The organism is Bacteroidota bacterium (assembly GCA_016699695.1).
Lineage (GTDB): Bacteria > Bacteroidota > Bacteroidia > Bacteroidales > UBA10428 > UBA10428.
In genome coordinates this window covers 1,499,457-1,614,799 of sequence record CP065006.1, presented here as the reverse complement: position 1 = coordinate 1,614,799, position 115,343 = coordinate 1,499,457, and the positions used below count along the sequence as shown (strand labels likewise).

At 42.8% G+C, this 115,343-nt stretch carries 88 protein-coding genes, 2 tRNA genes and 3 pseudogenes (2 of these 93 cut by a window edge); 50 read left to right on the top strand and 43 right to left on the bottom strand.

Going from position 1 to position 115,343, the window contains the following annotated elements:
• A protein-coding gene (locus tag IPM71_06845) for a YfhO family protein (GenBank protein ID QQS52444.1) crosses the window boundary here: on the top strand, positions 1–1,694 show its 3' portion. The gene continues 793 nt to the left of window position 1, outside the view; the window shows 1,694 of its 2,487 coding nt (coding positions 794–2,487); its start codon lies beyond the left edge, outside the window; the stop codon is at positions 1,692–1,694.
• Positions 1,695–1,753: 59 nt separating this feature from the next.
• On the top strand, positions 1,754–3,046 hold the full coding sequence (locus IPM71_06840) for a hypothetical protein (GenBank protein ID QQS52443.1): 1,293 nt from the start codon (positions 1,754–1,756) through the stop codon (positions 3,044–3,046).
• A 17-nt stretch (positions 3,047–3,063) separates the two neighbouring features.
• Here IPM71_06840 and IPM71_06835 read toward each other — a convergent pair whose 3' ends face one another.
• A complete protein-coding gene (locus IPM71_06835; protein QQS52442.1) occupies positions 3,064–3,903 on the bottom strand; it encodes an MBL fold metallo-hydrolase in 840 nt (279 codons plus the stop codon).
• 303 nt (positions 3,904–4,206) lie between these two features.
• Between IPM71_06835 and IPM71_06830 the strand changes: the two genes are divergently transcribed.
• Positions 4,207–4,521, top strand: coding sequence for a hypothetical protein (locus tag IPM71_06830; GenBank protein ID QQS52441.1), 315 nt, complete (start codon positions 4,207–4,209; stop codon positions 4,519–4,521).
• A gap of 149 nt (positions 4,522–4,670) precedes the next feature.
• On the opposite strand, the gene IPM71_06825 is transcribed toward IPM71_06830, so the two are convergent.
• The 8 genes from IPM71_06825 to IPM71_06790 all read right to left on the bottom strand — a co-directional run bounded on the left by IPM71_06825 (position 4,671) and on the right by IPM71_06790 (position 13,133).
• Positions 4,671–5,354, bottom strand: coding sequence for a response regulator (locus IPM71_06825; GenBank protein ID QQS52440.1), 684 nt, complete (start codon positions 5,352–5,354; stop codon positions 4,671–4,673).
• Entirely contained in the window at positions 5,355–8,042 is a 2,688-nt protein-coding gene (locus tag IPM71_06820) for a sensor histidine kinase KdpD (protein QQS52439.1), read from the bottom strand.
• Entirely contained in the window at positions 8,039–8,611 is a 573-nt protein-coding gene (kdpC, locus tag IPM71_06815; GenBank protein ID QQS52438.1) for a potassium-transporting ATPase subunit KdpC, read from the bottom strand. The genes IPM71_06820 and kdpC overlap by 4 nt, the downstream gene beginning before the upstream one ends.
• A 92-nt stretch (positions 8,612–8,703) precedes the next feature.
• Positions 8,704–8,901, bottom strand: a complete 198-nt coding sequence (locus IPM71_06810; protein ID QQS52437.1) for a hypothetical protein — start codon at positions 8,899–8,901, stop codon at positions 8,704–8,706.
• Positions 8,902–8,911: 10 nt separating this feature from the next.
• Positions 8,912–10,990, bottom strand: a complete 2,079-nt coding sequence (gene kdpB / locus IPM71_06805) for a potassium-transporting ATPase subunit KdpB (protein QQS52436.1) — start codon at positions 10,988–10,990, stop codon at positions 8,912–8,914.
• Positions 10,991–11,045: 55 nt separating this feature from the next.
• Positions 11,046–12,725: a potassium-transporting ATPase subunit KdpA gene (gene kdpA / locus IPM71_06800; GenBank protein ID QQS52435.1), complete on the bottom strand. Its 1,680-nt coding sequence runs from the start codon at positions 12,723–12,725 to the stop codon at positions 11,046–11,048.
• Between the two features lie 3 nt (positions 12,726–12,728).
• Positions 12,729–12,866, bottom strand: a complete 138-nt coding sequence (locus tag IPM71_06795; GenBank protein QQS52434.1) for a potassium-transporting ATPase subunit F — start codon at positions 12,864–12,866, stop codon at positions 12,729–12,731.
• Positions 12,867–13,058: 192 nt separating this feature from the next.
• Positions 13,059–13,133 (bottom strand) — tRNA-Arg (locus tag IPM71_06790).
• Between the two features lie 292 nt (positions 13,134–13,425).
• On the opposite strand from IPM71_06790, the gene IPM71_06785 reads away from it, so the two are divergent.
• From IPM71_06785 to IPM71_06770, 4 genes are all read left to right on the top strand, one after another.
• Complete coding sequence (locus tag IPM71_06785) at positions 13,426–13,956, top strand: CvpA family protein (protein ID QQS52433.1); 531 nt, start codon at positions 13,426–13,428, stop codon at positions 13,954–13,956.
• A 107-nt stretch (positions 13,957–14,063) separates the two neighbouring features.
• Positions 14,064–15,356 (top strand): tyrosine--tRNA ligase, encoded by a 1,293-nt coding sequence (locus IPM71_06780; protein ID QQS52432.1) that lies wholly within the window; start codon positions 14,064–14,066, stop codon positions 15,354–15,356.
• A 6-nt stretch (positions 15,357–15,362) separates the two neighbouring features.
• Positions 15,363–16,385, top strand: coding sequence for a hypothetical protein (locus IPM71_06775; protein ID QQS52431.1), 1,023 nt, complete (start codon positions 15,363–15,365; stop codon positions 16,383–16,385).
• 3 nt (positions 16,386–16,388) lie between these two features.
• The gene (locus IPM71_06770) at positions 16,389–17,861 is read left to right on the top strand and encodes an O-antigen ligase family protein (GenBank protein QQS52430.1); all 1,473 of its coding nucleotides are present in this window, start codon (positions 16,389–16,391) and stop codon (positions 17,859–17,861) included.
• Here the strand turns inward: IPM71_06770 and IPM71_06765 are convergent.
• The 13 genes from IPM71_06765 to IPM71_06705 form a co-directional block, all read right to left on the bottom strand.
• Entirely contained in the window at positions 17,858–19,090 is a 1,233-nt protein-coding gene (locus tag IPM71_06765; protein QQS52429.1) for a SpoIIE family protein phosphatase, read from the bottom strand. The genes IPM71_06770 and IPM71_06765 overlap by 4 nt on opposite strands.
• Before the next feature lie 48 nt (positions 19,091–19,138).
• The gene (gene efp / locus IPM71_06760) at positions 19,139–19,705 is read right to left on the bottom strand and encodes an elongation factor P (GenBank protein QQS52428.1); all 567 of its coding nucleotides are present in this window, start codon (positions 19,703–19,705) and stop codon (positions 19,139–19,141) included.
• A 110-nt stretch (positions 19,706–19,815) separates the two neighbouring features.
• On the bottom strand, positions 19,816–20,520 hold the full coding sequence (tsaB, locus tag IPM71_06755; GenBank protein ID QQS52427.1) for a tRNA (adenosine(37)-N6)-threonylcarbamoyltransferase complex dimerization subunit type 1 TsaB: 705 nt from the start codon (positions 20,518–20,520) through the stop codon (positions 19,816–19,818).
• A 52-nt stretch (positions 20,521–20,572) separates the two neighbouring features.
• Complete coding sequence (locus IPM71_06750) at positions 20,573–21,325, bottom strand: sulfite exporter TauE/SafE family protein (protein QQS52426.1); 753 nt, start codon at positions 21,323–21,325, stop codon at positions 20,573–20,575.
• Between the two features lie 3 nt (positions 21,326–21,328).
• Positions 21,329–21,769, bottom strand: a complete 441-nt coding sequence (locus IPM71_06745; GenBank protein QQS52425.1) for a FixH family protein — start codon at positions 21,767–21,769, stop codon at positions 21,329–21,331.
• A 7-nt stretch (positions 21,770–21,776) separates the two neighbouring features.
• Positions 21,777–23,138: a cytochrome c oxidase accessory protein CcoG gene (gene ccoG, locus IPM71_06740; GenBank protein ID QQS52424.1), complete on the bottom strand. Its 1,362-nt coding sequence runs from the start codon at positions 23,136–23,138 to the stop codon at positions 21,777–21,779.
• Positions 23,139–23,219: 81 nt separating this feature from the next.
• Positions 23,220–23,813: a c-type cytochrome gene (locus tag IPM71_06735; GenBank protein ID QQS52423.1), complete on the bottom strand. Its 594-nt coding sequence runs from the start codon at positions 23,811–23,813 to the stop codon at positions 23,220–23,222.
• Positions 23,814–23,823: 10 nt separating this feature from the next.
• Positions 23,824–24,021, bottom strand: a complete 198-nt coding sequence (locus IPM71_06730; protein QQS52422.1) for a hypothetical protein — start codon at positions 24,019–24,021, stop codon at positions 23,824–23,826.
• A gap of 17 nt (positions 24,022–24,038) precedes the next feature.
• Entirely contained in the window at positions 24,039–26,186 is a 2,148-nt protein-coding gene (gene ccoN, locus IPM71_06725) for a cytochrome-c oxidase, cbb3-type subunit I (GenBank protein QQS52421.1), read from the bottom strand.
• A 16-nt stretch (positions 26,187–26,202) separates the two neighbouring features.
• Positions 26,203–26,391 carry a cbb3-type cytochrome oxidase assembly protein CcoS gene (gene ccoS, locus IPM71_06720; protein ID QQS52420.1) on the bottom strand — a complete coding sequence of 63 codons (189 nt, stop codon included), beginning with the start codon at positions 26,389–26,391 and terminating at the stop codon, positions 26,203–26,205.
• Positions 26,392–26,486: 95 nt separating this feature from the next.
• A complete protein-coding gene (locus tag IPM71_06715; GenBank protein ID QQS52419.1) occupies positions 26,487–27,260 on the bottom strand; it encodes a UDP-2,3-diacylglucosamine diphosphatase in 774 nt (257 codons plus the stop codon).
• A 22-nt stretch (positions 27,261–27,282) separates the two neighbouring features.
• Positions 27,283–28,443 carry a redoxin domain-containing protein gene (locus IPM71_06710; GenBank protein QQS52418.1) on the bottom strand — a complete coding sequence of 387 codons (1,161 nt, stop codon included), beginning with the start codon at positions 28,441–28,443 and terminating at the stop codon, positions 27,283–27,285.
• A complete protein-coding gene (locus tag IPM71_06705) occupies positions 28,419–29,606 on the bottom strand; it encodes a TlpA family protein disulfide reductase (GenBank protein ID QQS52417.1) in 1,188 nt (395 codons plus the stop codon). Before IPM71_06705 ends, IPM71_06710 begins: the two co-directional genes overlap by 25 nt.
• A 372-nt stretch (positions 29,607–29,978) precedes the next feature.
• Between IPM71_06705 and IPM71_06700 the strand changes: the two genes are divergently transcribed.
• From IPM71_06700 to glgP, 4 genes are all read left to right on the top strand, one after another.
• Positions 29,979–31,922 carry a glycogen debranching enzyme family protein gene (locus IPM71_06700; GenBank protein ID QQS52416.1) on the top strand — a complete coding sequence of 648 codons (1,944 nt, stop codon included), beginning with the start codon at positions 29,979–29,981 and terminating at the stop codon, positions 31,920–31,922.
• Between the two features lie 29 nt (positions 31,923–31,951).
• Positions 31,952–33,244, top strand: coding sequence for a glycosyltransferase family 4 protein (locus IPM71_06695; protein ID QQS52415.1), 1,293 nt, complete (start codon positions 31,952–31,954; stop codon positions 33,242–33,244).
• Positions 33,245–33,296: 52 nt separating this feature from the next.
• Positions 33,297–34,604: a polysaccharide deacetylase family protein gene (locus IPM71_06690; protein QQS52414.1), complete on the top strand. Its 1,308-nt coding sequence runs from the start codon at positions 33,297–33,299 to the stop codon at positions 34,602–34,604.
• Positions 34,605–34,778: 174 nt separating this feature from the next.
• Entirely contained in the window at positions 34,779–39,014 is a 4,236-nt protein-coding gene (gene glgP, locus IPM71_06685; GenBank protein QQS52413.1) for an alpha-glucan family phosphorylase, read from the top strand.
• Positions 39,015–39,255: 241 nt separating this feature from the next.
• Here glgP and IPM71_06680 read toward each other — a convergent pair whose 3' ends face one another.
• The 6 genes from IPM71_06680 to IPM71_06655 form a co-directional block, all read right to left on the bottom strand.
• Complete coding sequence (locus IPM71_06680) at positions 39,256–40,269, bottom strand: hypothetical protein (GenBank protein ID QQS52412.1); 1,014 nt, start codon at positions 40,267–40,269, stop codon at positions 39,256–39,258.
• Positions 40,270–40,345: 76 nt separating this feature from the next.
• Complete coding sequence (gene trxA / locus IPM71_06675) at positions 40,346–40,663, bottom strand: thioredoxin (protein QQS52411.1); 318 nt, start codon at positions 40,661–40,663, stop codon at positions 40,346–40,348.
• Between the two features lie 132 nt (positions 40,664–40,795).
• Complete coding sequence (gene dnaE, locus IPM71_06670; GenBank protein QQS52410.1) at positions 40,796–45,280, bottom strand: DNA polymerase III subunit alpha; 4,485 nt, start codon at positions 45,278–45,280, stop codon at positions 40,796–40,798.
• Positions 45,281–45,446: 166 nt separating this feature from the next.
• Positions 45,447–45,959, bottom strand: a complete 513-nt coding sequence (locus IPM71_06665; GenBank protein QQS52409.1) for a thioredoxin — start codon at positions 45,957–45,959, stop codon at positions 45,447–45,449.
• Between the two features lie 204 nt (positions 45,960–46,163).
• Complete coding sequence (locus tag IPM71_06660) at positions 46,164–48,074, bottom strand: DUF3857 domain-containing transglutaminase family protein (protein ID QQS52408.1); 1,911 nt, start codon at positions 48,072–48,074, stop codon at positions 46,164–46,166.
• Positions 48,075–48,076: 2 nt separating this feature from the next.
• Positions 48,077–49,948: a hypothetical protein gene (locus tag IPM71_06655; protein QQS52407.1), complete on the bottom strand. Its 1,872-nt coding sequence runs from the start codon at positions 49,946–49,948 to the stop codon at positions 48,077–48,079.
• Positions 49,949–50,634: 686 nt separating this feature from the next.
• On the opposite strand from IPM71_06655, the gene IPM71_06650 reads away from it, so the two are divergent.
• The 4 genes from IPM71_06650 (at position 50,635) to IPM71_06635 (ending at position 58,845) form a co-directional block, all read left to right on the top strand.
• The gene (locus IPM71_06650; protein QQS52406.1) at positions 50,635–51,228 is read left to right on the top strand and encodes a 30S ribosomal protein S16; all 594 of its coding nucleotides are present in this window, start codon (positions 50,635–50,637) and stop codon (positions 51,226–51,228) included.
• A gap of 18 nt (positions 51,229–51,246) precedes the next feature.
• Positions 51,247–51,774, top strand: a complete 528-nt coding sequence (locus tag IPM71_06645) for a hypothetical protein (GenBank protein QQS52405.1) — start codon at positions 51,247–51,249, stop codon at positions 51,772–51,774.
• Positions 51,775–52,068: 294 nt separating this feature from the next.
• The gene (locus tag IPM71_06640; protein QQS52404.1) at positions 52,069–57,822 is read left to right on the top strand and encodes a PKD domain-containing protein; all 5,754 of its coding nucleotides are present in this window, start codon (positions 52,069–52,071) and stop codon (positions 57,820–57,822) included.
• A 21-nt stretch (positions 57,823–57,843) separates the two neighbouring features.
• Complete coding sequence (locus tag IPM71_06635) at positions 57,844–58,845, top strand: PorP/SprF family type IX secretion system membrane protein (GenBank protein ID QQS52403.1); 1,002 nt, start codon at positions 57,844–57,846, stop codon at positions 58,843–58,845.
• Positions 58,846–58,921: 76 nt separating this feature from the next.
• Here the strand turns inward: IPM71_06635 and IPM71_06630 are convergent, their stop codons facing one another.
• From IPM71_06630 to IPM71_06610, 5 genes and pseudogenes are all read right to left on the bottom strand, one after another.
• Entirely contained in the window at positions 58,922–59,221 is a 300-nt protein-coding gene (locus tag IPM71_06630) for a type II toxin-antitoxin system RelE/ParE family toxin (GenBank protein ID QQS52402.1), read from the bottom strand.
• On the bottom strand, positions 59,209–59,391 hold the full coding sequence (locus IPM71_06625) for a hypothetical protein (protein QQS52401.1): 183 nt from the start codon (positions 59,389–59,391) through the stop codon (positions 59,209–59,211). The genes IPM71_06630 and IPM71_06625 overlap by 13 nt, the downstream gene beginning before the upstream one ends.
• Positions 59,392–59,581: 190 nt before the next feature.
• Positions 59,582–59,884 (bottom strand): nucleotidyltransferase domain-containing protein, encoded by a 303-nt coding sequence (locus IPM71_06620; protein ID QQS52400.1) that lies wholly within the window; start codon positions 59,882–59,884, stop codon positions 59,582–59,584.
• Positions 59,863–60,249 (bottom strand): annotated as a pseudogene (locus tag IPM71_06615) (HEPN domain-containing protein). Before IPM71_06615 ends, IPM71_06620 begins: the two are co-directional and overlap by 22 nt.
• Before the next feature lie 532 nt (positions 60,250–60,781).
• Positions 60,782–61,798, bottom strand: a complete 1,017-nt coding sequence (locus IPM71_06610) for a LacI family DNA-binding transcriptional regulator (protein QQS52399.1) — start codon at positions 61,796–61,798, stop codon at positions 60,782–60,784.
• Positions 61,799–62,197: 399 nt separating this feature from the next.
• Here IPM71_06610 and IPM71_06605 point away from each other — a divergent pair, with 399 nt between their 5' ends.
• The 9 genes and pseudogenes from IPM71_06605 (at position 62,198) to IPM71_06565 (ending at position 77,089) form a co-directional block, all read left to right on the top strand.
• Entirely contained in the window at positions 62,198–63,097 is a 900-nt protein-coding gene (locus tag IPM71_06605) for a transposase (GenBank protein ID QQS52398.1), read from the top strand.
• A 34-nt stretch (positions 63,098–63,131) separates the two neighbouring features.
• A complete protein-coding gene (locus IPM71_06600; GenBank protein QQS52397.1) occupies positions 63,132–66,125 on the top strand; it encodes a TonB-dependent receptor in 2,994 nt (997 codons plus the stop codon).
• Between the two features lie 24 nt (positions 66,126–66,149).
• Positions 66,150–67,757 carry a RagB/SusD family nutrient uptake outer membrane protein gene (locus IPM71_06595; protein QQS52396.1) on the top strand — a complete coding sequence of 536 codons (1,608 nt, stop codon included), beginning with the start codon at positions 66,150–66,152 and terminating at the stop codon, positions 67,755–67,757.
• 18 nt (positions 67,758–67,775) lie between these two features.
• Positions 67,776–68,825 (top strand): SusE domain-containing protein, encoded by a 1,050-nt coding sequence (locus IPM71_06590; GenBank protein ID QQS52395.1) that lies wholly within the window; start codon positions 67,776–67,778, stop codon positions 68,823–68,825.
• A 61-nt stretch (positions 68,826–68,886) separates the two neighbouring features.
• On the top strand, positions 68,887–70,746 hold the full coding sequence (locus IPM71_06585) for a SusF/SusE family outer membrane protein (GenBank protein QQS52394.1): 1,860 nt from the start codon (positions 68,887–68,889) through the stop codon (positions 70,744–70,746).
• Between the two features lie 195 nt (positions 70,747–70,941).
• Entirely contained in the window at positions 70,942–71,478 is a 537-nt protein-coding gene (gene tnpB / locus IPM71_06580) for an IS66 family insertion sequence element accessory protein TnpB (protein QQS52393.1), read from the top strand.
• Positions 71,479–71,564: 86 nt separating this feature from the next.
• A pseudogene (locus IPM71_06575) lies at positions 71,565–73,100 on the top strand (IS66 family transposase).
• A 209-nt stretch (positions 73,101–73,309) separates the two neighbouring features.
• Positions 73,310–74,851, top strand: a complete 1,542-nt coding sequence (locus tag IPM71_06570; GenBank protein ID QQS52392.1) for a tetratricopeptide repeat protein — start codon at positions 73,310–73,312, stop codon at positions 74,849–74,851.
• A gap of 234 nt (positions 74,852–75,085) precedes the next feature.
• Positions 75,086–77,089, top strand: a complete 2,004-nt coding sequence (locus IPM71_06565; GenBank protein QQS52391.1) for a hypothetical protein — start codon at positions 75,086–75,088, stop codon at positions 77,087–77,089.
• Positions 77,090–77,139: 50 nt separating this feature from the next.
• On the opposite strand, the gene IPM71_06560 is transcribed toward IPM71_06565, so the two are convergent.
• From IPM71_06560 to IPM71_06550, 3 genes are all read right to left on the bottom strand, one after another.
• Positions 77,140–77,487: a type II toxin-antitoxin system PemK/MazF family toxin gene (locus IPM71_06560; GenBank protein QQS52390.1), complete on the bottom strand. Its 348-nt coding sequence runs from the start codon at positions 77,485–77,487 to the stop codon at positions 77,140–77,142.
• Complete coding sequence (locus IPM71_06555; protein QQS52389.1) at positions 77,477–77,707, bottom strand: hypothetical protein; 231 nt, start codon at positions 77,705–77,707, stop codon at positions 77,477–77,479. The genes IPM71_06560 and IPM71_06555 overlap by 11 nt, the downstream gene beginning before the upstream one ends.
• 327 nt (positions 77,708–78,034) lie before the next feature.
• Positions 78,035–79,954: a 1-deoxy-D-xylulose-5-phosphate synthase gene (locus tag IPM71_06550; protein ID QQS52388.1), complete on the bottom strand. Its 1,920-nt coding sequence runs from the start codon at positions 79,952–79,954 to the stop codon at positions 78,035–78,037.
• A gap of 393 nt (positions 79,955–80,347) precedes the next feature.
• Here IPM71_06550 and IPM71_06545 point away from each other — a divergent pair, with 393 nt between their 5' ends.
• Complete coding sequence (locus IPM71_06545) at positions 80,348–81,109, top strand: OmpA family protein (protein QQS52791.1); 762 nt, start codon at positions 80,348–80,350, stop codon at positions 81,107–81,109.
• Between the two features lie 79 nt (positions 81,110–81,188).
• Here the strand turns inward: IPM71_06545 and IPM71_06540 are convergent, their stop codons facing one another.
• A complete protein-coding gene (locus tag IPM71_06540; protein QQS52387.1) occupies positions 81,189–81,887 on the bottom strand; it encodes a DUF2807 domain-containing protein in 699 nt (232 codons plus the stop codon).
• Positions 81,888–82,296: 409 nt separating this feature from the next.
• Between IPM71_06540 and IPM71_06535 the strand changes: the two genes are divergently transcribed.
• From IPM71_06535 to IPM71_06525, 3 genes are all read left to right on the top strand, one after another.
• Positions 82,297–83,679 (top strand): MFS transporter, encoded by a 1,383-nt coding sequence (locus IPM71_06535; GenBank protein QQS52386.1) that lies wholly within the window; start codon positions 82,297–82,299, stop codon positions 83,677–83,679.
• Positions 83,680–83,834: 155 nt separating this feature from the next.
• Entirely contained in the window at positions 83,835–84,488 is a 654-nt protein-coding gene (gene pgmB, locus IPM71_06530) for a beta-phosphoglucomutase (protein QQS52385.1), read from the top strand.
• A 14-nt stretch (positions 84,489–84,502) separates the two neighbouring features.
• Positions 84,503–86,809, top strand: coding sequence for a glycoside hydrolase family 65 protein (locus tag IPM71_06525; GenBank protein QQS52384.1), 2,307 nt, complete (start codon positions 84,503–84,505; stop codon positions 86,807–86,809).
• Between the two features lie 189 nt (positions 86,810–86,998).
• Here the strand turns inward: IPM71_06525 and IPM71_06520 are convergent, their stop codons facing one another.
• Positions 86,999–87,184 carry a DUF559 domain-containing protein gene (locus tag IPM71_06520; protein ID QQS52383.1) on the bottom strand — a complete coding sequence of 62 codons (186 nt, stop codon included), beginning with the start codon at positions 87,182–87,184 and terminating at the stop codon, positions 86,999–87,001.
• 6 nt (positions 87,185–87,190) lie between these two features.
• Positions 87,191–87,609 (bottom strand): annotated as a pseudogene (locus IPM71_06515) (DUF559 domain-containing protein).
• 520 nt (positions 87,610–88,129) lie between these two features.
• On the opposite strand from IPM71_06515, the gene IPM71_06510 reads away from it, so the two are divergent.
• The 7 genes from IPM71_06510 (at position 88,130) to IPM71_06480 (ending at position 97,459) form a co-directional block, all read left to right on the top strand.
• Positions 88,130–89,977: a glycoside hydrolase family 13 protein gene (locus IPM71_06510; protein QQS52382.1), complete on the top strand. Its 1,848-nt coding sequence runs from the start codon at positions 88,130–88,132 to the stop codon at positions 89,975–89,977.
• 52 nt (positions 89,978–90,029) lie between these two features.
• A complete protein-coding gene (locus IPM71_06505) occupies positions 90,030–91,370 on the top strand; it encodes an alpha-glucosidase C-terminal domain-containing protein (GenBank protein ID QQS52790.1) in 1,341 nt (446 codons plus the stop codon).
• 257 nt (positions 91,371–91,627) lie between these two features.
• Positions 91,628–92,509, top strand: a complete 882-nt coding sequence (locus tag IPM71_06500; GenBank protein ID QQS52381.1) for a glycoside hydrolase family 16 protein — start codon at positions 91,628–91,630, stop codon at positions 92,507–92,509.
• A 322-nt stretch (positions 92,510–92,831) separates the two neighbouring features.
• Complete coding sequence (locus IPM71_06495) at positions 92,832–93,503, top strand: succinate dehydrogenase cytochrome b subunit (GenBank protein QQS52380.1); 672 nt, start codon at positions 92,832–92,834, stop codon at positions 93,501–93,503.
• A gap of 17 nt (positions 93,504–93,520) precedes the next feature.
• Positions 93,521–95,461: a fumarate reductase/succinate dehydrogenase flavoprotein subunit gene (locus IPM71_06490; protein QQS52379.1), complete on the top strand. Its 1,941-nt coding sequence runs from the start codon at positions 93,521–93,523 to the stop codon at positions 95,459–95,461.
• Between the two features lie 51 nt (positions 95,462–95,512).
• Positions 95,513–96,256 (top strand): succinate dehydrogenase/fumarate reductase iron-sulfur subunit, encoded by a 744-nt coding sequence (locus tag IPM71_06485; GenBank protein QQS52378.1) that lies wholly within the window; start codon positions 95,513–95,515, stop codon positions 96,254–96,256.
• A gap of 264 nt (positions 96,257–96,520) precedes the next feature.
• Positions 96,521–97,459 (top strand): transposase, encoded by a 939-nt coding sequence (locus IPM71_06480; GenBank protein QQS52377.1) that lies wholly within the window; start codon positions 96,521–96,523, stop codon positions 97,457–97,459.
• A 304-nt stretch (positions 97,460–97,763) separates the two neighbouring features.
• Here IPM71_06480 and IPM71_06475 read toward each other — a convergent pair whose 3' ends face one another.
• Positions 97,764–100,085, bottom strand: a complete 2,322-nt coding sequence (locus IPM71_06475; GenBank protein QQS52376.1) for a hypothetical protein — start codon at positions 100,083–100,085, stop codon at positions 97,764–97,766.
• Between the two features lie 85 nt (positions 100,086–100,170).
• The gene (ribD, locus tag IPM71_06470) at positions 100,171–101,232 is read right to left on the bottom strand and encodes a bifunctional diaminohydroxyphosphoribosylaminopyrimidine deaminase/5-amino-6-(5-phosphoribosylamino)uracil reductase RibD (GenBank protein ID QQS52375.1); all 1,062 of its coding nucleotides are present in this window, start codon (positions 101,230–101,232) and stop codon (positions 100,171–100,173) included.
• 56 nt (positions 101,233–101,288) lie between these two features.
• Here ribD and prmC point away from each other — a divergent pair, with 56 nt between their 5' ends.
• The 15 genes from prmC (at position 101,289) to IPM71_06395 (ending at position 114,636) form a co-directional block, all read left to right on the top strand.
• Complete coding sequence (gene prmC, locus IPM71_06465) at positions 101,289–102,161, top strand: peptide chain release factor N(5)-glutamine methyltransferase (GenBank protein QQS52374.1); 873 nt, start codon at positions 101,289–101,291, stop codon at positions 102,159–102,161.
• The gene (locus tag IPM71_06460) at positions 102,152–102,622 is read left to right on the top strand and encodes a RecX family transcriptional regulator (protein QQS52373.1); all 471 of its coding nucleotides are present in this window, start codon (positions 102,152–102,154) and stop codon (positions 102,620–102,622) included. Before prmC ends, IPM71_06460 begins: the two co-directional genes overlap by 10 nt.
• A gap of 77 nt (positions 102,623–102,699) precedes the next feature.
• Positions 102,700–103,257 carry a DJ-1/PfpI family protein gene (locus tag IPM71_06455; GenBank protein ID QQS52372.1) on the top strand — a complete coding sequence of 186 codons (558 nt, stop codon included), beginning with the start codon at positions 102,700–102,702 and terminating at the stop codon, positions 103,255–103,257.
• A 482-nt stretch (positions 103,258–103,739) separates the two neighbouring features.
• Positions 103,740–104,339, top strand: a complete 600-nt coding sequence (locus IPM71_06450) for a hypothetical protein (GenBank protein QQS52371.1) — start codon at positions 103,740–103,742, stop codon at positions 104,337–104,339.
• Between the two features lie 228 nt (positions 104,340–104,567).
• Positions 104,568–105,470, top strand: a complete 903-nt coding sequence (locus IPM71_06445) for a TIGR01777 family protein (protein ID QQS52370.1) — start codon at positions 104,568–104,570, stop codon at positions 105,468–105,470.
• 195 nt (positions 105,471–105,665) lie between these two features.
• On the top strand, positions 105,666–107,741 hold the full coding sequence (locus IPM71_06440) for a glycosyltransferase family 39 protein (protein ID QQS52369.1): 2,076 nt from the start codon (positions 105,666–105,668) through the stop codon (positions 107,739–107,741).
• 37 nt (positions 107,742–107,778) lie between these two features.
• Positions 107,779–108,750 carry an NAD-dependent epimerase/dehydratase family protein gene (locus tag IPM71_06435; GenBank protein ID QQS52368.1) on the top strand — a complete coding sequence of 324 codons (972 nt, stop codon included), beginning with the start codon at positions 107,779–107,781 and terminating at the stop codon, positions 108,748–108,750.
• A complete protein-coding gene (locus IPM71_06430) occupies positions 108,723–109,460 on the top strand; it encodes a glycosyltransferase family 2 protein (GenBank protein ID QQS52367.1) in 738 nt (245 codons plus the stop codon). Before IPM71_06435 ends, IPM71_06430 begins: the two co-directional genes overlap by 28 nt.
• A gap of 6 nt (positions 109,461–109,466) precedes the next feature.
• Positions 109,467–109,940, top strand: a complete 474-nt coding sequence (locus tag IPM71_06425) for a YhcH/YjgK/YiaL family protein (GenBank protein QQS52366.1) — start codon at positions 109,467–109,469, stop codon at positions 109,938–109,940.
• A 171-nt stretch (positions 109,941–110,111) separates the two neighbouring features.
• Positions 110,112–110,762 carry a hypothetical protein gene (locus tag IPM71_06420; protein ID QQS52365.1) on the top strand — a complete coding sequence of 217 codons (651 nt, stop codon included), beginning with the start codon at positions 110,112–110,114 and terminating at the stop codon, positions 110,760–110,762.
• A 128-nt stretch (positions 110,763–110,890) separates the two neighbouring features.
• A complete protein-coding gene (locus IPM71_06415) occupies positions 110,891–111,436 on the top strand; it encodes a transposase (GenBank protein ID QQS52364.1) in 546 nt (181 codons plus the stop codon).
• 147 nt (positions 111,437–111,583) lie between these two features.
• On the top strand, positions 111,584–111,727 hold the full coding sequence (locus tag IPM71_06410) for a hypothetical protein (GenBank protein QQS52363.1): 144 nt from the start codon (positions 111,584–111,586) through the stop codon (positions 111,725–111,727).
• Positions 111,728–111,885: 158 nt separating this feature from the next.
• Positions 111,886–112,611, top strand: a complete 726-nt coding sequence (locus tag IPM71_06405; GenBank protein QQS52362.1) for a hypothetical protein — start codon at positions 111,886–111,888, stop codon at positions 112,609–112,611.
• A gap of 319 nt (positions 112,612–112,930) precedes the next feature.
• Positions 112,931–113,329: a hypothetical protein gene (locus IPM71_06400; GenBank protein ID QQS52361.1), complete on the top strand. Its 399-nt coding sequence runs from the start codon at positions 112,931–112,933 to the stop codon at positions 113,327–113,329.
• A 548-nt stretch (positions 113,330–113,877) separates the two neighbouring features.
• On the top strand, positions 113,878–114,636 hold the full coding sequence (locus IPM71_06395; protein ID QQS52360.1) for a fibrobacter succinogenes major paralogous domain-containing protein: 759 nt from the start codon (positions 113,878–113,880) through the stop codon (positions 114,634–114,636).
• 165 nt (positions 114,637–114,801) lie between these two features.
• On the opposite strand, the gene IPM71_06390 is transcribed toward IPM71_06395, so the two are convergent.
• Positions 114,802–114,873: transfer RNA gene (locus IPM71_06390), tRNA-Glu, on the bottom strand.
• A gap of 78 nt (positions 114,874–114,951) precedes the next feature.
• Positions 114,952–115,343, bottom strand: the 3' portion of a protein-coding gene (locus tag IPM71_06385; protein ID QQS52359.1) for a hypothetical protein. Its footprint extends 169 nt past the window's final position; 392 of the gene's 561 nt are visible here — the last part of the coding sequence; the start codon falls outside the window, past its right edge; it ends in the stop codon at positions 114,952–114,954.

The window sequence follows — 115,343 nt, the reverse complement described above, 5'->3', positions numbered from 1 at the left end:
ATAAAACCTCCGGGCTGGATCGCGATTATGCCACCGCATGGAGCTATGGCAAAAGCGAAACCTTCACCCTGATGATCCCTAATTTTATGGGCGGTGCTTCCGGTGGAGAACTTCCCTTGAACTCTGCTACCTATGAGTTTTTAAGCAATGTGCAGGGAAAGATTGAAGCAAAAAAAACCATACAACAGATGCCAACCTATTGGGGTACCCAACCAGGCACCTCGGGTCCGGTTTATGTGGGTGCCATTGTTTGCTTTTTATTTGTGCTTGGCATATTTGTAGTTGACCGCAAAAACAGGGGTTGGATCCTTACCGCTACCCTCGTATCGGTACTTTTTTCGTGGGGACACAACCTGCCCTGGCTCACCAATATTATGCTCGACCATCTTCCGGGCTACAACAAATTCAGGGCTGTTTCAATGACCCTTGTGATTGCCGGATTTACTATGCCTTTGCTTGCAGTGCTTGCGTTCGATAAAATTCTGAAACAGGAAGTAAACAAAGCGCAAGCGCTTAAAGCATTGAAATATGCATTTGGAATTACCGGAGGAATTAGCTTCTTCCTGGTACTTTTCGGAAAATCGATTTTCAATTTCGAGTCGGCTATCGATGAGCAATACCTTGCACAAGGCTATAACGATTTTGTGGAAGCCCTGCAGACCGACCGCGCCATGCTGTTGCGTCGCGATGCTTTTCGCTCCTTTGTGTTTATTGCCCTGGCGGCAGGTGTCACCTATCTACTGATTCAACAAAAAATTAAAAGTTTGCATGCCGTAGTGGCCTTAGGCTTGTTGGTGCTAATTGACCTTTGGGTTGTGGACAAACGCTACCTGAATAGCAGTCATTTTGTAACTCAGAAGGTACAAAACCAGAGTTTTGTACCCAGTAAAGCTGACGTAGCTGTTTTAACAGACAAGGATCCAAATTTCAGGGTTTTGAACCTTGCTGTCGATGTGTTTAACGATGCCTCTACTTCGTATTTTCATAAATCGATAGGAGGTTATCATGGTGCTAAAATGCGTCGATACCAGGAATTAATTGAGCACAACATTTCGCCCGAGTCGCAAAAGGTAATCAATGCACTTCGGGGAGGTAACCCTGATCAAATAGAGCAAACCCTGGCCGCAAGCCATGTGTTGAACATGCTCAATACCCGTTATTTTATATACAATCCCGAAGCCAGTCCGCTTCAGAATGTGCATGCATATGGCAATGCCTGGTTTTCTGCTTCCTACTTGTTGGCAGAAAATGCCGATGAGGAATTGGAAAAGCTGGCCAGCCAGGGAAATAAAAACAATGTGATAATCGATAAACGCTTTTCATCCCAGGTAGAAAATAAGAGTTTTGTAGCCGATAGCCTTGCACGCATTCAGCTTGAATCTTACAAGCCCAATCGGTTGGTTTATAAGAGTCAATCGCAACACGAACAACTTGCCGTATTCTCCGAAATATACTATCCGGCCGGTTGGGAAGTTAGCATCGATGGAAAACCAGCTGATCATTTTAGGGCGAATTATGTGCTAAGGGCCATGGTGGTGCCTGCCGGCGAGCATAGTATTGAGTTTGTATTTAAGCCCCGCGCATACTATACGGGAGAAAAAATATCGCTTGCCTCGTCGGTATTGCTTTTGCTATTGCTTGCAGGCACAGTTATTTTCGAAATCAGGATGATTAAAAAAGAATCCACAAATTAATTGTTGATCATCCAAATAAACCGAAACAAGAATCGATTTCCCCCAAATTAGTTAAGATCATGAAATTCCACCAAAAAGCAATAAAATTTTTCCTTCTTGCTACAATAGCATTGCTTCCAATGTTACTTTCATGCGAAAAGGAAGAGACGAAACCCGCAATTCCCGAATCCGACAGTATTTATTGGTTTGTCAATGAGTTAATGAACACCTGGTATTACTGGTACGACCAGGTGCCTGTAATCGATTATAGTCAATACAATTCGCCCGAGCAATTAATGAACGAATTAAAGGTCGATCAGGATAAATGGTCGTTTATCGGTGAATACGAGGAGGTTACGTCTTATTTCGACGAGGGAGAAGATTTTGGTTATGGCTTTTACCTTGCCTGGGACAGTTATTACAACCTGAGGGTAATAATGGCATACGAAAACACTGCCGCCTACGAGCAGGGTATTCGTCGTGGATATATTTTGGAAGAGATCAACGATGTTCATGTACAAGACATTAGCTCTTTCGATGCATTTTTTAGTATCGAACCGGGAAGCATGAAATTTAAATTCATAAAACCCGATGGGCAGGTTCAAACCCTAACGCTTCAAAAGGAAGTCTACTTGCTCGATGCAGTGTTTAACCCACAAGTGTATGAGATCGACAATAAAACAATAGGGTATTTGGCTTACCAAAGTTTTTTGGGGTATTCCGTAGAAGAATTTGATCAGGCTTTTGGCTTTTTTAAAGCCCAGGGTATCGATGAGTTGATTGTAGACTTACGGTACAATGGAGGAGGATACATTTCGCTGGCACAGGAAATGGCGGAAATAATTGTTCCTGCAAATAGCACTGGGCAAGAATTCATCTCTATTAAGCACAACAATCTTATTCGGGCTTATGAGGATACTACCCTGTTTCTTAGAAATCACTCAACTAATCTCGACCTCGATCGTGTATTCTTTATTACAAATCGTTATTCAGCCTCTGCCAGCGAATTGGTGATTAATGGACTCGAACCTCACATGGATGTTATTCAAATAGGTGAGACAACAACTGGCAAACCCTATGCCATGTATGGATTTATTTTTCAAGACTGGCTGGCATATCCTGTAACCGCTAAATCAGTGAATGCCTTGGGTTATGGTGATTACGAAAACGGAATTCTTCCCGACTTAAACCTTACAGACAACCATGCTTATGATTGGGGTGACATCAATGACCCGGCTGTAGTCCAGGCACTTAATTACATTCAATACGGTAGTTTTGGAAACATCTATGCGTTAAAGCAGGGCACAGGAAAATCAGATATTCTTGGAACTGGAAAGAGTTTGGGACAGCATTGGTTAATCGCGGATCAATAATTCAGTCGAATACCAGGTTATAACACTTCGCTGAGCTTATAGGTTTTACCCTGTCTGATTCCCTTTTCGGTGCGTTCGAGCTGGCAACACTCGGTGTAATAATCGTGCTGAAAAATAAGGAAATAATTATTATCGCAGGCCTCAGATAAAAACGATTCGCGCTCTTCGAACGATAAGAGTGGCCGTGTATCATAGCCGCACACCCACGAGCTGGGTATCTGGGCTGCCATGGCTAACAGGTCGGTGGTAAAAACAAGTGTTTTGCCTTTGTAAGATATAAAGGGAACCACCAGGCCGTCGGTATGCCCATGAAACATACGTAATTCAATGTTGCCAAACCATTTTTCATTTTGTTCAATCAACCGGATCATTCCGGCTTTTTCCAGTGGGAGGATATTCTCAGCAAGATAGGAAGCTTTTTCGCGCTGGTTTGGCTGCATGGCCCATTGCCATTGACGACGGCTTACATGGTAGGTGGCATGTTTAAAGGTCGGTTCCAACTCACCTTTTTCGTTCTGACTAACTGCATCGCCCACATGGTCGAAATGCAAATGGGTGAGCAATACATCCGTAATCTGGCTGGCTGCAAAGCCCTTTTCTTCCAGGGCCTTTACCATCGAATGATGCCCGCTGCGGTGGTAGTGTCGGTAAAATTTTTCATCCTGCTTGTTACCTATTCCTGTGTCGATCAAGATTAACCTCGACCCGGTTTCGATCAACAGGCTTCGGAGGGCAAAGAGGCAAAGGTTATTTTCGTCCGAAGGATAAGCTTTTTCCCACAGCGTTTTCGGAATCACTCCAAAAGTAGCACCCCCGTCTAATTTGAAAGTGCCGGGTTCGATGACATGTATTTTCATAGCCGTTAAAATCAATGGGTGCAAAGATACAATGAAAGGCACATGAAATAATAGCTCCAACACATATTACCCGCTTAAGCATCTTTTCTCCTGTAATAAAAGATAAAAGCTTGGGAGTATCAAATGAAGCGGGATGATGATTTGTTCATGGCTGCCTGAACAAGAAAAATACCCTTGACTTTGGCAGGCATATTTTGTATTTTTAGTTTCTTGCAAGGGGCACATCGGGTAGAGAGCATAATCCTTACAAACTGATTCTTCTGAGTAGGGCAGGCTTTTTTTCACCTTCTAAATATGAAAGCTATGAGCAGGCACAATGCACGATTCGATTATCCTAAACAGGATTACCACATTGTATTTCAGAGTTCGATAAACGAAAACGATTATTATGGGATGGATGAACTGGAGAGGAAGAAGCTTAAGATTATACAGGCAAAACATGGTTGCCGTCACTGCTTTCATACTTTGCCAGATAACCTTACCCTCGATTTGCATAAATTTACCTGGAACGATGCTACCAATTGTTTCGAGATCGAACCCCGTAAGGTGCGTGTCAGGTTAAATACCCTTGAAGAAGCCATTATCGAGTATTTTCCTGAGGAGAAGGAATATAAATAAGGTGGTTAGTGAGGGTTTGCATTTATTCAAATCTGCATTTCATTTTTACCAATAGGGTAGTTAATATTGGCCGTAATAATAAACAAGTTTGTATACAATTGTTATCAGGGTAATTATCGGTCGAAAGAGTTTATTAAGAACAGAATGGATTAACTACCAAACCGATAACCTATTCCCGATTCTGTATTGAGAATTTTCGGTTTTGTAGGGTCATCTTCTATCTTTTTCCGCAATTGGGCAATAAATACTCTTAGGTATTGGGTTTGGTCGATGTAGCCCATGCCCCAAACTTCTTTTAAAATATATTGATGTGTTAAAACCCTGCCTTCGTTTTTGGCCAACAAAGCCAACAAAAGAAACTCCGTGGATGTGAGTTTGATGACTAAATTGTTTTTGCGAACACTATGGCTGGCTAAATCAACAGACAGGGTATTAAACTCTATAATTGGTTTATCCGAAATATTTTCACTTTGCCTTATTGCTACCCGGATTCGTGCCAGCAATTCTCCTGTTCGAAAGGGTTTGGTGAGATAATCGTTTGCTCCGTTGTCCAGTGCTTTTACAATATCATCTTCTGAGTTGCGAACCGAAAGAATGATGACAGGTTTGTGGTACCACACCCGAAGTTTTTTTAATATTTCCAGGCCTTCAACATCGGGCAGGCCTAAATCGAGAATTACCAGCACAGGTTGCAAAGAAGCAGCTAACGCCAAACCTTCTTTTCCTGTTGCTGCCTCGGAAATTTTATAACCATTTGCTGACAGTGTTATTTCGAGCAGTCGTCTGATTTGGACTTCATCGTCGACAATAAGTATGGTTCCTTCATTTGTCATCTATGCATCGTTAAGTGTGTAGGTATTGATATTGGGTATTTTAACTGGTATGCTAATAGTAAATATAGCTCCGCCATTTTGTCGGTTCTCGGCTACCACACTGCCCTTATGCGCTTCAACAAACCCTCTGGCAATGGACAAACCTAAGCCAGTTCCACCTGCTTTGGCATCTTTACCCCGATAGAATTTATTAAATACCGATGATAATTCCGACTCAGGAAACCCGGGACCCCTATCCATAACCTGAATGGTGCAAAGACCATTATCGTAATAAAACTTTACTCTTATTCTGCTACCTGCTGGTGCGTGTTGTGTAGCATTGAGAATTAGGTTATGCAAAACTTGTTCAATCAGCCCAAAATCTAATGTCACCATGGGCATATCTAAAGGTATGATGGTAGAAAATTTAAACGGGAGCAATTCATGTTTCAGATTATCGGCTACTTTGTTTACCAAATCTTGCACATCGCACCAATCGATGCGGGGAGTAATACGTCCAGATTCCAGGCGGGACATATTTAAAAGGTTTTCGATGAGCCGGTTAAGCCTTATTGAGGCAGTATTCATTTCAGAATACAGTTGAAGCTTTGTTTCTTCCGGATAGGTATGATTTAAAAGAGTTTCTGATGCTCCCATGATGGTTGCAACTGGAATGCGTAATTCATGAGAGATGGAATTAAAAAGCGTTTTATAAAGTTTATCCGATTCATTCAATACGTATGCTTTTTTAGCTGCATTTCGTAAAAACTCACGCTCGTATTTGCCTGAAATCTGTGATAGGAAGGCTTCCCAGAATTGTAGTTCGCCTTGAGTAAATACACTGGTATGTTTAACTGCAATTACCCCCATATTTTCGTTGTTTCCAATGAGGGGATAAAAAGTAAAGTCTGTAGAGGGCAGAGTATCGGTATGTTTGCCTGCTTTGGCCGAATGCCGGTAAACCCATTCGGCAATGCTGAATTCATTATCAGAAAGTTGTATTTTGCTTTCGTATTGAATCTTAATCGCTAACTGGTTTAGTTCATTCTTAAGTATGATCGCACTGTCCAGAATGAAATACTTATGGATGTATTTCACTGCAATTTTAGAAACTTCCTCGGTACCCGAAGCAATAGATAATTCCTTGGTAAGCTGGTAAAGGGCTTCGGTACGTTCTTCCCTGATTCTTATTTTTTTCTCCTGACGGCGTACTCTTGAAGTTAAGGTTCCGTTTAGCAGGGCAATAATAAAAAACATGGCAAACATCAGTACATCCTCGGGCCTATCAATATGCAGTGTAAATTGGGGTGGAATGAAAAAGTAATTCCAGATTACTGCACATAATGCTGCTGCGAGTAAAATTGGTCCGGTTCCATAGAATAGAGCCAGAAGAGAAACTAAGAATAACAAGCCGAACGATACAACCTGGTAACCAATAAAATCTTTAACCAGATAAAATATTGACGAGGACAAGATTACAAAAAGAGTAACAATAAGGTATTGTTGGATGTTGGAAGTAAAAGAAGGAATGGAAACTTTTTCTTTAAAACGATCTTTAGCCTGACTGTCCGACCCAAGTATATACACATCAATGTTTCCGCTATATCTTATCAGTCGGTTTATAAAATTACCAAGAATGAACATTGACATAAGGTTACGCACGCGAGGCTTTCCTACAATGATATGTGTGGCATTTTCCTTTAGGGCAAAACCCACAATGGCTTTTACCACATCATGGTGTGTAATAATCCGGAATTTAATACCTAACTGATTGGTAAGGTTTATATTTTTATCGAGTTGCTCACGCTCTTTTACCGAGAGTTTATGAAGTGTTTCAACATACACAGCCTGAATGTTAGCTCCCATTGAATAGGAAAGATTCTTCGCCCAGCGTAAGAGCTTGGTCGACTGTGGGCGGTAGTCGATGGCCACCAACAAGTGCAATCCCGATTTCCACGGCCCTTTAATTCGTTTTTGCTGCATGTAATCGTGTAACTGCTTATCTACACGGTCGGCAACAATGCGCAGGGCCATCTCGCGCAATGCCGTTATATTGCCTTTTCTAAAAAAGTTTTCTATTGCTTCTTTAGATCTTTCTGCCGTGTAAACCTTTCCCTCAGTAAGTCTTTCCAATAATTCATCAGGGGTAAGGTCAACTACCTCAATTTCTTCAGCATTTTCGAAAATTTCGTCGGGTAAGGTTTCCCGAACAATAATTCCTGTAATCTGAGCCACTGTTTCTGATCGGCTTTCGAGGTGCTGCACGTTTAGTGTAGTGTACACATTGATACCGTGATCGAGAATTTCCAGTACATCCTGGAATCTTTTAGCATGTCTGCTGCCAGGAGCATTGCTATGTGCGAGCTCGTCAACCAGAACAATTTGAGGTTTCCGTGCAATAATGGCATCCAGATCCATTTCCTGAACAGGAGTAGATTTATAATTGTAGGTTTTTCGGGAGATAAGTTCAAAACCCTCAACAAGTAAAGCTGTTTCTTTCCGATTGTGCGTTTCAACATAACCTATAATTACATCATTACCTTTAAGTTTTTCGGCTTGGGCAGTTTGAAGCATAGTGTAAGTTTTGCCCACACCTGCGCACATACCAAAAAAAATCTTCAGTTTTCCCCTTTTACTTTTTTCTTCTTCGCTTTTTATAGCAGCTAAAAGTTCATCGGGATCTGGGCGGTTATCTTCGAAATCAATCATTGAATTGTATCGAGCATTAAGTTAAGCATTAAAACGTTCACTCTTTCTTGTCCCAGAAGCGAAAATTGGGGGCCTTCTGTTTGATCATTAATACATTGAAAAAGTTGTTGTTTTTGCGCCTGGGAAAAATTTCGGACTTTTGCAACTCGGTTTGCTTGTAACAATGCAGCTTCTTTTGATACATGCGGATCTAATCCGCTAGCCGATGCAAAGAGCATCTCGGACGGTATTGTGGTGAGACTATCGAGTTGATTAATTGAAATGAACTGTTGTTTTCGTTCGGCAACGAGGCTTTTTAATTTCAGATTGGTTAGTCCATAATTTGAACCTCCAGAAGGCAGAGGGTTGTACAAAATTGCGGAAGGGCGAGAATGAAAGTATCTGATACTATCAAATTGCTGGCCGATTAGTATGCTTCCAACTGTTTTATTGTTTTTAATAATTAAACTTCCATTGGCCTTTTCAGGTAGCACAACTTGGGCAATACCCGTAATAAAAACGGGATATATTATTCCGCATAGTATGGTGAACAGCAGGAATATTTTTATTGTTATGAGTAAGTTTTTCATCTGTTTATAATTTAAATTTTATTAGCCAGATGGAACATCCATACGCAAAATACTTTTTGTATGTCAAATCTGGTTTCATGGATGTTTCATTTCTATTTTAGTTTACTAAGAGTATGATAGTTTAGTAAGTCAATCAATTTCTGAATCACATTATCCAGCTCAATTATTTTACCTGATGAGATGAGAATTAAGTCATTGAATTCGCCATTTTTATATATTTCAATTTGGCTAATCTCTTGCTCTTTCATTACAATTAGTTGTTTTATAAGGCTTCTTATTATGTTTTCCATGAGGCTAATGTTATAAATTGATTAGAAGGTCTATCAGCTTTATCCCTGCAAAAGGTGCAATTAGCCCACCCAATCCAAAAATCAATAGATTTCGGGTTAAAGCAGTTTTGGCACTCACCGGACGATATCGAACACCCTTTAATGCCAGGGGTACCAGAAGAATGATAATAATTGCATTGAATATTACAGCGCTTAATATGGCGCTTTGTGGCGAGCCAAGTTTCATTACATTAATAGTTGCAAGCGGACCCACACCTGATTCAACTGAATACAAAGCAATTGCAATAGCTGGAATTATGGCAAAGTATTTTGCCACATCGTTGGCAATACTAAAGGTTGTAAGTGCTCCACGGGTCATAAGCAATTGCTTGCCCACCTCAACAACTTCAATTAATTTGGTAGGATTGCTGTCCAGGTCAACCATATTTCCGGCTTCACGGGCAGCCTGGGTACCTGAGTTCATAGCAATGCCAACATCAGCTTGTGCCAGAGCGGGGGCATCGTTAGTTCCATCACCAATCATACCCACCAAATGACCGTTATCTTGTTCTTCGCGAATACGACGCAATTTATCTTCGGGCTTGGCTTCTGCCATAAAGTCGTCAACTCCTGCTTCAGCAGCGATGGCTGCAGCGGTTAATGAGTTATCGCCGGTTATCATCACGGTTTTAATACCCATGCTTCGAAGTTCTGCAAAGCGTTGTTTTATGCCACCTTTTACAATATCTTTTAGGTGTATTACTCCTAATATTTTATTGTTCTCTGCTACCACAAGTGGTGTAGCTCCTTGTCGGGCTAGTTCGTTTACGGTGTCGTGAATATTTTGAGGGAAAAAGCCGTTGTTGCCTAGTACAAAGTTACGAATAGCCTCAGCAGAGCCCTTTCTGATATGATGGATGGCTCCTTCGCTGGATTTTATATCTACTCCACTCATGCGCGATTGTGCAGTGAAGGGAATAAAGGAGGCATTCAGCTGAGATACTTCGCGGCCGCGGATATTGAATTTTTCTTTAGCTAACACTACAATTGATCGACCCTCGGGTGTTTCATCGGAAAGAGAGGAAAGCTGTGCTGCATCTGCTAATTCTTCAATGCTAATTCCTTCAGCAGGAATAAAGTTGGTGGCCATGCGGTTACCCAGTGTGATGGTTCCGGTTTTGTCGAGCAAAAGCACATCCACATCACCCGCAGCTTCTATGGCACGCCCACTTGTAGCAATTACATTGCGTTGTAAGAGCCTGTCCATGCCGCTTATACCTATTGCGCTTAATAAACCTCCAATGGTAGTAGGTATTAAACACACCAACAATGCGATAAGAACAGGAATGGATAAATTATCGGACAACGGCAAATTAGATGCAGATAAACCATAGGCAAAAAATGCGGGTAGTGTAACCACTGCTAGAAGGAAAATTACAGATAAGCCTGAAAGCAATATCGATAAAGCAATTTCATTAGGGGTTTTCTGACGTTTTGCTCCTTCAACTAAGGCAATCATGCGGTCGATAAATGTGTTACCCGGTTCGGTGGTGATGCGGATAAGGATTCGGTCGCTAATTACTTTAGTTCCGCCGGTAACAGCCGAACGGTCTCCCCCGCTTTCGCGGATTACCGGAGCAGATTCGCCAGTAATGGCTGATTCGTCAACACTTGCAATGCCTTCGATAACTTCTCCATCGGAGGGAACAACATCTCCGGCTTCGCAGATCACCAAATCGTCCTTTTTGAGCTCTGTAGCATGCACCATTACTTCCTGTTTGCCAACCATTTTCCGGGCTAAGGCTTGGGTCCTGTTTTTTCTCAGACTGGCAGCTTGAGCCTTACCACGTCCTTCGGCTATTGCCTCCGAGAAATTGGAGAACAGTACAGTAAACCAGAGCCATAGAGCAATCTGGAAATTAAAAGGTGAAAAAACACCTTGAAAAATATCTACTAATACCACAATGCTTGAAAGAAACGAACCAATTGCAACGATGAATATGACAGGGTTTTTGATCAGAGAAACCGGGTTTAACTTGATCAGACTCCCTATTGCAGCCTGCATCAATATTGTTTTATTGAATAGACTTGTATTTTGTTTTGTGCTCATATTTGTTGATGCTTAAAAAAATGAATTTGAAATTCGAAGTTTCGGGTGTTCAAATTTACATATGCAATAAAAGATGCTCTACGATTGGTCCAAGCGATAAGGCAGGGAAGAATGTCAACCCGCCAACAATGAGAATGACGCCAATTAACAAGCCTATAAACAACCAATTGTCGGTGCGAAATGTACCTGCTGAAGGAGGAGTTATTTTCTTTTTCGCCATACTTCCGGCTATGGCAAGCACAGGAATGATCACACCAAAGCGTCCGATAAGCATACTTATTCCCAATGTTAAGTTGTAAAAGAGTGTATTGGCATTAAGTCCTGCAAATGCACTGCCGTTATTTCCTGCCGCCGAACTGAAAGCGTAAAGTATTTCTGAAAATCCATGTGCTCCCGTATTGTTAAGACTCGAAAGACCAGCACTGCTCACCGAAGCCCATGCGGTAAAGAGAAGTATTACAAAAGCAGGAGCCAGAATGGCGATGATGGCCATCTGAACTTCGAAAGCCTCAATTTTTTTACCCATATATTCAGGTGTTCTTCCTACCATTAATCCGGCAATGAAAACAGTAAGTATGATAAATATTACCATCCCGTAAAGTCCTGAACCCACACCACCGAAAATTATTCCGCCTAACATTATGTTAAGCATAGCCACCATACCAGACAAGGGTGATAAGCTGTCGTGCATGGCATTCACCGAACCATTGGAGGCTGCCGTAGTAGAAGTAGACCAAAGAACACTGTTGGTAATCCCAAAACGGGTTTCTTTGCCTTCCATCAGAGGTAAATTGCCGAAAATGGGGTTGGATGAATATTCCGCATAAAGTGATACGCTTAGTCCGGCAAGCAGTAAAATCATCATCACCGAAAAAATAGTCCAACCCTGTCTTGTCGAACCTAACATTTTTCCATACATATAGGTTAGCGCCGCTGGAATAAGTAAGAGAAAAAGCATTTCAAGAAAATTGCTGAAGGGTGTAGGGTTTTCGAAGGGATGTGAACTGTTTGTGTTGAAAAATCCTCCTCCATTTGTACCGATTTGTTTTATTGCAACCTGTGAAGCAGCTGGGCCCATTGGCAATATTTGTTGGGCACCTTCTATGGTGTTGACTGTTTCGTATGCCTTAAAGTTTTGAACCACACCCTGACTAACAAGAAAAATAGAAAATACAACTGAGAGAGGGAGCAGCACATAGAGGGTGGCCCGAGTAAGATCTGCCCAAAAACTTCCTAATTTGTCGGTGGTTCTTCTGGATACGCCCCGGATTACTACCAGCAAAACAGCTAATCCGGTTGCTGCACTTACGAAATTTTGCATTGTCAAACCTATCATTTGCACAAAATAGCTCAATGTGGTTTCACCGGAGTATCCTTGCCAATTGGTGTTGGTAACATAACTTATAGAAGTATTTAGTGCAGAGTGCCAGGATACATTCGATAATTGTGCCGGGTTTAAGGGTAAAAATTTCTGAAGTATTTGTAAAAGAAACACAAATACCAATCCTATCATATTAAATAAAAGAAGGCTATAAGTGTAAACTTTCCAATTATTTTCTTCATTTGAATTTACTCCAGCAAATCTATAAATTATGTTTTCGAGCCAGCCAAAGATAGGCTGCATGAAATGCTTTTCACCCGTAAATACCTTACTCATATAATTTCCCAAAATGGGTGTAAGGGCTATTAAAGGAATAAAATACAAAATCATTTGAATTACATCCTGCACTTTCATGGTTTAAAATTTTTCTGGGTTCACGAGCGAATAAAGTAGGTATCCGAGTATTAAAAGGGCAATTAGAGTTCCTATCAGATAGCCGACGGAATGGTTTAGCATAACAGGGTTAAGATTTGATAATAAAAAAAACGCCTTCATATTTTCTGTTTTAATCCATACAAATTTGCTGCGAAACCTATAAGGATTTTGTATGGAAAATATTCCGGAGTATAAAGATTTTATAAAGGTTTATCTTCAAGCAATTCACAATGGGTAGATTACTGGAAATATCCGTTTTTTGAACGGAAATAGTGCATAAAAAAAGGAGAGTGAACAAGTCACTCTCCTCATTGGTAGCCCCACCAGGACTCGAACCTGAATCTGAAGTTTAGGAAACTTCCGTTCTATCCCTTGAACTATGGGGCCATTTATTTTTACACCTGAGGCAGAAAGTCAGGTGGCACACTAAACATCTTCACTGTTTGCAACCGAATTTGCTCGAATGCACCTTTTGTAAAGGAGCTGCCTTTATTTTGGCTGCAAAGATATATCGATTTATTTTACTTATCAAAATTTGAGTGTTTATCGAAGTCATTCGTGGTCGAAAGCCTTTCATAAAGGCTGTTTTCGATTATCTGCCAAACAATATGCTGGCATTTCATAACTCAGTATCCGATACATTTTCAATTTTGCTACATTTGCGGCAAAACTGCCTATCATGATTTTCGATATCTTTTTTCTGCTTGTATTTATCTGGGCCATTTACAGAGGTTATACCAAGGGACTGATCATGCAACTGGCTACCCTTGCTGCGCTCTTTTTAGGTATTTTTGGTGCTATTAAGCTCGCCGATTTCACAAGTGCTCAACTTACCCAAAAATTCGACATCAGCGGACAGTACCTGCCCATCATTTCCTTTACATTGATATTCATTATAATTGTTGTGCTGGTGCACCTGATTGGTTTTTTGGTAGAGAAACTGGCCCAGGCTACCGCCATGGGTATTCCGAACCGCATTGCCGGCTCTTTTTTTGCCATTGTCCGCTATGCATTTATGATCAGTGTATTGCTGGTATTAGTCAATAAAATGCATTCAAAATATGCATTTATGCCCGAGGAAAAAATGAAACAATCCTATCTCTATAAGCCGCTTTCTAAGCTTGCGCCGGCAGTGTTTCCCTACCTTCGTTTTGAGAAAGCCTCAGACAAGTTGAAAGAAGCAACCGACAAGGTATTGGTGAACCAGTAAAACCATATTCTGCTTTACTGAATTGCCTGTTTTAAAACCAGTAGCTCTTTTTAGCGCGAACCATTCGTTTTATCGCTCAAATGTTATCTTTGCAAAAAATTTATCGCATGACCTTTATCGAAGACCTTAGCTGGCGGGGAATGGTGCATAACATCACCCCGGGAACCGACGAGCAATTGCAAAAAGAAATGACCAGTGCTTATGTGGGTTTCGACCCTACGGCCGACTCACTGCATGTAGGCAGTTTTGCCCAGATCATGTTGTTAAAACGTTTTCAGCTTGCCGGCCATAAACCCGTGGCATTGGTAGGTGGCGCTACAGGCATGATTGGCGATCCTTCCGGCAAATCGCAGGAACGCAACCTGCTGAATGAAGAAACACTTCAAAAAAACCTCGACGGAATAAAAGCACAGCTCGAAAAATTCCTCGACTTTCGTTCCGACGCCCCTAACAAGGCAGAGATGGTGAATAACTACGACTGGATGAAGAATTTCTCCTTTCTCGACTTTATTCGCGATGTAGGCAAACACATTACAGTTAACTACATGATGGCCAAAGACAGTGTAAAAAAACGTGTTTCTGGCGAAAGCGGACAAGGAATGTCGTTTACTGAGTTTACATATCAGCTGGTGCAAGGATACGATTTTCTTTACCTCAACCAGCACCTCAACTGCAAACTTCAGATGGGTGGCTCCGACCAATGGGGTAACATTACTACTGGCACTGAACTGATTCGCCGGATTACCGGCAATGATTCTTTTGCCCTTACCATTCCGTTAATCACAAAGGCCGACGGAGGTAAGTTTGGCAAAACCGAAAGTGGTAACGTATGGCTCGATCCCGAAAAAACTACCCCTTATGCATTTTACCAGTTCTGGCTTAATACTTCCGACGAAGATGCTTCGCATTATATAAAAGTATTTACCATGCTCTCCCGTGCCGAGATTGAGACCCTTATTACAGAGCACGAACAGGCACCCCATTTACGCATTTTGCAAAAGAGGCTGGCTGATGAACTCACTGAAATGGTGCATAGCAAAGAAGACCTCGAAAATGCCGTAGCAGCCTCTCAAATTCTTTTTGGAAACGGAACCACGGAAAGTCTTGCCCGTCTCGACGAGAAAACCTTTTTATCGGTATTCGAAGGTGTACCAGCATTTTCAATAAAATCGGCATTGTTGCAAGAAAAGATGAATGTGGTAGACCTGTTAACCGACCATACAGGAGTTTTCCCTTCGAAAGGCGAAATGCGTCGCTTGATGCAGGGCGGCGGTTTGAGCATTAACAAACAGAAAATATCTGATCCTGAAACAATAATCGATGGCTCCTGGCTGTTAAACAGCAAATACCTTCTCGTTCAAAAAGGAAAAAAGAACTATAACCTCATTACATTAATTTAAGAGAACATGAGCAAATTATCCGTTAAAAAAGAAAAAGTTTATGATGCCTTCGATCTGATAAAATTTGCATGGGAAAAAAGATGGATACTTCTGGGCATAAGTTTTCTGGCAGGTATTATTTCGATTATCACCACGCTTCAAATGCCCGATCGTTTCAAATCTACGGTGGTAATGTTTCCGGCAGCGAGTGTTTCAGTGGCCAAGAGTCTTGTCGAAACCTCGTCCATTTCGATGAACAGCCAGGGGATTTTATCATTCGGACGCGAGGAAGACGGAGAACGGATGTTACAAATCCTCAATTCAATCCATATTAAAAATCATATTATTCAGAAATTCGATTTGCTGAATCATTACGAGATCGAGATGGACCCGAAGAAATTTCCTTATACCAAACTTGACCAACGCTATAAGAAAAATATTAAGTTCAGGCAAACGGAGTTTCTGTCTATTGAAATAACGGTTTTTGACGAAGATCCGGTATATGCCGCCAACATGGCCAATGAAATTGCTCTCTTTATCGATTCTACTGTGCATATGATGCAGAAAGAACGCGCCCTGGAAGCCTATCGGATTGTAGAGCGCGAATATGAATCTGCCCAGGGTGAGATACAGGTTCTTAGCGATTCGCTTAAAAAAATACGTGCACTTGGCATTGTCGATTACCAGTCGCAAGCGGCTGCCCTTAATCAGGCCTATGCCACTGCACTAGCTCAGGGTAGCAACTCCTCGGTTCAGGCCATTCAGAATAAACTTAACCAATTGGCCAAACATGGTGGTAGTTATATTGAGTTGTCGAAAAAAATTGAGTCGGCCATCGAAAGGCTGGGAATGCTCAACGATAAGTATGCAGCCGCCCGTGTAGATGTGGAGCAAGCCCTTCCACAGATTTACATTGTCGATAGTGCCCAGATAGCCGAACGAAAGAGCGAACCCAAACGCTCGATTATTGTGTTTATCTCCACCCTGTCGACTTTTGCCATTTCGCTGCTGTTGCTGCTGATTTACGACAACATCAAAACACGTTTTTAATCGGTGCTTCCACTCATAAAGCAGTATAAAAAGGAGTTGGGGCTGGTTCTTCTTTCCCTGGCCTACCTGGTGGTGAACATGGTTTTCACTTACCACGGCTTTTTGCTGCTCAATCTCTTGCCGGTTGCTTTGCTTTTAATTTACCTTGCCTTTGTCCGGCTCGATATTATCTATTTTATCATTATTGGCTTTACGCCCTTATCGGTGCCTTTGCTCGAGTTTGTGCGGGGAACCCCGATCGACTTTTACATGCCTACCGAGCCTTTGTTGTTTGGCATCATGCTTATTGTAATTTACAGAAGTGTGCAGCAACCTTTTCTCGATAGGCGTGTGCTGAACCACCCAGTGAGCCTGGCCATCCTGTTTAATCTATTTTGGTTGGTGTTTACTACGGTAACAAGCAGCATGCCATTGGTTTCGTTAAAATATGTGCTTGCGCGCATCTGGTTTCTTACAACCTTCTACCTGCTTGCCATCTATTTATTTAAAGATACACGCAACATTTACCGCATGCTTTGGGCATATGTATTGCCCTTGCTCATTGTTATCGGGTATGCCTGGTCGAGGCATTGGATTTTTGGATTAAGAGACCGCGAGGCAGCCCACTGGGTGATGAACCCTTTTTACCGCGACCACACTTCTTATGGCGCTGTGTTAGCAATGCTACTCTTTCCTTATATTGGAATTAATATGGTTGGCAACCGCAGCTTGTTGCGCAAAGCATCCATTACGGCAGTGGGACTCATACTTTTTATTGCCCTGATATTTTCCTATACCCGTGCTGCCTGGATCAGCATTTTTGTATCTCTTTTTGTATGGACAGTGGTTAAACTTCGGATAAAGTTTAAATTTCTCGTGTTGGCAGGAATGTTTGCTCTTTTTGTGGCCTATCTCAACCAGCCGGTGATAATCAAAATGATGGAGCGAAATGAAAAGGAATCGTCGGAAAACCTTGCCGAACACCTCCAGTCGGTTACCAATATTGCTACCGACGAATCGAACCTCGAGCGTATCAACAGGTGGGCATCGGCATTTAGAATGTTTAAAGAAAGGCCAGTGTTAGGTTGGGGCCCCGGCACTTATATGTTTCAGTATGCGCCTTTTCAGCACTCCTCGCAACGCACCAGTATCAGCACCAACTTTGGCGATGGAGGCAATGCTCACAGCGAGTATATCGGGCCTCTTGCCGAATCAGGGGTTTTAGGCACCATCTCATTTGTGCTCATCATTGTTGCGGCTCTGGTAACGGCTTTCAGTGTTTACCGGAAAATTGAAAAGAAAAGAATAAAGGGACTTGTGCTGGCTGTGACACTGGGTTTTATCACCTACCTGTTTCATGGCCTGCTCAACAACTTTCTCGACACCGATAAGGCCTCTTCTTTGTTCTGGGGTTACATAGCGGTATTTGTATCGCTCGATTTGTATTATTTGCCCAAACAGCAGGAGAGAAAAAAGATAGCAGAAACTGAGGCCTAATAAAGTTCTATTCCCATGATGCTGATATCGTCGAATATCCGTGTACTTCCATCGAGAATGCCTTGTTTTTTAATGACCGCTTCTATGTTTTGTTTAATGGTTTCTTTGTTCATCAGGCATTCTTCAATTTCGCCGGTACCAAAAGAAACCCCTTTTCCATCCATCATCTCCACCAAACCATCGGTATAACAAAGTATCTTTGCCGGCCCTTCGATGGTAATAGACCCCTTGCGAATGACAGGTATTTCGTCGAGCATACCCATGCCCACGCAGCCCTTGTCGAGGAAAGAGAGCTGGTTGATATCTATACGGTAAAGTATAGGCTGGTTATGCCCGGCATTGACGTATTCGAGCTCACGGGTTTTAAAGTTGTATTTGGCCACAAACAGGGTGATAAACTTTTCGCCGTTGGCAGCTTTTAGCACCCTTTCGTTCAGTTTTTCGATAAGGGCAGCCAGCGATATTTCATGCGTAAACAGGGCTCTAAGATTAGCCTGAAAATTCGACATGAGCAGAGCCGCAGAGATTCCTTTGCCTGACACATCGGAAATACAAAAACCAATTTCATCGCGGTTAAGTTCGATGTAATCGTAATAATCGCCTCCGACTTCGAAATGCGGATGGTAATATGCCGTAATGTGGATACGTTTGTCTTTGGGCAATGCCTGTTCATCGGGTATGAGCATGCTTTGCATCTTCGAGGCCAGCTCGAGCTCTTTACGCATGGCCTCCTGGCGCAGGCTTTCGTTAAAAAGCCTGATGTTTTCGATGGCAACAATAATAATGTTCGAAAGAGTCTGAATAAAGTTCAGGTGTTTGATAATGGGGCTTACCCCTTCCGTATCTTCATCTACATCGCCAATAATTACAAAAGCAATAGGAACCCCTTTGTGTTGTACTGGCACTACAATGTCATAGGTGTCTTGCACTTTTTGGTCCGAACTCCTCCAGTCGAACGAGATCTCTTCGTATTGTAAAAGGTCTTTCTCTGCATCTATCTGCGCCACAAAAGCATCGTCGTAACCTTTGTTCAGGATGCATTTCCACGTGTCTTCAAGCTTAAACAGTAATAGTTTACCGATGTTTAAATCGCGGTGCAGCATATCTTCATAACGCTGCAGCAACTCGTTGCGGGTAAGATTTTCGTTAATGGCAAGAGTAATATTAAGCAGGGCCCTTAATTTAAAGGTAGTTTGCTCAAGCCGTTTATTCGAAGCGTTCTTACTCATGCGTATTGTTCAAATTAATGGGTGCATTGATGCACCCTGGCAGTTCCATTATTTTACCCGTTCAACATAGGAGCCGTCGCGGGTGTCCACTTTTATTTTATCGCCCATGTTTACGAAAAGGGGCACATTTACAATGGCTCCTGTTTCCAGGGTTGCTGGTTTCAGGGCAGTAGAGGAGGCAGTATCGCCGCGCAATCCTGGTTCGGTGTAGGTTACTTCGAGGGCCACATGAGCCAGCAACTCAGCAAAGAGAGGGGTATCGTTATCGGCGTGGTATACAATTTCTACCTGGTCGCCTTCTTTTAAAAACTGAGGGGCATTGATCATGCTTTTTTCGATGGTAATTTGTTCGAAAGTTTCGTTGTGCATGAAATTGTATCCCATATCGTCGCTGTATAAAAACTGGTAGGGACGCCTTTCAACGCGCTGAACATCAATTTTATGTCCCGACGAGAAGGTGTTATCGATAACCTTTCCGGTTTTAATGTTTTTAAGTTTTGTGCGCACAAAGGCCGGACCTTTGCCGGGTTTTACGTGCTGAAATTCAACTACGGTATACAAATCGTTGTTGAACAACATACACAATCCATTTCTGATGTCTGCTGTAGTTGCCATATTGTTTTTTAAATGAAGCTACAAAATTAACAGTTAAATCGAATAAGCGAAAACCAATCGAACAAGGATTGTCTTTTAGTTCGAAATATGGGTACATTTTCCGGATCTTTTCAGCCCAGCACTTTATTTTTTGGTGTGGTGGCAATAAAATCTTTCAGGTAGAAGGGTTCGAAATAGGCAGTATCCTCAAAATGATTATCAATGAAGCGTGCGTATGCCAGGGGTGCCATATGGCGCGCCGAATGGTTGAAATGGTCGTAAAAAAGTGCATTCGGATGCCTGAGGTGTACTTTTGTTTTTTCAGCGCCACTTCCGAAGAAAAGCATCTTTTTTTTCTCCAATAAGTCTGCAAAGGAGTCGTCGTCGATAATTTCAGCATTTACCGATTTTATTTCCTGGTGGTCGTGGTTGTAGACAGCGGTATACACTTCCATGCGTCGTGCATCGAGCATGGGGCAATAGTAAAATTCGTCCGATAAAACATCCGGTGCTAACTGATGATCGATTCCAAAACACATACTCTGAAGCGTAGAAACAGCAATAAATGGTTTCCCGGCACCATAGCACAAACCTTTTGCTGTGGATACTCCAATGCGTAATCCGGTGTACGATCCGGGGCCCATGCTCACTGCTATGGCATCTAAATCCGATACCTTCAGGGCCGATTCCTTTAATAACTCATCGATATAAACTGCCAGCTGTGAGGCATGCGAGCGGTCGTTAACCGAGTCGCGAAAGGCTATACACTGGTCATTTTCAAGCAATGCCACACTGCAAATATCGGTAGCCGTATCGAGGCATAAAATTTTACTCATGCCTGCAAAATAAAGGCTTATATCTGAAAGGGCAAAACCATACGGAGTTATTTTAGTTTGAACCGCAGCAGGATCTTCTACCCAGCGAATCTGTTTCAGGGGTTTGATTCTGTTGCTGGTGTATATCGGGATTCAGCTTTTCTGCCGGCGGACTTAGAAATGGAATACCCAGCGATAATCCCCGAAGGATAAATAAAAGACCGATCATAACCACTACATAGGGCACTATTTTATTCAATCGGTTCCTCAGGGCATGGCCCATGAAGTTGCCCATCATACTCACCATGGCCAGCATGGGAATGGTACCCAGGCCAAACAACAGCATAAAAACAATACCATAAAGGGTACTGCCTGTTCCAATGGCGCCGGCTATGGCCAGGTATACCAATCCACAAGGTAAAAGACCGTTGAGCATACCAATAAATAACAACGAAAAGGAGGAAGGGTGCGAAAAGAGATATCCTAAACCTTTTCTAACAACTTCGGAAAAAGGGAGGGCTTTGTTGCCGCCAAGAGCCTTAAATACAGAGGGGATAAGTACCGATAGAATCATAACAATTCCCATTGCAATGGCAATCCATTGCTGAAACCCTGCCATTTGAAAACCCTGGCCAATCAGACCAAATAAGGCCCCCAGCATACCGTAGGTTAAGGTGCGACCAAAGTGGTAGAGCAAGCTCCCACTCAATTTCGAGAACAGAGAATTTCCCTTCAGTGGAATACTCAGGGCAATTGGCCCGCACATGCCAATGCAATGGAAGCTGCCCATGAGTCCAAGTGCCAGGCCTGCTAAGAGAATTTCCATGGTTTATTCAATAAATACTGGTTTTTCGACATAATACTCCAGTTGGTTCATGGTCCAATTAATTTTTAAAATACACCTTCCGGGAGTGAGCCTTCTGGTTGCCACTTTCAGTGTATCGTCCGGATTAGGTATTGCCACAGAGAAATCGTGCTGTTTACCGTTTGGATAATAAAAATGCAGTTTCAGTGTATCGGTTTGATTTACAAGTGTAGGGGATAAAAAGACAAGAAAAAACTCCTCCAGTCTGGCCGTTTGGATGCTATCTGAATAGATCACCGACCGCGCATTGGTTTTTATCTGCGTGGTGTAATTGGCTCCCTGTTCGTAATAATCGTCGGTAACCAGGTCGTTGTTCTGGCGTAAGGCGAAGACGATAAAAAATATTGCCAGGCTGATAAAAAGCACAAAGAAAATCACAATGGCCCGGCCCCAGTTTAGTCTCATAATTTTTTTATTTTGTTGGTCCGATAAAATTAATGGTTGTGGTTTCGAGTAATTCCTGATTGTCAAAAAAGCCAATACGAAGGTCGGTATTCTTTCCGGTTATTGTGGCCTTGTTTATTTTTACCATCAATACAGCCTCAACATGCCCCCGGCTTTCAATAAGCAATGGTTTTCCTGCTACTTCCACTATTCCTTCCGGCGATAAAAGCTTCACTTCAATGTTCCGTGCGTTTTCCGATTTGTTGATGAGCTTGAGGTTATATAGGTTCATAACCGTCTGCTCATCGGGTTGCTGATAGAGCGAACCTGGCATTCGCAGAAGGCTTACATCGAGGCTTGTGCGCCTGGATACTGTAAAGGCCAGGAAAATAAAGAGGACAAAAAGTACTCCGGCATAGGCTAGGGTTCGGGTGGTGAATACCGAACGTTTTCCAGTTTCTATGCCCTTTACCGAATCGTAACGAATCAGGTTGTAGGGTTTTTGTATCCTTTTCATCACGCTGTTGCATTCGTCAATGCAAGCGGTACAATGGATGCATTCGAGTTGGGTTCCGTTTCTTATGTCAATGCCTGTTGGGCACACAGCAAGGCAGGAACTACAATCTATGCAATCGCCCACATTTTTAGCACCACGGGGTTCTCCTCGTTTGTAATCGTAGATAACAGAAATGCTTTGCGAATCGAGTAGCACACCTTGCATACGTCCGTAGGGGCAAATCATGGTGCATACCTGTTCGCGAAAGTTTGAATAAATCCAATAATAGAAAGCTGAAATGCCCAGCATGATTGAAAAACCTTTTAGATTTTCCTGGACAGGTTCCTGAATAAGTCTTGCAAGTCCCTCTGGCCCAATGAACCACATTAAAAAAACATTGGTGAACACCACACTGATGAGCATAAAACTCAGGTGCATGCCCAGCCTTTTAAATTTGCCTGGTTCTTTTGGTTTTCCTTTCCGGTAGTTACCCATAAACAGGTATTCGATCCGGCGATACACCATTTCGAGAAAAATGTTTTGCGGGCAAAGCCAACCGCAAAATAGTCTGCCAAAGGCTACGGTAAATAGTACCACCGACACCACCGCAATGGCCATAATGATAGCAAGCAAATAAGTATCCTGGGTATAGAGTAAGTTTCCAAAGAGGTAAAATTCACCCTGGGGGATATCGAATTTCATAAATGGGAGCCCTTTTATTCTGATAAAAGGAGCTATGGCTAAAAAAACCAGCACCATCCAGGCTACCAATGTGCGTCGCATGTACCACTTGCCTTTGGGTTGTCGGGCATATACCCACTTACGCTTACCACTTGCATCGATGTTGATGGGGCGATCGCGAAAGGATGATTCTTCAGTTGTTTTTTTTGGCATAAATGAAAAATGCATAACCCGGGTTCACGGTACAGGAAGGTAATAAAAACCTGGATTTATAAAATCTGAACAGCAAAGCCTTTATTCGCATTCACCCCCTTGGGCTGCTCTGGCATTGGCAGGATTAGAACCTCTCATCGAGGTTAAAATATACTGGGCAAGATGTTTGATTTGTTGTTCAGACATCATGCTTTTATAAGGAGTCATTCCTTTTTCGGGTTTACCTTCAGAAATAATCTTTATTACCTCTTCCATGCTGCAACCATTCAGCCAGAATTGGTCGGTAAGATTTGGGCCAATGGCATTTCCCTCACCATTTAATCCATGGCATGCCAGGCAACCTTTTTCTGTGTAAAGGGTACCACCTGCGGCAAGGATTTCGGCTTCGCTCATCTCTGCTGCACCGGAGGCACTTGACTGCATGTCACTTTTCTTTTCTTCAAAAGCAGCTACTTTGCGCTCGTATTCACTATACTGGTCGCGTTTGTTGCCCGGATAACCAAAATAGTGGATGGCATAAAGCAGGGAGAAGCCAATGGTGACATAAAAAACAATGATAATCCATTTCGGCGAAGGATTGGTGAGTTCTTCGATGTCGTCGTAACGGTGCGAAGATGGGGTATCAGGGATTTGTTCCTTTTCGGCAGAGCGTGGTTTTTTATTTCTTTCGGCCATAGTCCGTATTTTAAAATTTTATTTTATCAGATGGTTCAGCCTCTTCAGGGTCTATAACTGAGGTTTTGTATTCAATCAGCTGGTTTTTTGGAATTCGCACAGTACGAATGAGTATCAGTATAAAAAGAGCCATAAACATTAGCAATCCAGCTATATAATAAAGCTGAATTCCTTTTACATTATCCATTACCTCGCCTACAAATCCCATGACTTATTTTTTTATTCTTATTTCGAATTTTTATTGGCGGCCGGGGAGATATCGCGTCCCAGCTTATGCATATAGGCTATCATAGCCACCACTTCGCTTGTGGGTTCAACCTCAATACCGGCTTCTTTTAATTCGTTCACTATTTTACTGGCATCTTGGAGGTATTCCTCTGCTGCGATTCTTTCATAACTTTCGGGGTAGGGAACACCAACACTACGAAGAGCCTTTATTTTTGCCGGTAGTTTATCGAGGTTTACCTGTTTGTCGGCTAACCATGGATAGGCAGGCATGATGGTGCCAGGGGCTATTTCCTGTGGATTTAAAAAGTGCTTGTAATGCCACACCGCATTTTTATAGGTCGAGCTGCCAACGTACCCTGCTCTTGCCAGGTCCGGGCCTGTGCGGCGCGAACCCCACTGGAAGGGATGATCGTAAACAAACTCTCCAATCTTAGAGTATTCGCCATAGCGATCGGTTTCGTAGCGAAGAGCCCTTACTTGTTGCGAATGGCAGTTATAGCAGCCATTGGCAATATAAATGTCGCGGCCGGTTTGTTCCAGGGCTGAGTAGGGGGTTACTGATTCAATTTTTGGAATATTCGATTCAACCTTCAGCATTGGAATGATCTCAACAGCTCCGCCAATGGCCAAGGCAAGGAATACCAGAATCGAAAAGCGCACACCTTTACGTTCAAGCCAACGGTGAATGGTTTCACCGGCAGCACTGCGAGTCTGGCGATTCACCAATGCCGGAGCTTCTGTGGCTTCGTTGGCTGCCAAATTTCCACTTCGAACGGTTTTTATTATGTTAAAGAAAAAGAGTAGAATTCCTGTGAAATAGAGAGTTCCACCTACTATTCGATATACATACATTGGCAGGATACGGGTGGTAGTTTCGAGAAAATTCGGGTAAGCCAATATGCCATCCGCTGTATATTCGCGAAGCATAAGCCATTGAGTAATGCCAGACCAGTAGAGCGGAATGGCGAATAGTAAAATACCTAGGGTGGCGATCCAAAAATGCACATTGGCAAGTTTTTTCGAATGCAGCTCGATACGGAATAGTTTAGGAACAAGCCAATAGAACATGCCAAAAATGAGCCCTCCATTCCAACCCATCCCGGCAATATGGGTGTGGGCAATGGTCCAGTCAGAAAAGTGACTGATGGCATTTACGGATTTTAGCGACATCATGGGGCCTTCGAAAGTTGACATGCCATAGGCCGTTACGGCGATCACCATAAATTTTAAATCGGCCCGGTCGCGCACCTTATCCCAGGCGCCGCGTAAGGTAAGCAAGCCATTGATCATGCCACCCCACGAAGGGGCAATGAGCATAATTGAAAAGGTAACTCCTAAGGCCTGCACCCAGTCGGGCAGTGCCTGGTATAAAAGATGATGAGGCCCGGACCACATGTAAAGAAATATAAGGGTCCAGAAGTGAATGATCGAAAGCTGGTAGGAATAAACCGGTCGGTTGGCCGATTTCGGCAGGTAATAATACATCAGACCCAACCAGGGGGTAGTAAGAAAAAAAGCGACAGCGTTATGACCATACCACCATTGAACCACTGCATCCTGGGCACCGGCAAAAATCGGATAACTTTTTAAAAAGCCGGCTGGAACCTCAATGGAATTCACAATATGAAGCACCGCTACGCCAATAAAAGTGGCCAGGTACCACCACACCGCCACATAAATATGTTTAACCCTTCGGGTAAGAATGGTTCCGATCATGTTCCAACCAAATGCCACCCATACCAGTGCAATCATGATATCGATTGGCCATTCGAGTTCGGCATATTCTTTTCCGGTAGTAAACCCGGCGAGAAGGGTCAGGGCAGCTGATACGATAATCAACTGCCATCCCCAGAAATGGAATTTGCTTAAAAAATCATTGAAAAGGCGGGCTTTCAGCACACGCTGCAGGGAATAATAGATACCGGCAAACATGGCATTGCCAATAAAAGCGAAGATTACAGCATTGGTATGCAAGGGTCGGACACGGCCAAAAGTAGTGTACTCGAGGTCGAAATTAAATACCGGAAATGCCAGCTGCAGGGCTGCAAGCAATCCTACAAGCAAGGCCACCACGCCCCAGATAATTGTTGCCCATACAAAATTGCGCACAATGGCATTGTCGTAGTTGAATTTTTGTACTTCCATTACTCAGTTATGTAGTTTATTCCTTCGAAATCACTGGTTCATCTTTTTCCTTTTCAGCCTCGGGTTCATCATCCTCAAAAAGGGTTCTGATGGCTGGTGTTTTGGTATCGTCGTATTGGCCTGAGCGAACAGCCCAAATAAATAATGCCAGAAATATTAATGCTGCCAGAAGGCTTACACCAATAAGCAGGTACAAGATATTCATATTTTTTTATTTTGATCCTGTTGATTGCTCATTTTAGTATTTCTCCGAACGGTCTTTCATTTAACTTTCAGTTCGGTAAGAGAATTAAAAGAACTTTAGGGTTCCGTTTGCCTGCGGATGTTAGCCCCATCTCCTTCGAATTGTTTGAGCTCCAGACTATCTCCGTCGAAAACCGCATAGGTAAAACTGTAAATCCAGTCGCCCAGGTTAATCACTCTGCTTTTTCCAATTTGCAAATCCCAGGGGATATGCCGGTGACCAAACACAAAGTAATCGTAACGAGTTTTTTGCAATTCCTGCCCTACAAAGCGCAACAGAAATTCTTTTTTTGGTCCCTTGTAGGCTTCGGCAAGAATACCTTTCGAATACCGACTCCTTTTTGACCAGCTTAGGCCAAGCCACATCGAAAAATTCGGATGGAGCCGCGCAAAGCACCATTGCAGAAAAGGGTTACGAAAACCCCATTTCAGCAATTTATAGGCCCGGTCGCCGGGCCCGAGGCCATCGCCGTGGCCGATAAAGAATTTTTTCCCGCTGTATTCCTTCACAATGGGTTTATGGTGAATTGCAATATTCAGTTCTTCGGTGAAATAGCCATAGACCCATACATCGTGGTTGCCCGAAAAATAGTGGATTTTGACACCGGCATCGGACAACTCGGCCAGCTTGCCCAGAAAGCGGACAAATCCTTTGGGCACTACTCTCTTATGTTCGTGCCAAAAATCGAAAATATCGCCTACCAGGTAGAGCTCTTCTACTTCATGTCGAATAGAGTCTAAAAAGCGTACTACTTTTTTTTCGCGTTCGCGACTTTTCGCAGCAGGGTAGAGTCCTAAATGCAGATCGGAAATGAAATAGATTTTTTTCAACGAAGCAGTTTCTTAAGGTCTGTTAATTGGCAATTATTTTCTGAAGCTGGATATTTAATTGAGTAGGGTCGACATCTTTGGCTAAAATGGTGTTCTCTTTCAAATCAATGAGGTAATTGGCAGGCAGATTTTGCACGTTATAGGCACTGCGTGCAGGTGAATCGGGAAATTCGATGTCTACCACGTTCAACCAGTCGGTAATTTCCTCAAAATTTACTACCCGGATCCAGGCCGAGGTATTACTACCGGCATATACATTGTAAATGGTAAAACCAGAATTATTGTATTTTTTAAAACTCTTATGATAATCTTTGAACCACTGGAAGCTTACCGGATCATTTTCGTTCCAGAAATTCAGCAGCACATATCTCTTTCCCGAATTCAGCAGCGATTTGTTTCCTCCATCCGTTCCGGGTAGCGTAATATCCGGTAAACTGGCAACCTGCACTTCGGAGGTACTGAGTAATCGTTCGATTTTAAAGTTCTGGTACATCGACTGGAAGTTGCGCTTCAGGGCCAATACGTGCCTGTGTTTCGGATAATATTTTGAGAGAGAGTCTGAAACCAGTTTAAAATATTGAAGATCGCGGGCACGGCCAAATACAAATTCTTCGGGCGATAATTCCTGGTAGAGAGCTGCCATGCTCGTGAGCGAAGTGAGGTTTTCGAGCACAAATTGAATGGAATAGCGGTAATGGGCCTTAACGGTTTCAGTAAAAGCATTTTCAAGGCTGTCGCGTAATTGCGGGTCAACAGCCTGATTGTAATCTTGCCTGATATCGGCTAAAATACGTCGGGTTGCAAAAAGACTGTCGTAAAGGGCAACAAGTTTTTTCGAATCTTCGGAACCAGTCAGTATGAGTTTACCATTTTCTTTACCAATGCGCACCTTTTCGCCGGGGTGCAGGAGCAGGTATATCTTTTCTTCCTGTTCTACCGAGAAAGTATAAAAAGCTGCTTGCTTTGTATAGAGGGTATAGCTTAACTTTCCTTTAAACGAAAATCTTGCCGAATCGAGGGTTTTAGCCCCTGCAACTCGCTGTTCCTCTATTATCAGCTGTTTGTCGGCAAATTCCCTGACGATAAATTTTACCTGAGCTTTCTCTTCATGTTTGCATGATGAGAAAACAAAAACCAGGGTCAATGCCAGAAACGACTTTAGAATAAATTGTTTTTTTTCCATTCGGTAATTATTTGTTCCAGTTCCGCGGTGCTAAGGTTACGTTTATCGACCATGTGACTTCGGTTAAGCAGCAAAATATCCGGAATAGCTAATAAGCCAAACTGGTTCACATAGGCCGATTCCCAATACTGGTAATCACAAGCCACAGGAAATCGGATAGCATGTCGTTGAATAAATGCCTGCAAGCTGTCGGACCGTGTATCGAAGGAGATACCCACCACATTCAGTCGCTGAAAGGGATATTTTTGTATCAATTGGTTCAAGGCAAGTACCTCTTGCACAGAATTCTTGTTCCATGTTGCAAAAAAGATATACACCACAGGTTCGTACTGATAATCCGACAAACGGATAAGCTGACTGTCAACCGTAGTGATTTCAAATTCAGGAGCTTTTCTGCCGGGACTAATTAGTTGTTCGCTGTAATTTTTTTGTTTAAACTGTTCCTTAATTTCGGTCACATCGCGGTTAAGAGCTTGCACCGCCTGGGTTTTAGGATAGCGCAAAGTTAAGTTACTATCGACCAGGTTGAATATTTTAATGTCGTGATATGAATCGAAAAGTGCCTGATCTTTTGTGCGCCCAAAATTCTGATACAAGGCAAATAAACAGGCCAGTGAGCCTGGATTTTGCTCAATAAAGCTTTGGCTGAATTGCTTGTGCCGGAGCAAAAGATCATCGTAAAGACTGTCCAGTTCCTGTTTACGCGATTCGAATGTAAGCGCATTAAGTTTGCTCTCTTCGTAAAGCTGGCTAATGCGGGTAATTTCGTCCCGTACACGCATGTGACGAATCATTAATTCGCTCACCAGTCTCGAATCGGTCGAGCCGCTTACGGTGTAAGCAAAAGGTTTTAGGTTGTCGGCTATTTGGAGCTCAATTTTATCGCCCGGATGCACCACCAGAAAAATATCACCCAAGTCTTTAATGCGTAGCGAATAGAGCGATGGTTCCGAAAGCTCGCCACCCAGTTCGAAATGGGTTTGCGATTCCAGAAAAACCGAGTCAACCACATTGGCACGGTCCACACCCAGGTGCATTAACCTGATTTCGGCAGATTGCATCATAGCCAGATCGCCTTCTATCTGAAAGTTTTTGGATTCCCTGCAAGAAATCAGTTTAATCGAAAGGAGCAGGAGAAAAGCAAGCCTGAAGAATTTGTTCATGATCGTTTTTGAAGTGATACAAAACTATAACAGTTTTTTAAACTTCCGAAAGTTATCAGAAGCGAATAAATATTTAGTAAACATTTTAAGTTTTTACAATTTAAACCGTCAAACGAAAAAATAGCTGACATAAAAAACCAAATTAATAAAAATGAATAGGCATTCTCGCACCCAATGTCGTTAAGTTAAGCCTTCCAGCGAGTTCCTCATCGCCTTTAGGGGAAAGAGGGGTGAGGGTGGGCAAGATTAAAATAAAGTTGTAACAGGCATAAAAATGTACCAACAATTAATAAAAACTTAAAATTGTTTCCTTCACAAGATTGAATTGTATCCGCTGAAGTTTTTGTACCTTCAGGGGATGATACTTTTGCTATGAGTTACTTGAATTATAATAAAGAAGCGCTGGTTAACCTCGAGTATTCGCTTGGGCGGGAGATATTGCGCAGCAACAGAGCCGGAGCCTATGCCAGCTATAGCCTTTCGGGATGCAATACCCGCAAATACCATGGTTTATTAATCTGTCCGGTGGAGAAATTGGGTGGCGAACATTTTGTACTTCTCTCAGGTGTCGACATTACCCTCTCGCGCGGCACCGATTCGTTCAACCTGGCAATGCACCAATACGAAGGCGATATTTTCAGTCCTCGCGGCCATAAGTACCTTCAGGATTTTAATTGGCAGAAGATACCTCAAGAACTCTATCGGATCGGGAGCATACAATTGCTCCGCGAAACCATTCTGGTTGATCATGAAAACCAGATTTTTATCCGGTACACCCTACTTGAAAGCGATAAACAGCTTAGCATGCGCTTGTCGCCTTTTCTGGCATACCGCAACATTCATGCTCTTAGCAAGGCAAACGGGCATGTGAATACTGATTTCGCTGTCGTAAGCAATGGCATCAAAACAACTATGTACAGCGGCTTTCCGGCAATCAGCATACAACTCTCAAAGGCGAATACTTTTCACTCAAACCCCGATTGGTATTACAACATCGAATATACCGAAGAACGCAGGCGTGGGTATGAATACCGCGAGGATTTGTATGTACCAGGCAGTTTTGAGGTAACACTCAAGAAAGGGGAATCGCTTATTTTCTCTGCTTCGACGGGTACTCCGGACCCTGCAAATTTCCAGAGTAAATTCGAGGAGATTAAAGAAAGCCGCATATTGAGCGATTCTTTTCAGGCATGTCTGCGAAACAGCGCTCGCCAATTTATTCAAACCCACAGAAAAGGTACTTATATAAAGGCCGGGTATCATTGGTACAATATCAGAGCCCGCGATACTTTTGCTTCCTTGCCAGGTCTTACTCTTGCTTGTGGCGATACAACCAACTTTTTCCAAGTCGCCGATACCATGGTTGCAACGCTCAAGAATGGCTTGTTCCCCGACGAGGCTGTTCCTGGGCAAAGGGAATACCTCAGTGCCGATGCTTCGCTCTGGTTTATCTGGGCTCTTCAGCAAGCCTATACAACTACCGGCGATGCAAAGGGTTTATGGCTAAGATATTCCAAAGCTATAAAAAGCATTTTGGCAGCCTATCAAAAAGGCACCCAGTATAATATTTTCACAGCCGACAATGGTCTGCTATTAACCAGCGAAATGGGAATGGCTCTGAGTTGGATGAATGCAAAAGTCTACGGAACACCAGTTACACCCAGATCGGGGTACTGTGTCGAAATCAATGCGCTGTGGTTTAATGCAGTTTGCTTTAGCCTATTTTTAGCCGATGCCGGAAAGGATGCAAACTTTGCCCGTAAATGGAATAAATGGCCGCAAAGAATTGCCAATGCCTTTATCCTGCATTTCTGGAACGAAGAAAAGGAGTATTTATGCGATTATTTTCACGATCAATTCACCGATTGGAGCATACGCCCCAATCAGGTTATTGCCGCTGCCATGACCTATTCGCCGCTCAATAAAGATATGAAGCACAGTATACTGGAAACCGTGCGTAAACATCTGCTTACCCCAAGAGGATTAAGGACCCTGGCACCCGGAACGGAAGAATACCGCGGACACTATTCAGGCAACTACGAAGAGCGTGAAAAGGCCTTTCAACAAGGTAGTGCATGGCCCTGTCTGTTAGAGCATTATAGCGAAGCCTATCTGAACCTGTATGGTAAAAGTGGGCTTTCTCATGTAAAACAAATACTATCTGAATTCGAACCCGCTTTGCGCGAACATGGTCTGGGCACTATTTCAGAACTCTACGATGGTGATCCGCCCTACAAACCAGGCGGTGCTATATCCTTTGCCTGGAGCGTAGCTTCTTTATTGCGAATCATGGAGCAAATTGAAAAAACCGAGTAAACTATCTAAACCACAAAACCTACACAACCATGAGAGTATTAATGTTTGGTTGGGAATTTCCTCCCCACATATCTGGCGGACTCGGAACCGCCTGTCACGGATTAACCAGAGGCTTGCACTCTCTGGGTGATGTTGAAGTGCTTTTTGTAATTCCTAAAGCCTATGGCAACGAAACTTCCGATACAGTGGAATTGATTGGTGCCAATACCGTCGACCTGGGATCGCGAAAAAAGGATTACCGCAAGTACCTCGAGAAAATTCACTTCATTGAGGTCGAATCGAACCTGCGGGCTTATGCTACACCCGAAGAGTACCATAAGACTGCCGAAGAATACAAGACCCTCGATAAACAGGTAGAGCTGATTGATACCCGACTGGGCCGAACCCTCGATTTTCAGGGAGGTTATGGCGGCAACCTGTACCAGGAAATCGCCAATTATGCTGTAGTGGCCGGGGTCCTTGCTAAAAAGTACGATTTCGATGTCATCCATTGCCACGACTGGTTAACCTTTCCTGCTGGCATCGCTGCCCGCAATGCCTCCGGAAAACCCCTGGTAATTCATGTGCATGCCACCGACTTCGACCGTAGCGGCGGGAGTGTGAATCCGGGGGTATACAACATCGAGCGGCAAGGGATAGAAGCCAGTGATTGTATTGTAGCCGTGAGCAATCTTACACGCAATACGCTTATCCAAAATTATGGTGCAGATCCCGCCAAAGTGCATACTGTATACAATGCAGTGGAACCCATCAACAGAGAGGCAATTAAAGCCAAAAAAGGCATTACGGACAAAATTGTAACCTTTTTAGGTCGGGTAACCCTCCAGAAAGGACCCGGTTATTTTATCGAAGCAGCCCATAAAGTCTTGCAAAAAACTTCCGATGTTAGTTTTGTAATGGCAGGTAGCGGCGAAATGCTGAACCAAATGGTACAGCGGGTTGCCCAATTGCGCATTGGCGACAAGTTTCATTTTACAGGTTTTCTGAAAGGTGATGAGGTGCTTGAGTTGTACGAAATGAGCGATGTGTATGTCATGCCTTCAGTATCGGAACCATTTGGCATTTCGCCCCTCGAAGCCATGCAATCCAACGTTCCGGTAATTATTTCGAAACAATCGGGTGTTGCAGAAGTCTTGCATCACGCCGTGAAAGTTGATTTTTGGGATATCGATGCTATTGCCGATGCCATTTATTCCATTATCAGCTATCAGGGACTTTCATCGCATTTTAGAGCCCACGGAAAGAGTGAGGTAGAAAATTTACGATGGGAACAGTCGGCAGCGAGGGTGCGCGATTTATACTCTAAGCTAATATCACAATAATGAATTTTTAAAATATTCATCCTTTAAAAGGATGAGAATAAATATTCAATAGATGAAGTCAATTTGCTTTTATTTTCAGGTCCATCAGCCCATGCGGTTCAAGTCGTACCGCTTTTTTAGTATCGGCCACGACCACTATTATTACGACGATTACCTGAACGAATCGGTGGTGAACAAGGTAGCTAAACATTGTTACCTTCCTGCCAACGAGCTGTTTTTGAAATTAATCCGACAATATAACGGTAAGGTGAAAATCAACTTCTCTATTTCAGGCGTGGCCCTCGATCAGTTTAAATTGCATGTACCAGAAGTAATTGACAGTTTCAGGGCACTTGTCGATACAGGGCACGTTGAACTGATTGCTGAGACCTACGCACATAGTCTTGCAGTGTTTAAGGATCGTGCTGAATTTCGGAACCAGGTCCAGGCCCATGCGCGGGAAATTAAAGAGCTTTTTGGTGTCGAGCCCCGGGTGTTTCGCAATACCGAACTGATTTACAGCGATCAGATCGGAGCCGAAGTGGCAGAATTAGGATACCAGGCCATCCTTACCGAGGGTGCAAAACATATTCTGGGATGGAAAAATTCAAATTTTTTATACAGTCACCCTAAAGCCAGCAACCTGAAAGTGCTTTTGCGCAATTTTCCGCTTAGCGACGATATAGCCTTTCGTTTTTGCAACAAAAGTTGGGCAGAGTATCCGCTTACTCCGGGTAAATACATGGCATGGGTGGCTGAATCGCTAAAAACCGGCGAGGTGGCGAATATATTTATGGATTACGAAACCTTTGGAGAACACCAGAAAGCAGATACAGGCATATTTCAGTTTACCGAAAAGATTTTCAAAGAAATTGCGGGTAGCAAGACTTACCAGCTTAATACGATTTCCGAAGTCATCAGTCACTATCAGCCTGTTTCGGACATTCAGGTACCCAACCCCATTTCCTGGGCCGACGAGGAGAAAGATCTTACGGCCTGGCTCGGGAACGACCTTCAGGAAGATGCATTTAACAAACTATATTCGCTGACCGACCGGATTAAAAAATGCACCAACAAGCATTTGCTTACCGATTGGAAATACCTGCAGGCAAGCGATCATTTTTACTACATGTGCACAAAACTATTTAGCGATGGAGCGGTGCATGCCTATTTTAACCCTTTTAATTCGCCCTACGATGCTTACATCAATTACATGAACATTTTATCGGATTTTATAGCGCGCTTAAATGCCGCCGTACCTCAGAGCAAACAAGAGCTCGAATTATCAAATCTGGCTGCTGTCATTCAAGAAAAGAATACAACGATTGAAAAATATGAAATAGAGATTAACAAATTAAAAAAAAGGCTTAAACAAAAATAATCTGTATTATTTAAAGGTAGCCCCCTATCGAAACGACAGGTATAAGCCAAAAAACTTGCCTTTTCTGCGTTATTGAGAAGAAAATTAAGAGAATTAACAAAAACTTAGTATTAATACCCATTTTGGGGTTATCATTATTACCGTATCTTTGTGCCTTCCATCAAAACATAGAGCATGTCAGCAAAAACACATACAACCGATTTCCTGTTTGAAGTAAGCTGGGAAGTCTGTAACAAGGTAGGAGGTATACACACCGTAGTAGCCACCAAATCCGTTAGCTTTAAGAACGACTTGGGCGACCACCATATCATGATAGGCCCCGATCTGGTGCATATCGACGAAGAGATGCACGAATTTGAACTCGATACCCATCTTCATGCCGCCTGGCGTGAACAGGCAAATCGCGAAGGACTGCGGGTTAAAATAGGACGTTGGCGTATTCCTAGCCGACCGGTGGTCATTTTAATCGATTTTAGTAATTTCCTGCCGCAAAAAGACCAGATTTTTTCTCAACTCTGGGAAGATTACAAACTCGATTCGCTTTCGGGCCAGTGGGATTATATCGAAGCAGCACTCTTTGGCTATGCCTCAGGAAAAACTATCGAGAGCTTTATCAAGTTTAACCTTACGCAAAAAGAAACATCAGTAGCTCAATTTCATGAGTGGATGACAGGTTGCGGTATTCTGCACCTAAAGAAGAATCTGCCGCAGGTTGCTACCGTGTTCACCACACATGCCACTGCAGTGGGCCGTTCCATTGCCGGTAACGGACGCCATCTTTACGATAACCTGAACAGTTACAACGGAGATGATGTGGCACGCGAATTAACCATACTGTCGAAACAATCGCTCGAAAAACTTTCGGCCCTAAATGCCGATATTCTTACCACTGTTAGCGACATTACTGCCCGCGAATGCAGCCAGTTTTATGGCAGAACCGTCGACCTTGTCACTCCCAATGGTTACGAAGATACCGACATACCTACCGAACCTGAGTTCACAAAAAAGCGAACTACAGCCCGCCAGAAATTACTGGGTACTGCCTCCACACTTTTGGGCGAAGCGCTGCCCGAAAATACTTTTATTGTGGCTACCAGCGGGAGGTACGAATACCGCAACAAGGGAATCGATCTCTTTCTCGAAGCCCTGAAACGTCTGCAGGATTCGAATGAGTTAGACCGGCCCATTCTTGCCTATCTTTTAATTCCGGCAAATCACTACGGAGCCCGGAAAGAACTGCAAACTGCCATGGCCGAAAACAAGCCCTGCGATTGCGGCCTGAACTACATTACCCATTACCTCCACGATCCAGAATGGGATCCTATTCTGCAAAATCTCAGCAAAAGCAACCTAAACAACAGTAAAAATCAGAAGCTAAAGGTAATTTTTGTGCCCTCTTACCTGAAAGGCGACGACGGCATTTTCAATTTGCCTTATTACGATTTGCTCATTGGTTGCGACCAGACGGTATTTCCTTCTTATTACGAACCCTGGGGATATACTCCGCTCGAAAGCCTTTCTTTCCATGTGCCTACCATCACTACTTCGCTGGCTGGCTTTGGAGCATGGGTTAAAAAAGAGTCGAAAGGCAGCAACGATGGCATTGCAGTGATTGACCGCACCGACCATAACGATGCCGAAGTGATTGAAGCCATTAAGACTGAAATGTTGCGCGTGTATAAGCTTAAACCCGCTGCCACCGAAGCAGTAAGGAAAAATGCTTTTCAGACATCACAAACCGCTCTTTGGAAAACACTTTCTTTTTTTTACAGGCAGGCTTACAGCCTTGCTATCGCAAAAGCACAGGGCCGCTCCGATCAGTTTGTAGAGATAGTTGAAAAACAAACCGAAAAAGTTTACGAAGAAATAAGACCACTTTCCAACAGTCCGCAATGGAAAAGGATTATCGTGAAATCGAGTCTGCTGAAAGATCTGGAAAAGCTGAATTCGATAGTCGAAAACATCTGGTGGACCTGGGACGACGATGCACAGGCGCTCTTTCGCGATATCGATCCTGAAAAATGGCGTCAGTGCGAGTATAACCCTATGATTCTTTTCGAACATGTACCCGTAGCACGTCTGCAGGAACTGAGCAAAGACCAGAATTATATCAACAGACTGAACCAGGTATATGACAGGCTACAAGAATACCTTAAGGGCGGAAATGACCTGAAAGGGCCTAAGATTGCCTACTTCAGTATGGAATTTGGTTTTCACGACAGTTTGAAACTCTATTCCGGAGGTTTGGGCATATTGGCAGGCGATTACCTTAAGGAATCCAGCGATGCCAAAGTGGATCTTGTTGCAATCGGACTGCTTTACCGCAACGGGTATTTCACCCAGGTAATTACCAACAAAGGCGAACAACAGGCAGTATACGATTATCAGCATTTCTCGAAATTGCCGGTGCACCCGGTGCGGGGCGTAGATTGCGATTTTCTTACAATCGAAATAATGCTTCCCGGACGCACGCTCCATGCACGCGTGTGGTACCTCGAGGTAGGTCGCAACAGATTGTACCTGATGGATACCGATTTTGAGAAAAACCTACCCGAAGATCGCGTGGTAACACACCAACTTTATGGTGGCAACAACGAAAACCGCTTAAAACAAGAGTTGTTACTAGGTGTTGGTGGTATCAGGCTTTTGGCTGCACTGGATATCAAACCAAACCTATACCATCTCAACGAAGGGCATAGTGCCTTCTCAGGCCTCGAGCGCATACGGCGCATGATGAAGAGCAAGCAGTTTACATATCAGGAAGCCAAAGAAATTGTGCGTAGCTCTACTCTCTTCACTACCCACACGCCAGTACCTGCCGGCCACGACCACTTCGATGAAGACCTCCTTCGTCAGTACATGGGACATTACCCATCGCGCATAAACATGAGCTGGGAAGAGTTTATGGCCCTTGGCCGGAGTAATCCGAACGACTGGGGAGAAAAATTCAATATGAGTTACCTTGCAGCCCGGCTTTCGCAGGAAATTAACGGCGTGAGCATGTTGCATGGCGAGGTTACAAAAGACATGTTTGTTCACCTGTGGCCCGGTTACCTGGCTCAGGAATTGCATATACATTATGTTACCAATGGGGTACACTGGTCGACCTGGACTGCCCCGCAATGGAAAGAAATATATTACAAACTGTTCGATGGTAATTTTGTCGACAACCAAATGGATTTTAACCGTTGGGAAAAAATTCACGAAGTCGACAATAAAATTATCTGGGATTTGAAACAATCCTTGCGCAAACGGTTGATCGACACCATCAAAGGACGCCTGCAAGAATCGTGGATAAAACGGCATGAAGATCCTAAGAATATCATTGCCATCAACCACTCTTTATCGGATAAAGCCCTGACAGTAGTTTTTGCACGTCGTTTTGCCACCTATAAAAGGGCTCACCTGCTTTTTAAAAACCTCGACAGGTTGTCCAGATTACTCAATAACCCAGAAAAACCTGTTCAGTTCATTTTTGCCGGAAAAGCTCATCCTGCCGACAAAGCCGGACAGGATTTGATTAAACTCATTGTCGATATTTCACGTCGCCCCGAATTCCTGGGTAAAATCCTATTCCTTCAGAATTATAGTATGGAACTGGCCAAGTACCTTGTTTCGGGTGCTGATATTTGGCTCAATACACCCACAAGGCCCCTGGAGGCTTCGGGAACCAGTGGCGAAAAGGCCGTGATGAATGGCACCATGCATTTTAGTGTATTAGATGGTTGGTGGGTAGAAGGCTACAAACCAGATGCCGGTTGGGCACTTACCAGTGAGCGCTCTTATGACAATCCTGAATTCCAGGACGACCTGGATGCAGAAACCATTTACAGCATTTTCGAAAACGAAGTCATCCCTGCCTTTTATAATCGTGGTAAAGATGGTATTCCCGAAGAGTGGGTTAAATTCATTAAAAATACCATTGCCGGAGTTTCGCCAAATTTCACAACCCGCCGGATGATTACCGATTACCAGGAGAGGTTTTACAACCGCTTGTTCGAGCGCAGCCAGAAAATGTTTGCTAACGACTATGCGGAGATAAAAAATCTTTCGAAATGGAAAAGGCAAATTGAGCGCTCATGGCACAATATGGAAGTACTCGATGTTCAGTTGCTGGAGAAAAACACCGAAACTATCGATGCAGGTAATGTTTACCAGGGCAACGTAGTGTTACGCTTAAACGACATCAAACCTGAAGATGTTGGTGTAGAATTGGTTGTATCGTCCGATTTCCGCGACCTGATCCAGCGCCAGCCATTTGTACTTGAAAAGGCCGACAAGAATAAGGCTGTATTTAAAATCGATGCAGTGATTAATCGTCCAGGAACCTTTCAATATGGTATCAGGGTGTTCCCAAAACACGAATTACTGCCACATCGCCAGGATTTTGGTATGTTGTTGTGGATCTAACTTACACTTTCAGATAGCAAAGAAAGCCCGGAATAATGCATTCCGGGTTTTTTTATTCGTGAGACTTAAATTTCATGAGTTCACGAAATGAAATTTTATAGTCGAATCCCGATTTACATCTGGACTGAAAGCGGGTGCGCGGGTAAATACCCTGCCTCTTGAAGCGAATAAAATAAAATCCTTTGCAGATACTCCGTCAGTTTGCTGCGGGGAGCTTCATTTGAAGTAAAAACTCTTATGTCTATAATAGGGGCTCAGGCAACAAACTATTGAAAAAAATAAAGGGGCCCGTTAAAAGGAATAGTACGAAAAGAACCTGGTTTAACAGGTTAATGCGGCAATTGGAGAAATAGTACGAGAACAGATAACTCAAAGGAACAGCTACCAAGAGCAAGTTCTCAGGATGAGTTGTTGGCCAGAGCAGGAGAATTGCCAAAGGAAACAAAAACAGGAACAGGAAGAGAAGAGATAACCTGCGCACAATTATTTTCATTTTTACAAAATCATTCAAAGCTTTCCAGGACGATATAAGAAACAATGTTGAATAGAACCCACCTGCTATCCAGGAAATTAAACTGAGATCAAGACCCGCACCTGACTTTATAAGTTTTATTGCCTCTGCAAAATATTGTTTAAAGCTCACATCGGTTAAAAACATCAACGCAAAGAGTATGGCATAGGGCCAGAGTGCCCCTAGTACCAAAAATACCAATTCTCGCCAGTATTGTCCTCTTAAACGGAAAAGAAGAAACAACACATAGAGCTGGAAGAACAAGAGAAAAGGGTTAAACATGCTGGCAATAGACAGAATCAGCGGTGCATTGAAGAAAGCATACGACAACGATTTTTGTTCCGAAGCCCGGAACAAGCTGTCGAGTGTAAACAAGAAAACAGGAATACTTAGAAGCACATACGAAAATCCTCTGTAAGAAATAAAAAAAGGCAAGCTAAGCACCACGAAAATTAAAAGGGGCATCAAGCTTCTGCTGCCAAGCAATTGGTATCGTATAGTGATGCGGGTAAGGTAAAACCCGGAAATAAACAGAAGGGAGAGGTTGAGTACGGTTGAAATTACGGGGTAATTGTCGAGGGTATGTAAGCCTGGCAGAAGATAAAACAAGGCATAAGAAGACTGATTGTGTACAAAAGGCACATAGCTTTTATGTGCGATTACCATAAACCCTGTAACCAGCATGAGCAAGACAAGTATAAGAATAGTAAATGGCTGGTTTTCTCTGAAAACTTTTAAAAGCATTAAAAGTCAGGTTTTAGGAATAAAGGCCGGCAGGAATGCATAGAAACCTACCGGCAAAAAGAGTTTCGAAATTGTGCTATAAAAGACCTTCCAGTTTGTTCACAAAGGTGCTTTTCGGACTGGCTCCAACCTGCTTGTCTTTTACCTCGCCATTTTTAAAAAATAGCACGGTAGGGATATTGCGTATGCCAAATTTAGCTGCTACACCCGGGTTAGAGTCAACATCAACTTTCCCAACAATAGCCTGGCCCTCAAATTCTTCGGCAATTTCGTGGATTATCGGACCTACCATGCGGCAGGGTCCGCACCATTCTGCCCAAAAATCTACTATTACAGGTTTATCAGCTTTTAATACAATTTCTTCAAAATTCGAATCGGTTATTTCTAATGCCATCTCACAATAAATTTAGATTTGAAAGAACAAAAATACTATTTCAATAACAAAGTTGAATACAAAGTGTTCCGAAATTATCAGCAATAAACCATTGTGCTAACCGAAACCATTCGGCACCAGATTAGTCAGTAATTAGCCGAGGGTATATTCAATGTTGTTTTTCTCGAGAAATTCGATCAATTCGTTGCTCACCTGCACCATGGTGTTACGCGAAAACATTTCCACTTCGGTCTTATCTTCATCATCGTAAATATTAAAACTCAGAATAGCTTTACCACGGCTATGTTCGGTTTGTTTCAGCAGCTGGGCAATGGTTTGGCTGGTGAGTTCTCTCAGTGGCATACGAAGAGAAAGGCTTTTCACCATTTCGTCGCGCACGTTGGCCAGCAAACTAATCGAAAGAATTTTAAACTCCAGCTCACGCACTTCCTTTTTCCAGGGGTTTTCCTGAACTGTGCCTTTAATAAGAAGTGAATAGCCTATGAAAAGATAGTTACGGAGGTTTTCGTAATCCTTTCCGAAAAGCATAAATCGGTGCGAATCGGAATAATCTTCGACGGTAAAAGCTCCATATGGACGGCCTGTTTTGGTGCTCAGGTGTTTCACTTCGATAACCAGTCCGGCTACCGACACTTGTTTGTTGAACAATTTGGGCAGGTCTTGCAGATCGGCAAGGGTGTTGCGTGTAAAGTTTTTAATTTCGAGTTTGAAATCATCGAGCGGATGCGACGAAAGGTAAATGCCAATAAGTTCTTTTTCGCGGTTGAGCCTTTCGAGTGGTGGCCATTCTTCGCCTGTTGGAATGGCTGGTTGGCGCTGGGCTGTGAGGTAACTGCTGTCGTTGCCAAACAAGGTATTGGAATTCTGGTTGGTTTTTTTCAGGTTGCCATATTTTACCAGCTGATCGATAAATGTCTGGCCTTCTGCGTCAGACAGGAAGAACTGATGCCGCCGGATTCCTTCAAAACTATCGAAACAACCTGCCATCACCATGTTTTCAAGAGCTTTTTTGTTTACGGTGGAAAGGTTCAGACGGGTAACAAAATCGAATACAGTGGGAAAGGGTCCGTTTTTTTCGCGTTCGGTAATTATGCTCTCCACTGCACCTTCTCCTACGCCTTTAATGGCGGCCATGCCAAAGCGTATGTTGCCTTCGCGGTTTACAGCAAAGGCTGCCTTACTTTCGTTCACATCAGGCACTAACACCTGAGCCCCCATGCGGCGGCATTCTTCCATGAGTTTCGATACCTCGGTAATGTTAGTAAGGTTTCGGCTCAGGGTAGCTGCCATAAATTCTGCAGGAAAGTGCGCTTTCAAATATCCGGTCTGATAAGCAATATAGGCATAGCATACCGAATGCGACTTGTTAAAGGCATAACTGGCAAAGGCTACCCAGTCTTTCCATATTTTATCGATGAGTTCCGTGGCATTTTTATTTTCGGCTTTGCATCCTTCCATAAATTCAGGGTTTTGCAAACATCCTTCGGCAAATTTAAGTTTCAACTCTTCCATCATAGCCAGGTTTTTCTTACCCATGGCTTTACGCAAGGTATCAGATTGTCCGCGGGAAAATCCTCCAAGTACCCTGGCCAGCAACATTACCTGTTCCTGAAATACTGTAATACCATAACTTTCTTCGAGGTATTGTTTCATCAGTGGGTGGTCGTATTCCACTTTTTGCCGTCCGTGTTTTCGGTCGATAAAGTCGGGGATGTATTCCATGGGGCCTGGCCGGAAAAGAGCATTCATGGCAACCAGGTCCTCGAAACGGTTGGGTTTGAGAGCCCGAAGGTGTTTTTTCATTCCGGGCGATTCGAACTGAAAGATGGCCGTGGTCTCGCCCTTCGAAAACAAATCAAACGTAAGGGCATCGTCGCTTGGAATTTTGTCGATGTCGATGTCGATACCTTTCGATTGCTTAATATTGATAAGCGCTTCCTTAATAATCGACAAGGTTTTAAGCCCTAAAAAGTCCATCTTTAGCAAACCAATCGATTCAACAAAGCGACCATCATATTGCGTAGTAAGCAAGGTTTCATCCTTGGTAGGCATAAGAGGAATGTGGTTGTCGAGCGGGTCTTTGCCAATTAAGATCCCGCAAGGATGCACTCCTGTTTGCCTCACCGAACCTTCAAGTGTACAGGCATATTCCAGTGTTTCAAGTTCTATCTGGTTTCTTGTAGATCGTGCTTTTTGTATTTCGGTGGCCACAAACAGCTGCACATCGAGGGTGAGTGCATCACCATTGTTTTCATCACTTCTGGTTTTTTTCCGGGTCAGCAGCAACTGATCGATGGCTTTTTCCAGGCTGCCGTTTTTCTTTTCCAGCTCGAGCACTTTCTGGTAGGCTCTTTTTAATTTTCCATTTTCCGGAAATTCTTTGGTAATCCGGTTGGCTTCGTCGAGCGGAAGTTTCAATACCCTTGCCACATCTTTAATAGCCATTTTAGCAGCCATGGTCCCAAAGGTGCATATGTGTGCCACCCGGTCGCGGCCATATTTTTCAGTCACATAATCGAGTACGAGCTGACGGCCGTCGTCGTCGAAGTCGATGTCCACGTCAGGCATAGAAATACGATCCGGGTTCAGAAACCTCTCAAAAAGCAGATTATGCTGAATAGGATCGATGTTGGTAATGCCCAGGCAATAAGATACTGCAGCCCCGGCAGCCGAACCCCTTCCGGGACCAACCAGTACGCCCATTTTCCGTGCTTCGGCAATAAAATCCTGGGTAATGAGAAAGTAGCCCGGAAAACCCATCTGCTTGATAGTGTTCAGTTCAAACTCGATGCGTTCCATTTTTGCGCCTTCAAGGCTATCGCCATAACGGTTACTGGCACCAATACGGGTAAGGTGGGCGAGGTAGTCCGATTCGAGTTTGATGCGCAACACCTCTTCGTAAGTCCCCAGTTTATCAAATCGTTCAAACTCGGTTTTAAGGTCGGCCTCGCTGTATTTCTGGCGATAGATTTCCATGGTGCCAAATTCTTCCGGTATCGGAAATTCGGGCATAATGGGGTTGGCATCGAGTTCATAGAACTCAACTTTTTGGGCAAGCTCCTGGGTCCGTAGCAACACTTGCGGCATGTCGGCCCAGAGGGGATACATTTCATCGGTGGTTTTAAACCATTCCTGACGGGTATACCGCATGCGGTTTGGATCGTCTACATCTTTTCCGGTATTCAGACAGATCAACAGATCATGGGCTGCTGCATCTTCTTCGTTTAAAAAGTGCACATCGTTGGTGGCAATCAGCCCTATTTCGTATTTCTTTGCCAGCTTGATGTATTCGGCAGCCACATATTTCTGGTTATCGACAATTTCTGCTTTCAGTTGCGGATCGGTTGTCGGGTGGCGCTGCACTTCGAGATAGAAATCTTCACCAAATACTTCTTTGTACCATAAGATTGCTTTTTCGGCTGCTTCGGGTCCCTGGTTGAGAAGAATCCGTGACACTTCGCCACCCAGGCATGCCGAAGATACAATGAGTCCTTCGCTGTGCTTTTGCAACGAAGGCTTGTCGATACGGGGTTTGTAATACATTCCCTGGGTATTGGCCAGAGAAACCAGTTTTAGCAGATTGCGATATCCTTTTTCATTTTTAGCCAGCAAAATGACATGAAAATTCGATTTGTCTTTCTGCAACATATCGTCAACAAGATAGGCCTCGCACCCGATTATGGGTTTGATACCCGCTTTTTTACAGGCCACATGAAACTCTTTGGCGCCAAACATGTTTCCATGGTCGGTAAGGGCCAACGCATCCATGGCGCATTCTTTGGCTTTGCTTACCAGCGAAGCTATGTCGGCAGCACCATCGAGAATGGAATATTGCGAATGCACATGCAGGTGAACAAATTTTTTGGTGCCCTCGAAACTGGGGATAGGCTCAGACTCCGAACTGGTAATTTTTCTTGGTTCGGAGGTCAGGGTTTCAGTCATGAAATTCGACTCGATCGCAATGTCGAAGGGCGGAATGGGCTGTGGGTTGTTTGAAAGGAACTGTTGGTAAAAATCGGCCGACAGTTTTAAACGCTGCACTGAAATGATGTTCAGTCTTACTAATTCCAGAAAACAACGTGCAGTGGCTGCCACATCGGCCATGGCATTGTGGGCTTCGTCGAAACCTTCGTCAAACAATTTCTGATGGAGTTCGCCCAGGTTGGGCCATTTGAATTTACCACCCCTTCCGCCGGGCAAAGCACAAAAGTCGGTGCTTTCGTCTTTTGTATCCACCGAAGTCAGTTTATGCAGCGGGGTTACTATGTTTTTGCGTAAAAATTCAGCACCGACAATGCTGAGGTCAAATTCTACGTTATGGCCTATTACAAATTCGGTCTTTTCGAGTATAGCATTGAATTCTTCGAGCACCCAAGCCAGTTCAAGTCCGTCGCGCAAAGCCTTTTCGGTGGTAATGCCATGCACTTTTGCTGCCTGAAAAGGTATTTGATAACCTTCGGGTTTTACAATGTAACTTTTTGCTTCGACGAGCGCACCGGTTTTGTCGTGCAATTGCCAGGCAATTTGTACCATGCGGGGCCAGTTGTCGGAATCGGTCAGGGGAGCTTTGTAGTCGCGGGGCAGACCGGTGGTTTCGGTATCGAAAATCAGGAACATGCGAGCGGGGATTTAAAAGAGCTTTGAATCCCAAAAATACAACATGCCTGCCGATTCGCCTGTGTGTTGTTGATAACTATGGAAAAGTAACAAAAAAAACACCCGAAAATCTTTTCTATCTACAAGATTTATCGGATGCTTTTCAGGCGCTAAAAGCGCTAAAGGTCTATTGTTTGGGTTCGCCAAGCAGAACCTGTTCAATCTGCTGACGGAACATTTCTTTTGTTTGCTCCGGAGTTTGTGCAATGCCCGACGACATCGAAGGGTTGGCATCGAGTGGCATAAACAAAAAGGTAGGTATGCTTTGTATACCAAACACAGAAGCCAATTCACGTTCCTGGTCTACATTTACCTTATAAATTATAATACGGCCGGCATATTCTGCAGCCAGCTCGTCGAGTATAGGCGATGTCATTTTACAGGGGCGGCACCAGTCGGCATAAAAATCAATCAGGCCGGGTTTTTTCCCTTTGTAAACCCAATCTTCCGGATTTGTTTCATAATCCATTACCTGTTCCAGAAACAGAGCCTTGGTAAGGTACACAGGCTTGCCTTCTGAGTTTTCGTTCTTTTGTGCCAGGCTATCTGTTTTCGATTCGGCAGTTTTCTTTCCATCGCTGCTGGTGCAGGAGAGTGTAGCCATAGAGGCTATCAACAAGGCTAAAAAAAGTGTTCTCATTTCGAAGTATTTAATCGTGTTGTGTTTTCTGTTTAATACGCAATATTTTCTTTTGTTATAGTTACTAAACGCAAAAGACAAAAAATAGTTTTGTTTAATATGTATATATCTACAATATTACATATAATATGCCAAACATCAAACCAAACTCTGAAATGACAAAATGTCGGAGGGATTTACTTGCAACTCTCGCTAACTAAGTTATTAGAGTGTCTTAAGGACAAGACGGAGATTGTCAGCTTTCGAAACGAGTTTTGCAAAATCGTATAATTCGTGGATACGTTCCTTGGGATATTCTCCTTTTTTAAGTTCGAAATAGCGGGTATACATAAGTTTGTTTCCCTGCTGCTCAATTTTATAATGGTACGAAGCAAAATCTGTTTCAAGCGTTTCCGGTTCCGGTAAACTTGAAATTCCAAATGATTCTGGCAGATTATACACAATGGTGTCTACCTCAGAGTAAGATCGCCTGATCGATATATCCGAGATTCTTTTACCAGGGTTTCCGGGCAATTTACCGATTTGGTTCATGAAATTAGGTGTTAAAAACACATTGCTGCCCATAGGAACAGCCAGTCTTCCTATTTCCAGACTTATTTGTTCTATTCCTTTTGGCTTATTCTGCTCTAAAACTTCATAGGAATGGCTTTTTAGAAAGGCTTTTGGAAGGCCGATTTTGTCAAGAATCGACTTTTCGCGGTCAGTCTTATCAAGGTGCAAAGCATCAAAAACCTCTTCTAACAAAGCTCCTTCGTAAACCGAATGAATGTTTGCCGAAGCATCGCCGTTTTCAAAGACATCGACAAGGGTTCGGGTGGTTTTTCGGTTTTCTGATGCTGAATAGGCAGGTGTACGCACCAGGTGGCCTCCATTTTCATTCACTACCAACACATCCCTGTCGTCGGTAAATGACCCCATAAACCCACAGGGGGCATCCATGCTCGTACATTCGAGCCAGAGCGTATCTTTATCAAGGGGTACACATAAAAATGCATGGTTAAATTGGCTATAAGGAAAATCCGATAACACAGGACGACTTTCGGAACCGGCACCTACAACTGTGTAAAATGAGTTAATACCAGTAGCCTTAAGCAAGGCCATGGTATAATTGGTAAGGGCTTTGCAATCGCCATATTTTACCCGGTCGACAAAATCCGCTTCAAAAGGTTGAAAACCACCAATTCCGAGCTGCACGCTTACATAACGGGTGTTATCTTGTACGTATTTATAGATCAGCTTAATTTTATCGAGTGTATTATCTGAGTCGCTTACCAGTTGCAAAATTTTACTTTTGGTTTCTATAGGAAGAATGTCTCTTCCCTCATTGAGATTCATCAACCATTTTCCAAGATCAGACCATGAAGAGGAGTTTCCGTAGTAACCATCGTAAAAGAACTCTTCGGGAGCTACAATCACCATTGGAAAAAAACCATAGGGTTTTGCAAAGATCTCTGATTCGATTGCCGGGAGTTTGGAGACCTGCCATTTCTGAATGAGCGTATCATCAAAACTTTCCTTCACAAGGAGGTTCATCGGATCGATTTGTTTAACCCGTACTTTCATTTCAGGGTTTACTTGCAGCTCGAATTGCGCATTTTCGACCGAAACAAACTCATTATGCATATAAGGATTCCATGTGGGTAAGTTGATATAGCCTTTTAATTGCATTATGAATTTATATTCTATTGTAAAGGGATATTCCGATGCTGCAGGTGTATATACTTTAACTCTTGAATCGGAGTAAATGGTTCCTTGAGGGATGGCACTAACGTCAAAGAATCCAGAGGTTCCAATTTGTTTAATTAGTTCCCCTGAGGCATTGTACATCGCCGCAGAAATGGATTTAATCTTTCTTTGATCGTCATAATATTCTCGAAAATAGGAATCGGACAGCCCATTTTTATTGAGGATAGTGATTGCATAGCTGATATGTACCGCAGCATCCGATTCTGAATTAACTACCAGTGTTTGATTAAAATACCTTATGACGGACTGAGCATTTATTTTCAATTCTCTTGGAATAGAATCGGCATTAAATCTGTTTTTTTCGGCTGCGGTTAAAATGGTTCCGTTAGTGCAGAGAAATAGAATAAGGGAGTAGAGGAATGCTTTCATGTTTAGGACTTAATAATAATTAAAGGTTCGGACAATTTTTTAATTGCCTGACTGAAAAATTCGCGTAATTGTTCGTATTCAGTGACATAAAATACCTCTTTGTTGATGTCCATTTTCATGATCACTGAAACCTTGTTTGCGGAAGAATTTACCACATAGGTCAAAGCCACAGAATTGTCGGGAAGACCCATTTTGATTGGCGATGGCAATTGCTCTACCTTATACCCTTCAGGCAGAATAATGTTTAAGGTATAAGAAGTGCTTTTAGGTACCGTAAAATCTACCGGGTAAGTTCTTTTTTCCAGCACAAAAGGGCTTTCTGTTATTTGCAGGTGAAGGAGCGGGTTTAAATAAATTTTATTGTCGAGTTCGTAGGCATAATTTTCTAAGCTTAATTCACATTTTTCAATGATAGGTTTGTCAATCGAATCGATGTTTGCGATCGAATAGTTTAAGATTTCGAGTCCGGAATGTTTTTCCTCGCGACTTTCTACAAAGGCTTCTTCACTGTTAAAAGTTTTGTAATCCAGACGAGTATCATAGGCTGCATAATCTTCATGTTTAGCAGTAAAAGTTCCGCTTAAACTGAGGTCGTCATTTAATTGAAGTATGAGCATTTCAGTTTTCTTTTCTTTGCCTTGTGGCTTCAGATAAACTGCTATGGCGATATCCTTTTTAATAATTTGTGCAAGACCATTTAAACAACGATAGGGAAGCATGCCCAGCGGTAACTCTTGTTCTGTAGCATCCAGAAAATATTCTTTTTCCCCAACCTTGGTGTAGGCTATCACATAATTTAACCTACTAGGGCTGGGGTATTGGGCAGACAAGATTGAATTGTCTCGAGTACTAAGCACAACCGGGTAGGCTTCATAATCGAGTTTTTTTAATAAGTTCACCAGTAAAAGATTTATATCGGCACTGTTGCCAGCGCCATCTCGCAGAATTGTGCCGAGGCTAACGTTTGTGGAGGTATAGAGCCTTTCTCTCTCATTCCACCTAACTCTTTTTTTGATTGCGTCATGGGCTGCCCTAATTTTTTGAGCGTCAGTGGTGTATTTTTCATTAATCTCTTGGGCAATATCGTTTAAATAACCGGCCATTTTTAGGTGACCACCGAACCACTCCGATTCATCCAAACGTCTTGCCACCGCATTCCAGTCAGTGGCGAAGTCTTTATAAAGAAAACCCGGAATGGCTATCCGTTCGAGATCAATATCGAATTTTGTAATGTAATTTTCATATGAGTTGATATAGGGCTCAGGTTTAAAAGCAGGTATATCCTGACCTACCCATCGAGTATTAGAAATATTACTCAGAGGTGCATAACCGGTAAAGCGCTTCTGAAAATAGACATAATCTGCCTGGGGTAAAATCAACTCACTCCACACAACGGGTATTTCTCGCTGAAAACCCCATTCTGTCGGAGGAAATAGATGTCGGAACTCGATTTCAAACACCGAACCCACTTTTACGTTGGGCATAGCCACCCGGAGATTATAATAATCCTCGTAAACACGCACACGAAAAATGGATTCATTATTAAGCTTTGTTTCCTCTATTTCGCCGTTGACGAGATTGTATGTTTTGCCTCTTATGTCCGTTTTTTCAAATCCAGGATAAGCACCATTAGCCACATATAAGCCTTCTTTTTTTAATATTTTTATACGCACGATGCGGGTAAACATATAGTCCTGAGGGTTAAAGACCCCGTAATCGCACAATACCACGGCAGCGGCTGAGGAGTCTTTATCATAAACAGTCATTGTCAATTCTTCCTGGCTCACAGAACCGAATTTTATCGGTGGTTTTGCCAACAAATTCATTGAGAGAAAGAGCGCGCCTAATAAAAAGGGAATAGAAGCTTTTTTCATTGGATATGCTTTTAAGAAATTATTTTTTCTGGCGAATTTATTTTAACTGTTTTCTTTAATGGCCTTTACTCCAAATGCAATGGGTAGAATCTGATTCAGGAGTTAAAACAATTACTTGATACAATAATTCAGCGACTACTTACACCTATTCTTGTTTGTAAAGACTTAAGGCCATAAATATATATTCTCTTCGTTAAATAGCAAATCGTCCGGTATTTTTCTCATAGTAGATTTTCAGATAAAAATTCCGAACAATAGGAATAACGCCAGAAATTATTTCTTACCAACCTTAAAATGCTGATAATTTATATTTAAACCAAATAAACATAAGGTCGGTTACTGTATTGAAATCACTATTATCCGGTAAATTGTCAAAAATGATGAAATGTTTTATAATGTTAGAAATAAATTTTTTTGTTTTATTCTGATGCCCCTGGGTTACTCACTCCGTTCGTGAAAACGCTGCGCTAAGTAAAGCCAGGGGTAATTGATGTCGCACTAATTAAGGGCTTTAGCCCAACTGTCGAAATTTTTACCGAACAACTGTATATTGAAATAAAAAAATAGGATGTAAACCTTTGAAATAAAATTTTGATTTGTACCTTTGCTGCCCGTTTTATCCCGCATGGATTTATGCATTAAATCGAGCGGGACAACGTAGGTTGTTTCACTTAAAGTTTTTATTTATGCCCGCAAAAATTCGTTTAGCACGACACGGCCGTAAAGCACGGCCAATCTACCACATTGTGGTAGCAGATAGCAGGGCGCCACGAGATGGTAAATTCATCGAGAGATTAGGTACTTACAATCCTAATACTCATCCTGCTACAATTGATCTGGAGTTTGATAAAGCTCTCGATTGGTTGCAAAAGGGCGCTCAACCTACCGACACAGTAAAGTCTTTGCTGTCCAGAAAAGGTGTGATGATGAAAAAACACCTGCTCGACGGAGCCAGAAAAGGTGCTTTCTCAGTAGAAGAAGCTGAAACACGCTTCGAAACCTGGATGAAAGACAAAGAAAGCAAACTGCTTAAGGTAGTTGAAATGGCATCGAAAGACAAAGATGCAGCTGCAAAAGCTGCACTGCAACGCGAAGCCAAAGTAAACGAAGAAAGACTTGCAGAAATCGCCAAAAGAAAGGCTGATGCTTTAGCTGCGAGTAAACCTGCTGCCGAGGAAGCAGAATCCGAAGTGGAAGAAGCTCCTGTGGCAGAAGCAATTGTTGAGGAAACCCCAGTTGATGAGGCTCCTGCAGCAGAAGCTGAGAACAAGGAAGAATAGACCCTTCGGGGTTTCCCTATGATCAATCTGAACGATTGCATCGGCATCGGGCAGTTTACCCGCCCGCACAGCTACAAGGGACAGCTTAAGCTTAAGTTGAATAACATTCGCTTCGACGAAATTACTGAAATGGAATGGGCCTATGTCGTACTCGACGGACTGCCTGTTCCATTTTTTATTGAAGAGTTTACCGAATTTTCGCCCGATACGCTGGTGGTAAAATTAAAGGGAGTAGTGAGCGAAACCCAGGCCCGGGAGCTCTGCCCGGCACAGGTTTTTATTGATAATGCCGTTGTTCAGGCAACACCAAGCCCCCAATTCGAACCCACTCACCTGAAGGCTTATCGTGTGGTCGACATTGAATTTGGCTACCTTGGTCTGCTTGAACAGATTATCGAGCATAGCCTAAACCCTTTGATGCAGATTTTCAATGGTTCGACTGAAATCCTAATTCCTTTTCACGACAAATTTTTACTAGGCATAGATCATAGCAAGAAAGAATTGCTGGTAAAATGTCCCGAGGGTCTGATCGACCTGAATAATTAATATCCATCTCCCATTTTTTTCGTATCTTATACTGACTTAGAAGTAAAGTACTTCTGAAAGCTGTATTTCTCTTTCATTCCCTTACACGAACATTTAAAATATTTTGACGAACAAATAAAAAGTGTTGACGAAAGCAACATTTTAAACTTTGTCACGTAAAGAGGTATTACAAACTACTAACCAACTGGCTGCTTCGGCAGCCTTTATATCCGAAAAGGTAACCACCCGTTCAACAAACCCTGAAAAGTGGGTTGAACGATGCCTTAGAGATTTTGTAATATCAATAGCCGGCGTGTGAAAACCACAAAACTACTAACTTCTTTTTCACTCCTGTTGCTTGGAGTAGTTCCGATCAAAGCGCAATGCGACCTGATTACCGTCAATGGTAGCACTCAGATACCAAGCGGCGTATGCGCTCCTGTCAATTTCGCAATGGAGGCACATTACGAGTTTCTGTTTCCGGTTGATCCGGCCCTGGTTCAGATTCTTTACCGCTGGAACGATGTAGCCAACACCGAAACCCTTGTGCCAGGCAATTGGAATGCTGCTAACGACTCCATTTGGGCAGTTGCCAGTCATGTATACCTTCCCGACATAGAATGTTCGAAAACTGCAGAAGCCATTCTGGTATACGATGGTGTACCTTGTATCAGCAGTGGTTATCAGAGCCAGATTTTTGCCACCTGGGGTACCGACGAAGAAAACAGTGGTGTGTTGCAAATTGAGCCGGTGGTGCATTATATATGCGAAGGGGTGGATGTGGTGGATTTCACTTTCGAAGATAATTCAACTTTTAATTGCAACATAAGCATTGAACAGGATAGACCCAACCGGCTCGATCGTTGGGTTCAGTTTCACTATAACACCTATACTCAGGCAGGCGATCGCATACCCAATGTCACTGTGCGCGATAACGGCGGGGTAGTGCATACGATGACCGATGCAGCCGGCAACTTTTCGGGCAGCCTCGATGGCCCCATTGTACGGATACCCTATCCTGCCGATGGCCCGAATCAAACTTCGTATCCGATCAGTGCACCGGCTGGCGGTGTGGCAGGTGATATTTTTGAAATTACCCTGCGGAACTGGAATGTATGCAATCCTTACGACAATACCCCTAACAATGGCATTCCACCTGCCGACCCGGTTAATGGCGATAACCCACCCATTCTAACCACCGCACGCATCGAAATCATAGCTCCCACTCCAGTTACTGTGCCTGCTTTGTTTGAATTTTGTACCGGCGATGTACCTGTGCTTACCGCCAATGCAGGGGCTGCCGAGATACGCTGGTACCGGGATGCCACTCTGGATACACTTTTATTTATAGGTCCAAATTATTACCCCAGTGCAGCTCCCTTTTACCTCGACTACGACGTGCCGGGGACTTATTCGTTTTATGTCACCACCTTTCAAGGCTTTTGCGAGAGTGCACCTACACGGGTCGATTTAAATATCTATCAATCACCCAACCCTGCTTTTGCAGGAAACGACCAGACCATCTGTGCCGATACAGTAACATTAAGAGCCAACGGCAGTGCAGTAGGAACAACTGTATGGACCACAACTGGCGGGGCTACTATCCTTTCGCCTTCCGATTCGGTAACAGCTGTCGCCAACCTCGACTTCGGTGCCAACCTCTTTGCATGGACCATCAGCAATGGGCCCTGTGCTACCAGCGATTATGTAACAATATTCAGTGACCGCCAACCCGATTCTGCCCAGGCAGGTCCCGATCAGCAGCTATGTGATATAAATGCATTGCCACTTTCTGCTACTCCACCAAACTTTATGGGCAGTGGAATTTGGAATGTGGTTTTGGGCAATGGCTTCTTTGCCGATAGCTCATTACCCGGCACAACTATTTCTGGGCTTGCCCATACCACCAACATTTTGGTGTGGAGGGTCTCGAGCCGCTATGGTGTTTGCCCAATAACGTACGATTCGGTGCAGCTTACAGCCGATTTTTCTGCTGGAGTCGCCTTAGCCGGACCAGATCGATTGTTCTGCGAAATATCCGCTACACCGCTGACCGGGAATGTCCCTGTCAATAATGGTATTGGATATTGGCGTATGATCTCAGGTTCGGGTATTATTGCCGATACTTCTAGTGCTACTACTTTTATTAATGGATTTGGATATGGCACTAACAGTGTTAGCTGGAACCTGGCGAGCAAGCTGGGTATTTGCCCGCGAAGCACCGACACCCTGCTGATTGTGCGTGACCAGACTCCCGGACCTGCCATTGCCGGACCGGACAAAGCCTTTTGTTTCGTTACCCAGGATAGTTTACTAGGAAATACCCCCTTATTGGGCAGCGGTAGCTGGAATGTATTGATTAACCCGTCAGGCATTCCGCCTGCTTTTTCGCCCAATAACATCACACCCCATACACTTTTCTCGGTATCGCCGGGCAACGAAGGTTTTTATCAGCTCGAGTGGCGCCTGCAGAATGGTTCCTGTATGACCCGCGACACAGTGAACATCGATTTTGGTGTACCGGTACCACAGGCATTGGCCGGGAACGATACAGTAGCCTGCGGATACGATTATCAGCTTCATGGAAACAACATTGTACAGGGTTTGGGAACCTGGTCGGTACTGATTGGACCGGGAGCTGTTACCTTTACTGCCGACAACCACCAGCACGATGCGATGGCCACTTTTATTCCGGGTTTCGAAGGACTGTATCAATTCGAGTGGAGGCTATCCAGTGGTTCCTGTCCGCCTACGGCCGATACCGTAAACATCGAAATAACCCTTGCCCCGCTGGCTCCTGTATTGGGCACTTTACAATCTTGTGGTCCCGATAGTTTTGCTATCAGCATTCCTTCCGGAAATCCTCGAAACAAAGTATTCTGGTATGCCAACCTCACCGATTCGATAGCTTTCTTTTCGGGCAATCCTTATTCAACAGGAATGGTAAGCAACTCTGTGACCTATTATATAAAACTGCGCGATACTATTTCTACCTGCGAAAGCCAGCGTGTACCTCAACCGATAATCATTGACCTGGTTCCCGATGCTCCCCTACTTACAGGCGATACCTTGTGCGAACCCGGTTTAGCCACATTTTCTGCCATTCCTGTAACACCTGCCAACAGGGTTCTTTGGTACGATAATATGTCAGGTAGTGCATTGGATACTGCAAATTTTCTGGTGGTGAACCCACTCGCTGCCAGCAGGTATTATTACGCCAGGGGGCTGAATACCCTTACCGGATGCATCAGTGAGGCCGACTCGGTGCTGGGTGTCGTGCACCCGGTTATTCCGGCTCCTGTGGTGACACCAGATTCTGCCTGTGGTAGTGCTGTTTTTGTTCTTGGCGCCGGTAAGACCTTTGCAGGGAACAGTTTGTTTTGGTATAATTCCGATACCAACCTGGTAGCCATTGGCGATTCGATGACCACCACACTGATTACAACCAGCACTGATTTTTTTGTTGCCGAATACAATCCGCTTACCCAATGTCTAAGCGATTTATCCAGGATGCCCATTGTTATACATCCTGTCCCAATGCTCCCAATCATTAATGATACTTCAAGTTGCGGGCCCTCCCAGTTTGTTTTGAAAGCTAAAGGAAATCCGGTACCCGGAACCTTCCGCTGGTACGACGATCCATTGGCAGGCAACCTGCTGGCAGAGGATGACAGCCTCATAACGCCTTATCTGATTTCGAACCGCACTTATTGGGTGTCTGGCATCAATACCTTTACCGGTTGCGAAGGCCCTCGCGAACAAGTGGATGTTGCCATTTTCCCTAACCCGGCTATCATCGATATACTGGGGCCTACCTTGGTACTTAAAGACCAATCGAATGTGGTGTTTTTTGTCATCAACGGACAACCGGGTTCGAGCTATACATGGGATATTCCGGCCGGTATTGTGGTAGAATCGAACATGAATGATTTCGTCAGGTTGGCTTTTCCGCAAACCGGAAGTTTTGTGCTTTCTGCCTTTGAAACAACCATCAATGGCTGTGTGGGTATGCCGGTTTATCATAGTATTACGGTAATTGAAGATTCCATTGCGGTAGATATTGGCGATGTGGACCAAATTGCCTGTACCGCTGAGATGTTTGAAATAAAACCCTGGTTGTTTGGAGGCACACCACCTTATATCTACAACTGGACTGGCGACACACAGTACCTCTCTTCAGTAAACACCTTATTTACTCAGTTCGATCCTCCGGGAACAGGTCAGTTCAGGCTTTACCTCGAAGTGATTGATGTGAACCTGAAAGTGGCCCGCGATTCGGTTGTGATTACCGTGCATGAGTCGCCGGTAACCTCCATTATCAATACCGATTTTCTTACTTGTGTGGGCGATCAATACCAGATACTCACGCAATCGTCGGGCACAGAACCTTTCACACACCTGTGGACAGGGCCTATTCACCGGCTCGACAATTATGCCATTGCCCAGCCAGTGTACGTTCCTTACCGCGCCGATACCACCACTTTCTATTATTTACTTAGCGATGCCATGGGTTGCAGAGCTTATGACAGCATACAGATTGTCTCCGACGAAGCTATTGCGGCTTTTAATGTATTAACTCCTCCTGGCTGCAGTCCGCTAGCTGTGCAGTTCGAAAACACCTCGTTGAATGCCTTAAATTACCTTTGGAACTTTAGTGGCGAAGGTAGTTCTACAGCCATCAATCCAACCTTCACCTTTGTAAACACCACACCCGAGATTAATTACCTCGAAGTGAGTCTCCGGGCTACCAGTCCGCTAGGGTGCACCGATGAGGCAAAAAACTATGTAATGGTTTGGCCCAACCCAAGTGCCGACCTTACTGCCCTGCCGGAGACCAGTTGTAACCCGGCCCGCAGCATGTTGGTGTCGACACCGGGCAACCGCTATTATCATTGGAGTTTTGGCGATGGGGGCACAGATACCACCACTTCCGATTTCAATGTATTTCATACCTGGTACAATTCCTCCTTTAACGACAGGCAATATCTGGCCAGGGTAATTACCGAATCGCCATTAGGATGTTTTGATACAGCTCAGGTTCAGATTACTGTTTTTGCAACCCCAGAGGCCAGTTTTACAGTGACTCCGGAAGAAAACACCTTTCCAGACAATAGTTTCGAATTGAATAATACCACAGCCGGAAATTGGACCTACCACTGGGATTTTGATAACGGCACCAGCTCTGACCTGCAGCAACCCGGAGAGATCGTGTATTCAGAGCAGGGCTATTATAGCATCCGACTTACCGTATCTGGCAATAGTTGTCGCGATAGTGTAACGCACAATGTACGCCTGATGCCGGCTCCACCAGTGGCCGAATTCAAAGGTGCCGACGATGGCTGCATGCCGCATACGGTGACCCTCATCAACAATTCTCAATATGCCCATTCTTACTATTGGGAGTTTGGAGATGGAAGTGTTTCTACTGCCAAGGACCCGACATATACCTATTACGAACCGGGCATTTATAAAATAAGGCTTAGGGTAGCTGGTCCGGGAGGTGTGTCGGAGTTCAGCGATACTACACGTGTATTTATTCTTCCCCATTCCTTTTTCGACCTGGCGCCACGCTATGTGTATGTAAACGATGAGCCGGTGCATTATTTCAACCTTTCCGACCATGCCGATATCATTGAATGGGATTTTGGCGACGGAAACAAATCGACCGAACAGAGCCCAAAACATATTTACATGCAAGAGGGTGTTTACAATGTCACCTTAAAAGTATGGACCGTAAATGGATGTTTCGACCTGTATGTTATGGAAAATGCCGTGTTGGTAGAACCCTCAGGTATTATTGAATTTCCGAACGCTTTCCGCCCAAATTCGAACATCGAAGAGAACAGGGTATTTAAACCCGGAGTCATAGACCATGTAGCCAATTATCACCTGATGATTTTTAACCGCTGGGGAGAGCTCATTTTCGAGAGTTTCGACCAGGAGACAGGCTGGGATGGTTCTTATGCCGGGAAAATAGCCAAGCAGGATGTGTATGTCTGGAAGGTGATTGGATCCTATTCCGATGGAAAAGGATTTGAGAAAACCGGGAATGTTACCCTCCTATATTAATAAGGTATAAAAACGCATTTCATGAGTCGTTGGCTTCTCATATCAGTTTTGTTGTTCCTCTCAGTCATATGCCTGGGCCAAGACGCTCATTTTAGCATGTTTTACTCCAACCCGCTTTACTTGGCTCCATCCTTTGCTGGCAGCACCGGTAAAAACAGGGTGGCAGCGAGCTACAGAAACCAGTGGCCGGAGGCCAAGCAAGGCTATGTGAGCTATTCCTTTGCTTTCGATCATCATTTCGAAAAGCTTAACAGCGGGGTAGGGATATTGTTGTTTAACGACGTGGCAGGCACAGGAAACCTGAGCACCACCAACATTGGCGTATTGTACAGTTACGATTTTAAAGCCACTCCCTGGATACACATCCGGCCCGGTATGCATTTGATGTACACACAACGAGGGATTGATTTTCTGCGTCTTACCTGGCGCGATCAGATGTCGGCTGTGGGCAATGCTCCTTCTACCGCCGAACCTCCTGCCTATGACAATGTGGGGGACATCGATTTTTCTGCTTCGCTCATGAGCTATGGCGACAAATTTTGGGCTGGTTTGAGTTTCGACCACTTGCTGATGCCCAACCAAAGCCTTTATTATAATGAATACCAGCAGGGCAATCTGGCACGAATACCCATCAAGTGGCAGGTATTTGGCGGCACGAAGCATGTGGTGGGACAAACCCTGCTCCGGCCCACACCCACGGTAATGCAGTTAGCCTTTTTGTATAAAAAGCAGGCCGATTTCAGTCAGCTCGACCTGGGATTTTATTACCATTACGATCCACTGGTATTAGGTCTCTGGTATCGGGGGATTCCCCTTGTGAGCCAAAACCATAAGAACGATGCAGTTATTCTGCTGGCCGGCATCAAAACCAATTCGTTCAACATTGGCTACAGTTACGATTTTACCGTATCGAAACTCATCACTTCCAGTGGTGGCAGCCATGAGGTGAGCATTTCCTACACATTCAGCAAACCGGACAAAAAACGCCGTCCGAAAAAAATGGTGCCCTGCCCGGAGTTTTAGAGAACAAAGAGTTTCTGGTTTTTTAGGCGTATTTCAACTATTTCAGACAATGTGTTATATAAGATTAATAATCGAGTTATTGAATGGATTTTCTTTTTAATGACCTGGCTGAGTGATATATCCTTAAAACGTCAACTTGCAATTCATTTTTAATCGCATAGATTATTCTATAGTTCCCCTCAATTAATTCTCTAATTTTTATTTCGTTAAACTCAGGAACTATTCTTCCAATAAATGGATTTATTCTAATTTCCTGCGCGTGATGATAAATCTTAAAAGTGGTAATTGAAGCGTATCTTATGGAATCTTGTGCGATATAATCAAATATCTCTTTTAAATCATTTGTTGCGATTTCAGTCCAAACTATTTTGACCATTTATCAATCATTGATTTAACGACTTCGTTCGAAAATACCTTGCCTTCATCGGATTGTTTCATACCTTCCTCAACTTTTTCTATAAAGATCAACTGGTCAATTAGTTCATCAATTGTAAAAGATTCTGGCAACCTGTTTATGGTTTTATTTACTTTTTCCTTTGTAAGCATAGCATCTATTTTTTGTAAAGTTAAAAAAATTAGCACAATATAAATTGGAATGATACTTGATTTCCTTCTTGTGCATGCGGCGTGATTAGGGAGATTCGTTTAATTGTAATCATCAAGCAGCCATGAAATAGTCATCAGCAAACTCAAGGTCAACTGGCTTATATTTGCTTTTGGGGTTCGTTGATTTAAATTAGGCTATTTTGATACCGTATTTCTGAATCTCTCCAAGAAAATCAGCCTCATCAAAATCTCTTTCGATCAAGACAGGTTCAATTCTGTCGTCAATCTGCCTTCTCAATTTCCATAATAGTGGATTTACGGAAAAATAATCACCCTCAACGTGATCTACAATTACGGCAACATCAATATCACTATCTTCTCTGTTAGTGCCTTTTGCATAGGAACCAAAGAGATATATGTTTTCAAAATGAAAATGATCTTTCAACAAAAGCCTATAAGCAATGACTTTATCTATAGCCTCTCTTTTATCCATTTTTGAATTTCCTTAGTATTATGAATCATTTCAAGGCATTTTGCATCAGTAAGACTTTTTAGTAACCGATCTTTATGGGATGGATATCGAGCCTCAATATTCAGTGGTTCTATTTGGTCAATGAATTCTTTTTGAAATTAAGAAAATTCCTTATAAAAATTGCCTTGTTTTGCAAGGTAAGATAGACTATGAGAATATGGAGCAGTTTCTGATTTAAGTTTTGTAAAAAGCGCTTTAAATGCTTTCTCAATTGATTGGTGGCACATAAAACCAACATAGAGATATCTTTTGCTCCTAAGCATTGCCTCTGAGGTCTCAAGATCATAGTCCGACAAATCAATCAAATATTTTATCTTACTATCCATGAATTCAATTTCTTACAAAGTTAAAACAAAGCTTTGATATTCGCAGGCTGCAGTTTACAATTAGAAAAACTAATATGATTAGCCTCGATTATGCCAGTTATAAGCTTATTATTATATCCTGCCCACGCTCACCCCTCCTTCCCCTAAAGGGGATGACCCCCGCACTGCTCCTAGTAGGGAAATAAAAAGTGCTTGTTTGCAAAAAAAAGAATAAATGCTTGATATTACTTTATAATACAGGCTTTATTTATCTTACTGGTATGAGAATGCCTATTCATAAACTAATTATACTTAGCGAAATTCTTTTGGGCAGTCATAAGTTATCTGCCTGACAGTTGTGGTTTATTCGTGAGACTTAAATTTCATGAGTTCACGAAATGAAATTTTATAGTCGAATCCCGATTTACATCGGAAATAAAAGCGGCTGCGCGGGTTAATACCCCACCTCCTTAGGCGAATAAAATAAAATCCTTTGCAGATACCCCGTCGGCTTGCTGCAGGGAGATTCATTTCCCTCTGATTTCTCTTCCCCCTATTGCTTCAAACTGGACCCCCGCACAATCAGCTCTGTTTTTATCTGTTCCACACGGGTTTCCAAATCCACATCGCTTTGTATGCGTTCGATAAGCATCGAAGCAGCTTTCTGCCCCATCTCGTAGCCTTGTTGTTCGATACTGGTAAGCGGAGGGTCGGTGAGCGTGGCGTACAGGCTGTTGGAGAAACCGGCCACAGCAATATCACCTGGAATGGTATAACCCGAGCGCTTGATGATGCTCATGGCCATCATGGCAGTAAGGTCATTGACAGCAAAAATGCCGTCGATTTTTTTGGGAAGAGATAACAAAAAAGGAACAGCTTTGGATGCTTGTTGGTGGGTGTCGCAGTGCACAATAATTTCTTCGTCTACCTCTATGTTATTATCTTTCAGTGCCTGTACGTAACCATTGCGTCGGTTGCGCCCGATAAGCAGTTCCTGACTGGTAGCCAGGTGGGCAATTCGCCTGCAACCCATTTCAATGAGGTGAGCCACGGTTTTGTAGGCCCCGGTGTAATCGTCCACAATAACCCGGTCGGTATTGGGTATATTGCACACACGGTCGTAAAATACAAGTGGGACATTGCTGCTCTTAATTTCGTAAAAATGTTCGAAGTTGTTGGTGGTTTTCGAAACAGATGCCAGCACACCATCGACCCTCTTAGATAGGAGGGTTTGTACCACCGACTTTTCTTTTTCGTAATCCTCGTTCGATTGGCAAAAGATAACTGTATAGCCAGCTTTATAGGCCACGTCTTCTATGCCACTGATTACGGAACTAAAAAAGTAATGCACAATTTGCGGTATGAGTACACCAATGGTGCGGGTACTCTTGTTGCGCAGGCTCATGGCAATGGCATTGGGCTCGTAATGCAGTTGCTGGGCCAGTTCCTTTACCGCAGTTTTGGTTTTCAAACTAATATCGGGATGGTTTTTCAGGGCTCTTGAAACCGTAGAGGCAGAAATACCTAAACTACGGGCGATATCTTTAATGGTTGTTGACGAATTTTTCATCTGGGTTGGAATTAGGTTTTCTGCACTGTCAAATGCAGAATTCTTTCTAAAATAACGATTTTTTAAATATAAACAGAGCTTATTAAAAAAAATGCAAACGATTGCGGTAACGTTTGCAGCTTTTTTTTCGGGGAAACACTCATCGATTCTTTGACAAACGGTTGAACTCCGATATTTTTAGCCAAATGAAACTGCCATCAAACTTGTTTTGTGAGTCCATAAAATTGTGCAAGCATTACCTAATATTTTTTGCAATATAATACCCATAACTAATTAATGTGAATCAAGGGTTGAGATATGTTGAAAAAAAGTTATATAAATAACTGAAAATCAGCCACTTAATATTGTTTAAGTCCTTGAAAATCAGTATATTAAGGTCAGTTACGAATTGACTTTAATATGATTCTCAAGGACAAGGACGACAAGTTAATAAGAATTTATTTTCTTATCTGTGATAATTTTAAAGAATTGCAATATTACTGTGAGCGGTTTAGTAATAATAAACAGCCAGAGCTTACCGATGAAGAGATTATGACAATTTATCTGTTTGTAATGCAACATGAGGGGCACACTAAGATTAAACATATTCACCGGTTTGCCTCAGAGTATCTAAAAAGCTGGTTTCCAAAGCTTGGGAGTTATCAGGCTTTCAATAATCGGCTCAATCGATTGACCGGGGCATTTAATAGGTTGGTAGAAATAATACTAACAACCAGCATACCAGCGGATTGCATTCTTGAACAGAGTGTGCTGGATTCAATGCCCATTATTACCTGCTCAGGCAAGCGTTCTGGTAAGGTTGCCTCAGAAGTTACTGATAAGGGGTACTGTTCAACCAAGGGCATGTATTACCATGGAATGAAGTTACATATGCTTGGTTTCAGGTGTATTGGCAAATTACCGCATCCAGAAGAAATCCTTTTTACCCCTGCTTCAGTTAATGATATTACGGTCTACAAGCAGGCTTGGTCAACTATTGAAAACAGGACGTTCTTTGGTGATAAGATTTATATGGATCATGACCTGAATCAACAGATGATATTAAAACAGAATTCCGAAATGTATACTCCTGTTAAAGGGGTAAAAGGAATGTCAGATTTAATTAAAATGAGATTAAAAGCTGCCGATGACCTATTCTCAACTGCTGTATCACGAGTAAGGCAACCAATCGAAGCAATTTTTAACTGGCTAATAGAAAAGGTTGACATTCAAAGAGCTAGCAAAGTGAGGTCGACAAAGGGATTATTGATACATGCTTTCGGTAGACTGGCTGCTGCTTTTATAACTTTAAAATTTTAACACTTGATTCGCATAATTATTTAATTATTTAACCATGAGAAGATTTAAACCTATTCGTAAACTACTGCTCGTGTTATGCAGTACGTTTATTGTTATTACTGCCTTTTCTCAAGAGCGGACTATTTCCGGCAATGTTACCGATGGTAATACAGAAGAACCCTTAGCAGGTGCAACTGTTATTATTCAAGGTACAACCACCGGTGTAACTACCGATATGAATGGCAAATTTGAGATTCAAGCAAAAGAAGGCGACTTTCTAGTTATTTCTTTTATTGGGTTTCTTACTGAAAAAATTGCTGTTGGAACAGAATCAACAGTGAATGTAGTGTTAATGCCTGATCTACAGGCACTCGAAGAAGTAACTGTAATTGGTTACGGTACAGTTAAAAAACAAGATCTTACAGGATCTGTTGCTGTAGTGGGTGCAGAAGATTTTAACAAAGGTAACATTACTACACCTGAACAACTTATGGTAGGTAAAACTGCCGGTCTTGTAATTACAACTGGTGGTGGAGCTCCAACAAGCGGTTCAACAATTCGTATTCGCGGAGGCTCATCTCTTAATGCCTCTAACGATCCATTGATTATTGTGGATGGAGTTCCAATTTCAAACAGAGATGCGAATGGTAGTTCGAATATTTTTTCGTTTGTTAACCCAAATGATATTGAAACTTTTACTGTGCTGAAAGATGCATCTGCTACTGCTATTTATGGATCACGTGCTTCAAACGGCGTAATCCTTATCACAACTAAAAAGGGTAAGGAAGGAAGTCCATTAAAAGTGGGTTATTCTGGCAATTTTTCTATCTCACATCCTATTGAGTATCTAGATGTTTATTCAGGTGATGAGCTACGTCAAAGAGCATACGAACATAGAGATATATATGATCCCGCAGTTTTTGACGTGTTAGGAACCGAAAACACTAATTGGCAAGAAGAAATTTTCCGTACGGCATATTCTCAGGATCACAATTTAAACGTTTCTGGTTCATATGATATTCTGCCTTATAGGGCCTCCATTGGTTATACAGACCAACAAGGTATTCTCGAGAATACTGGCATGAAAAGAATGACTGCCAGTATTGCCCTTGACCCATCTTTCCTGAATAAATCGTTAAAATTGAATGTGAATGCAAAATTCATGAATACCAATAACAATTTTGGCGATGCAGGTGCTGTTGGAAATGCAGTTGCTATGGATCCTACACAACCGGTATTTGATGGTAATCCTGAAAGTGGAGGGTATTTTCAATGGGAAAATTATGGAGCCAACCTTGGTACAGTAAACCCTGTTCAACAAGCTCTAGAAACTGATAACAAGTCTGATGTGAACCGTTTTGTTGGAAATTTCCAGGTTGACTACACGATGCCATTTGTATCAGGACTTAAGGCTGTGTTGAATGTTGCTACCGACTACACTTCAAGTGAAGGACATAATAATCGTCCCATAACATCACCCACAAATCTTATCGCACCTCTTAGTAATGGGAGTTTAAATGATTATTCGAATATAAATACGAACGATCTGTTAGATTTCTATCTTAATTATGCAAGTGATATTACCCCAAATCAGAATATTAATGTAACTGCTGGGTATTCATGGCAACATTTTTCTCGTGAGGGAGACAATTACACTCGTCAGATAATTGATGCAGAACATCCTTACCAAGAACCATCAGATAGCTCTAAATTTATTACTGAAAACTATCTGGTGTCGTTCTTTGGCAGGTTAAATTACTCTTTAATGAACAAATACCTGTTTACGGGTACTGTTAGGTACGACGGATCTTCACGTTTTGCTGAAGAAAATCAGTGGGGTCTTTTTCCATCAGTAGCTTTTGCCTGGAAAATTAAAGAGGAATCATTTTTGGCAGATGCCGATGGAATTTCTGATCTGAAGCTTCGTTTAGGTTGGGGTAAAACCGGACAACAAGACATTACCGACAATGATTACCCGGCGCAAGCTCTTTACAGGGAATCTGAAATTGGTAGTTATTATTACCATAACGGACGTTATATACCTACCTTACGTCCTGATGCATACGATCCGGATATTAAATGGGAAGAAACAACAACATTGAATGTTGGATTTGATTACGGATTTCTTGATGGACGTATCAATGGTACTATTGATGTTTACAAACGGATTACCGATGACCTTCTGAACCGGACCGTAATACCCAGTGGTAGCAACTTCTCGAATACCCTTTATACCAATGTGGGTAGTCTTGAAAACCAGGGTATTGAATTTACTGTAAACTCTTTAGTAATCTCAAAAAAAGATATGGCTTTGGATTTAGGTTTTAACTTGACCTACAACCAGACTGAGGTTACCAAGTTGATTCTTTCCGAGGATCCAAATTTTCCAGGCATTTTGTATGGCGATGCTTTCACCGGATTAAACCAGATAACAGCGGTTGGTGAAGCCCCTTACTCATTCTTCATGAACCAGCAGGTGTACGATGCAGAAGGTAACCCAATTGAAGGATTATATGTTGACCTTGCAGGTGAAGGTGGTGCCATTGCAGGGGATGCTGATAATAAATATATCTATCAGAATCCTGCTCCGGATTATATTATGGGTTTAAATTTCCGCTTTACCTACAAAGATTTTGATATTTCATCATCTTTGCGTGCAAATATTGGCAACTATGTTCTAAATCGGGTTGCTTCAGGTGCATCCTTCGACCAAATGCAACAAATTGGTTATTGGAGAAACCAGCCTAAGGCTCTTGACGAAACCGGATTTATTAAACGTCAGTTTACCAGCGATTATTTCGTGGAAAATGCATCATTCCTTAAAATGGATTATCTGAGTGCCGGTTATAATTTCAATGAAATTGGCGGCAGCAAGGTCAACTTGAGGTTAAACGTAACTGTAAACAATGTATTTACACTTACCGAATACTCTGGATTAGACCCTGAAGTGCCATTCTCTCTAACAAATAACGTTAATGTTCCGGGTCTTGATAACAATTTCTATCCGAGACCACGCACTTATACAATGGGCTTAAGTTTAATATTTTAATTTGTGACAGATAATACAAGTGATATGAAAAAATATACAATATTTAGTTTAATTCTTACAGCACTGATGGTTGCATCATGTGTTAAAGATTTGGATGTTACTCCTAAAGATCCAAGCCTGATACTTTCAGGAAACCTGGGGGACCAAGAATTATACATGGAACAGGTACTGGCAAAAGTATATGCAAGCTTTTCAGTATCTGGACAGAGTGTTGCTAACGTTCCGGAAGATATAACTGCACCTGATGCTAACTTTTTTACAACAATCAGGGCACTCTGGAACCTTCAGGAAATAACAACCGACGAGGCAATTTGTGCATGGGGTGATGCTGGTATCGCTGATTTAAATACGCAAGCCTGGACTCCTGCCAACCCTTTCTTAACTGCGCTTTATCAGCGTTTAAGTCTGAGTGTAACCTATTCGAATGATTTTATTAACCAGGTAAATGAAATAGGACATCCAGATAAGGATGTATATATTGCCGAAGCCCGGTTTTTAAGAGCACTAGCCTATTACTGGTTAATCGACTTATTCGGTAACCCTCCTTTTACTACTGAAGCTGATGGTGTTGGAAAATTTTACCCTGTACAAAAACCCAGAGCCGAAGTGTATGCTTACATTATTTCTGAATTGGAAGCAATTGTTGATGTACTTCCAAGCATTGAACATTCATCCACAGCATCAAAAGAGGCTGCTTTGATGTTGCTCGCCCGCACCTACCTGAATGCCGAGGTTTATACAGGTACTGCTCAGTGGCAAAAAGTTATCGAGGTATGTACGGAAGTAATTGATTCAGATGTTTTTGAACTGTCTACTAACTACCGTCAAAACTTTAGTGCCGACAATAATTTTCCTGATAACCAGGAAATGATCTTCGCTATAGAATACGATGGTGTCAATACTCAGGGTTATGTGGGAACCACCTTTATTATTGAATCTAGTTGTGATGCAGTATATCAGACCGCAGAATTTTATGCTGGTTTAACAGTGAATACCAACTGGAACGGAAACAGAACCCGTGCTGATTTCATGAATATCTTAGTTGACACTCTCGCCACTTATGGTGGAAATCCTGTGGATCTGGCAGATACAACTTTTCTGCAAAGCCCTGACAATCGTGTACTTTTACGTCAGAAAAGAGCAATCAATATACCTAGTCCTACCGCTAGCGGCGACTTTGGTATCGGAGTCCATAAGTTTACTGCCCGAAATTCCGACACCACACTTCCGGCTACTTACAATGGTGCATTTGCGAGTACAGATTTTCCGATTTTCCGCCTGGCCGATGCTTACCTGATGCGTGCAGAAGCCAACTTCCGGTTAAATGGTTCTGCTGCTGCCCTTAGTGATATGAATGCGATACGTGAAAGAGCCTATGGTGATAACAGTGGTAATTTCGCTTCTGTTACTTTAATTGATATTCTTAACGAACGTGGACGTGAGTTTTATTACGAAGCACAAAGGCGTACCGATTTGGTTCGTTTTGGACAGTTTACTGATGGCAACTATCACTGGCAGTGGAAAGGAAATACATTCGAAGGTGTTGCAACAGCTTCTTATCGTAATCTTTTCCCTATTCCAGGTGATGAGATCGCAGCCAATCCGAATATCAAGCAAAATCAAGGTTATTAATAAACAAATTCGAATAAAATGAATAAGAATATAGTATTAATATTCCTGGCTTTCGCAACCCTGTTTTTTAGTTGCGAAAAAGAAGGAGATAAAGTAACAGTGAATACTGTAGTTGCACCTGCACTAGTAAGTATTCCAGATTTAACTCTCGAAAGAGCAAATGGCGGCGAGACTCTATTATTTCTCGGCACTTCTGTTGATCCTGGCTTTACCGCCTCTGCTCTGTACTATCTTGAAATTGGCATTGCAGGTACGAATTTTGCTGATCCTGTTCTGGTTTGGTCAGGTGTTAATCCTGATACAATGGCCATCACAGTTGCAGGCCTAAATCAATTGTTGTTGGGTAATGGTTTCAAAGGCGATACAACCTATGCAACAGAATTAAGACTACGTAGTGTTTTGGTAGTAGATGCCGGTACAAATGCTCCCGGTTCAGGTACTGATCCTTTCGAGTATACCTCTGAAATAAGTTCAGAGAGCACTACTACCTTTGGTTTTATGCGTTTAGACTTAGTGGGCGCCAGTTTCGCACAAAAAATCATTTCTCCATTGAGCGACGGCATCTATTCTGGTTTTGTAAAAGCCCTTGCTGGTTTTCCATTTACTTTAAATGATCCTGAAACAGGAACATCTTATGGCGGCCAAGCTGGTAGTCTTGTTGTTGATGGAGACGGCATTGTGGCACCTGATGATCCAGGTGGCTGGTATATCCTGACTGCTGATATTAATCCTTCAGTCCTCACCTACGAGTTTGTACCTTATTTTATTGGTATTATTGGCAATGCAACACCAACTGGATGGGCTAGTGATACAGATATGGATTACAATGCTGAACTTGGCAAGTGGTATATAACCATGACTATGGTTGATGGCTTCTTTAAGTTCAGAAGAAATGACGGATGGTCATGGAATATGGGATTACTTCAGGGAAGTACCGCTGGTATGGAAGGACCACTGCAGCAAGGAGGAGTTGGAAACGATATACCAATTACTGCTGGTACCTACACTATTTATTTCACCATTTATAACGATGCTGAAGGTTACTACGAAATTGTTCCACAACCATAACTTTATGATTCAACCTGCAAACGAAGGTTTGCAGGTTGATTTAATCTAAAAAATAAATACTATGAAAATTAAAAATCTAAATATTCTTTTTTCTTTGTTGGCTGTGATGTTTTTTGTAACATCCTGCCAAGACGAAGAGACGACAGCGAAGCTACCTGATCAAAATGATACATGGGGAGTTCGTAATATTACTTCCACCAGTGCCGAACTTAGTGGCATTGTGGTTGCTGGTTCATTTGTTGAGTATGGAGTTTGCTACGATACAGCAGCCAACCCAACAATTGAGCATGGTACTGCAAGTATTGAGGATCCTGAGGGTGCCGTATACTGGGTAACTGCCACTAATCTCGAACATTTAACAAAATATTATGCCAGAGCATATGTAATCAATTCAAGCGGTGCAGTTACTTATGGTGCCGATACCAGCTTCACCACACTTGCCAATGTGGCTACAGTTACCATCAATGAAATTACTGCTATCAGAGATACATCTGCTACAAGTGGTGGTGATGTTCCTTATGATGGAAAATCAACTGTAACAGCCAAAGGTCTTTGCTGGAGTATGTCAGCTAATCCTACTGTGGATGCAGAAGAAGGTGTTTTTGTTTCTGTGAATGGCGATAGTATTGGTGCGTTTACTCATAGCTTAAGAGGCCTTGTGGGTGGTACTACTTACTACGTGCGTGCCTATGCCACTAATAGGATTGGAACTGCGTATAGCGAAGAGTTAAGCTTTACCACTTTAGTAGGGTTACCTGTAGTTTCTACCGATAGTGTTACTGCCATTACAAAAGTATCTGCTAATGTTTATGGTAACGTACCTTATACAGGTGGTGCGGATGTGACAGAAAGAGGTTTCTACTGGGGTACTTCTGCAGATCCTGACGCTGGTGACAATGTAATTACTGATGCGGCCGACGGTACAGGAACCATTTCTGCCAGTTTAACTGGTTTAGAAGCAGGTGTTACCTATTTCATCAGAGCGTATGCGATAAATAGCACTGGTACTGCCTATGGTAATACAATTGAGTTTACAACTGTTGCAAATATCATAATCTGGTATTTACCTGGTAGTTATGTGGATGCGAGCTATCCTGTTGGAAATTATTCGAACTGGAATCCTGCGGAAGCTCCATATATCGAAAACAACTTAGCTTTATGGCCCGATAACCTTGAAGGTTATATCTATATGTCGGCTCCAAGCAACAACGAGTTTAAGTTCACTATGGCTAAAAATTGGGACAATGACTATGGTGACAATGGCGGCGATGGCACTCTGGACCGTCCAGGAGCTAATATAGTATTACCTGGGGGCTACTACAAAATTAATGTAGACCTTATCGCTCTTACCTATACTGCGGTTTCAACTGCCTGGGGAGTAATTGGCGATGCCACTGCAGGTGGATGGGATTCTGACCAAAACTTAACTTACAATCCTGCTTCGCAAACCTGGAGAGGAGCGGTTCGTTTAAATGCCGGATCATTTAAATTCCGTGCCAATGATGGTTGGGATATCAATTATGGTGATAATGGTGCCAATGGCAGTTTAGAAGCTGGCGGTTCTAATATTTCAAATTCAGTAGTAGCTGATTACGATATCACTCTGGATTTAAGTACTCCTAACAATTATAAATATAGCGCTAATCGCTGGGGTTTAATTGGAGACGGCACTCCTGGTGGTTGGGATACTGACACCGATATGACTTGGGATGCTACCAATGGTGTATTTACAGTTACTTTGAATCTGACTGCTGCATCTTGCAAATTCAGAGCCAACGACGGATGGGATGTGAACCTTGGCGATAATGGTGCTGATGGTTCACTTGAGCCAGGTGGTAGTAACATCAGTATTCCTTCTGCTGGTAACTACACTGTAACATTGAATACAATTACCAATACCTACACGCTTACGAAAAACTAATTGAAAGATCCCTTCTCAGCGTAGGGTAGGTTTCATTCGAGGCTGCCGAGACTTTGGTCCGGCAGCCTTTTTTTATTTCCTGTTTTTTATTTCTTAGAGGCAGTTTATTGCAAATTTCTATTTCTTAGTAAACCACAGTATCCCCACTACCAAACAGGTATATAAAAATATATAGCCAGGGTATACTTTTGGGGTATGAGAAAGAACCAGAAGTATACACAGGAAGAGATGTACATGGCAATAGAGCTATGGAAAGAAAGCGGGATATCGCAGAAAAACTATTGTAATCAAAACCATCTTTCCTATAGTACCTTCAAGTACTGGGTTAATAAATACCAGAAGGATAGGCATGGTAAAAAACCAGTATCAACTAAGTCATTTATACCTGTACATATACCTCAAACTATCACTACCCACCTGGCCGACATGCGCAAGAGTTTTGATGGCCTGGCCGGACTGGTGCAAAACAACCTGGAAAACAACCCATGTAGTGGGGATGTTTTTATATTCATCAATAAGCAGCGAAATAAGATAAAGCTATTGCACTGGCAGGGCATTAGTTTTACACTTTATTACAAAAGGCTTGAGAAAGGCACATTCGAACTTCCAAGCTACGATGCCAACGTTGGCAGCATAACCATAGGCTATACCCAAATGGTAATGATAGTGGATGGGTTAAGTATAAAAAACATCCAACGAAGAAAGCAATACCAGCCAAGCCTGGTTTCCTGATATTTATTAACAAAGCCTTGAAACATAGTGAATAACAAAGGTGGGCAAAAACCTTTACTGCAAAGCTATTTTTATAGTTTTGAGGCATGACTTTGACACCCGAAAATATAAGTTTCCAAGAGCTTGTTGAGATAAACAAAAAACAAGAATCGCAGATAAGCCATCTGGAGTCACAAATCAGCCAGATGCAGTTCCAGATTGATCAGATGAACCGCTTGCTTTTCGGGGCAAAGAGAGAAAGGTTCATCCGCAACGCCGACGAAGCCCAACTTACCTTGCCCTTTGATGTGAAAGTGGAAGAAGCCCCTGAAAAAGAGCAGGAGGTTATCAGTTATGTACGTTCGAAAAGCACCCACAGGGAACATCCGGGAAGGCTGCCCCTGCCATCACATTTACCAGTTGAAGAGATAGTTATAGAGCCTAAAGAAGACACCACCGGACTTAAGTGCATTGGCAAAGAGGTTACCGACCAACTGGAACTTGTCCCGGCCAAACTATACATCAAACGGTTTATCCGTCCAAGATACATAAAGCCAACCGATGAAACTGCTTTAAACCATGTAGGCATTATAGCCGACCTGCCAACCTTTCCTATCGAAAAAGGAATAGCAGGGCCCGGTTTACTGGCACAGATCATGGTTGATAAGTTTGTAGACCACCTGCCTATTTACAGGCAAATAGAACGGTTTAAAAGAGAAGGCATTCACATGCCATCCTCGACCCTTAATGGCTGGCAGGAACCGGAACGAAGTGGAGCTCATCGAAGATAATCGATATGTAATTTACTGGAACCACTTTATGATACCTTAAAACACAGGGTGCTCTCGCAAGGCTACTTACAAGTCGATGAAACCCCTATTCAGGTATTAGACAAAACGAAAAAGGGGAAAACACACCGAGGTTACCACTGGGTATATTACAGCCCGCTTGAAAAAACGGTGTTTTTCGATTATAATAACGGGCGCTCCCGGGAAGGGCCCGCAAGGCTCCTGAAAAACTTCAAAGGATATTTGCAAACCGATGGTTATAATGTGTATGACATTTTCGGGAAGAAAGAACATATTACCCTGCTAAATTGCATGGCGCATGCCCGGCGTGGGTTCGAAAAAGCTTTGGATTACGATAAACCCAGGGCTGAATATGCAATGGACATGTTCCAAAAACTTTATACCATAGAACAAAAAGCCAGAGATGAAAACCTTACCCAGCAGCAAAGGCATCAGCTCAGGCTTGACCAGTCCCTGCCCATCCTCAACGAATTGGGCAAGTGGATAGTTGAAACATATAAAACCGAATTGCCAAAATCGGCCTTAGGCAAAGCACTGGCATATTGCATACCTCGTTGGGATAATTTATTGGCATACTTAAATGACGGTTCATTGGAAATAGACAATAACCTGGCTGAAAATGCTATTCGACCAATAGCCCTTGGCAGAAAGAATTACCTGTTTGCCGGTTCCGAAAGAGGAGCTGAAAGGGCTGCCATGTTCTATTCTTTCTTCGGCACCTGTAAAAAGAACAATATAAACCCTTTTGAATGGCTAAGAAAAGTATTGGAAGTTATACCCAACTATAAAGTAAACCAACTAACCGATTTGTTGCCGCAAAATTTTAATCTGTAGTTACCCAAGCTAACACAAAGTAAACTTATCTGCAACATCTAACCATGACCTACTTGGTAGTAGGGATACAAACCACAATGCATGTTTTAGCATAATCGAACGATTTTTTTTTTACATTTACCTTTGTCAGTCAAGGCCTTATGATACAAAAAATTGCTTTAATAATTTTATTATTCTATTTGTTAGGATCCTTTTCCGAGGCCCAAAACTTGGATAGCCTGCTAGGTGTGCTGGATGAAGAAATCAGCAACAAAAATCTGTATCACCAGAAAAAGGTTTATCGCATCGACTCCTTAAAGAAAAGTTTTATTGCTGAGAAATATAGCTCCGATAACAACTACCGTTATAAATACGACGAAAAGCTCTTCAATGAGTATAAATATTTCATTTCCGATTCGGCCTTTGCCTATGCCACCAAAACGCTTGCACATGCATTTCAGGTGAAAAACCCTGAGCGCATTGCCGCAGCGAAACTTAACCTGAGTTTTACGCTATTATCGTCAGGACTTTTTACCGAAACACTCGATACACTTCTGAAAATAGATGCCAGAAAGCTTAGCGATAGCATTCGAGCAGCCTATTTTTCCCTTTTAGGGCGTACCTATTTCGACCTGGCTGACTATTCGCAGGATATCTTTTATACACCTCTGTATGAAAAAGAAGGTCAGGAATGTTATGATTCGGCCTTAATGTTTACATCGGAAGGTTCACAAGCTTATTACCTGTTTATCGGTTTAAAAAACCTTCGTCTTGGAAATATTACCCATGCTCTGCGTGCCTACAATTATCTCCTCACAGAGTTCATTCTTTCGGAGCATGATATGGCTGTGGTGGCTTCGAGTATGGCTCATCTCTATCGTCTCTCGGGTAAGCATAACGAGGCAGATTTCATGCTGGCACAGTCTGCCATTGCCGACCTAAGAAGTTCGACGAAAGAAACAACGGCTTTGCGAAACCTTGCCGAACACCTCTTTCAGGAAGGGGAGGTAGAAAGAGCGTATAACTACGTCAACATTGCACTGGATGATGCTTATTTTTATGAAGCTCGTCACCGGAAGCTTAAGATTTCCGAAATACTTCCATTGATTGAGAAGGAACGCATGAAAATTGCTCAGAAACAGCGCCAGGTATTGATACGTTATTCTATACTCACGAGCATATTGGTTTTGCTGGTTTTATTTTTAACCGGAGTGGTTCTCCGACAAATCAGACGGTTGAAAAAAACAAGAAATGACCTGGCCTTTTCTTACGATGCCATTCAACAGACAAACTTTCGTTTACATGAGGTAAACCGAATAAAGGAAGAATACATCGGGCACTTTTTTAAAGTATATTCCGACTATATCGAAAAATTTGACAAGCTAAAGAAATCAGTAGGACGTAAACTTACCACCAATAGTTACCAGGACATTGCCGACCTTATGCGCAACATAGACCTTAAAATGGAACGCGAAACACTGTATGCCGATTTCGACAAGAGCTTTTTGAAAATATTCCCCAATTTCCTGGTGGAGTTCAATAGGCTTTTTAAAGACGAAGACCGTTTTGTTTTGGACGAGCACCATATGCTTAGTCCCGAAATAAGGATTTTTGCCCTTATACGGCTTGGAATTAAAGACAATGAGAAGTTGGCTCAAGTGCTTAATTACTCTTTGAACACCATTTACACTTATAAAACAAAGGTGAAAAACAAATCTTTGGTTTCAAACGACGATTTCGAATCGAAAGTAATGGAAATTCAAGCTGTTTAAAACTAAGGATCATTCTATCCTTTAGCAGTGAAACATTTTTATCGGGTTTATTTAATGATAATTATAAAACCCTCTCTGAATAAGGAAATCCTTTTTTAATTTTTCGCGAAGCACATTTTTTGTTATTCGGGCTCTATTTTCTAAATCCGTACCTTTTTGCTTGATTTTTAGATACCCTCCTGAGCCTATTTCGCTATTTTCGGGGCCTAATCGATTTTTTAAAATCATTCTCTTATGCGCAATTCTATTTTCGCCACTTTATTCTTATGCTTTGCCTTTTCCTCCGTCTTCTCGCAACGCGATGCCATGCTGCAGGGATTTTACTGGGATGTACCTGTGGATGTGGAGTCCAAAAACGGTTTCTGGTACGACAGCCTGGCAGCCCGAATTCCACAATTAAAGCAGGCAGGCTTTACCGAAATCTGGTTACCTCCCCCTTCGAAGGGCAATTGGGGCATACTAGATATGGGTTATGGCCTGCACGACCATTACGACCTCGGCAATTATGATCAGGTGAATACAATCGAAACCCGCTTTGGTTCGTTTAACGAGTTACAGAACCTGATAAGGCTGGCACACGACAGCCTAAATGGTCCGCCAATCCACCTGGTGGCCGATATTATTCTCAACCACATTTACAGCACCCAGCAAAAAGATTTTGCGCCGGATCCGGCAGTGAAGCATTATGTGATGCATGCCGCCGAACACAGACTAATGAAGCATCAGCCCTTTCCCTTGAATGAAATCGTGTGGTTTATTCCTGTGGCTTCAGAAGACATTGAGCTCGAAATAAGCAGCCTTCAAACTGATTATTCGAAACACTGGGATGGCAGTTTTTTTATGGCGGTTCATTCCAGCCTGCCAGAGGTGCTCAACTACCATTCCGACTCGGTATTGTTATATACAGGCCAGGAAATAGTGCCGGGTTATACCTACAGTTTCGGACCCGATGTGGATTCAAACCTGCTGGTAAAGCTTCGTACCCCCACTCCAGGGGGCTTGTACCTGATCTTGTCGCCCCGCAATTATTTACTGGAACTCAAAGCCTATCAGTGGACCGAACAAACGCGTTTTATTACCCTAAAGCCTTTTTCAGGGCCTAAGAGCAGCGACATTGATTTTGAGGTACTGACTACCACAGCCATTAACTTTGCCGAAAAAACAGATTTGCCTCAATTAAGCTGGAACAGCAGCCATTTTCACCCCTCTATGCCCGATGGCTATTTACGCACCGGAATGGACGATTACCGTGTTTCGCCCAACATGAAATGGTTTGGTCACGACCTGAACCACAATAACCCCGAAGTGCTCGACAGGCTTTCGGACTGGGGCCGATGGTTGCGAGACAGCATAGGGTACGATGGTTACCGTTTCGACTTTGTGTTGGGCGTTGAGCCCCTGTTTTTAGCCGATTGGATTAACCGGGTCTGGGAAAGTAGTAATCAGGAAGCCACCATGGTAGCCGAGTATTTTACAAACAATAAACAACGTATTTTCGAATGGCTGCTTTTGATCGATAGCCTCAGCCAATCAGGTACCCGGCTGAAAGTATTCGATTTTCCGCTAAAGTATGAACTCACACAACTCTGCAACGATACTACCGGCAGTTTCGATATGCGAAAATTGCTAACAGCCGGCCTTTTGTTCGACCCCATTTACAAACTCCCGGCCAACAGGCTGGTGAGCTTTGCCGACAACCACGATACCGGCAAGGAAAGCGATAAGTGGCTGGTAAACCATTGGCACATGGCTTATGCCTATATTTTGTTTGCTCCCCCTCAGCCCTGTGTCTTTTACAACCACTATTTTGGCGACACACAGATCGAATACTCGCAGGAACGGAAAGAACAGACTATTCCACTGGGTTTAAAGGAGGAAATTGACCGAATGCTCCGCATACGGAAGCATTGCCTGGGAGGTGATATGGTGCATGTGTCGGATACATCTCCAGTCTTTAAGCAGGTGTATTTAGCCTACCGCAAAGGAAATGGCTCTTGCGCAGGAGCTTTTCTCAGCTTGTGCAATACCGAATCAAAGCCTGCTCAATGCACCATTCAATTAGACAATAACTACACTGCTTTTTATGGCAAAAGGCTAATCAATGCCATATCGCCGGGAGAAACTGTTAGGGTAAACAAACGGGGCAAAGTAAGCTTTGAGTTTCAGCCTTATTCTGCTGGGGTCTGGATGCTGGAAGAGGAGTGGAACCGATTGGAAGATCTGATTCGATGTGAGTGAGATATTGTGTAGGATTTTTTATGGTTCGCTTTGTGGAGCTAGAGCATGGTCTATTCGAGGTCAAGCACTATTGCAATATTTTCTTTTACCAGCTCAATCAGTTCATCAGGCAGAACCCCAACTTTTTTTGTCAATCGTTTGTTGTCGATGGCTCTGATTTGGTCGATCATAATATCGCAGGGCTGATTAAGATTAGCAGTACCCTTCTTCAGGTGGACCCTTAATATCGTAGATTCCTTTTTAACGTTGGTTGTAATTGGGCAAACAATTGTGGAGGGATGCGGAATTTTATTCAGCAAATTTGTTTGAATAGCCAACACTGGTCTGGTTTTTCCTGGCTCTGTTCCAATCTGTGGATTTAAGTCAGCAATCCAGATTTCGTATTGTTTAACCGACATAGTCAATCTCCTCGAAGTCTTTGAGAACAGACAATGAATCTGATTTAACCATGTCTGATTCCAGTTTTAATTTTTTCTCAAGAATCAATTTTCGCTGAAACTTATTGTAATATTCAATGGCCTCATTTATATATCGGTTACGAGGCTTTTTAATTCGCGACAGTATTTTCTCGGTTTCACCAAAAATCGAATCGTCTATTTTTAAAGATACTGTTTTCATCCTATTAAGCTTTGTTCCACAAAAGTATATCAAAATAGGATATTAATCAATGTTTTTTTTATTACGCAGATGTTTATTTGGATTCAATGGATAGAAGGCTCTGTTAATTATAGCCAGGGGAAGGGTTATTTGTGATTCTTAGTGTCTTTTAGTCTTGTTGGCTAATAAAAAGAGCCACCAAGTCACAACGAAAATTTGATTGTTTCAATGCAAAATTATTCTGAAACCTGCATGCATCAATAAGTTAGAAACCTTCTTGCTAAAAGGTGCCATGGTCAATTCGCAGCTCAAGTGAAGAGATTATTGGTTGAAAGGTTAAGCCTGATTTTAGATGGCCTTGGATAGCCTATGCTTTTTAAGCTGGTTGAGGGCGCTCAGAAAAATGCCTTCTGCATCAATGCCGCAATCGCGCCATAACTCTTGTTGGGTACCCTGTCCGACAAACTGATCGGGTACTCCCAATACCTTTACAAAGGCATTATACTGGTGATGGGCCATAAATTCGACTATAGCACTTCCAAATCCACCGAGCACCGTGCCATCTTCAACCGTAAGTATATGCTTGTGTTGTTGAAATATGCGGTGCAATTCTTCTTCATCAAGCGGTTTTACCCAGCGCATATCAACATGGCACACGTCTATACCTTCTTTTTTAAGCCTTTTCACAGCTTCTGTGGCAAGATTTCCAATGTGCCCGATGCTGAGTATGGCCAGGTCGTTGCCTTCGCTGAGCCTGCGCGAAGTGCCTGGCACAATTTCTTCGGGCTGGTTTCGCCAGTGGGTAATTACGCCCCGTCCACGCGGGTAGCGGATCGAAAGTGCACCGTACTTTCCGGTTTGGGCAGTATACATCATGTGGCGCATTTCGTGTTCGTTCATAGGAGCTGCCACGGTAAGATTTGGAATGGAGCGCATATAGGCAAGGTCGAATACACCATGGTGCGTAGGGCCATCGCTTCCCACCAGTCCGCCGCGGTCGAAGCAAAACACTACGGGCAACTTCTGAAGGGCTACGTCGTGAATAATCTGGTCATAGGCCCGTTGAGCAAAGGAGGAATAGATGTTACAAAACGGGATCAGCCCCTGGCTGGCCAGTCCGGCAGAGAAAGTAACGGCATGTTGCTCCGCGATGCCGACATCAAAGGTGCGTCCGGGGAGTTCATCCATCATAATCTTTAAGGAGCAGCCTGTGGGCATGGCAGGTGTAATGCCAACAATTTTTTCGTTTTTACGGGCCAGTTCCAAAAGCGTATGTCCAAATACATCCTGGTAGAGAGGTGGTAGATTCTCTTCCGGAGTATGGTTTAAAATTTCACCTGTCAGCCGGTCAAATACACCGGGTGCGTGGTATTTAGTCTGATCTTCTTCTGCTCTTATAAAGCCTTTTCCTTTAAGGGTAAGTATATGCAGCAGCTTGGGTCCGGGAATTTCCTTCAGGTCGTTCAGCAATTGGGCCAACCGCACTACATCGTGTCCGTCTACCGGGCCAAAATAGCGAAAGTTGAGAGACTCGAAGAGATTGCTCTGCTTCAGCAAGGCCGACTTTATTCCGTTTTCGAGTTTTTGGGCATATTCACGCGCATGGGGTGCTACCTTGTTAATTACCCCGAAAAGGTTCCAAAGCTCGTTTTTGAGTTTATTGTAAGTGCGCGAGGTGGTTATATCAACCAGGTATTCCTTCAAAGCCCCCACGGCAGGGTCAATCGACATGTTGTTGTCGTTAAGAATCACCAAGAGGTTGGTGTCGGACGAACCGGCATTGTTCAAGCCTTCGAAGGCAAGACCCCCAGTGAGGGAACCATCGCCAATGATGGCAGCGACATTGCGATTGGTTCCGGATATTTTATCGGCTACTGCAATTCCAAGGGCTGCCGAAATGGAGGTAGACGAGTGACCCACGCCAAAGGCATCGTATTCGCTTTCGCTCATGCTCGGAAAGCCACTGATACCTCCATACTTGCGGTTGGTGTGGAAGCTGTCGCGACGTCCGGTAAGTATTTTATGGGCATAGGCCTGGTGCCCTACATCCCAGATAATTTTATCGAAAGGTGTTTGGTAAGAATAATGAAGTGCCACTGCAAGTTCCACCACTCCCAGGCTGGCTCCAAAATGCCCAGGGTTGCATGAAACCTCGTCGATGATAAACTGTCGAAGCTCCTGGCATACTTGCACGAGCTGCTCGATTTCCAGTTTTTTCAGATCATCGGGACTATCGATGGTACTTAATATGGGATATGCAGTGTTCATCAACTTGTGATAGCTTGCAAATTGCACAAAGTTAATAATTAATATTCAGATAGTTTGAGCAGATTTTTCTCTTGTTGTAAATTCACCACGCAATAAGAAGGGTACTTTTTACGATCTAATCTAATAACCATTGTTGATTAAAAACTACTGCATATGTTCAAAAAAACGCTGATTTTAAATATTACTACCCTGGCGCTTTTTGCCTCTTGTGTTTCACCCAAACTTTATCAGGAGTCGCAACAGCAGAAAGAAACCACCCAACAGGAGCGCGACGAGCTTTTTGGCACCAACGAAAAACTTACAGTGGAGAACACAGAACTAAAAGCAAAAAAATCGGAACTCGAAAAGGAAATCGAACGCACTGTTGCGGCGCATTACGAAGAGGCTGAAGAGATGAAACGCCTGAAGGGCGAATACAACCAGTTAAGCAAGCGTTACGATGAACTCAACCAGGCTCACAAAGCCCTTGTAAGTGGAAGTGATGCCGAAGCGCGCCGTCTGATGCAGCAATTGCAAACCACCCAGAGTGATCTTTATGCCCGCGAAGACCAGTTGAATCAGCTTTCTGAAAAACTGAGCCGCGAACGGCAGCAGTTGCAACAAGTATCCGATGAGCTGGAAGCCCGCACCAAAAGGTTAAACGAACTGGAGAAAAAATTGGCAGAAAAGGATGCCGCGGTCGATGCCCTCAAGCAAAAGGTGAGTGCTGCGCTGATGGGTTTCGAGGGGCAGGGACTTACCGTTACAAAGAAAAATGGAAAAGTTTACATTTCGCTCGACGAGCAATTACTTTTTAGCAGTGGCAGTACCACCGTCGATGCAAAGGGAGTATCGGCACTCAAGAAGCTGGCCGTGGTACTTGAGCAAAATCCCGATATCAACATTACCATCGAAGGGCATACCGATGATGTGCCAGTAGCAGCGGGTTCGCAGTTGGTCGACAACTGGGATTTGAGCGTGCGTAGGGCTACTTCGATTATACGCATTTTAACAAGTAATTCAACTATAAATCCCAAACGCTTAACAGCGAGTGGAAGGGGCGAGTTTATGCCTGTTAGTGCCGGAAAGACTACTGAAGCCAGACAGAAAAATCGGCGTACTGAAATTATTCTCACTCCCAACCTCGATGACCTTTTCGAAATACTGGATAACTAAGCATAATAAACCCTTGTCGATTCAGGAATCTTCTAAAAGAAGACACCGAACCTGAATCGACAAGGTTATTTTGGAAGAATTACAATGACCGTGTGGTACCAGAGCCTACTGTATTGGCATCGATAAGTGGCTGGCCCTTATAGCGCACATTACCACTTCCGGTAATGTTGGTTTCGAGCTTATCTATTGCATAAACCCTAGCAGACCCCGACCCTGTAATTGAAACTTCTGCCTCAGAAACTTCAAAGGGTTCCAGGTTAATATTGCCTGATCCAGTAATTTCGAGCGAAGCATTTGCAGCTTTTCCTTTTGCTTGAATATTGCCCGAGCCAGTTACTTCTGCCGAAAGACTTTTACACTGTAAGTCCGAAAAATCGATGTTACCACTACCCGTAACCATCAGCTCCAAGACTTCGGCCTTAAAAGCCGAACCTGCCATTACATGACCCGAACCCGCCAAATTCAGTTCGGTGAGTTGAGGAAGGCTTACACGTACAATCACTTCATCTTTCAGGTTAGCATAATCATTTGTTTTAATGACCAGTGTGTTGCCTTCGACTCGTGTAATAATTTTTTCTAGGTCACTCTTTTGACCTTCCAGTGTGAGCTCGTACTTTTCGGATTGGACAAGGATTAATTTTCCGGAAATACTGTAACTGATCTGGTTAAAATTTTCGACATTTCGTTTTTCTGCTTGGGCCTGTAAAAAGGCTGGTGCGAGCAAAAACACCACAAAAAGAGTGGGTAAAGTGTAGGAGAACAGATGTATTTTTTTCATAATTTCTGATGTTTGTGTTGCTTGTAAAGACGAGGTGAAAGTGAATTTGCTGCATATTTGGCTTCAATTAATGGAAATATTTCCTCAATCGATTGAAAAATGGATTTTTGAGGGATTCCTAGCAGTGTTTGCCGTCTGTTTTAGTATTGAGTTGCTTCAGAACAAAGAATTCGGGTTCTGGTTTTTACCAAGAAGCAGAAAATCGTTCAAGTAGGACGAAAAAATAGAGTGAAGAATCCATAAAAGAACTAGATTTTTTCTTACGCCGCAAACGTTTGCAATAGGCATTAAAAGTTATACGGTGCATTTTTCGTCAATATTTCTTGTGTATTAGGGATTCCGTTCTTACTTTCGCCCGACTAAATATAGCATCGCTATAATAGAAAGTATAAAAAAAATCTAAAAACTAATGATTACAAAACCAAAATTATCGTTTTGGCAAATCTGGAACCTGAGCTTCGGTTTTCTGGGTGTGCAATTCGGTTTTGCATTGCAAAATGCCAACGCCAGCCGGATATTAACCAGTTTAGGTGCGGATCCACATAATCTTTCATTTTTTTGGTTGGTGGCCCCGATTATGGGCCTCATGGTACAACCCATTGTAGGTGCCGCAAGCGATAAAACCTGGACACGTTTAGGACGTCGTTCGCCTTATATACTTTTTGGCGCCCTTATTTCGATGGTTGCCATGTTTTTTATGCCCAATGCTCCGCTGGTAGTGAAAGCAGGTGGTGCCGGTGCGCTGGCTTTTGGAGTAGTGATGCTGGCCCTGATGGACGGCTCATTTAATGTAACTTTTCAGCCTTTCAGAGCCCTGGTTGCCGATATGACACCAGACGAACAACGTAACATCGGTTATTCTGTACAAAGCTTCTTAATCAATGTAGGTGCGGTGGTCGGTTCAGCCTTGCCTTTTATACTTACCGCCGTTGGCGTTTCGAACGAAGCAGAATCAGGTAAAGTTGCTTCTTCAGTAATATGGTCGTTTTACATTGGTGGATCGCTGCTCTTGCTGAGCGTGCTGGTTACCGTGTTTAAAACCAAAGAGCACCCGCCCAAAGAATTTGAGGCTTACAACAACATTACCGAAGCCGACAAAGCCCACAAAGAAAGCTTTTTTAAAACTCTGGTAAACATGCCCAAAGCCATGCGTCAGCTTGCCTTGGTGCAACTTTTTTCGTGGTTTCCACTGTTTCTTATGTGGGTATATTCTACTACAGCTATTTCGCAGCACTATTTTGGGGTTCCGGTCGATTATCATGCCGAATCAGCTACCGATGCAGTTCGCCGGGCTTTTGACGAAGCAGGCAATTGGGTAGGTATTTGTTTTGCAGTATACAGTTTGGTAGCAGCAATATTTTCTGTCTTAATGCCTATGCTTATCCGCCGCAGCAGCCGGAAAACGGTTTATGCAGGTTCCCTATTATTGGGCGGCCTTGGCTATATCTCAACCTTTTTCTTTCACAACCAATACATGTTACTTATCTCGATGGTGGGTATCGGTGTGGCTTGGGCAGGCATTTTGGCCATGCCTTATGCTATTCTTTCGGGCTCGCTTCCTGCCAAGCGCATGGGCATTTACATGGGGCTATTTAACCTTACTGTAGTGGTGCCTCAGATTCTCAGCGGATTATTTGGAGGACCTATTCTCCGAAATTTCTTTGGCGGACAGGGAATTTATATTCTGATAATGGCAGGTATTATTATGGTGATAGGTGCCTTTTTGGTTTCTTTTGTCGAAGACAAATCTTCGGAGAATGCTGAGGTAGCTAAAGGTTCCGGTGGGCACTAATCTGTAAATTGCTGTGATTGATTTTTTATAGATTGAACAAAACACTTAAAAACACATAATTATGTCAATTATGTGTTTTTAGCTTAATACAAAAGGCAAGACAAAAATCCTGCCCGATAGGGTTAACAATTGATTTAGGGTTAAATTAAAAAGTAATGAACATTAAAGCATGCATTTTTGATTTGGATGGTGTGATTGTCGATACCGCCAAATATCATTATCTGGCCTGGAAAAGGTTGGCGAATGAAATGGGTTTCGATTTCACCGAAGAAGACAACGAACAACTAAAAGGGGTGAGCCGGGTCCGCTCCCTCGAAATCTTGCTCGAACTGGGCGGTGTAAGTAAGACTGCTGCCGAGCAGGAAGAACTTGCTACACGGAAAAACGACTGGTATGTGGAGTACATTCAAAAACTCGAGCCAGAGGAAATACTCCCCGGCGTGCACTTGTTTCTGGACGATTTAAAAGAAAAGGGCATCAAAATCGCCCTCGGATCGGCCAGTAAAAATGCCCGTATGATTCTCGATGGGTTAAACCTTACCCGCTATTTCGATGCCATTATCGATGGCACGAAGGTATCCAAGGCTAAACCAGATCCTGAGGTGTTTCTGAAAGGGGCCAAAGAGCTTGGACTTCAACCTGTCGAATGCGTTGTTTTTGAAGATGCACAGGCCGGAGTGGAAGCTGCTAAAAACGGTGGTATGCCTTGCATTGGTATCGGCAGCCCCGGAAGTCTCAAAGGAGCCGACCTGGTTATTCCAGGATTTGATGGCGTTCGCTATCACGAGTTGATCAATAAATTGAATTAATTTCTTTTAGAACAATGATAAAGTATCTCAAAACAGATCCCTGGTGTATTATCGAAGACAGTTTTTCGCAGAAACACCATCAGGCATCCGAAAGCATTTTCAGCCTTGGAAATGGTTCTTTCGGTCAAAGAGCTAATTTTGAAGAAGCCTATAGCGGCAAAACTCTTCAGGGAACTTATGTAGCAGGGGTTTACTATCCCGATAAAACCAAAGTAGGTTGGTGGAAAAACGGTTATCCTGAGTATTTCGCCAAGGTGTTAAATGCCGCTAATTTTACAGGTATCGACATTCAGGTCGATGGCGAAACCCTTGACCTTGCCAAATGCCAGGTTCCCTCGTTTAAAAGGGTGCTCAACATGAAAGAAGGCACACTAAGCCGCGATTTTGTGGCCGAACTGCCCTCTGGCAAACAGTTACAAGTGTCGGCCATACGTTTTCTGAGCATGGCCAAAAGCCAGACAGGTGTAATCAAATACAGCATTACCCCGCTCAATGGCGACTTCACCATTGTGTTTACTCCTTACCTGAATGGTAACGTGGTGAACGAAGATGCCAACTGGGACGATGTATTCTGGACCCAGATCGCCCACGAAGTAAAGAACGGTGAAGGTTATGTGGTTGCCCGCACAAAAAAAACAGAGTTTGAAGTAGCCACTGCCATGCAGGTACAATCTTTTCTCAATGGAAAAGAAACCGGTCTTACCGCCATCGATCATTCGAAAGAATGCTATGTCGAATCTGCATTCAGCATCAAGGTAGGTAAGGGTAAAACCCTCGACATCTATAAATATGTAGCTGTACTATCCTCACTTAATCACCCCAAGGAGCGTATTCTGGAGCACGCACACCAGGTGATTAAAGAAGCGGTGGAAACCGGCTTTGAACAAATGCTCGCAGCACATAAAGCCAAATGGGCTACCATCTGGGAGCATTCGGACATTGTAATCGAGGGCGACGACGAAGCCCAGCAGGGTATTCGTTTTAACATCTATCACCTCAACCAAACCTATACGGGCGAAGACGATCGCCTCAACATTGGCCCTAAAGGATTTACTGGCGAGAAATATGGCGGAGCATCTTATTGGGATACCGAAGCTTACTGTTTGCCATTTTACCTTGCTACAGCTCCTTCGCAAGTATCGAAAAACCTCTTGCTGTATCGCTATAAACACCTCGAACGTGCCATTGAAAATGCACAAAAACTTGGGTTTAGCAACGGAGCAGCCCTTTACCCCATGGTAACCATGAATGGCGAAGAGTGCCACAACGAATGGGAAATTACCTTTGAAGAAATACACCGTAATGGGGCCATTGCATTTGCTATTTATAACTACGTGCGCCATACCCAAGACTATGCTTACCTCGCCGAGGCAGGCCTCGAAGTGCTGCTGGGCATTGCACGTTTTTGGAACCAACGCATTACCTTCTCCGAAGACAAGCAGAAATTCGTGATGCTTGGTGTTACAGGCCCCAATGAATACGAGAACAACATCAATAACAACTGGTATACCAATACCATTGCCGTGTGGACTCTAGAGTATGCCATGGAAGCACTTCAATGGGTGAAAAATAACAACAAGGCTCGTTTCGATACCATAGTATCAAAAGCCCGTTTCAACGAAAAGGAAACCGAACGTTGGAAGGATATAGCCACCCGCATGCACTTCCCTTTCCTCGAAAGCGAAAAAGTGTTTTTGCAACAGGACGGTTATATGGACAAGGAGCAGATTACAGTGGACAAGCTCGACCCGAAAGAGCGCCCCATCAATCAAAAATGGTCATGGGACCGCATTCTGCGTTCTTGCTTCATCAAACAGGCAGATACCCTGCAGGGAATTTACCTTTTCGAAGAGCGTTTTGATACCGAAACCATTGCCCGTAACTTCAAATTTTACGAACCTCGTACCGTGCACGAATCTTCGCTTTCGCCCTGTGTACACGTAGTGTTGGCAGCGCGTATTGCACAAATGGAAAAGGCTTATGAGTTGTACCTGCGTACCTCGCGCCTTGATATCGATGATTACAACCACGAGGCACACGAAGGACTTCACATTACTTCAATGGCCGGAACCTGGATGTCGGTAGTAGAAGGTTTTGGAGGCAAAAGGGTTATCAACGAGCAATTGGTGCTTAACCCCAGCCTTCCTTCGCAGTGGAAGAAATTTTCTTTTAAGGTACTATGGCGTGGAAGTCAGTTGATCGTAAGCGCAGAACCCAAAAAAGTGGTTGTATTAAATGAGTCGACTGTAGCAGCCAAAGTGGTGGTTTATGGAAAAGAATACACCATTGCCGGTGGTTCCAGCATAGAAGCAGCTAAATAATACTGAACACATTTTTCTTGAACGAGATCCGGTTTGCTTGTCAGACCGGATCTTTTTTTTCTCCTGTGCGGCGAAAAATGAAACCTGATTTGCAATAAAAGGACAAAGGACTAAAAGGCCAGTACAAAATGTTGGCAGAGAGAACCATTTCTTACAATTTCGCCTCTCAATTCCCCTCCGAGGGAGGGGTTAGGGGTGGGTAACTTCGACAAATTCATCAATACACGATTCTATGGTTCGCAAAACATTATGAATGTTGTGTTTGACTTCAATGTCATCAAACCTAAGAAATGAAATACCAAGTGATTCTAGTCTTTTCTGACGCAATACATCTTTCTTATATGCTTCTTCTGAATAATGACTATCACCATCCATTACTCTTCATAATTCCCCTCCCATGGAGCGGTTAGGGGTGGGTGTATTTTCGACAATATTATCAATAAACGATTCTATTGTACGTAAAACATTGTGAATGTTGTGTTTGACTTCAATATCATCAAACCTAAGAAATGAAATACCTAGTGATTCTAGTCTTTTCTGACGCAATACATTCTTCATATAAGCTTCTTCTGAATAATGACTATATCCATCAATTACTCCTCTCAATTCCCCTCCCTCGGAGGGGTTAGGGGTGGGTATTCATCAATTGGCCTTTGACGGTCAAAATCATAAGCCTTCATCTTTTTTTGCTTTAGTTCGTTCCAAAGTAAAACTTCCGACAAAGTCATGTTTTTCCGCAAAGCTTTGGCCAATGGGATTAATTTCGGGTTATAGGGTATTATTTTTCTTCTTTGCTTCATCTTCTAGCATTATTAACCCACCCCTAGCCCCTCCAAGGGAGGGGAATACTGCGTTTCAAAAACCTCCCACCTAAAAATATAGAATTAATCTCTATACAAAGATTTATCTTCCTATTGATTTGCTTTGATTCTCAAACACCCTAAAGTTTGAAAGACTCAAATGGAATATTTTAGTTCGTAAGCTACTGAAGCCCATGGTTACGATTTTAAAGTAATTTCATCACCCACAATTCAGAAAAATGAACTGTGATTTGCAAATAAAGACAAAAAGCGAGATGGTCGGTACGAAATATTGTTGAGGAGAACCATTGCTTACAATTTCGTTTTTCAATTCCCCTCCCCAGGAGGGGTTAGGGGTGGGTATCTTCGACAAAATCATCAAAAAACCAGAAAAAGAACTGTGATTTGCAAATAAAAGGACAAAGGGCGAAAAGGCCGGTACAAAATGTTGACAGAGATAACCCTTTGGTTACAAATAGTTTCTTATTTTTATCGGATAACTCTTTAAAACTCCTTTGCTGTGAAAAAATACTTCCTAATATCGCTGTTTCTTTTAATCTCATTTTTGCGGCTTAGCGCATCGGACAGCCTGCGCATCGAACCCCCTTTCTGGTGGGAGGCCATGGAATACAACACCATTGAGTTAATGGTCTATGCCGAAAATATTCAGCAATACATGCCCAAAACCAACAAGGCTGAAGTGATAATTAATAAGGTAGAAAGGCCAGAAAACAGAAATTATCTGTTTATCGATCTCACCATTGGGGCTTCAGTAACGGAAGGGTTTAATCTGATTTTTGAAGGTGAAAGCGGACAACAAGGGCTTATATATAATTACGAACTGAAAACACGCCGCGAAGGCTCAGCAGAGCGCGAAGGTTTTAACAGCAGCGATGTCTTGTACCTCGTTATGCCCGATCGATTTGCCAACGGAGACATTTCGAACGACAATGTACCGGGCATGCTTGAAAAAGCCGATCGAAACCAATCGCTAGGCCGTCATGGCGGCGACCTTCAAGGGGTGATAAAAAACCTTGATTACATAGGAGACAACGGCTACACGGCTCTCTGGCTAAACCCTGTGCTCGAGAACGATATGCCTGCCTATTCTTACCATGGATATGCCATTACCGATTTTTACCAGGTCGATGCACGTTTTGGGGGAAACGAGGCCTACCTTCAGCTTTCGGAAGAATGCAGCAAAAAAAGCATCAAGCTGGTGATGGATATGGTTTTTAACCATGCCGGTACCGAAACCTGGTGGGTGAAAGACCTTCCCATGGCCGACTTTATTAACCAGTGGCCCGAATATACCCGCAGCAATTACCACGGCGAAGTGAACAACGATGTGTATGCTTCTGATTTCGATAAAAATAAAATGGAACGCGGATGGTTCGACCGCACCATGGCCGATTTGAACCAGCGCAACCCGCACATGTTTAAGTATCTCCTGCAAAACAGCATCTGGTGGATTGAATATGCCAACCTAGGTGGTATTCGCATGGATACCCATCCTTATCCCGAGAAACAAGCCATGAGCGAATGGGCTCGCATTATTCAGGAACTGTATCCGAATTTCAGCATAGTAGGTGAAACCTGGCTGAATTTTCCGGTGCACGTGGCTTATTGGCAAAAAGATGCCAACACCCCCGACGGGTACAATGCTCACCTCAAATCGGTTACCGATTTTCCGGTAAATTATTCAGCCATCAAAGCCTTTAACGAAGAAGAAGGCTGGCAGGAAGGACTCTCCAACCTGTACTTTACCATTACACAAGATTACCTTTATCCCAATCCGCAGAACCTGCTGATTTTCCCCGATAACCACGATGTGGACCGCATAACTACCTTAATCGATGCCGACTGGAACAAATTCAGGCAGATTATGGCTTTCTATGCTACTACGCGCGGAATACCTCAATTTTATTATGGCACCGAAATTATGATGGACGCACGTCCCTACAAAGACCATGGCTCCTACCGCCGGGATTTTCCAGGAGGATGGGAAGATGACAAAACGAATGCTTTTTCCGGGCAGGGCCTTACTACCCGCGAACTTGAAGCACAAGCTTTCATGAAAAAACTTCTTAATTGGAGAAAAGATACTGAGGTGATACATACAGGAAAATACAAACACTTTATACCCGAAGACCACACCTATGTTTATTGTCGCTACAACGATTCTGAGGCTGTTGTGGTAATCCTGAATAAGAACAAAGACCCTTACAGCCTGAAGCTGGAACGTTACCGCGAAATTCTGGAAGGTTACACAAAGGCAGTAGACATACTTTCAGGCCGCGAAATAGAGCTAACTGGTTCTATTATGCTCGAACCCCTTACCCCACTTATACTTGAGTTGAAGAAGTGATATAATTCTAATCCCTAACAAAAATAAAATGAAGCAAATTATTTATGTTCTGATGGCCCTTAGCCTCCTGGCCTGCGGCACAAAACCCCAACCCAAGCAACTGGAGCCTGTTACGTTTGTGAAACGAACCGCAACAACGGTCGACTGGGCAAAGGATGCCGTTATTTACGAGGTAAACCTGAGGCAATATACCCCCGAGGGAACCATCGACGCATTTATACCTCACCTGCCTAGGCTAAAGGAGTTGGGAGTAGACATACTGTGGCTGATGCCCATACACCCCATCGGCGAAAAAAACCGCAAAGGAAGCCTGGGAAGCTATTACTCGGTGAAAGATTATAAGGCTGTTAACCCCGATTTTGGCACACTCGACGATTTCAAAACCTTGGTTGAAGAAGCACACATGCAAGGAATGTATGTCATCATCGACTGGGTAGCCAACCATACCTCGTGGGACAACAACTGGATTACCGAACACCCTGAATATTATGCCAAAGATTCGCTGGGCAACATGTACTACCCTGCCGATTGGTCCGACGTGTGCCAGCTCGATTACAAGCAGCAGGGGCTGCATCAGGCTATGATTGATGCTTTGAAATTCTGGGTCGAAGAGACCGATATCGACGGCTACCGCTGCGATGTGGCCGGAATGGTACCCGTAGAGTTCTGGAACAAAGCCCGCGTGGCACTTGATAGCATTAAACCCGTTTTTATGCTGGCCGAAGACGAACATACCTATGGACTCATGGAAAAAGCTTTCGACATGAACTATGCCTGGCACATGCACCATATTATGAATCAGCTGGCTAAAAAAGCCGATAGCGTATCGGCTCTCCGGGAGTATTTTGTACGTTACGATACCATTTTCCCACCATCCGTAATCCGTATGAACTTCATTACCAACCACGACGAGAATTCGTGGAACGGCACCGAATTCGAACGCATGGGTGAGGGAGTAAAAACTTTCGCTGTAATGAGCTTTACCCTTCCTGGCATGCCTTTGCTTTACACCGGACAAGAAGCGGGAATGAACAAAAGACTTGAGTTTTTCGAAAAAGACCAGGTCGACTGGAGTAACGAAAGCATGGTGCCCTTTTATCAATCGCTTACCAGTCTGAAAAAAGAAAATGAGGTATTCTGGAACGGAGCAGCCGGAGGTAGCATGCAGGTGCTTGACACCACCCACCAGAGCGTATTTGTATTTAAGCGGGCGAAAGGAGAACAAGAAGTTTATGTGGTATTGAATCTTTCTGCAGAAAACCAGGAAATAATTGTTCCTGGTGGTATGGAAGGAGCCTACAAGGAGTATTTCAGCTCCCAGACCGAAGTGATGAATGCAGGCGAAAAACTGCAACTCGAAGCCTGGGCCTATAAAGTTCTTTTTAAAATGTAATTCCTACTAAGAGAAATATAAAGAGGATGCCCATTTTTGGACACCCTCTTTTTTATTTTTGTAGCATTTGCTACATTTATAAAGACAAAGAAATTATACAGAAATGGATAATATGTTGGAAATTGACAAAATAAATAGACAACAAATTTTGGCGGATACTAAAAAAATAAAGCAGCCTAGTGAAAACTGCGCTGAGGGATGAAGCTTCAGAGCTAACCAAAGCACCTATTTTAGCAAATGAAATAATTCAATATACCATGAAAAGATTACCAATAATTTTCGCCATTATCTCAATGATGTTTCTTTCGCTTCATTCCTTTGCGAACTCCGGGAAAGGCAGCGCCCCAAATGATTCAGATTCTTCATCTAGCCAAAATAGTGCCGACTATAACCCCGGACCGGATTATTACTTAGCCTGGTCGGATGAGTTTGAGGCTACAACCATCGATGAAAAGAACTGGAATTTTCAGGAATTGAAAGCCGGACATTTCAACGATGAGTGGCAACGTTATACCAACAGCCCTGAAAATGCATATATCGAAAACGGATGCCTTGTTATAAAAGCGATTCACGAAAGTGAAGTACATGGAATGGACCAATATACTTCTGCACGCTTAAATACAGCAAACAAACAGGCATGGAAATATGGTAAGATAGTTGTCCGCGTTAAACTTCCCTATGGCCATGGATTATGGCCAGCTGTTTGGATGCTGGGTACAAATATCGATGAAAATGGAGGCGACACACCCTGGCCTCAATCCGGCGAGATTGATATATTGGAATTATATGGATCCAAAAACGATTCGGTGGTAGAGTGTAATATTCATTATGCCGGTGCAGATGGTTTACATGCGAATATGGGAGCAGTTTCATACAAAAATAAAGAGGGCAGGTTTGCCGATGCGTTCCACATTTTTGAGCTTGATTGGGATGCCCAAAAGATGGTTTGGTTGGTCGATGGCAATGAATATGCTTCTACACCGATTACTGCCGATTACTTGTCGGAGTTTCATAAGGAATTCTTTATTTTGCTGAATGTTGCGGTTGGAAATAAAACCGCCGGACGTCCAGATTCAGAAAGCATATTTCCACAACACATGTACATCGACTGGGTAAGGGTTTATCAGAAAAAGAAATAAACTATCAGACTAACAGCTGAACCCTACTCATGTGCCAACGTGGGTATATAGTTTTTTTACGCCTTGTTCTTCTCATAATGAAAAAAAATTCAGATAACGCAAGATTGTAGCTTGCACCTTCTAGTTAACATCTTCCACAGTTAGTCCGTCTTTTAAAAGTCAGGCTGAAGTATTTATTTTTCATGAAAAAGCCTGATAACTGGCGGTTGTAATTTAAAATAAATATAAATACTTTTATTGGCCCTGCAAGCTGTTGCAAAATGTGCCAATTCGGGGTACTTTTAAGCTTGGTTTTAACTATCTATTTAAACATTCTTATCTAATGAGCAACATTTTTTATTCTTCAATTGGCAAGAAGCTGCTTATGTCGCTGATGGGCCTGTTTCTCATCTCGTTTCTGCTTGTTCACCTGGGCATTAACCTGCTGATCATTACACAGGACAGCTTTGAGCCTTTTAACAAAGCAGCCCATTTTATGGGCACCAACAAAGTCATTAAAATAATGGAATTTGCCTTGTTTGGCGGTTTTATCCTGCATATGGTATATGGGGCAGTGTTAAGTATTCAGAACATGCTTTCTCGTCCGGTAGGTTATAAGGTTGCCAATAACTCGCAGCTTTCGTTTTTTTCCAAATACATGTTTCATACAGCCCTTGTCATCACCATTTTCCTGATTTTACACTTGTTCGATTTTTACATCAAGGCAAAATTCATTGGCGATGTGGGCGAAGTAGTTTACGACGGTAAAAGCTACCACGATCTGGGTACGCTCGTCTTTACCCGCTTTAAAATGTTGGGTGCTGTAGTATTCTACCTTGTGGCTTTGCTTGGTTTGGGATTTCACCTTCACCACGGTTTTCAATCGGCTTTTCAAACCCTGGGGCTTAACCATCCGGTATATACCCCTATCATAAAAGGCCTTGGTCTTTTGTATACACTGGTTGTAACATTGGGTTTTATGGCTATTCCGGTGGTAATTTATTTTTTTAAGTAAGCTTAATTTTTTGTGATATGACAACTTTGAACTCTAAGATACCCGAAGGCCCCCTGGCCGATAAGTGGAAAAACTACAAAGCCACTCAACGTCTGGTGAACCCATCGAACAAACGTAAGCTCGATATTATTGTAGTAGGCACAGGGCTTGCCGGTGCCTCGGCAGCCGCCAGCCTCTCAGAAATGGGTTTTAAGGTAAAAGCCTTTTGTTACCAGGACAGTCCCCGCCGTGCGCACAGTATTGCAGCACAAGGGGGTATCAACGCAGCCAAGAACTACCAGAATGATGGAGACAGTGTCTACCGTCTTTTCTACGATACCATTAAGGGAGGCGACTACCGTTCGCGCGAAGCCAACGTATACCGTCTTGCCGAGGTAAGTAACTCTATTATCGACCAGTGTGTGGCTCAGGGTGTACCCTTTGCCCGCGAATATGGCGGATTGCTCGACAACCGGTCGTTCGGAGGCGCACAGGTATCGCGTACCTTCTATGCCCGAGGCCAGACAGGGCAACAATTGCTGCTCGGTGCCTACAGCGCCATGATGCGCCAGGTGCACCTGGGAGGAATCGAGTTGTTTACCCGCCACGAAATGCTTAACCTGGTTATGGTTGATGGTAAAGCCCGCGGAATTATCTCGCGCGACCTGGTTAGCGGTAAAATAAAACGGCATTTTGCGCACGCTGTGGTTATTGCATCTGGTGGATATGGAAACGCCTTTTTCCTATCGACCAATGCCATGGGATCGAATGGCAGTGCCGCCTGGCAGGTATATAAAAAGGGAGCCTATTTTGCCAACCCTGCTTTTGTGCAGATACACCCTACCTGCATACCTGTGCATGGTACTTTTCAGTCGAAACTCACCCTCATGAGCGAGAGCCTTCGGAACGATGGCCGCATTTGGGTGCCCAAGAAAAAAGAAGATGCTGAAGCCATACGCAGTGGCAAGCTGAAACCTACCGAAATAGCCGAAACCGACCGCGATTATTACCTCGAACGCCGTTACCCTGCCTTTGGTAACTTGGTACCACGCGATGTAGCCTCACGGGCAGCCAAAGAACGCTGCGATGCCGGTTACGGCGTAGGCAGCGGACTGGCCGTTTACCTCGACTTTTCCGACTCCATCAAGCGTTTGGGAAAGGACGTAGTGGAAGAACGCTATGGCAACCTCTTTCAGATGTACGAAAAAATAGTTGACGAGAATCCCTACGAAACTCCCATGATGATTTACCCTGCTATTCACTATACCATGGGTGGCACCTGGGTCGATTACGAACTAATGACTACCATACCTGGGCTTTACGCCATTGGCGAGGCTAACTTTTCCGATCACGGATCTAACAGGCTTGGTGCTTCGGCATTGATGCAAGGCCTGGCCGACGGCTATTTCGTATTGCCTTATACCATTCAGAATTACCTTGCCGATGATATATTAACGCCCCGCATGACAACCAACGAACCTGAGTTTGTGGCTGCTGAGCAGGAAATAGTCCAGCGGGTCGATAGGCTTATGAGCATCAAAGGAAACAAGTCGGTGGACTATTTCCACAAAGAATTCGGACTTCGACTTTGGGACCTGGTGGGCATGGGCCGCAACAAACAAGGACTGGAGCAAGCCATTTCAGACTTTAAACAGATGCGCGATTCGTTCTGGAAAGATGTAAAAATACCTGGTGAAAAGGATGAATTTAATCCGGAATTGGAAAAAGCAGGTCGGGTGGCCGATTTCATCGAAATAGGTGAACTCATGGCCCGCGATGCTCTGATGCGTGAAGAATCCTGCGGCGGCCATTTCCGCGAAGAGCATCAGACCGAAGAAGGAGAAGCCAAGCGCAACGACAACGATTTTATGTTTGTAGGTGCCTGGGAGTTTAAAGGAGCCGACAAAGATCCGCAGATTCACAAAGAGCCACTCAATTATGAGTTTATTAAGGTGGCTCAGCGGAATTATAAAAAATAAAGCCTGCTTCGGCAAGAGGATTTCATTATTCGAAAAATAAAATTGAATGCAATGGATTTGACACTTAAAATATGGAGGCAAAAAAACGCCTCTGCCAAGGGAAAGTTCGAAACGTATCAACTTAAAGGTATTTCTCCCGATTCGTCTTTTCTCGAAATGCTTGATATCTTAAACCAGCAGCTTATTGACGATAACATTGCCACACCGGTGTGTTTCGATCACGATTGCCGCGAAGGCATTTGTGGCATGTGTGGACTTTATATTAATGGCCGTCCGCATGGACCTGATACAGCAGTTACAACCTGCCAACTTCACATGCGGAAGTTTAAAGATGGCGACACCATTGTCATTGAGCCCTGGAGGGCCAAACCATTTCCGATTATTCGCGACCTGGTAGTCGACCGCAGTGCTTTCGATAAAATCATGCAGGCCGGTGGCTATGTCTCAGTAAATACCGGAGGAGTACCCGATGCAAACGCTATTCCAATACCTAAGCGAAATGCCGATACGGCGATGGATGCCGCAGCTTGCATTGGTTGCGGGGCTTGCGTAGCTTCCTGCAAAAATGCTTCGGCTATGCTTTTTGTGGCTGCAAAGGTATCGCAATACGCCAACCTGCCACAAGGCAAGGTAGAGGCCAAAGAAAGGGTGAAGAATATGGTAAAGGCCATGGACGAACTGGGCTTTGGAAACTGTACCAACACAGGTGCTTGTGAGGCTGAATGCCCCAAAGAAATTTCACTTTCGCACATTGCCCGACTTAACAGAGAATTCTTTGTGGCTAAAATCGTTTAGCACCTTCAGTTGATAAACGCTTATTAGGGCTCTGTGGCATATTTCTCCTTAGGCGATAGTACAGAGGCATGCTTTATTCTTGAGACTTAAATTTCATGAGTTCACGAAATGAAATTTTAGATATAGAGGCCAAAAATAGTTGGTAAAAAGTTTTTTATTCCTTGTCACTATTGAGATACAAAAGAGTTAATTGAAAGTTGTTTCAGTTAACTCTTTTATATTTATGAAAACATCAAAAAAAAGCGTTGTTGGGCATGTCAAAGTTTGAATTTAATCAAATGGGGAACCCAGCAAGGAAAACAACGTTTTAAATGTCAATTTTGCGGTATATTATTCACTAATGCTAGTCTATTTACAAAGAAAACAAATCAAAAAGTTTGGTTTCAGCATTGGGTTATTGGACGACAAACGATACCACAGATAAGCAAATCCAGTGGATACTCTGAGCGGACGCTTAAGCGAATGTTTTCTTATTATCTCTCACAATCCCCTGTATATGCAGTTAAGCCATCAGAGAAGGTTAATTTATTGATAGATGGAACCTACTTCAGTAAAGATCTTTGTTTGGTTCTTTACAGAGATAACACGATAAAATTCACACAGTTGTATCGATTAACTGATGGGGAATGGTATGACGAAATGAAAGAAGACCTGGAAAATCTATTAAAGCTTGGAGTCCAAATAGAAAGTATAACATGCGATGGACATAAATCACTGCTTAAAGCGATTCGTAAAGTATGTAAACATGTAACCGTTCAACGGTGTATTATTCATGTTCAAAGAATGTGTCGTATCTGGCTTACAATGAACCCCAAGAGTATTGCAGGTATGGAACTTAGAACTATTATAAACCAGTTACATAAAATTGAGAATAAAGAGCAATGGGGGAATTGGGTTGTCAACTTATACAACTGGCATGAAAAACATAAGGAATTCTTAGATCAAAAAAGCTACAACTTTGATACTGGAAGGTATTGGTACACTCATAAAATGGTTAGGCGTTCATTTACAGTTATTAAGAAGGCTTTGCCTGATATGTTCCATTATCTGGACAATGACAGAATTCCAAAATCCACAAATGGATTAGAGTCATTTTTTGGACATCTTAAAAGTCACATAACTCTACACCGAGGACTATCCAAAGAACATCGTAAAAGCTTTATAAGATGGTATTTATACTATAAAAACCAAAGAGTTTTCTAAGCCATAATCACAGAAATTGAATAAAAAGGCCCTGATTGTTAGTCAGGGCCCAATTCCCGTGGTAAATCTTATTGCTATCAGGTTGCTCTCCAGCAGAGCCTAAGTCCTCTTTAGATTTACTCTTGTATTTTACAAAATTTAAAACAAATAATCACCAACTATTTTTGGCACCATTACCAAATTTTATAGTCGAATCCCGATTTACATCAGGACTGAAAGCGGGTGCGTGGGTAAATACCCCGCCTCTTGAGGCGAATAAAATAAAATCCTTTGCAGATACCCCGTCAGCTTGCTGCGGGGAGCTTCATTCCTGAATATTTTTTCGCACGAAGAAAAAAGTGCCATCCTCGTGATCCAGATTTCCGAAAGGAACCAAAACGGGCTTTTCCAATCCTTCCTGTTCCATGCGTAGTGATATTCTTTCGTAAAGAGCATCTAAAGGAATACACGAGGCAGGGTTCGCTTGCAAGGCATCGGTAAAAGCAGAAAGAAACACTGCATGGTTTTGTCCGGTATCTAAAAAAGTAGCACCAAACATCTGGGCCGATTTTTTTGAGATGAGTACAGTATTGTTGCAGTTTTCGAGGCTGTAGGGGATTAGGCTTTCCGAAGTTTTAAGCAATCCTGCACTGCTTATTACTAAAAGGTGTTCGAGCGACGAATAGCTTGCCAATGAAGCCCTTAATGCATTGATTTTATATGAACCCGAAGCATCCTTGATGCGACTGTCGACAGGCAACCAGCAGGCAATTTCTTCCTGCACATCACCTAATCCGGAATACCAGATAAGCAAGGATTTTACTTTGTTGTTTCGCACCAGGTCACGTAATTCAATCGAAAAAAACCATTCCATATCGCGTAAGCTCATGTTGGTTTTGTGAATAAGTCCGGCAAATTCGTATTTACTAAAAGTCTCCAAAAGGTTTTTTATTTCTTCCCCTGGTAAACTGCTGTTATTGTGGTGTGTGTAATTGTTGTTCTCTAGCACCACCAGCCAGGTTTTGCCCATGGGACTTTCATCAGACCTCAGTTTCGATGGGCGCAGGAGCGCAAAGTCGCGCAACGATTGATTGCCATACATATCGGTGGCAGAAATGCTAATAGATGCACTGTTCCTGACATCGACAATGGCAGTAAACCGGGGATTATAGTCCTCCCGGATAAAGTTGGCATCGATGTCATCAATTTTTATGGAAACAATCGGACTTTTATCCAATATCCTGCCTTCGAAGTAAAGACTATTGTCGTCTGGATGAAGCAAAATTTGAGTTTCTTCGCCAATAATGGGGTTTTGAAGCTCAAAACGTGGTTTTTCTTTTTCTGTTTTTATAATAGGATAAGTCTCTGTGCTGAGGTTGTCATAAATATCGGCAATGGTAAAAGAAATAAAATCGACCGATTCAAGCGCAAGGAGGGTATCGAAACGGTATTCGCCTACACCAGAAGGTAAAAAGCTTAGGTTAAGGTTATTGAGCCGCAATATTTTTACCCCCGACACATCACTGATAGTTCCTGAGACAGTCAGCTGCTTTTGGCCTTCTTCTACCCTTATTTCTGCTTGTTCGTTTAATTCGGGCGAAAGCAGGGTAAGCACAGGCTCATTTTCCTCCCTGCTAAGGTCGAAGATGCTTTGTTGGATTTTTCCGGCCAAATTTGCATGTGATTCATCGGTACCTATCAGCAGCAATATGCGACGGTAATCTTTCAGTGCATTTTCCTTTTCGCCAAGCAATGCATACAGAGCTGCTCTTTTTGTAAGGGCGTCCATAGAGGTATCGATTTGCGTCAGGGCTTGGGTATAATCAGCAATAGCTTGGGTAGTATCCATTAAAGCCTCATGAATACCTGCACGAAGCATGTAAAGGGAATAATTATCTCCTCCAACTATTAGTGCTTTGTTTAAGTCGGTAAGAGCTTTGATAGTATCGTTTTGTCGCAGGTAGGCATTGCTTCTAAGAGCAAGTGCTTTGGCATTTTCAGCATTTAGACTAATTATAACTACTGAGCAATTGTCGATGGTATATTGGTAGAGGCCAAGGGTATATTGTATTTCTGCAAGTGCCAGGTAGGCATCTTCAAACCGGCTGTCGCGAATAATTGCTTTTTCGAGAGCCTTTTCGGCAGCAAGTGTATCTCCGGCATGGAAGGCTGCTAAGCCAAAGTAATACAAAGTGCGGGCGGTTTCAGTGATAGCCAGCGCAGCCTCAGCAACGGTATAGGCTTGATTGTAATCTTCCTGTTTTAAAAGTATGCGTGTTTTTATCAGAAGGAGCTCCTCGTCCCGGGGTTTGATCTTTAAACCTTTATCTGCGCAACTACGGGCATTGGTATATTCCTTCAGCTGTAAAAAAAGTTCCGAAGCCAATGTGTAATTGGCCGCTGCATCGTAATCCAGCATTGCAGCCCTGCAGAAGTTTTCGGCTGCATTCAGGCTGTCGGTTTTGGCCAGGTGGGCCAGACCAATGGCAGCATGCAATTTACCATCGGTAGAATCGATGGAATAAGCCTTGTAATACTCTTCAAGGGCTGCATCCGGCATTCCGCTTTCTAAAAGTAAATCGCCAGCCTTAAGATATTGCCGGGCATTTTGTGCCGAAACCTTACCTGCGGAAAAAACTAAAAGCAAAAAGAATATAAAAGGGCGAAGCAACAAGGCAATTCAATATTTAGTGGGAGGCAATTTACAAAAAAAACATAGCACACCGGTCGAATTAAATTGCCTGAGTAGCGATGGGTTTGAAAATTGTCAACTGATCGTTGAGTATTTGTATATCTTCTATGCATTCTTGCTGTAGTACCGGAGCAGGTAAGCCATCATGAAAAGCCCTGGAACCAGTGAATACCCTGGCTTCGTCCCAAAGGTTTTGGTCGATAAACGACTTCAGAAGTTTACTGCCCCCTTCAACCAGTAGCGATTGAACTTCAATGCCCCAGAGGTACTGGAGCATTTGTTCCAGAGCATGTTCCCCAAAATTGATTTGCTCGTAATGCACCGAAGCTGTATCGGGCTTTTGCTCTTCTGTAAACACAAGGGTAGGGGTTTCAGCAGAGAAAACCTTGTAAGAAGTGTCGAGCCGACCAAAACGGTCAGGAACAACCCGCAGGGGCGATTGGCCTGGCCACAAACGGGCCGTAAGTGAGGGGTTATCGGCGATTACCGTATTGGTGCCAACTAAGATAGCATCCACTTCAGTGCGCCATTTGTGCACCATACGCTGCGATAGGCTGTTCGAAATCCAGTAAGGGCCCACCGGAGAGCCGGCTGGCCGAATCACGTCCATAAAGCCATCGGCCGATTGGGCCCACTTCAGTATAATGTAGGGTCTTTTTTTACTGTGAAAAGTAAAAAACTCGTGGTTGATAGCCTTACATTCTTCGTGGAGCACACCTTCTATCACTTCGATGCCTGCATTTCGGAGTTTCTGAATGCCTCTTCCGGCCACCAGCGAATTCGGATCGCCGGAACCTATGACCACACGGGGTATTTTTTTTTCGATTATAAGGTCGGAGCAGGGAGGTGTTTTACCGGTATGCGAACAAGGTTCCAGGCTAACATACAAGGTGCATCTAGTCAGCAGCGACGGGTCTTTCACAGCACGTATGGCGTTTACCTCTGCATGGGGACCCCCAAAATACTCATGATAGCCCTCGCCAATAATCCTGTCGTCGTATACGATTACACAACCTACCATGGGGTTGGTGCGGGTATTTCCTTTGCCATTTAATGCCAGATCGATGCACCGGCGTATGTATTTTTCATAGATTTGCTGCATAGCTTTGCGATAGGTCCTGCGACAGTCAAAAATACAAATCCTTGAAATTTATTTGCATGTCAGAGGAAAAGAATATCTTTTACCCCCAAACCCTTCAGCAGCTTCAACTATTATTTCGCGAAAGGCTGAAAGGAATTTACGATCGACAGGAGACAGACAGCATATTCTCCCTGGCGGCTGAATTTGCAATTGGATTAAGCCCCATTCAGCTTCATACTCAGTCCGAAGTAAAACTCGGTTCTGAGCCAATTGGCATAATGAAGAACATTCTGGAGCGACTGGCACTTAATGAGCCTATCCAATACGTACTGGGACGAGCTGATTTTTACGGCTTAAATTTCGAGGTGAATGGCCTTGTGCTCATTCCACGTCAGGAAACTGAATTACTCGTTGATTCCATTATCAGGGACAACAAGCTGCATCAACCTCGCATTTTGGATATCGGAACCGGAAGCGGCTGCATTGCCATTTCACTGAAAAAACACATAATGGGAGCCCAGGTAACTGCCATCGACATCTCTCCCGGCGCGCTTGAAACCGCAAGGCGCAATGCCATTCGGCATCAGATGGAAATAGACTTCAGATTAGACGATATTCTTCATCCTCACATTCATTTTCCCCTTTTCGATCTGATTGTGAGCAATCCGCCGTATATTCGTATGGCAGAACAGCAACTGATGCAAGCCAATGTGCTGGATTTTGAGCCTCACTCTGCCTTGTTTGTTCCCGATGCCGACGCCTTATTGTTTTATAAAGCAATTGCCTCTTATGCCAGCAATCACCTAAAACCCTCTGGTGTTTTGTGGGTTGAAATCAATGAATCGCTAGCCGATGAAACGATTGATGTCTTTAGAAAGGATGGCTTTACTCAACATCTGTTGATTCAGGACCTAAATCAGAAAAACCGCATCATCAAATCATGGAGGTAAGAAAACAAATAAACAGCGACGAAGCGCTCGAAAAGCTGAAATACTTATGCAGCAAAGCCGAAAAGTGCCTTTTAGACATTAAGACCCGCCTCGACGAATGGGATTTATCTGGAGAGTTCGACAATATCAGCCAAATACTAACGAGTGAAAAATACATTGATGAGGCGCGCTACACCCAAGCCTTTGTGAACGATAAAATCCGGCAAGGGAAATGGGGAAAACACAAAATAAGGTACTTGCTTAAACGAAAAGGGATTGCCCCAAAATCCATCGAAACATGCCTGGTAAGTTTTCCTGCGAAGGAATACAAAACACTTGTCATACGCGAGTTGCAAAAGAAAAACAACACCATAAAGGAGACGAATCCCTACAAACGCTATCAAAAACTAAGTGCCTTTGCTGCACAGAGAGGGTACGAAACCGAATTTCTGAGAGAAATTTTAGACAATACACCGGAGTAAGGGTTTTAAAATTACCTGGAGCACAATATTTCGAAAATTACTTCATAAATTTAAACATCACTTAAAATTATCGGAACATGAAAACAGCATTTGTTCATTTTGCCGAAGGGTTCGAAGAAATAGAGGCCCTAACCATTGTGGATGTGTTACGCAGGGCCGATATCCCTAATCAAATGGTTTCTATTACCGGACATCGGCAGGTAACCGGTGCACATGGAATAAAGATTGTAACCGATGTGGTTTTTGAAGATGTGAATTACGACCAGGCCTCAGTAATTATTTTGCCGGGAGGTATGCCTGGCTCTGGCAACCTAATGAAACACGAAGGATTAGCTACAGTCCTTCAAACACAAGCCCATAAAAACGAACCAATTGCAGCCATCTGTGCAGCCCCTATGGTGCTAGGTGCATTGGGGATACTGGAAGGAAAAGATGCTGTGTGCTATCCGGGATTTGAAAAACATTTAAAAGGGGCCACCATCAAACAAACGTCCACTGCCATGTCTGGTGCAATCCTCACAGGGAGGGGGCCCGGGGCTGCACTCCACTTTTCGCTCGATTTGGTAAAATTGTTAAAGGATACAGAACTGGCTTCGAAACTGGCTAATGACATGCTGGTGGAAAACTGGAAATAGATAAAACATAACTATAAACGAGGAGGCTGAAAGTTTATTTCAGCCTTTTTTTTGTTTGGCTTAACAGGAAAAATTGATTATTAATCATTGGAAAAAAAATTGAAATGAAGGCAAAAAAATAGACATATAGAATAAAAATGAATAAAAAAATGAGTTACTGCCCCAAAAAATGAAGGATAAAAATGAAAAAACGATAAGAAATGAGGCTATACCCTAAAAAAGTGAAGAATTTGATTGTTTCTAATCCTGAAATCATAATTAACTGATAATCAGACAATACATAAATATGCATTGTGTATTAAATAACATAAATGTTAAATTAACATAAAAAGCACTAAAAAACTTATAAAAAATATAAATAGATGCAAAAACAGATAAAATATGTAAGAAAAAATTAATGTTTTTTTAACAATATATCTATTGCAGTGAAATATTATGCCCTTAACTTTGTCGAAGTAATTATTTACTAATTATTTCAAAAAATGAACAGAGTTAAAAATGTAGTGCTACGTGCACTGCTTATTTTTGCAATTACCGGCATGCCTGTTGTGGCTATGGCCGGCGGAGGTGTAAAGGTGAAAACCAGCACCAGTGAACAAAACAAGGCAGTAATTTCGCTGGTCGAAATTGAGGCCAAGCAAGTCAACCTATCTATTGAGAACGATGAAGAAACTGTAATATTCTACTCTACACACGTTAAAAATACATCCGATTTTAACAGGGTGTTTGATTTTTCGCGTTTGGCAGATGGCAACTATGTGATTGTTGTAAAATGGAACAACGAGATTGTTAAGAAACCAATTGCAATCGAAGATTCGAAGGTGATTGTGAAAGAAACCGAGTTGGTCAATGAACCTGTATTCAGGCTTAGCGACAAAACTTTACTCGTATTTCTGAATAATCCTTCAAAATCTAAAACAGAGGTTAAGATTTTAACCGAAGAGGGAGTGTTTTTCGAGGATTCGGGTAGCGAAGCCAATTTTGCCCGTAAATACGATTTATCGAATTTACCTACAGGTGAATACGAAGTATTATTATCGAACAAACGCAAATCTTTCAATCATACAATTTCTCTTTATTAATATTTCATGCATTTTTCGTACTCCTTTTCTTAAGGAGTAGTCACACTTCATAGTTTTCAATTAGTTAGGGTTAGAGCCCGGGAGTAGTTAACCCGGGCTCATTTTTTTTACCGCTGTCAGAAAAAACCACCAATAATTGTTTCTTGGCAATTCTAAAAGTTTTTAGTTAATCCTTACTATTGCTGAAAAAGAGGACTAACTTTTACCCATTCTGCTTGTTATTGCTATATGGAATCTGCAAAGAAAAAAAACCTTCTCATTTGTGGTGGCTCAGGCTTAATTGGTCGGGCCCTCTCAAGTTACCTGCAAAATCAAGGATTTGCAGTTTCCATACTTAGCAGGAACAGAAATTATTCTGGACCATTCCGCAGTTTTTACTGGAACCCCGATGAGGATTATCTCGATCCGGAGGCATTGAAAAATCAACATTACCTGATAAACCTAAGTGGCGAATCCATTGCAGGGGGATGGCTGGGAACCTCACGTAAGAAAAAAATACTTCAAAGTCGTATACGTCCATTGATGCTGCTTTCAAAAGAGCTCGAAAAGCTCGACCAAAAGCCACTAAAACTAATCAGCGCCTCGGCCGTGGGGTTTTATGGTCATCAACCCAATGTACTGTTAACCGAAACAGCACCGGCGGGAACAGGCTATCTGGCCGAAGTGTGTGCCGAATGGGAATCGTGCCTCGAAGATTTTAAAATTCCTGTTGCTACTTTGCGAATTGGAGTTGTGCTAAGTCAGGATGGGGGCTATTATCCAAAAATGAAAAAAATTTTAAAGAGCAGAATTAACCTCGTTTTTGGATCCGGAAATCAGTTTGTTTCATGGATTCATATCGATGACCTGGTGCGGGCCATACATTTTATTCTGCTTCATCCCCAATCATCGACAGTGTATAATTTGTGTAGCCCTGAACCTATTCAGGTAGCCAGTTTGCAGACATTGATTGCCCAACAGGCTGGTTATAAAGTACTCCGCATTAATATTGCATCCGGCATCGTAAAGTTTCTGCTGCAAAGTCTTTCTGAAATTTTTCTGCACGATCAGCAAGCGGTTCCACACAACTTGCTTGCACAGGGTTTTCAATTCGAGTTACCTAAAATCGAAAAAATACTCCAAAAAGAGTAACCCGAAAGGCTGGGACATCCTATTCTCAATTATCCTTAGCAATTAGTCTTTTACTGGATCAATAATCAGTTTAGAGCAGCTAATTTTATTCCCAATAAGGTTTTGCAAAGACGAAGTCTTTCCATTAAATTTAGCGCGCCGTAAAACCTAGGTTTTCGGTTGTGGAAAGGATTGTAATTTCAATGTAAACTCAAAATGAGCAAATCAAAACCAAGCCCTGAAGTACGGAATTCTTTTCCAGACTGGAGTTTCCTTTCGGGCAAAACTACCATAATAATTCTTGCTGTAATTACCCTGGCAGCCTTATTGCTGCGCTACTACCAACTGGGATATTTATCCTTATGGGTCGATGAATACATGCATGTAAGCCCGGCATACCGCTTTTTAAAAGGCGGGTCGATGATGCAATCGGATAACAACGGTATATTCTTAACCTGGGTTATCATCGCCTTCTTCAAACTCTTTGGAGCAAGTGAGATTACTGCACGGATACCCAGCATTTTATTCGGAAGTTTATCGATACCACTCATTTATTTCCTTGCAAAGAAACTCTTTAACCGCAACGTGGGCATAATTGCCGCGTTTTTAGGGGCCTTTTCACTTTATGCAATTATCTGGTCGCGCATTGCCCGCAATTATGCCAGTTTCGAGTTTGCCTACCTTCTTTTGCTTATTGTAATCTGGATGGCATTTAATCACACTTCAGAGACGGAGAAAGGCAAGAATAATTTTTTTACACGCAACCAAATCAATAAGAAATATTTATTGGCCTTACCCTTTGTATTCGTGTTTTCCCTGATTAACCATCAGCTTACATTTTTTGCGGTATTTGGTTTAAGCACTTATTTGGTCTATTTGGCCATTGGCCGGATGATTCGGGGTGGTAAGGGCGCTTTCACAAACTTCTATGCTCTTGCAAGTTACCTCATTGTTGCTGCGGTAATCGTGTTTTTTACACCCAGCCTGCTCGACAAGATTGCAAGGCCGGTATTGGGAATTCTTTTGCCAGACCGGATTATTAACTGGGTATTGCCAGACTGGAGCTACATTTTTACGCAGTTTAAAGGGGAAGAGACTCGTTTTGCCTGTTTTAAAACTTATTTTAATATTGTAAAGGACGATTATACTATCCTTTACTACCTTGGTATATTGGGCCTTCCGGCTTCATTCTTTCTTCAAAAGGCAAGACGTGGGGCAGCTTTTATGACTTCGATGTTCCTGGTGCCTTTTTTACTGATGAGTTTTATTTTCCGCAATCCTTGTACGCCGAATTACCTTTTATTTATCTATCCGCTTTTCCTTATTTCAGCAGCAACAGGCCTTTATTTTATAGTTTCTCGCTTAGTGCCCCTGATTGCGCCCCAAAAGCTTACGGAAAAGAAAGGCTTTAGTATCTTTCTTTTCCTCGTCATAGCCGGCTTGTTACTGGCAGGTTCTCCCTTTGGGAAGATCAAGTCGCTGGTTACTACCAAGGAACATGGGCAGGTGGCGCCCAAAAGCCTTATTCATGTGGGTTATGTGAACTGGAAAGGCATTTGCAAAAAGATGAAAAGGATGATTGCCAAGGAAGACCTGGTACTTTCGACCTGGCCCGGAGCTACCGATTGGTACCTTAAGCGCGACAATTCGGTGTGGTTTCGCCAAAGGGTTTACGATACCAAGCTGAAGCAATACGTTTACCGCGAAGCAACCGGTGAGCCCAACACCGCTACCTCATACGACGATCTGGTGAATACCTACAACAACAACAAAAAAGGCTGGTTTTTTGCCGATTATTATTTCGACAATGTAATGACCGATCCGAGGGCTAAGGATTTTATTATTCGCAACACCAATTATCATTTCGATTTGGGCAATGGCGACGTACAAATATTTAGCTGGAACCACGATGAGCCCCGGAAGTTTACCAACACCCTGGCCATTGAATTAGGAAAAAATCCGGCTCGGGTAGCTTCGCAAAAATTGAATTTCAACCTGAATACCTCAGCCCTCAACAGCCTTAGAATATTTATCGAAGCCGAAGGCCTCGACAGGCCAAACGAAGGGTTTATTGTGATTAACGATAAGCGCACCGTGGCTTTTACGCTTCAGGAGATCGGGAGTACCGGGGGCTTTAAATACTTCGATCCACGCAGACAGTATTATGCCTTTACCATCGCTAAAACCGATTTAGTAAATGGTCAGAACACCTTGCAGATAGCCTACAACAATCAGGTAAAAGACAACCCGAGAGGTTTTGTGGTGTATAACATATCGTTTTTAAACCAATAGTTTCAAAATATCAAATAAGTAACTTAACAACATTCTCGTGAAAATATTAATAACCGGAGTAGCCGGTTTTATCGGGTCAAATCTTGCAGAAGCCTTGCTTGCAAAGGGTCATGATGTATATGGAATCGATAATCTGAGTTATGGCGAATTGCGTAACATTGAACCCTTTCTGACTCATGAAAAATTTCATTTCCACTCGGGAGATATCTGTAACCCTTTTGTAATAAAAGAGTACAAGGTTGACCTGGTTGTGCACCTGGCCTCGCAGAAGATACCACGCTATTCGAGCGCTTTTCGTACCCTCGACGAAAACCAGATCATGTTGCGGAACATTGTAGCCAAATGCCTTGCAGACAAGAGTAAACTTTTATTTGCTTCGACCTCCGATGTGTATGGCAAAAACAAACAGGTGCCTTTTACCGAAGAATCGGACCTGGTGATGGGACCTCCTACTGTGAAACGCTGGGCCTATGCCATTTCGAAAATGTATGGCGAACAATACATCCTGGCCAACCACGATGAGTTTGATCTGAAATACACTATTGTCCGCTTTTTTGGTTCCTATGGCCCCAACCAAAACCTCACCTGGTGGGGAGGGCCACAATCGCTTTTTATCAGCAGGTCGGCCAGGCAGGAAGCGCTTGAGATACATGGCGATGGCTTGCAAACCCGCACCTTTACCTACATTAAAGATACCGTAGCCGCCCTGGTGCTCTGCATCGAATCAGAAAAGTCGGACAACGAGATTTTCAACATAGCCTCTGATCCTAGCGAAGAAATTACCATAGCAGATCTTGGCCGGCTGATCTGGAAACTGGTCAACGGCGATAAAATTCCACCCCAGCTGAATATGATTCCTTATTCGAGCTTTGGAAAATACGAAGATGTACAGCGCAGGGTGCCATCGATTGATAAACTCATTTCATTTTTTGGTTATAAACCCCGTTATACCTTGGCCGATGGCCTGAGGGAAACCATTGAATGGCAACGCAAAATAGAAAAATGGTAAGCTATTTCCTCATTCCCCTTTACAACGAGTCGGCCAACATACAAGAGCTGCACGATAACCTCACTGCGGTGCTGCCGGGGGTAGATAAGTTTTTTGTGTTAGTCGACGATTGCTCAACTGATGACACCATTCAACAAATTCATTCGTATTTTAAAGATACTTCTTATCATGTCATTGAGAAGCCACTCAACCAGGGCCCGGGCGATTCGTTTAACCTCGGCTTCGAATGGATTTTAGCCAATTCTTTGCCGGGAGCCGAACTCATTGTGACCATCGAAGGCGACAACACGTCCGATTTAACCACTTTGCCAAAAATGCATGCCATAGCCAATCTGGGCTTCGACCTGGTGCTGGCCTCGGTATATGCACAGGGTGGTAAACTCGAGAAAACAGGATTGTTTAGAAAAATCGTTTCGCTGGGAGCCAATGTCGTGTTGCGTTCGGTGTTTAACCTGCGTGTAGCCACCATGAGTTCGTTTTACCGTATTTACCGCATATCGTTGGTGCAAACAATCAAAAACAACCATTCGGAGATAATCCGCGAAAAAGGTTTTATTTGCATGGTCGAAATATTGATTAAGGCCATTAAATCGGGTGCATCGGTCATCGAAGTGCCAACCAATTTGTTGTCGCACAAACGAAAAGGCCGGTCGAAAATGAAAATACTTCGTACTTTTAAAGAATACCTTCGGTTTTTAATCATGAAATAGATAATTATGGCTATTGTCGGAAATCTTCGCACCCTTGCGTCACAAACAAGTCATACCAGAATACTTCAGGCGCTGGATTATTTATCACAAACAGATTTGAATGCTATTTTCCTCACTCTGAGTGAGGGATCCAGCAAAACCATGGAGATAGATGGCAAAGCCTTGTTTGCCATTTTCCAGACCTATACCAGTAAAACCGGCGAAACGATTAAAATGGAAGGGCACCGGCAGTACATCGATGTACAGTACATTTTCGAGGGAGAGGAAAAAATCCTTTTAGCCTCGGAAGAGGATATTACTGAGGCAGACACCTATAATGTTGAGAAAGACTATTTCTTTCCCAAAGTAGCAGCTTTTTCTTCAGTGATACTGCGCCAGGGCGAAGGGGCTGTGCTTACCCCACTGGATTTACACGGGCCCGGCTATTGTGTCGATAAGCCGGGTATTGTGAAGAAAGTAGTAGTGAAGGTGGCAGTTTAATAATCTTTTACTACCACTTCGCCTCGCGCCTTAATTATTGGCGAAACCAGTATGACCCAAAGATCCCGATTGCTGCGCATCGGGATCAGTTCGACTTGATAATTTTAGTTCATCCCGAATTCTCGTGATTTCTAAAATTATAGTCTCACTGATTTAATCTGAAAAACAGGAGTGAAAACGATTTCAGTTCCATTTTTACATCCGGCACCAGCTCTTGATAACCTGCTTATCAGCCCCTTGTTGCAAACTATGACTGTGCATGAAATAGCAAGCCTCAACTGGCCTGAATTCAATTATCAACCAAAAGTATCTTTTTCCATAGCCTGCACACAGGCTGGCATTATATTAAAATTTTATGTAGAGGAAGAAGGCACTCTGGCACGAATCCTCACTGACAACGGCAAAGTTTACAACGACTCATGTGTAGAGTTTTTCGTAAGCCTTCCGGGCGATGAGGCTTATTATAACTTTGAATTTAATTGCATTGGGCGGTTGTTGTTGGGTTATGGCACTTCGAGACACAACAGGCTCCCCGGACCTCAGAAGGCAACCGACAGCATTTACAGGCAGTCGACTTTAGGCACAGAAGCAATTGCACACACGAGTGGTTTAGTTAGTTGGGAACTGATAATAGCAATATCATTTCAGGCTTTTTTTATGCACCCGGTAAAAACCTTAAAGGGCGAGAAACTGAAGGCCAATTTTTACAAGTGTGGCAACGAAATGCCCCAACCGCATTACCTGAGCTGGAGTCCGGTACATTCGACACAACCCGATTTTCACCGGAGCGAGAGCTTTGGAGAATTGTTGGTGGGTGAATAAGGCTTAGTTAAATTCCTTACGTGTCTGGTTGACCCATTTGAGCCCATCTGCTAGCGCGAGCTTTTAGCTCGTGCTAATGTTACCTCAAAAGAATTGCCTTCCTGCCGGAATTTAATATTTTTACTTCTATGAGTAGAAAATATAAATTTCATAATCCGGAAGGTGTTTATTTTGTTTCGTTTGCCACGGTTTACTGGTTAGATGTTTTTGTACGTGAGCAATATTTTATTTCTTTTATCGAAAGCCTGGAATATTGCAGAAAAAGTAAGGGTTTGGAGTTATTTGCATATTGTATTTTACCAAGTCATGTCCATTTAATATTCCGAGATAAAAATAATAATCCGAGCAAGCTGATTAAGGAGTTAAAAACCTTTACGTCTAAAAGAATACAGGAACTTATCGTAGAAAATCCTAAGGAAAGTCGGAAAGAATGGTTATTATGGATGATGCAAAGAGCAGGAGAGAAGAACAGTAATGTAAAAAACAGGCAATTCTGGCAGCAACACAATAAACCAATAGAGTTATGGAGTAATGATGTTATTGAACAAAAATTAGACTATATTCATAATAATCCGGTGGAGGCTGGATTTGTTAACGAACCGCAACATTGGAAGTATAGCAGTGCGGCATATTATTGTGGAGAACAAGGTTTAATTGATATAGACTTGCTTTAAGCACGAGCTACAAGCTCGCGCCAGCCAGGGATTTTCAGATATGCAGCACGACAACATAAAAGAAATAACGAATATCAGTTTTGGACACATGAACCACGAAGTGCTCAGCGAAGCTAAAACCATGCAATCGAACTCGATAATGCTAAAATGATAGAACAAAGAATTAACTATATACACGAAAATCCGGTAAGAGCGGGTATTGTGGTAAATGCAGAAGATTATCTGTACAGTAGTGCCAGGAATTACGCAGAAATAGATAGTATATTGGAAATTGACAGAATTGATGGATAATTATCTGTAGCGAATGCTACGGAAATTGTTCAGCGTAGTAAAAACTACGCTGAGAGGGGGGAAATCTATAATGAATTAACATTTTGTTCTGCAATTTAATTATTCAATTTGTGAAATAAAAAACCAATTATCATAAACCTACCAACAATTACTAATTTATGGCATCTGTAAGAATTAAAAAGATATTCGCAGGCATCTCAGAAAAAACAATAGGTTTACTTGGATTCATTATTAGCGTTGTGGCAATTACCCAAACCTGCCGTCAAGCCAAACTAAACCAAAATGCAGTAAATGCAGAATATAGACCATACGTTTGGGTTGAACCTGGTGAATATGGGTTGATTCCGACCTATGACACCAAAGATTATTTTGTGTATGAAACTATTGATATACCAATAACCTTCATAAATGATGGCAAAACTCCCGCATACCCTATTTATGTAAACTGTAATGTAACAATATACGATCTAGATCAATTTGATTTTCGAGAATACATTAGAAATGCAGATAGAGAAAAAAAAGATATCATTGTACAAAAATTTTTTCGCACCGATAGTAATAACCCTTTAACTAAAAGTATTGACCTAAGAAATCCTTTGGACTATGATAAAGAAAACAAGGTACTGTTTTCTGATGTCATCCTAAAAGATCACCCCTTTTCCATTGTGTTTCGAAGAACTGCCATAAAATCAAAGAAAATTGAGACAATGTTTCTTCACATTTATATTGTTTACAAAGATGCTTTTAAAAACTATCATGAATTATATCATAGAGAAAAATTATATCTTAACACTGTAAGTTCTCAACCGTTATCCCCTGTGATTGAAATAAAAACATATAGTTCTAATCCTATCCCTGAAAGATTTAGGAAAAGTAAGTATTAAACAATAACTTAATCTAGTAAAAGGAAATAATTTATATTTCTTTTGCTTATCGTCAATTTGATAAAAAATAGGATTCGTTGACCAATAGTTGGCCAAAACAGGCATAAAAAAACCCTCATCCCCTCTCGTCCTCGTTTATAATGAGGATGGGTAAAAGAGATAAAGTAATATAGATAGGCAACTAAGTTAAAAACTTAAAAACCTCGTCGCAGATGAGGGCCAGATGGCGAGGAATAGCTTAATAAATGATAATAGATAAATGAGGCTTTCTATCCATTGTAAGAATTCCATTGTTTATATTTGATAGAAAATAAAGAGCATGAAAAAAATCTTTCGCATTGCAATTTTCATTGCTGTGCTGGCATTGGCAATATTAATTTGGTGGCGCTATTACTTTGTGTTTGGCGAAGGGGTAAAGGCTGGCACCTTGAACTTTATTGTTAAAAAAGGCTATGTCTTTAAAACCTTCGAAGGTCGATTGATTCAGACAGGATTTAAAACATCAGCCCCAGGAGCACTGCAAAGCAATGAGTTCGAATTTAGTGTTACCAACGATAGTATTGCAATGGTATTAGAGCGTTGTAGCGGAAAAGAGGTAGAACTTCGCTACAAGGAATACCTTCATGCTATTCCCTGGCGCGGCATGAGTAATTATGTTGTTTTCGAGATACTTAGCATCGAAAACAAAGAGCCTCAGAGTACTTTCCCCATTGAATAAGTAAATTATTTAGCAGGCTACCTTTGTTTGTTTGACAACTTCATCGCTTTGGCAAGACTGTTACTTTTACCCCTGCTGGCAAGCACTAAAAGTTCATGCTAATAAGAATAAACAAATGCCTGGTTAGAAAATCCAGGCATTCGTTTTTTAAGTGGTTCAAGGTTTCTTGTTGAAATTCTAACTACAAGCACGAGAATCCTGCCTAAACGAGTTGATATTATTTATATTTAGAAAAGAACGGTTTAGCATTAAGCTACTGAAAAAGAGGATTTTGATTTGGTTAAAAAAACAACCTAGGTTCACGAATCCGACTTTTTGCCTGATCGATGTTTTGGTCTGGCATCATCTTTGAAATGTTTTGCCACATTACCAAAATACTGGAGCATGGAAGGCCGGGAAAATAGTTAAGGCAAGTGATGAACAAAAAAACACAGTATCGAGTTACTCCTATTTTTCACCCCAATTTTTAGCCATAAGAACTCGAAACCTTCACTTTCAGGCAATCATAACAACTAGATAAATTACTACTACCACTTAAATTTAAAACGATGGAAACTAAACAAAAATTTGCAGTAATCATTTCAATGTTCTTGGGTATATTTTTAGTATTTTCCAGTAGTTGCGAGAACGAGGATGATAATGAGCCATTACCAGACAATACAACAAATGGAAAAACTACAGCCGTGTTTAATACTAATGTAACCTATGGAATAATGACAGACCAAGATAGCAATGTGTATAAAACAGTCACTATCGGCACACAAACCTGGATGGCCGAGAACCTTCGAACTACTAAGTACAACGATGGTACCCCCATACCCCATGTAATCAATAATGACGAATGGATAGCTTTAACAACAGGAGCATATTGTAACATTAAAAACATAACAATTCCTGATACAATAGCCACTTATGGCCTTCTATACAACTGGTATGCTGTAAATACAGAAAAACTCGCTCCTGAGGGCTGGCACATACCCAGTGATGAGGAGTGGACTACCCTAGCAACTTATTTGGGTGGCGAAAGCATTGCTGGTAACAAACTCAAAGAATTCGGAACTATGCATTGGACAAGTCCTAACCCCGGAGCCACTAACGAAACAGGCTTTACAGCGCTTCCAGGAGGCTATCGCAATGAAACCAATGGAGCGTTCGAAGGTATTGGACTCAATGGAATTTGGTGGAGTAAAACTGAAATCGATACTGATTATGCCTGGTATCGATTTATTCATTACAATAACAGCGATTTTCTGAGGTACCACTATGTGAAGGAGTATGGCTTATCTGTTCGCTGTGTGAAAGATTAAGACACTTTTTCCACACTTGCATTGAGCTCGTCTGAGGCCAGCGTAAGTTTTTTTGTTGAAGCATTAAAAACCCCGGCAATCCGAGGTTTTTAATGCTTTCTTCTTTTCAGCTATTCCCTGAAAACAAAAAACCCCACTCCGGCAGGCGAAGTGGGGAAAATTCTGTAGTCCGTAGGGGAATCGAACCCCTGTTACCAGGATGAAAACCTGGCGTCCTAACCCCTAGACGAACGGACCTTGCTGATTTCGTATCTGAAATCGGAGTGCAAAAATAAGGGAATTTATTTTTGGTGCAAATTTTTTTTGCGAAAAAAATTAGTTCCAGTTCATAGTAATTTCAATTACCTTACCATCTGCCTGTTCGCGCACAAACCTATCGGTGAGTTTTACATTCTTGCAGCCAGAAATTTCGAGCGCTCTTTCGCACCAACCCATGATACGTTTTTCAATTGCCGGGTAACGGTTTTCAATTTTTGTGAATTCCACCACCACTCCATTGGGCAATTCTTTTACCACATTCACCTCAATAGGGCGGTAATAAGTGATCATTACACGCGAGGCTCTTTTTACAATGTATTGGGGGTTGGCAGCCATTACAAATATTTTATAAATACCTGTCAGGGCTTTTTCGGCACTATAACGGCCTGCTTCGATAGCCCCTTTTTCGATATTACCCTTGTAAAACATCTTTCCGATTTTCTCGGTGG

What these genes read in the sequence shown, in the direction of transcription:
- IPM71_06840 (QQS52443.1), top strand. Translation starts at nt 1,754, where the DNA reads ATGAAATTCCACCAAAAAGCAATAAAATTTTTCCTTCTTGCTACAATA.
- IPM71_06835 (QQS52442.1), bottom strand. Translation starts at nt 3,903, where the DNA reads ATGAAAATACATGTCATCGAACCCGGCACTTTCAAATTAGACGGGGGT.
- IPM71_06830 (QQS52441.1), top strand. Translation starts at nt 4,207, where the DNA reads ATGAGCAGGCACAATGCACGATTCGATTATCCTAAACAGGATTACCAC.
- IPM71_06825 (QQS52440.1), bottom strand. Translation starts at nt 5,354, where the DNA reads ATGACAAATGAAGGAACCATACTTATTGTCGACGATGAAGTCCAAATC.
- IPM71_06820 (QQS52439.1), bottom strand. Translation starts at nt 8,042, where the DNA reads ATGATTGATTTCGAAGATAACCGCCCAGATCCCGATGAACTTTTAGCT.
- kdpC (QQS52438.1), bottom strand. Translation starts at nt 8,611, where the DNA reads ATGAAAAACTTACTCATAACAATAAAAATATTCCTGCTGTTCACCATA.
- IPM71_06810 (QQS52437.1), bottom strand. Translation starts at nt 8,901, where the DNA reads ATGGAAAACATAATAAGAAGCCTTATAAAACAACTAATTGTAATGAAA.
- kdpB (QQS52436.1), bottom strand. Translation starts at nt 10,990, where the DNA reads ATGAGCACAAAACAAAATACAAGTCTATTCAATAAAACAATATTGATG.
- kdpA (QQS52435.1), bottom strand. Translation starts at nt 12,725, where the DNA reads ATGAAAGTGCAGGATGTAATTCAAATGATTTTGTATTTTATTCCTTTA.
- IPM71_06795 (QQS52434.1), bottom strand. Translation starts at nt 12,866, where the DNA reads ATGAAGGCGTTTTTTTTATTATCAAATCTTAACCCTGTTATGCTAAAC.
- IPM71_06785 (QQS52433.1), top strand. Translation starts at nt 13,426, where the DNA reads ATGATTTTCGATATCTTTTTTCTGCTTGTATTTATCTGGGCCATTTAC.
- IPM71_06780 (QQS52432.1), top strand. Translation starts at nt 14,064, where the DNA reads ATGACCTTTATCGAAGACCTTAGCTGGCGGGGAATGGTGCATAACATC.
- IPM71_06775 (QQS52431.1), top strand. Translation starts at nt 15,363, where the DNA reads ATGAGCAAATTATCCGTTAAAAAAGAAAAAGTTTATGATGCCTTCGAT.
- IPM71_06765 (QQS52429.1), bottom strand. Translation starts at nt 19,090, where the DNA reads ATGAGTAAGAACGCTTCGAATAAACGGCTTGAGCAAACTACCTTTAAA.
- efp (QQS52428.1), bottom strand. Translation starts at nt 19,705, where the DNA reads ATGGCAACTACAGCAGACATCAGAAATGGATTGTGTATGTTGTTCAAC.
- tsaB (QQS52427.1), bottom strand. Translation starts at nt 20,520, where the DNA reads ATGAGTAAAATTTTATGCCTCGATACGGCTACCGATATTTGCAGTGTG.
- IPM71_06750 (QQS52426.1), bottom strand. Translation starts at nt 21,325, where the DNA reads ATGGAAATTCTCTTAGCAGGCCTGGCACTTGGACTCATGGGCAGCTTC.
- IPM71_06745 (QQS52425.1), bottom strand. Translation starts at nt 21,769, where the DNA reads ATGAGACTAAACTGGGGCCGGGCCATTGTGATTTTCTTTGTGCTTTTT.
- ccoG (QQS52424.1), bottom strand. Translation starts at nt 23,138, where the DNA reads ATGCCAAAAAAAACAACTGAAGAATCATCCTTTCGCGATCGCCCCATC.
- IPM71_06735 (QQS52423.1), bottom strand. Translation starts at nt 23,813, where the DNA reads ATGGCCGAAAGAAATAAAAAACCACGCTCTGCCGAAAAGGAACAAATC.
- IPM71_06730 (QQS52422.1), bottom strand. Translation starts at nt 24,021, where the DNA reads ATGGGATTTGTAGGCGAGGTAATGGATAATGTAAAAGGAATTCAGCTT.
- ccoN (QQS52421.1), bottom strand. Translation starts at nt 26,186, where the DNA reads ATGGAAGTACAAAAATTCAACTACGACAATGCCATTGTGCGCAATTTT.
- ccoS (QQS52420.1), bottom strand. Translation starts at nt 26,391, where the DNA reads ATGAATATCTTGTACCTGCTTATTGGTGTAAGCCTTCTGGCAGCATTA.
- IPM71_06710 (QQS52418.1), bottom strand. Translation starts at nt 28,443, where the DNA reads ATGGAAAAAAAACAATTTATTCTAAAGTCGTTTCTGGCATTGACCCTG.
- IPM71_06705 (QQS52417.1), bottom strand. Translation starts at nt 29,606, where the DNA reads ATGAACAAATTCTTCAGGCTTGCTTTTCTCCTGCTCCTTTCGATTAAA.
- IPM71_06700 (QQS52416.1), top strand. Translation starts at nt 29,979, where the DNA reads ATGAGTTACTTGAATTATAATAAAGAAGCGCTGGTTAACCTCGAGTAT.
- IPM71_06695 (QQS52415.1), top strand. Translation starts at nt 31,952, where the DNA reads ATGAGAGTATTAATGTTTGGTTGGGAATTTCCTCCCCACATATCTGGC.
- IPM71_06690 (QQS52414.1), top strand. Translation starts at nt 33,297, where the DNA reads ATGAAGTCAATTTGCTTTTATTTTCAGGTCCATCAGCCCATGCGGTTC.
- glgP (QQS52413.1), top strand. Translation starts at nt 34,779, where the DNA reads ATGTCAGCAAAAACACATACAACCGATTTCCTGTTTGAAGTAAGCTGG.
- IPM71_06680 (QQS52412.1), bottom strand. Translation starts at nt 40,269, where the DNA reads ATGCTTTTAAAAGTTTTCAGAGAAAACCAGCCATTTACTATTCTTATA.
- trxA (QQS52411.1), bottom strand. Translation starts at nt 40,663, where the DNA reads ATGGCATTAGAAATAACCGATTCGAATTTTGAAGAAATTGTATTAAAA.
- dnaE (QQS52410.1), bottom strand. Translation starts at nt 45,280, where the DNA reads ATGTTCCTGATTTTCGATACCGAAACCACCGGTCTGCCCCGCGACTAC.
- IPM71_06665 (QQS52409.1), bottom strand. Translation starts at nt 45,959, where the DNA reads ATGAGAACACTTTTTTTAGCCTTGTTGATAGCCTCTATGGCTACACTC.
- IPM71_06660 (QQS52408.1), bottom strand. Translation starts at nt 48,074, where the DNA reads ATGAAAGCATTCCTCTACTCCCTTATTCTATTTCTCTGCACTAACGGA.
- IPM71_06655 (QQS52407.1), bottom strand. Translation starts at nt 49,948, where the DNA reads ATGAAAAAAGCTTCTATTCCCTTTTTATTAGGCGCGCTCTTTCTCTCA.
- IPM71_06650 (QQS52406.1), top strand. Translation starts at nt 50,635, where the DNA reads ATGCCCGCAAAAATTCGTTTAGCACGACACGGCCGTAAAGCACGGCCA.
- IPM71_06645 (QQS52405.1), top strand. Translation starts at nt 51,247, where the DNA reads ATGATCAATCTGAACGATTGCATCGGCATCGGGCAGTTTACCCGCCCG.
- IPM71_06635 (QQS52403.1), top strand. Translation starts at nt 57,844, where the DNA reads ATGAGTCGTTGGCTTCTCATATCAGTTTTGTTGTTCCTCTCAGTCATA.
- IPM71_06630 (QQS52402.1), bottom strand. Translation starts at nt 59,221, where the DNA reads ATGGTCAAAATAGTTTGGACTGAAATCGCAACAAATGATTTAAAAGAG.
- IPM71_06625 (QQS52401.1), bottom strand. Translation starts at nt 59,391, where the DNA reads ATGCTTACAAAGGAAAAAGTAAATAAAACCATAAACAGGTTGCCAGAA.
- IPM71_06620 (QQS52400.1), bottom strand. Translation starts at nt 59,884, where the DNA reads ATGGATAAAAGAGAGGCTATAGATAAAGTCATTGCTTATAGGCTTTTG.
- IPM71_06610 (QQS52399.1), bottom strand. Translation starts at nt 61,798, where the DNA reads ATGAAAAATTCGTCAACAACCATTAAAGATATCGCCCGTAGTTTAGGT.
- IPM71_06605 (QQS52398.1), top strand. Translation starts at nt 62,198, where the DNA reads ATGATTCTCAAGGACAAGGACGACAAGTTAATAAGAATTTATTTTCTT.
- IPM71_06600 (QQS52397.1), top strand. Translation starts at nt 63,132, where the DNA reads ATGAGAAGATTTAAACCTATTCGTAAACTACTGCTCGTGTTATGCAGT.
- IPM71_06595 (QQS52396.1), top strand. Translation starts at nt 66,150, where the DNA reads ATGAAAAAATATACAATATTTAGTTTAATTCTTACAGCACTGATGGTT.
- IPM71_06590 (QQS52395.1), top strand. Translation starts at nt 67,776, where the DNA reads ATGAATAAGAATATAGTATTAATATTCCTGGCTTTCGCAACCCTGTTT.
- IPM71_06585 (QQS52394.1), top strand. Translation starts at nt 68,887, where the DNA reads ATGAAAATTAAAAATCTAAATATTCTTTTTTCTTTGTTGGCTGTGATG.
- tnpB (QQS52393.1), top strand. Translation starts at nt 70,942, where the DNA reads ATGAGAAAGAACCAGAAGTATACACAGGAAGAGATGTACATGGCAATA.
- IPM71_06565 (QQS52391.1), top strand. Translation starts at nt 75,086, where the DNA reads ATGCGCAATTCTATTTTCGCCACTTTATTCTTATGCTTTGCCTTTTCC.
- IPM71_06560 (QQS52390.1), bottom strand. Translation starts at nt 77,487, where the DNA reads ATGTCGGTTAAACAATACGAAATCTGGATTGCTGACTTAAATCCACAG.
- IPM71_06555 (QQS52389.1), bottom strand. Translation starts at nt 77,707, where the DNA reads ATGAAAACAGTATCTTTAAAAATAGACGATTCGATTTTTGGTGAAACC.
- IPM71_06550 (QQS52388.1), bottom strand. Translation starts at nt 79,954, where the DNA reads ATGAACACTGCATATCCCATATTAAGTACCATCGATAGTCCCGATGAT.
- IPM71_06545 (QQS52791.1), top strand. Translation starts at nt 80,348, where the DNA reads ATGAAACGCCTGAAGGGCGAATACAACCAGTTAAGCAAGCGTTACGAT.
- IPM71_06540 (QQS52387.1), bottom strand. Translation starts at nt 81,887, where the DNA reads ATGAAAAAAATACATCTGTTCTCCTACACTTTACCCACTCTTTTTGTG.
- IPM71_06535 (QQS52386.1), top strand. Translation starts at nt 82,297, where the DNA reads ATGATTACAAAACCAAAATTATCGTTTTGGCAAATCTGGAACCTGAGC.
- pgmB (QQS52385.1), top strand. Translation starts at nt 83,835, where the DNA reads ATGAACATTAAAGCATGCATTTTTGATTTGGATGGTGTGATTGTCGAT.
- IPM71_06525 (QQS52384.1), top strand. Translation starts at nt 84,503, where the DNA reads ATGATAAAGTATCTCAAAACAGATCCCTGGTGTATTATCGAAGACAGT.
- IPM71_06520 (QQS52383.1), bottom strand. Translation starts at nt 87,184, where the DNA reads ATGGATGGTGATAGTCATTATTCAGAAGAAGCATATAAGAAAGATGTA.
- IPM71_06505 (QQS52790.1), top strand. Translation starts at nt 90,030, where the DNA reads ATGGCCCTTAGCCTCCTGGCCTGCGGCACAAAACCCCAACCCAAGCAA.
- IPM71_06500 (QQS52381.1), top strand. Translation starts at nt 91,628, where the DNA reads ATGAAAAGATTACCAATAATTTTCGCCATTATCTCAATGATGTTTCTT.
- IPM71_06495 (QQS52380.1), top strand. Translation starts at nt 92,832, where the DNA reads ATGAGCAACATTTTTTATTCTTCAATTGGCAAGAAGCTGCTTATGTCG.
- IPM71_06490 (QQS52379.1), top strand. Translation starts at nt 93,521, where the DNA reads ATGACAACTTTGAACTCTAAGATACCCGAAGGCCCCCTGGCCGATAAG.
- IPM71_06485 (QQS52378.1), top strand. Translation starts at nt 95,513, where the DNA reads ATGGATTTGACACTTAAAATATGGAGGCAAAAAAACGCCTCTGCCAAG.
- ribD (QQS52375.1), bottom strand. Translation starts at nt 101,232, where the DNA reads ATGCAGCAAATCTATGAAAAATACATACGCCGGTGCATCGATCTGGCA.
- prmC (QQS52374.1), top strand. Translation starts at nt 101,289, where the DNA reads ATGTCAGAGGAAAAGAATATCTTTTACCCCCAAACCCTTCAGCAGCTT.
- IPM71_06460 (QQS52373.1), top strand. Translation starts at nt 102,152, where the DNA reads ATGGAGGTAAGAAAACAAATAAACAGCGACGAAGCGCTCGAAAAGCTG.
- IPM71_06455 (QQS52372.1), top strand. Translation starts at nt 102,700, where the DNA reads ATGAAAACAGCATTTGTTCATTTTGCCGAAGGGTTCGAAGAAATAGAG.
- IPM71_06450 (QQS52371.1), top strand. Translation starts at nt 103,740, where the DNA reads ATGAACAGAGTTAAAAATGTAGTGCTACGTGCACTGCTTATTTTTGCA.
- IPM71_06445 (QQS52370.1), top strand. Translation starts at nt 104,568, where the DNA reads ATGGAATCTGCAAAGAAAAAAAACCTTCTCATTTGTGGTGGCTCAGGC.
- IPM71_06440 (QQS52369.1), top strand. Translation starts at nt 105,666, where the DNA reads ATGAGCAAATCAAAACCAAGCCCTGAAGTACGGAATTCTTTTCCAGAC.
- IPM71_06430 (QQS52367.1), top strand. Translation starts at nt 108,723, where the DNA reads ATGGCAACGCAAAATAGAAAAATGGTAAGCTATTTCCTCATTCCCCTT.
- IPM71_06425 (QQS52366.1), top strand. Translation starts at nt 109,467, where the DNA reads ATGGCTATTGTCGGAAATCTTCGCACCCTTGCGTCACAAACAAGTCAT.
- IPM71_06415 (QQS52364.1), top strand. Translation starts at nt 110,891, where the DNA reads ATGAGTAGAAAATATAAATTTCATAATCCGGAAGGTGTTTATTTTGTT.
- IPM71_06410 (QQS52363.1), top strand. Translation starts at nt 111,584, where the DNA reads ATGATAGAACAAAGAATTAACTATATACACGAAAATCCGGTAAGAGCG.
- IPM71_06405 (QQS52362.1), top strand. Translation starts at nt 111,886, where the DNA reads ATGGCATCTGTAAGAATTAAAAAGATATTCGCAGGCATCTCAGAAAAA.
- IPM71_06400 (QQS52361.1), top strand. Translation starts at nt 112,931, where the DNA reads ATGAAAAAAATCTTTCGCATTGCAATTTTCATTGCTGTGCTGGCATTG.
- IPM71_06395 (QQS52360.1), top strand. Translation starts at nt 113,878, where the DNA reads ATGGAAACTAAACAAAAATTTGCAGTAATCATTTCAATGTTCTTGGGT.